The following is a 93,146-nucleotide window of genomic DNA, read 5'->3' on the forward strand; positions in this document are numbered from 1 at the left end:
GCGGTGCATCCAGCGCAAGCCTGGCCTCCTCCACCGCACTGCCGTCTCCCTGCACATCCAGCAGGCCAAACGGCGCCGTGGGCTCATCCACATCGCCGAGCATGGCGCGGAAGAAGTCCTCATGCTCGCTGGTGCTCACGCCCAGCCGGGCCTGGGCCACGAAGCGCCTGAACGGCAAAGGCCTCGGCAACTCCGCCTCGCGGCCCTGGGCCATCAGCGCGATCTCCTCGACGATGCGCTCCAGCGTCGTGTGGTCCAGCACTAGGTGGTGGGTCAGCAGCTGCAGCAGCCAGCGCCCGTTGGGCGCATCCTGCGCCGCCAAGGCGCGGATCATGGGCGCACGGCGCACATCGATGCGCTGCACGCGCGGGTCCAGGCGCTGCTGCAGTGCGGCGGCCACATCGCCTTCGCCCTCGCTTTCACCAGGCTCCAGCCAATCGACCAGCACCTGTGCCTGCCGCCAGACCACCTGCACGGGCTCGGCCAACCCCTCCCACAGCACGGCCGTACGCAGGATGTCGTGGCGTGCGATGACCCGGTTCAGGTGGGCCACAAAGCCCAGCAGCCGCTCGCGCGTGTCGAAGCCCAGCAGCGTGGGCGTGGCGTAGGCGTCGCCCTGCTGGTGCAGGGTGTGGTGGAACAGAATGCCTTCCTGCAGCGGCGCCAGCGGATAGATGTCCTGGATGTTGGCCGCGCCACCGGGCACGGCGGCCTCAACCCGTGCAATCTCCTGCGCGTCCAGTGCCACCAGCGTCAGCATGGCGGGCGTGATGGCCGTGCAGCCTTCGGGGATGCCATTGGGCGGCACCTGCACCTCATGCCGGGGCAGGCCCTGCTCGCGGCGCAGCGCCAGCGCCAGATCCGCCAGCCGGGGGTGCTGGAACAGCGTGCGCACCTGCGTCACCCAGCCCTGGGCGCGCATGCGCTCCAGCAGCTTCAGGGCCAGCAGCGAGTGCCCGCCCAGCTCAAAGAAATGGTCCTGGCGCCCCACGCGCTCCACGCCCAGCACCTCGCTCCAGAGTGCGGCCAGACGCTGCTCGCCGTCGCCCACGGGCGCCTCGTAGTACAGGCTGGCCAGCAGTTCAGGCTCGGGCAAGGCGGCCCTGTCCACCTTGCCGTTGGCATTCAGGGGAAGGCGGTCCAGCGCCATGATGGCGGCCGGCACCATGTAGTCCGGCAGTTCAAGGGCCAGGCGCTCGCGCAGTTCGGCCGCCGTGACCTGCTGCCCTTCATGCGCCGAGACATAGGCTGCCAGGTGCATGCCCGCCGGGCCCTTGCGGGCCACGACCACGGACTCCCGCACCTGGGGCTGGGCCAGCAGCCGGGCCTCGATCTCGCCCAGCTCGATGCGAAAGCCCCGGATCTTCACCTGGTGGTCCAGGCGCCCCAGGTACTCCAGCTGGCCTTCATCGTTCCAGCGCACCAGGTCGCCCGTGCGGTACAGGCGGCCGCCGCCCTGGTCGAACGGGTCGGCGACGAAGCGCTCGGCGCTCAGGCCGGGCCGGCCCAGGTAACCCTGCGCCAGCGCCTGCCCGCCCAGATAGAGTTCGCCGGCCACGCCTGCGGGAACCAGTCCCAGATCCTGGCCCAGCACCAGGGCCTTGGTCGCGCTGACGGGGCGCCCGATGGGGACCGGGCTGCGGCCGTCGTCGCGGCAGGTCCAGTGCGTCACGTGGATGGCGGCCTCGGTCGGGCCGTAGAGGTTTTGCAGGCTGACGCCGTGCAGGCGGCGCAGGGCCTCGCGCTGTGTCTCGGCCGGCATGGCCTCGCCGCCGCAGATCACATAGCGCAGGCGGGTCTCCTCCTCGATGCCTTCATGGGCCAGAAACGCCTGCAGCATGGCCGGCACGAAGTTCAGCGTGGTGATCTGGTGGCGGCGGATCAGCGCGACGATGCGCTCGGGATCGCGGTGGTCGCCGGGCCGGGCCACCACCAGGCGCACGCCCGCCGTCAGCGGCCAGAAGATTTCCCAGGCCGAGACATCGAAGCCGAAGGCCGCCTTGTGCAGCACCGCGTCGGCCCGCGTGAGCCGGTAGTGGTCCTGCATCCAGGCCATGCAATTGGACAGCGCGGCATGCCGGTTGGCCGCCCCCTTGGGCCGGCCGGTGGAGCCCGATGTGTAGATCACATAGGCCAGATGGTCGCCATGGACCGCCACGCCGGGATTGTGGTCAGGCCCCGCGTCCAGGTCCAGGCCGTCGAGCTCGACCACGTTCAGCGCCTGCGCGAACGGCAGGCGCTCGCGTGCCTTGCGCTCGGTCAGCAGCAGGGCAATGCCGCTGTCCTGGGCAATGTAGGCCAGGCGATCCACCGGGTACTCCATGTCCAGCGGCACGTAGGCGCCACCGGCCTTGAGCACCGCCAGCAGTCCCGCCACCATGTCCACCGAGCGCTCCAGCGCAACGCCCACGCGCACATCCGGCCCCACGCCCAGGGCCATCAGCCGGTGGGCCAGCCGGTTGGCACGGGCGTTGAGCCGGGCCGAGGTCAGCGCCTCGTCGCCATGGACCAGGCAGACGGCATCGGGCTGCTCCCGCACGCGGGCCTCGAATTCCCGGTGCACGGGCAGGGCCTCGGGATGGGACTTGCCATTGAGGCTCCACTGCAGCAGCCTGTCCCGTTCATGCGTGGGCAGCACCGCAATCGCGGTCACGGGCTGGCCGGGGTCGCGCGCCAGGGCATCGGCCAGGCCGTCCAGCGCCTCGTGCATGTAGCCGCACATGCTGTGGGCATTCACCGCATCGATCACATGCGCGATCAGCGTGAAGCCCTCGCCCGTGTCGTTGACCGACAGGCCGAACGGGAAGTTGGTGCGCTCGTGGCTTTGCAGTATCTGCACGCCGGTCCAGGCATCGCCAGCGTCCGCGTCCTGCAGCGCCGTGTGCCGGTAGTTGAGCAGGGCCGTGAACAGCGGCGCCCCGCCGGCCAGGCCGCTGCAGGCCTGGGCCATCGACAGGCTGGCATGCTCGTGGTGCAGCAGGTCCGTCAGCGCGGCCTGGGTCTGGCGCAGGGCCTGGGCCACGCAACAACCGGCCAGGCGAACGCGCAGCGGCAGCGTATTGATGAACATGCCCAGCGCGCGGGCCGCGCCCTGCTGCGCCTGCATGCGGCCAAACAGCACGGTGCCGAACACCACGTCGTCCCTGCCACTGGTCCTGGCCAGCACCAGGGCCCAGGCCAGGTGGAACAGCGCGGCGGCGCTGACGCCGTGGCGCCTGGACTGCTGCCGCAACCGGGCGGCAAGGCCGCCGTCAAGCACCTGCCGCACCTCGTTCGTGCGCGCTCCGTCGCCCTGGACATCGAGCAGCCCGAATGGCGCCGTGGGCTCCTGCACATCGCCCAGCATGGTGCGAAAGAACGCCTCATGCCCGGCCGTGCCCTCGCCCGAGCGCGCCTGGGCCACAAACCGGCGGAACGGCAGCGGCCGGGGCAGCGCGCTGGAGCGGCCCTGCTGGATCAGCGCGATCTCACCAATCACCTGCTTGAGCGTGGTGTTGTCGTCCACCATGTGGTGGGCCAGGATCTGCAGCAGCCAGCGCTGGCCCGGCGCGTCGTGCGCTGCCACCAGGTGGATCAGCGGCGCCTTGCGCAGGTCGATGCGGTAGCCCTGTGCGCAGGCGGCCAGCCGGGCCAGCGCGTCCTGCGCGTCCTGCGATGATGCCGCCGTGCCGCCCTCCAGCCAGGACAGCGGCAGGCGGGCCTGCCGGCAGACGACCTGCACGGGCGTCGCCAGGCCCTCCCAGAACACGGCCGTGCGCAGGATGTCATGGCGCGCGACCACCTGGTCAAAGCTCTCGGCAAACCGCTGCAGCCGCTCGCGCGAGTCGAAGCTCAGCGTGTGCGAGGTGACATAGGCATCGCCCTCGGACTGCAGCAGGTGGTGGAACAAAATCCCCTCCTGCAGCGGCGCCAGCGGGTAGATGTCCTGGATGTTGGCTGCGCCACCGGGCACCGCAGCGGCAATGCGTGCAATCTCATCCTCATCCAGCGCCACCAGGGTCAGCATGTCCGGCGTGATCGCCGTGCAGCCTTCGGGGATGCCGTTGGGCGGCACATCGATCTCGCCGGCTACCTGCTCCCCTTGCTCACCCTGCTGCTCCTGCCGCACCGCCTGCGCAAACTCCGCCAGCCTCGGGTGCTGGAACAGCGTGCGCACCTGCACGCGCAGGCCCTGGGCGCGCACGCGCTCCAGCAGGCCCAGGGCGAGCAGCGAATGCCCGCCCAACTCGAAGAAGCCGTCCTGCCGGCCCACGCGATCCACGCCCAGCACCTCGGCCCAGATCTTCGCCAGCGTTTCTTCGAGTTCACCTTGCGGTGCCTCGTATTCCTGCGCACTCGCCATCTCAGGCTCGGGCAGGGCCTTGCGGTCCACCTTGCCGTTGGCCGTCAGCGGCAGGGCATCGAGCACGACGATGGCCGAAGGCACCATGTAATCGGGCAGCACCTCGCCCAGTCGTCCCTTGAGCAGACCCTCTGCGATTTCTGCATTCAGCGACACATAGGCGATCAGTCTGGCGCCGCCCGCCCCCTCCCTGGCCAGCACCACGGCCTCGCGCACTTCAGGCTGGGCCAGCAGTTGCGACTGCACCTCGCCCAGCTCGATGCGGAAGCCCCGGATCTTGACCTGCTGGTCGGCACGGCCCAGGTATTCGAGTTCGCCCTGTGCACTCCAGCGCACCAGGTCGCCCGTGCGATACAGGCGTTCGCCCGTCTCGCTGAACGGGTTGGCAATGAAGCGCTCTGCCGTCAGTCCTTGCCTGTTGAGATAGCCCCGTGCCAAGCCCTCGCCCGCCACATACAACTCTCCCGCCACGCCCTGCGGCAGCAGGTTCAGGCTGCCGTCCAGCACATACAGGCCCAGGTCCGGAATCGCCACGCCCACGGGGCTGCGTCCGCCCTCCAGATCCTTCCGCGTGATCTCCCGGTACGTCACATGCACCGTGGTCTCGGTGATGCCGTACATGTTGACGAGTTGGGGGCTCTGGTCACCGAAGCGGTCGAACCAGGGCCGCAGGCTCTCGGGCTCCAGCGCCTCGCCGCCAAAGATCACCTGGCGAAGGGACAGGCCAGCGCCGCCCTCCTCGTTCCTATCTTCCTGCTCCACGGCGTGGACCAGCTGCCCAAAGGCCGAAGGCGTTTGATTGAGAACCGTTACGCGCTCCGCACGCAGCAAAGCCAGGAAGTCCTGGGGCGAGCGGCTGATCCAGTACGGCACCACCACCAGCCTGCCGCCCGTGCACAGCGCGCCGAAGATCTCCCAGACCGAGAAGTCGAAGGCGTAGGAGTGGAACAGGGTCCAGACATCGTCAGGCCCGAAGCCGAACCAGGCATCGGTGGCATCCAGCAGCCGTGCCACGTTGCGGTGGCTCAGTTGCGCGCCTTTGGGGCGGCCCGTGGAGCCCGAGGTGTAGATCACATAGGCCAGGCTGTCGGCCGAGACTTCAACCTGCGGATCGGTATCGGGTTCGCCCGACAGGTCCAGCATGTCGATCTCCAGCACCTGCAGCGCAGCAGCGCCGGGAATGCGCTCGCGCACCGCCGCCTGCGTCAGCACCAGGGCAATGCCGCTGTCCTCGACCATGTGCGCCAGCCGGTCCGCCGGGTAATCCGGGTCCAGCGGCACATAGGCGCCACCGGCCTTGAGGATGGCCAGCAGGCCGACCACCATCTCCACCGAGCGCTGCATGGCAATGCCCACGCGGGTCTCCGGCCGCACGCCCAGGGCGATGAGGCGGTGGGCCAGGCGGTTGGCCTGGGCGTCGAGTTCGGCGTAGGTCAGTCGCGCGGACTCGCAGGTCAACGCCACCGCATCCGGCCGCTGCTGCGCGCTTGCCGCAAAGCGCTGGTGCAGGCAGGCGGGCTGCGCAGGGTTGAGGGCAGGTCCATTGCCGGTACTGCGGCGCGCACTGCGGTCCAGAAGCTGCGCCTGCTCATCGCCGGGCAGCAGTTGCACCTGGTCCAGCGCGCACTGCGGCGCATGCGCCAGCGCATGCAGCAGCAGCGACAGATGTGCGCCCATGCGCTGCACCGTGGCCGGCTCGAAGCGTTCGCGCGCATAGGCAAAGCCCAGCTGCAGGCTGCCGTTGGCGCGGCGGCTGGCGTGCAGGGTCAGCTCGAACTGGGCGGCCAGGCCGTCCAGCTCCAGCTTCTGGATCTCCAGGCCCGCCAGGCCGGCCGCCTCTTCATGCTGGTAGTTCAGCATCACCTGGAACAGCGAGCTGCCGTCCAGGCTGCGGCGCGGCTGCAGTGCCTCGACCAGTTGCTCGTAGGGCAGGTCCTGGTGGGCCAGGCCCAGGCGGACCCGCTCGGCCAGCTGGGCCAGCAGCTCCTGCAGGCGCATGCGGGGATCGAGCCGGCCACGCATCACCAGCGTGTTGACGAAGAAGCCGACCAGCGGCTCGGCCTCGGGCTGGTTGCGGTTGGCCACGGGCACGCCCACGCGGATATCGGTCTCGGCGGTATAGCGGTGCAGCAGGGCCTGGAACCCGGCCAGCAGCGCCACGAAGAGGGAGGTGCCCTGCTCGCGGGCGCGCTGCTCCAGTTCGGCCACCAGGCTGGCGGGCAGCTCCAGCCGGTGCCAGGCGGCATGCCAGCGGGTCTCGGCGCCCGGCGCGCGGGCATGGTCGGCGGGCAGCTCCAGATGCAGGTCCTGACCCCCGGCCAGTTCGGGCAGCCAGTAGTCCAGCAGGCGCTGCCTTTCCCCGGCCTCCAGCCAGTCGCGCTGCCAGGCGGCGTAGTCGGTGTAGGCAATGGGCAGCGGCGGCAGGCGGGTCGGGCGCTGCTGCACCAGTGCCGCGTACAGGCCGGCGAACTCCTCCAGCAGGATCTGCATGGAGCGGCCGTCGGAGATGATGTGGTGCATCACCACCACCAGCAGGTGCTGGCGGCTGTCCAGGCGGACGGCGGCCACGCGCAGCAGCGGGCCGCGCGTCAGGTCAAAGGGCGTGAGGCACAGGCGCGAGGCTTCGGCCAGGGCCCGGTCGTGGCGCTGTGCGGCAGGCAGGGAGCTGAGGTCGATCAGCGGCAGCTCCAGGGCCAGCTGCGGCACGATGCGCTGCCGCGCCAGGCCGTCGGGGCTTTCCTCGAACACCGTGCGCAGTCCGCCGTGGCGCTCCAGCAGCACGCCGAAGGCCTGCCGCAAGGCCGCCAGATCCAGCTCGCCATGCATCCACGAGGCCTGGGCGATGTGGTAGGCCGAGCTTTGCGGGTCCAGCTTCCACAGGAACCACTGGCGCAGCTGCGCATGGGACAGGGCTTCGGTCTGGTCGGACGATGGTGCGCGCACCGGGATGGGGAAATGCGAGAGATCCAGTCCCTCGGCCCGGATCTTTTGCAATGCCAGCGTGCGCTGGGCAGGGGTCAGGCTTGCAAAGCGCTCGGCGATTTGGCGCAGGCGGCCACGGTCCATCAGATATCTCCCAGAGTTTCGAGAAAGGAATCCAGCGCATCGAGCGCCTGCGCATCCGCGCCTGTCGTGCCTGTTGCACCCGCAGCATCCGCGCTGCCATGGGCCGGCAGGCGCACCAGGCCCGCCATGTCCTGCAGCACCGGGGTGCGGAAAATGTCCTGGGCGGTCAGCCCCGCTGCGCCTGCTCCCTGCAGCCGCGCCAGCAGTTGCACCACCTTGAGCGAGTGCCCGCCGCGCTCGAAGAAGCTGTCGCGGCGGTCCACACGGCCACCGCCCAGCAGCTCGGACCAGAGCCCGGCCAGCATTTCCTCGGCCTGCCCCGAGGGCGCCTCGTAGGACTGGCCGGCCGGCGCCTGCGCCGCAGGCAGCGCGGCACGGTCCACCTTGCCGCTGTTGTTCAGCGGCAGCGTGTCCAGCACCACGATGGCGGACGGCAGCATGTAGTCGGGCAGGCCGCTGGCCAGTCTTGCGCGCAGTGCTGCAGCGTCCAGGGGCGGACCTGCATGCAGTGATGCATGCAGCGGTGCATGTAGCGATGCATGTAGAGATACGTGCGCCACAAGGCGCGTATCACTGCCGCCCCCCGCTGCCGTGACCACGGCCTCGCGCACCTCGGGCTGGGCCAGCAGTGCGGCCTCCACCTCGCCCAACTCGATGCGGTGGCCGCGGATCTTGACCTGGTGGTCCAGCCGGCCCAGGTATTCCAGCGCGCCATCGGCATTGCGGCGCACCAGGTCGCCCGTGCGGTACAGGCGTTCGCCAGCCGCGCCCGGTCCCGCGAAAGGATCGGCCACAAAACGCTCTGCGCTCAGGCCCGGCCGCTGCCAGTAGCCGCGCGCCAGGCCCTGGCCGCCAATGAACAGCTCCCCGGCCACGCCTTGCGGCACGCAGCGCAGTCCTTCGTCAAGCACCAGCAGCCGGGTGGCCGCGATGGCCTGGCCCAGCGTGGCGGCATCGCCCTGCACCTGCTGCAGGCTGGACCAGATCGTGGTCTCGGTCGGGCCGTAGAGGTTCCAGAGGTCCACGCCCGCCGCGCGCAGCAGGGCAATCAGGTCCGGCGCAAGCGCCTCGCCGCCGCACAGCGCCTTCAGGGGCCGTGCCGCCTTCCAGCCACCGGCCAGCAGCAGGCGCCAGCCCGAGGGCGTGGCCTGCATCACGCTGGCGCGGCTGCACTCCAGCAGCGCCGCCAGCGCAGCCGCGTCGCGCACCTGTTCGCGCCCGGCCACCACCAGCTGCGCGCCCACGGCCAGGGGCAGGAAGATCTCCAGGCCCGCAATGTCGAAGGACACGGAGGTCGTGGCCAGCAACACGTCCTGCGCCTGCAGGCCCGGCTGTGCCGCCATGGACTGCAGGAAGTTGGAGAAGGCCGCATGCCGCACCACCACGCCCTTGGGCCGCCCGGTGGAGCCCGAGGTGTAGATCACATAGGCCGCCTGGTCGCCATGCACCTCGACGCGGGGCGCGCGTTCCGTGCCTGCCTGCGGCCCTGACTCCCTTGCCTCCAGTACCTCCAGCGCCTCCAGTTCCAGCACCTTCGGCACGCTGGCGGCGAGCACGGCCAGCCGGCCCGGCGCCAGGCCCGAGGCCAGCACCAGGCAGGCCCCGCTGTCCTGCAGCATGTACTGCATGCGCTCATCGGGCAGGGCCGGATCGACGGGCACGTAGGCGGCGCCCGCCTTGAGGATGGCCAGCAGGCCGGCCACCATGGCGGCCCCGCGCTCGGCCACCAGGCCCACGCGCTGCCCGGGCCGCAGCCCCTGGGCGATCAGGGCCTGCGCCAGGCGGCTGGCCCGCCGGTCCAGATCGCCGTAGCTGAACACCTGCCCGTCCGCGGCCAGGGCCGGGGCCTGGGGCCGCTGCCTTGCCTGCGCCTCGAACATGCGGTGCACCGGCAAGGCCTGGGGCCAGGACCGGGGGTTGCAGGCCTGCGCCAGCAGCGCCTGGCGCTCGGCCGGGGGCACCACGTCCAGCGTGCGCAGGTCGCGGCCGGGCTGCTGCTGCAGCGCCTGCACCAGCGCCTGCAGGGCCTGCTGCATGTAGGCGCAGACGCGTCCGGCTCCCACGCTGCGCACCACCTGGGCGACGAGCACAAAGCCCTGGCCGTCGTCATCCACGGCCATGCCCACGGGATAGTTGCTGCGCTCGGGGCGGCCCAGCACCTGCACGCCGGCCCGGGCCAGCTCTTGCGCAGACCCCTCTGCCGCGCCATGCCGGTAGTTCAGCAATGCGCCGAACAGCGGCGTTCCCGCAGGCAGGCCGCTGCAGCGCTGGGCCAGCGACAGGCTGGCATGCTCGTGCTGCAGCAGGGCCGCAAGCGCCGCTGCCGTGCTGCGCAGGCCCTGGAGCACGCTGCCTTCGCCCAGCGGCAGGCGCAGCGGCAAGGTGTTGATGAACATGCCCAGCGCCTGCTGCGCACCGGCGCCGCCGTCCATGCGTCCCATCAGCACGGTGCCGAAGACCGGCTCCTGCCTGCCGCTGGTGCGGGCCAGCACCAGCGCCCAGGCCAGGTGGCAGAGCGCGGCGGGGCTGACCCCGTGCGCACGCGCCTGGCTGCGCATGCCCTGGGTCAGTGGGGCGTCCAACCGCACGCGGGCTTCCTCCATGCCACGGCCATCGCCTTGCACATCCAGCAGGCCGAAGGCGGCCGTGGGCTCCTGCACATCGGCCAGCATGCGGCGGAAGAACCGCTCGTGCACCTCGGCCGCCACGCCCTGGCGCGCCTGCGCCACAAAGCGCCGGAAGGGCACGGGCACCGGCAGCTCGGCCGCACGGCCCTGCTGAAGCCGCAGCACCTCCTGCAGCAGCAGGTCCAGCGTGATGCGGTCCATCACCAGGTGGTGACTCAGCAGCTGCAGCAGCCAGCGGCCTTGCCCGGCATCGTACGCGGCCCGCGCCCCTATCATCGGCGCCTGCCGCACGTCCAGGCGCAGGTCGTGGCTGCGCAGTTGCTCCAGCATCTGCGGCACCAGTGCCTCATGTGCCTCATCCGCATCAGGCCACTGCAGCTGCAGCGGTGCCTGGCGCAGCACCACCTGCACCGGCTCGGACAGCCCCTCCCAGAGCACGGCCGTGCGCAGGATGTCATGGCGCGCAATCACCTGGTTGAGGCTGTGCACGAAGGATTGCAGTTGCTCGCGCGTCCCGAAGCTCAGCAGGTTGGGCGAGACGAACACATCGCCCCCGGACTGCAGCAGGTGGTGGAACAAAATTCCCTCCTGCAACGGCGCCAGCGGGTAGATGTCCTGGATATTGGCTGCGCCGCCGGGCACCGCCTGCGCAATGCGTGCGATCTCATCCTCATCCAGCGCCACCAGGGTCAGCATGTCCGGCGTGATCGCCGTGCAGCCTTCGGGGATGCCGTTGGGCGGCACATCGATCTCGCCGGCTACCTGCTCCCCTTGCTCACCCTGCTGCGCCTGCCGCACCGCCTGCGCAAACTCCGCCAGCCTCGGGTGCTGGAACAGCGTGCGCACCTGCACGCGCAGGCCCTGGGCGCGCACGCGCTCCAGCAGGCCCAGGGCGAGCAGCGAATGCCCGCCCAGCTCGAAGAAGCCGTCCTGCCGGCCCACGCGCTCCACGCCCAGCACCTCGGCCCAGATCTTCGCCAGCGTTTCTTCGAGTTCACCTTGCGGTGCCTCGTATTCCTGCGCACTCGCCATCTCCGGCTCGGGCAGCGCCTTGCGGTCCACCTTGCCGTTGGCGGTCAGCGGCAGGGCATCGAGCACGACGATGGCCGAAGGCACCATGTAGTCGGGCAGTACCTTGCCCAGCCGGTCCTTTAGCCAACCGTCTTCGGCTGGCGAATTCAGCGAGACATAGGCCACCAATCGCGCCCCGCCTGCGCTTTCCTTGGCCAGCACCACCGCCTCACGCACTTCAGGCTGGGCCAGCAGTTGCGACTGCACCTCGCCCAGTTCGATGCGGAAGCCCCGGATCTTGACCTGCTGGTCGGCACGGCCCAGGTATTCGAGTTCGCCCTGTGCACTCCAGCGCACCAGGTCGCCCGTGCGATACAGGCGTTCGCCCGTCTCGCTGAACGGGTTGGCAATGAAGCGCTCTGCCGTCAGTCCTTGCCTGTTGAGATAGCCCCGTGCCAAGCCCTCGCCCGCCACGTACAACTCTCCCGCCACGCCCTGCGGCAGCAGGTTCAGGCTGCCGTCCAGCACATACAGGCCCAGGTCCGGAATCGCCACGCCCACGGGGCTGCGTCCGCCCTCCAGATCCTTCCGCGTGATCTCCCGGTACGTCACATGCACCGTGGTCTCGGTGATGCCGTACATGTTGATGAGTTGGGGACTCTCGTCACCGAAGCGGTCGAACCAGGGCCGCAGGCTCTCGGGCTCCAGCGCCTCGCCGCCGAAGATCACCTGCCGCAGCGCCAAGCCAGCGCCGTTCCCATCTTCCTGCTCCACGGCATGGACCAGCTGTCCGAAGGCCGAGGGCGTTTGATTGAGAACCGTTACGCGCTCGGCACGCAGCAAAGCCAGGAAGTCCTGGGGCGAGCGGCTGACCCAGTACGGCACCACCACCAGCCGGCCGCCCGTGCACAGGGCGCCAAAGATCTCCCAGACCGAGAAGTCGAAGGCGTAGGAGTGGAACAGGGTCCAGACATCGTCAGGCCCGAAGCCGAACCAGGCATCGGTGGCGTCCAGCAGCCGTGCCACGTTGCGGTGGCTCAGTTGTGCGCCCTTGGGGCGGCCCGTGGAGCCCGAGGTGTAGATCACATAGGCCAGGCTGTCCGGATTCACATCAACCTGCGGATCGGTATCGGGTTCGCCCGACAGGTCCAGCATGTCGATCTCCAGCACCTGCAGCGCAGCAGCGCCGGGAATGCGCTCGCGCACCGCAGCCTGCGTCAGCACCAGGGCAATGCCACTGTCCTCGACCATATGCGCCAGACGATCCGCCGGGTAGTCCGGGTCCAGCGGCACATAGGCGCCGCCGGCCTTGAGGATGGCCAGCAGGCCGACCACCATCTGCACCGAGCGCTGCATGGCAATGCCCACGCGTGTCTCCGGGCGCACGCCCAGGGCGATCAGACGGCGGGCCAGGCGGTTGGCCCGGGCGTCGAGTTCGGCGTAGCCGAGAACGTGGTGCTCGAAGGACAGCGCCTGCGCCCCGGCTCGCGCCAATGCCTGGCTGGCGAAGCGGCCGTGCAGCGTCTGCGCTGCGGCCGGCCGGTCGGCAGGCAGGCCGGCGACGCGGCCCCATGCCTGCTGCCTGTGCAGTTCGGCCGCGCCCAGCAAGGCGACCTCGCCCACCTTACGGGCCGGATCATCGGCCAGCGCCTGCAGCATGGCCACATAGTGGCCGGCCAGCGCGCCGATGGTGGCGGCCTCGAACAATTCGCGGGCATAGGTCAGGCGCAGATGCAGGCAGCCCTGCGCATCCTCGGTGGTGTCCACGGTCAGCTCGAACTGGGCGCCCTGGCCCTGCAGCGCATATTCCTGCAGCTCCAGCCCAGGCAGTTGCTGCAGCGCGCTGCGGTCCTGGCGCTGGTGGTTGAACAGCACCTGGAACAGCGGCTGGGTGCCGGCGTTGCGTTCGGGCTGCAGCGCCTCGACCAGTTGCTCGAAGGGCAGGTCCTGGTGGGCCTGCGCGCCCTGGGCGGCCTGCCGGGCCTGGTCCAGCAGCTGCGCCAGGCCCATGCGCCCGTCCAGCGTGGCGCGCAGAACCTGGGTGTTCACGAAAAAGCCCACCGTGCCCTGCGTTTCCACCCGGTGGCGGTTGGCAATGGGCACGCCCACGCGAATGTCTTCCTGGCCCGTGTAGCGGTGCAGCACGGCCTGCAGGCCGGCCAGCAGCAGCACGAACAGCGTTGCGTCCTGCGCCTGAGCGCGGCGGCGCAGGCTGCCGACCAGATCGGCCGGCAGCTGCAGACCATGGCTGGCGGCCACAGGGTCCGCGCCGGGCCGGCGTGGGTGGTCCGTGGGCAGTTGCAGCACGGGATGCGTGTCGCCCAGCTGGGCGCGCCAGTAGGCAAGTTGCCGCTGCCGCTCGCCAGCCTCCAGCCACTGGCGCTGCCAGGCCGCGTAGTCGGCGTACTGCATCGGCAGGGGTGCGGCCTGCGGCACCTGTCCCTGGCACCGTGCGCGGTACTGCTGCACGAATTCATCCACGATGATCTGCATGGACCAGCCGTCGGAGACGATGTGGTGCATGGCCACGACCAGCAGATGCGCCTCGGCCGACTCCCGGATCAGGCGCACGCGCAGCAGCGGCCCGGCCTGCAGGTCGAAGGGCTGGCGGTGCACGGCAGCCGCCGCCTGTTCCAGTTGTTCCTGACGCTGCGCAGCGGGGAGTTCGGACAGATCCGTTTGCTCGACCCGCACACTGCCCTGTGCGGCGATCACCTGCACCACCTGCCCGTCCCCGCCCATGCGGAACACCGTGCGCAGCGACTCGTGGCGCGCCACCAGCGCGTCGAAGCTTTGCTGCAGCGCCAGCACATCGAGCGTGCCCAGCAGACGCAGCGCGCCGCTGATGTGATAGGCCGTACCGGCCGGCTCCAGCTGCCACAGGAACCACTGGCGCATTTGCGCAAAGGACAGCGGCAGCGGGCCACTGCGGTCGGCCCTGCGCAGGGGCGCCATGCCTTCGGTCTGCGCGGCGCTGGCGACCGGCCCCTCCACCAGCCGTGCCACACCCGCGGGCGTCTTGCCCGTGAACAGCTGCTTGGGCGTGAGCTTGACGCCGCGCTTGCGGGCGCGCGCCACCAGCTTGAGCGCGAGGATGGAGTCCCCGCCCAGCGCAAAGAAGTCGTCATGCCGGCCCGCGCGCTCCAGGCCGAAGAGGTCGGCCCAGACGGCGGCCAGCGCCTGCTCGGCCTCGCATTGGGGCGCCTCGAAAAGATCGGCGGCCGCCTGCTCCGGCACGGGCAGGGCCTTGCGGTCGATCTTGCCGTTGGCCGTCAGGGGCATGCACTCCAGCACGGTGATGCTGGCGGGCACCATGTACTCGGGCAGCGCCTGCGCCAGCGCTGCGACCCACCCCTGCCTGTCGGCGGGCAGGCCGGCCTGGGGCACGGCATAGGCATGCAGCTGCATGCGCCCGTCCCCGCCCCCATCCCCATTCCCGTCCAGCCGCGCCACGACTTCGGCCTGGGCCACGCCGGGCACGGCCTGCAGCGCCAGCGCCACCTCGCGCAGCTCCACGCGGTAGCCGCGCACCTTCACCTGGTCATCCATGCGGCCGAGGAATTGCAGGCTGCCATCGGCCAGCATGGTCACGCGGTCGCCCGTGCGGTACAGGCGCTCGCCCTGCTGGAACGGGCTGGCCACGAAGCGCTCTGCCGTCTGCCCGGGCCGGAGCTGGTAGCCGCGCGCCAGGCCCGGCCCGCCCAGGTACAGCTCGCCGCTGGCGCCCAGGGGCACGGGCTGGAGGTCGGCATCCAGCACCAGGGCGCGGCTATTGGCCAGCGGCCTGCCCACGGGCAGGCTTTCGCCGCCGCGCAGCGCCTCGCCCGCCTCCTGGGTGAGGATGCCCACCGTGGTTTCGGTGGGGCCGTAATGGTTGAGCACGCGGCAGCCGGGCCTGAGCGCGGCAATGCGGTCCACCAGCGGCCAGCGCGTGGCCTCGCCGCCCAGCACCAGGCGGCTGGCAGGCAGCACGTCAGCGGGCATGCCGGCGTTCAGCAGCCCCTGCAGATGGCTGGGCACGATCTTGAGCACGTCCACGCGGTGCTCCGCCATGTAGCGCGCGAAGCCGTCGGGGTCGAAGGCCAGTTCGGGCGCCATCAGATGCAGCGCGCGCCCCGAGCACAGCGTGCCGAACAGCACGGTGTGCCCCAGGTCCGCCGCCACGGTCGAGACCATGGCCATGCTGCGCGCCGCATCGGGCAGGTCCAGCCGCTGCAGCACGGCCTGCACATAGTGGGCCAGCGCGCCGTGGCTGACGACCACGCCCTTGGGCTGCCCGGTCGAGCCCGAGGTGTAGATCACATAGGCGCCCTGTGCGGAATGCGGCGGCGCGGCCGGCGGCGCCTGCCCCGCAATGCACGGGTCCTGGCAGGCATTCGGGTCCAGGCTCAGCACGGGAACGCCCGCGTCCCAGGCGGGCGCCTGCTGGCAGAGCATCAGCACCGCGCCGCTGTCGCGCAGCTGCCAGGCCAGCCGCTGCGCCGGCAGGCCGGGGTCCAGGGGCACATAGGTGCCACCGGCCTTGAGCACGGCAAGCAGGCCCAGCACAAAGGCGCAGCTGCGCTCGGCATGCAGGGCCACGCGCACATCGGCCCCCACGCCGCGCGCCACCAGGGCCCGGGCCAGCTGGTCGGACTGCCGGTCCAGCTGCGCGTAGTCCAGGGCCGAGCCTGCGTCCCTGACCGCCGTGCCATCGGGATGGGCCTGCACGGCGCGCGACCACAGCTGCAGCACGCTGTCGGCGCCAAAGGCCTGCACCGGGCCTGCAGACTCCGACACGCGGCCTGGCAGCGACAGCTCGCCCAGCCTGGGCTGCCTGTCGCTGATTGCGCCGCTGACCTGCCGCGCAAAATCCTGGAATGCGGCGGCCATGTCGCGCACCACGGCCTCGTCGAACAGGGCATCGGCATAGATCAGCACGCAGTCGATGCCGTCCTGCCGGTCGGTGAAGTCCAGGCTCAGGTCGAAATGCGCCTGGCCGCTGGATACGGCCTGCATGGAAATCTCCAGGCCGGCGATGTGGCGCGCGGCCGAGGCATCCTCCTGCTGGGTGCACTTGACCTGGAACAGCGGGTGAACGCCCGGCTGGCGGGCCGGCTGCAGCGCCTCGACCAGCAGGTGGAACGGCAGGTCCTGGTGGGCCTGCGCGCCCAGCACCGCCTCGCGCACCTGCGCCAGCAGCGCGCCGAAGTCCTGCGCGGGATCGATGTGCGTGCGCAGCACCAGCAGGTTCAGGAAGTAGCCGATCAGGCCATGCGTCTCGGCCTTCTGGCGGTTGGCCACGGGCGTGCCCACGCGCAGCTCGCGCGTGCCGCTGAAGCGGTACAGCACCAGCTTGAGCAGGGCCAGCATCACCATGAACAGCGAGGCTCCATGCGCGCGGCCCAGGGCACGCACGCGGGTGGCCAGCGCGGCGGGCAGCGTGAACTCCAGGCGCTGCTCCTGTGCCTCCTGCGCGGCCGCCCTGGCCTGCTTCATCGGCAGGGCCAGGGCCTCGTGCTCGGTGCCCAGCCGGGCGCGCCAGTAGTCCAGCTGCCGCTCGCGCTCACCGGCATCGAACCAGCGGCGCTGCCAGACGGCATAGTCGGCGAACTGCAGGGCCATGGCCGGCAGGCGCGATGGCTGCTGCGTGCGCAGGGCCTCGTACAGGTGGAACAGCTCCTCGACCACGATGCCGTTGGACCAGCCATCGCCCGCAATGTGGTGCAGCGACAGGCCCAGCACATGCTCCTGCGCGCCCAGCCGGCACAGGACGGCGCGCAATGGCGTTTCAGTGTCCAGCGCAAAGGGCTGGCGGGCCAGCAGCAGCACCTGGCGCTGCGCCTCGGCCTGCGGATCGCCGTCCGCCCATGCGCCCAGATCGACATGGCGCAGGGGCACGGGCGCGGCGGGCTGGATGGACTGCCGGGGCTCGCCGTCCTCGCCGGCCGGATAGCAGGTGCGCAGGATCTCGTGGCGCTCTGCCAGGGCCCGCAGCGCCTGCTCCAGCGCCAGCGCATCCAGCGGCCCCTTGAGCGACAGCGATCCCACCATGTTGTAGGCGGGGCTGGCGGGCTCCAGCCGCCAGGTGAGCCAGAGGCTGCGCTGCGCGGGGGACAGGGCAATGGCCAGCGTGCGGTCGCAGCGGGTGATGGTGTGGGCCGTATTGCGGGTGTCGCCGTCCGGCAGGCCACCCGCGCCGGATGCAGCGGATGCAGCGGGTGCACCGGATACGCCCCGGAGCCTCAGGGCCAGTGCGGCACGCTGCGCATCGGACAGGCGGGACTTGCGGGAATCGAGATCGTTCAGGGACATGGTGGTCTTCTCACGCAGATGCGAAGGCGGCAAGGGCATCGCCTTCATCGGTAACGGTGGCCTCGATCTCCTCGATCAGCCGGGTCTCCACCAGCACGGCCAACTCGCCGACGGTGGGGGCCTTGAAGAAGGCCGCAGGGTGCAGCTCGACACCAAAGCGCTTTTTCACGCGGCCCAGGATCTGCAGGGCCAGCAGCGAGTCGCCGCCCAGCTCGAACAGGTTGTCGTGCACGCCCACCGGGGCAATGCCCAGCATGTCGGTCCACAGCGCGGCCAGTGCCTGCTGCAGTTCGCCTTCGGCCGCAACGTAGGCGGTCTGCAGCGCCGGGCGCGGATGGCCGCCCCGGGCCTGCGATCCGTTGGCAGGTTCGGCGAAGGCTTCGGCGGCAGGTTCTGCCAGCGCATCCACCAGCCCGGCATCGATCTCGCCCAGGCGCTGCTGCAGGTCGGTGGTGGAGATGACCACCTGGTGCGGCACATCGCCGTTGACGATGCGCTCGAACACGGCCGCCGCTTCTGCGCCGCTCCAGCCTATGCCCTCGGGAATGCGCATGCCGGCGGCCATGCCCAGGTCACGCCAGGCGTCCCAGCCCACGGAAATGACGGGCCAGGCGCGCTGGCGGCTGGCCAGTGCCGCCAGTGCATCCATGCAGGCATTGGCGGCGGCGTAGTCGCTCTTGCCCAGGCCTGCGGTGAGGCTGGAGATGGACGAGCACAGCAGCACGAAGTCCGGCGCCTGCATGTCCAGCGTGCCCTGCGTGCCCAGCAGGTCCAGCAGCAGCCGGGTGCCGCGCAGCTTGGGGGCGAACGTGCGCTCCACGCCGTCCCGCGTGCGGGTGGACAGCATGCCGCTGTCGGCATGGCCTGCAGCGTGGACCACGCCATGCAGCGCGCCAAAGCGCTGGTGCGCCTGCGCCAGCACCGCCTGCATCTGCGCGGCGTCGGCCACATCGGCGGCCAGGGTCAGCACCTGGGCGCCCTCGGCCTCCAGGGCCAGCAGCTGCAGCAGTTGCTGGCGCAGGGTGCGCGGCTGCCCGTCATCGGCGGCCAGCGCCTCCCATTGGCTGCGCGCAGGCAGCGCCTTGCGGCCCACCAGCACCAGGCGGGCCTGCCAGTGCGCGGCCAGATGCCGGGCCAGCGCCAGGCCCACGCCGCCCAGGCCGCCCGTGATCAGGTACACGCCCTGCCTGCGCAGGCGCGGCGCTGCGGCGTCCTGCCACTGCAGGGGCTCGTAGGTCTTGCGCCAGCGGTGGGCACCGCGCAGGGCGATGGCCGTGTCGGCCGCGCGCAGCCCATGCGGCGCGCGGGCTTCGTCCAGCAGCTGGCGCGCCAGCCGGGCCTGCATTGCGGGCGAGCCCGCCTGCACCACATCGACGAAACGGCAGTCGATGGACGGGCATTCCTGCCCTATCGCCTTGCACAGCGGAAAGACGGCTGCCATCTCGGGGTTCAGCGCTTCGACTCCGGTCACATCTTCCGAACCGCCTGCGGCCACCAGCAGCAGCCGCCGTGTGCGCGGGCCTCCAGCACCGTGCGCACGGGCCTCCAGCGCCTGCGCCAGGGCCAGCACGCTGTGAAAGCCGCGCTCCAGCGGCGCAGGGGCAGCCGCGTCCATGGCCCACAGGTGGTAGATGGCGTCCACGGGGCCGAACTGCGCCTGCACCGCATCGAGCAAGTCCTCGCAATCGCGGCGCTCGCCGGGGCGCACGGCATGCCGGCCCGGGGCCAGGCAGGCGGGGGCGGCGCCCGCTTCCACGCAGACCACATCGGTGCCCTGCGCCCGCAATGCGTGCACCAGGGTCTCGGCCGTGGCACTGCCGTCGCCAAATACCAGGGCCACCTGGGCTGCGGCTGCGGCGGTGCCTGCCGCCCACTGCAAGGGACTGCGCTGCCAGGCGGCTGCGTAGAACGGACCGGCGGTCGCCGAGGGACCTGCCGTGCCTGCCGCTTTCGGTGTATCGCCACCCTGCCCCGCCGCCTGCACCCAGAAGGAGCGGCGCTGGAAGGCATAGGCCGGCAGCGGCACGCGCCGACCTGGCCGCCCGCCCCGGCAGGCAGTCCAGTCGATGTCCACGCCCGCGCACCACAGTCCGGCTACGGCCTGCGCCAGCAGCTGCGCGCTGCGTGCGGTCTGCTGGGGATGGGCCTGGCTGGGCCAGATGCCAGCCGCCGTGGCGGCGCGCGCATGCTGGCGAGCCAGGGCGGTAAGGGCTTGGCCGGGGCCCACCTCCAGCAGCACGCGGCCCGGCTCTCGCACAAGCTCGTCCAGCCCGTCCGCAAAGCGCACGGTATGGCGCAGGTGGCGGGCCCAGTAGGCGGGGCTCATGGCCTGCTCGGCCGTGATGGGCTTGCCGGTCACGCTGGAGATGAAGGCCAGGCGCGGCGCATGCCGGGGCACGCTGGCCACCACCTGCTCCAGCTGCGCCAGCAGGGGCTCGGTCATGGCCGAGTGCGAGGCCACGGCAATGTGCAGCCGGCGCGCGGTGATGTCCCGCACGCGCAGCGCCTCCTCGGCCGCCTCGATGGCGGCCAGCGGGCCGGACAGCACGCACAGGCGTTCGCCATTGACGGCACCCAGGTCACAGCCCGCGTCCAGCAGGGATTGCAGTTCGACCTCGGCCAGGGGCACCGAGGTCATGGCGCCCTGCGGCAGCGACTGCAGCAGGCGGCCGCGCGCCGCGACGATGCGCAGGGCATGCGGCAGCTCGAACACGCCGGCCAGGCAGGCCGCCACATACTCGCCCAGGCTGTGGCCCAGCATGGACACGGGCTGCACGCCGCGTGCCATCCACATCCGGGCCAGCGCATAGCCGATCACGAACAGGGCCGGCTGGGCCTTGTCCATGGCGGACAGCGCCGCGTCGGCCTCCACCTCTTCACCCGGGGCGGGGAACAGCCACTGGCGCAGGTCCCAGCCTGTTTCGGCCTGCAGCAGCCCGCAGCAGCGGTCCACCTCCTGCCGGAACACACCGCCGTCGCGGTACAGGTCCAGGCCCATGTTGGCGTGCTGCACGCCCCCGCCCGGGAAAAGAAAGACCACGCCGGGCGGCTGTGCCGGCACCTCGGTGGCCTGGCCTGCCGGCGCAGCAGCAGAAGCAGTAGCAGCGAGGTGCAGGCCCTCCACCGCCATGCCCATGCCGTCTGCCACCACGGCACGGCGATGGCCGAAGGCGCGGCGGCCCTGCTGCAGGGTGTGGGCCACATCGTCCAGCGACAGGCCGCTGCCGGCCTGCTGCAGATGGGCAGCCAGGCGGCGCGCCGACTCATCCAGCGCACGGGGGCTGCGAGCGGACAGCGGCAGCACCTGCCAGCCCCGGGCTGCATCCGCCTGTGTAAGGGAAGGGGCGGCAGAGGTGGCAGGGGCGGCAGCAGCCTCCTGCAGCACCACATGGACATTGGTGCCGCCAATGCCGAAGGCGCTCACGCCCGCGCGGCGCGGCGTGGCCGCCCGGGGCCAGGGCCTGGCCACGGTGTTGACATGGAAGGGACTGCGCTCGAAGTCGATCTGCGGATGCGGCCGCTCGAAATGCAGGCTCGGCGGCAAGGTGGCATGCCTGAGCGAGAGCACCGTCTTGATCAGGCCCGTGACACCGGCGGCCGCATCGAGATGGCCGATATTGGTCTTCACCGAGCCGATGGCGCAGTAGCCCCTGCGCTGCGTGCTGGCGCGAAATGCCTGGGTCAGCGCCGCGATCTCGATGGGGTCGCCCAGCGCCGTGCCCGTGCCATGGGCTTCCACATAGCCGATGGTGTCGGCCGGCACGCCCGCCAGGGCCTGCGCCGCGCGCACCACGGCGGCCTGGCCGTTGACGCCGGGCGCCGTGAAGCCCACCTTGTCTGCGCCATCGTTGTTGGCGGCGCTGGCCAGGATGACGGCGTGGATGGTGTCGCCGTCGCGCAGCGCATCGTCCAGGCGCTTGAGCACCACAATGCCCGCGCCGCTGCCCTGCAGCGTGCCTGCGGCCTGGGCATCGAAGGCGCGGCAATGCCCGTCCGGCGAGAAGATGGCGCCGGCCTGGTAGCGGTAGCCGCCGTTTTGCAGCAGGTTGAGCGAGACGCCCCCGGCCAGCGCCATGGCACATTCATGGCCCAGCAGCGCCTGGCAGGCGGTGTGCACGGCCATCAGCGAGGTCGAGCAGGCCGTCTGCACGGTGACGGCCGGGCCGCGCAGGTCCAGCTTGTAGGCCACGCGCGTGGCCAGGGCATCGGCCATGTTGCCGCTCATCAGGCCCAGCAGGTCGGCGACCTGGGCGCCAGGGCCCGGCGCATGGCGGGGCAGCAGATGGCGCATCAGGTAGACGCTGGCGCCCGTGCCCGCATACACGCCGATGGCGCCGGGATAGCGCCGGCCCTCGTAGCCCGCATGCTCCAACGCCTGCCAGGCGCATTCCAGAAAAAGGCGGTGCTGCGGGTCCAGCTGCTCGGCATCGCGCGGGGTGTAGCCGAAGAAGTCGGCATCGAAGAGGTCCATGCCGGCCAGCGGCACGCCGGCCTTCACGTAGCCGGCATCGTCCAGCAGGGCCTGGGGCACGCCCAGGGCGCGCAGCTCATCGTCGCTGTAGCGCTTCACGGACTCGACGCCGTCACGGATGTTGGCCCAGAAGCTGTCGATGTCGTCGGCGCCCGGAAAGCGCCCGGCCATGCCGATGACGGCGATCTCCAGGCCGGTGGTTTCGGAGGAAGAAGACATCAGAGGGTCCTTTCGATGTGGCGCTTGCGCTGCAGCAGCGCCTCGCGGCGGCGCTGGGCCGCGTCCATGCCGTCCCGGGCGGCGGCCGCCTGCGCGGCGCCGTCACCCTCGCCCCCGCCCTCGCTATCTGCGCCCTGCTCGATGCGCCGCGCCAGGGCCGACACCGTGGGGTGCTTGAAGAGATCGACCAGGGACAGCTCCCGGCCCAGCCGCGACTCCAGCAGGCCATGCACGCGGATGAGCTGCAGCGAATGCCCGCCCAGGTCGAAGAAGTTGTCGCTGGCGCCTATGCGCTCCACGCCCAGCACCTGGGCCCAGAGGGCGGCAATGGTCGCGGCCACGCCGCCCTCGGGCGGCTCGTAGGCCTGGCGCTCCAGGGCCGGCAGGGCGGGCGCCTCGGGCAGCGCCTTGCGGTCCACCTTGCCGTTGGCGTTCAGCGGCAAGGCATCCAGCACGGTGATGGACGAGGGCAGCATGTAGTCGGGCAGGGCTGCGGCCAGCGCGCTGCGCAGCGCGGCCATGTCCAGGGTCTGCCCCTGCTGCACCGAGACAAAAGCGGCCAGCCGCTCGCCGTCGGCCGCCTGGCGGGCGACCACCACGGCCTCGCGCACGGCGGGGTGGGCCAACAGTTGCGCCTCCACCTCCGCCAGCTCGATGCGAAAGCCGCGGATCTTCACCTGGTGGTCCACGCGGCCCAGGTAGTCGATCTGGCCGTCGCCGCGCCAGCGCACCAGGTCGCCCGTGCGGTACAGGCGCTCGCCCGTGTGGCTGGCGGGGTCGGCGACAAAGCGCTCGGCGCTCAGGCCCGGCCGCCGCCAGTAGCCGCGCGCCAGGCCCACACCGCCCAGATACAGCTCGCCGGCCACGCCGCGCGGCACCTCGTTGAGCGCGGCATCCAGCACATGGGTGCGCAGCCCGGCCACGGGGCGGCCTATGGGCACGGACAACGCGCCCTCGTCCCGGCAGTCCCACCAGGTGACCTCGATGGCCGCCTCCGTGGGGCCGTAGAGATTGAGCAGGCGGGTGCCGGGGAAGGCCTGCAGCACGGCCGCCTGCAATTCGGCGGACAGGGCTTCGCCGCTGCAGATGATGCGCTGCAGCCCCTGGCAGGTGGCGGCCGCCGGGTGCGCCATGAAGGCCTGCAGCATGGACGGCACGAAGTGGATGGTGCTGACCTGGTGGCGCGCTATCAGCTCGGCCAGGCGCCGGGGATCGCGGTGGTCGCCGGGGGCGGCCAGCGCCAGGCATGCGCCGGTGGTCAGCGGCCAGAAGAATTCCCAGAAGGAGATGTCGAAGCCGAACGGCGTTTTCTGCAGCACCGTATCGCCCGGGCCCAGCGGCTGGTGCATCTGCCCCCACGCCAGGCGGTTGCACAGCGAACGGTGGCGGTTGGCCGCGCCCTTGGGCCGGCCCGTGGAGCCCGAGGTGTAGATCACATAGACCAGGCTGTCGCCATGCAGGGCAATGGCCGGGTTGTGGGCCGGCAGGTCCTCCAGCCGGGACGCCAGACCCGGCACATCGACCCATTGGGCACTGCAGTTGGCCGGCAGGCGGTCACGCACCTGCGGCTGCACCAGCACCAGGGACACGCCGCTGTCCTCCAGCATGTAGGCGATGCGGTCGGCCGGATGCTCGGGGTCGATGGGCACATAGGCGGCGCCGGCCTTCATGATGGCCAGCAGCCCCACGACCATCTCGATGGAGCGCTCCATGGCAATGCCCACCGGCACGCCGGGCCGCACGCCCGATGCGATCAGGTGATGCGCCAGGCGGTTGGCGCGCGCATTGAGCTCGGCGTAGCCCAGCGTGGCCTCGCCCAGGCACAGGGCCGGGGCATCGGGGCTGCGCGCCACCTGCTGCTCGAAGCGGCGGTGCACGATGTCGCCGCCGTGCAGGACCTGGTCATTGCAGCTCCAGGCAGCCAGTTGCTGGCGTTCGTCGGGACCCAGCAGCGGCACCTCGTCCACGGCACATTGGGGCTGGTGCGCCAGTGCGTCCAGCATGGCCGCATAGTGGGCGGCCAGGCGCTGCATGCTGCCCGGCTCGAACAGCTCGCGGGCATAGACCAGGCCGATGCCCAGGCTGCCATCGGAGCGCTCGCGCACTTCCACGGTCAGCTCGAACTGCGCATCTGCGGCCGCCAGCGGCTGGCCGGCCACCGTCCAGCCCGGCACCTGCTGCAGCGCGTGCCAGTCCTCCACCAGATGATTGAACAGCACCTGGAACAAGGGGCTGTGCGCCAGGCTGCGCTGCGGCTGCAGCGCCTCCACCAGCTGCTCGAACGGCAGATCGTGGTGGGCCTGGGCGCCCTGCGCCGCCTCGCGGGCCTGCTGCAGCACGTCAGCCAGGCGCATGCGCCCGTCGATGCGGTTGCGCAGCACCAGGGTGTTGACGAAAAAGCCGACCACGCCCTGCAGGTCGGCATGCGCGCGGTTGGCCACGGGCACGCCGACGCGGATGTCCTCCTGCCCCGTGTAGCGGTACAGCAGCGCCTGCCAGCCGGCCAGCAGCAGCGTGAAGAGCGTGTCTCCCTGCTGGCGGGCCTGCGCGCGCAGCGCCTGCAAGGTCGCGCCGGGCAGCTCGAAGCCGTGCCGTCCCGCCCGATAGCGTGCCAGCGCCTGGCGCGGATGGTCGGTAGGCAGGGCCAGCACAGGCTGGGCCTCGCCTGGGGGCACCTGCAACCGTTCCAGCCAGTAGGCAAGCGAGGCCTGCTGGCCTTGCTGGGCCTGCTCCCGCTGCCAGACGGCGTAGTCCACATACTGCAGCGCCGGGCCGCTGTCCGGGGCGCCGGCATACAGCGCCGCCAGATCGTCCAGCAGGATCTGCATGGAGGCGCCGTCGGAGACGATGTGGTGCATCACCAGCGCCAGGATGTGCTCATGGGCCTGCAGCCGCACCAGGGCAGCCCTGGCCAGCGGCCCCTGCTGCAGATCAAAGGGCTGGGCGCACAGCGCCTGCAGCCATTGGGCGGCGTGCTCCTCGCGCTGCGCGGGCTCGCCCTGCGCGGCATCCAGCCACTGCAGCTCCAGCCTGCCCTGGGGGTCCAGGCGCTGCTCGACCTCCCCATCGGGCCGGGCGTTGAATACCGTGCGCAGTGAACCGTGCCGTTCGGACAGGCCCTGCACGGCCGCACGCAGGGCGCCTGCATCCAGCGGCCCGGTGATGCGCAGGGCGCCCTGCACGTGGTAGGCCGTGCTGCGCGTATCCATCTTCCAGAGAAACCATTGGCGCTGCTGGGCCGGCGTCAGCGGCAGGGGCATGGCGCGACGGGCCTCGGCCAGCGGGGCAATGCGCTGCAGCGCCGTGCCCGGCTGGCGCTGTTGGCACAGCCGGTCGATGTCCTGCGCCTGGTCGCGCAGCCGCGGGTGCTCGAACACCCGCCCCGCCGGATACTCCAGGGACCATTGCCGGCAGATGCGCGCAGCCAGCCGCACGGCGGCCAGGGAGTTGCCGCCTTGCGCGAAGAAGTTGGCCTCGCCGGCCGGCCCGTGCTGGGCATCGCCACCGAGCACCTCGCGCCACAGGCCGGCCAGCGTGCCTGTGGTGGAATCTGCCGCGCCCGCCTCCTGCGGTGCCTGGCTGCCGCCGCCCGCGAAGCGGCCCGACTCGAACACGGCCCAGGCATCCAGAGTGCGCGCGGACCAGCCCTGGCGGCAGGCTGCGCGCTGCAGCTTGCCGCTGGAGGTGCGGGGCAAGGCGCCGGGGTTGAGCAGCACAATCACCCGGGGCGCCTCGCCGCACTGCGCGCCCACGGCGGTGCTCAGGGCATCGACCAGGGCCTGGGCCGGCACCAGCTTTTGCATGCCGAACGAGACTTCGGCAGCAATGCCTATGCCTTCCCGGCCATCGATGTCCACCGCAAACGCGGCCACGCGCCCCTTGCGCACGGCTTCGACCTCGGCCTCGACCACGCGCTCGATGTCCTGCGGGTAGAGGTTGTGCCCGCGCACGATGATCAGGTCCTTGATGCGGCCCGCCACATGGACCTGGCCAGCATGCACGAAGCCCAGGTCGCCCGTGCGCAGCCAGCGCCGGCCTGCATGCTCGACAAAGGCCTGCTGCGTTTGCTGCGGCTTGCCCCAGTAGCCCTGGCTGATGCTGGGGCCGTGCGCCCAGATCTCGCCCACGTGGCCGGGCTCCAGCACCTGCAGGCTGTGCGGATCGACGATGTTCACCGAATGGCCGGGAACGGCAGGGCCGCAGCCCACCAGCGAGGTGGTCTGCGAGGCGCCGGAGCTTTCCTCGGCCCGGCCCTGGCCCAGGGCCTCGGTATCGAAGGACGTGATCGTGGCGCCCGCGCCGCAACTGCCGCCGGTGATGAACAGGGTGGCTTCGGCCAGGCCGTAGCAGGCATAGGCCGCGTCGGGCCGCAGGCCGCAGGCGGCAAAGCGCTGCGCGAAGGCCGTGACCGTGTCGGCACGCACGGGTTCGGCACCGGTATAGGCCAGCCGCCAGCTCGACAGGTCCAGCTGCGCCAGCTGCGACGGCTTGATGCGCTCCAGGCACATGCGGTAGGCGAAGTCGGGGCCGCCGCTGATGGTGGCGCGGTGGCGCGAGATCAGCTCCAGCCAGCGCACGGGGCTTTCCAGAAAGAGGCGCGGCGAGGTCAGCACCAGCGGCAGGCCGCTGTACAGCGGCTGCAGCAGTCCGCCGATCAGGCCCATGTCGTGGTACAGCGGCGCCCAGGACATGAAGCGGTCGCCCGCGCCGATGTCCATGCGCTGCTGGATGGCGGCCTCGTTGGCGATGAGGTTGCCGTGGCTGACCATCACGCCCTTGGGCGCCGAGGTGGAGCCCGAGGTGTATTGCAGGAAGGCGATGTCGTCGGCAGCCGGCGCATGGGGCAGCCAGGCGTCGGCATCGGCCAGGTCCACCTGGTCGGCGGCCACGGCGGCAATGCCTGCAAAGCGCGCATCGGCGCCGGGCAGGGCCTGCATCACTTCGGCCGTGCTGATCACGCAGGCCGCGTCCGCGTCGCCCACGATGCCCAGCAGCCGCTCCAGATGCTGCACGCGCAGCGATTCCAGCGGCGGCACCGGCACGGCGATCACGCCCGCGTAGAAGCAGGCCAGCATGCTGGCGGCGTAGTGCTCGTCGTTGTCCATCATCACCAGGGCGCGCGCGCCCACGGGGCACATCTGCTGCAGCCGGGCGGCCAGCGCGCGCACGCGGCGGTCGAACTCGCCATAGCTGTGGCTGCGCTCGACCACGCGGCCGTCCTGCACGGCGGCCACGGTGAGCCAGATGTCGTCGGGCCGCTGCTGCGCCAGGCCCCTCAGATGCTCGACCAGGCTGGCCGGCGTCTGGCCTGCTGCCGCGATTGCACTTTGTCCACTCAGCATATCAGCTGCCTCCCGGGTTCTCAGAAACGGTCCAGATTGCTGCGCGGCTCGGCCATGGCGACGATGACCTTGCGCGGCCCCTTGAAGGGAGAGCGCGCATGGGCCACGAGCATGTTGTCCAGCATCAGCACGTCGCCCTGCTCCCAGGGGAAACTGACGGTCTCGGCATCCAGCGCGGCGCGCACCTCGGCGAAGATGTCGTCGCCGATGGTGGAGCCGTCGGCGAAGAAGGTGTTGCGCGGCAGGTTCTCGATGCCGTAGACCTCCTCCAGCACCTCGCGCTCCTCGGGCTCGCGCGCCGAGATGTGGAACAGGTGGGCCTGGTTGAACCAGACCATCTCGCCCGTGGCGGGATGGCTTTCCATGGCCTGGCACAGCTGGCGTGTGCGCAGGCCGTCGTCCTCCTTCCACTCCCAGTCCATGCGCGCATGGCGGCAGAAGGCCTCGACCTCGGCGCGGCTTTCGGTGTTGAAGACCTTCTGCCAGGGCACGTCCATCTCGCCGAAGTTGCGCACGTACAGAATTCCGGGCTCGAACAGCTCGCGGATGCGCGCCGGAATGCGGCGGTAGACCGCACGGCTGTCGGCAATCGGCGTCTCGCCGCCCTCGGGCGATGCGGTGACGCAGTGGAACCAGATCTTCATGGGCCACTCGCGCGTGTAGGCCTGCTCGTTGTGCAGCGGAATGCTCTGGTGGGCCGGGTATTCGGTGGAGGTGTAGACGCCCGCGCCGCTGGAGGCCTCGACCGCGCTGCGCGGCGTGGAGGCGAACTCGTACTTGAGCAGCGGATGGCCGAAGGCCGAGGCGAAGCGCTGGAAGGTCTCCACATCGGGCACGCCAAAGCCGCGCAGCAGAACGCCGCCCGTGGTCAGCAGCGCCTCGTCGATGTCCCGGCGCAGCGGCGGCAGCGCGGCCAGCAGGTCCTGGCCCGGCTGGGCGGGCGTGATGAGCTGGGGAAGCAGCGAGCCCGCGGGGGCCTTGCGCTCGAAGCGCTGGAGGGTTTCGTTCATGTCGATTCCTTGGTGCGCCACGCAAGAGCTGCCGCGTAGCCCGGCGGCGCTGGCAGCGCCATCGCTTGAAAACCATTCCAGTCGGGGACCGCGCAGGCGATGGCCAGCCGTCCGTCCCCTCCCGGGCTGATGCCTATGGAGCGCAGGTGGTCGGCCACGCCGATGCCGATGGCCTTGAGCACGGCTTCCTTGCCCACCCAGCGCTGGTAGAAGGCCGCCAGCCGATCAGGCGCACGGCGCACGCTGGCGCGTTCCTGGTCGGTGCAGACGGCGTCGAGCATGACCTCGGCATCGAGGTCGGGCTTGTGCTGCTCGATGTCCACGCCCAGGTGCAGCACGCCACCGGGATCGGCCAGCGCGATCAGCGCATGGCCGCCCGAATGCGAGACGTTGAAGAGCGGTGCCCGCAGCGGGTCCTCGTCGACAAAGGGCTTGCCGTGGATGCCGACCGCCAGCGGCACATCGGCCGGGCAGCAGCCCAGCCTGCGCCCCAGCAGCCGCCGCGTGGCAGCGCGCGTCTGTGCGAAGCGCAGCCGGTCGGCGGCCCGCACGAAGCGCGCGGCGCGACCGCGCTCCTCGGGGGTCAGGTGCGGCAGGCTGTCGCTCAGTTCGGCCGACAGGTCCAGGTCCAGCCTGAAGACCTCGATGCCCTGGCTCATGGCCTCACGCACGGACACGAGTTGCATGGATGCCTCCCTGGAGTGACTGGGACCCGGCCAGGCGCTGCGCCAGCACGGCCAGCACATCGCCTTCGCGCTGCCTGATGAAGAAATGCCCGCCCTCGAACCAGTCCAGCGTGAAGGCCACGGCGGCCTCCTGCGACCAGGCCTGGACGCGGGGTGCCTCGATGTCGTCCTGCCGCCCTGCAAAGACGTGCACCGGCAGCGGCAGGCCCGCAGCGGGCACATGGCCGAAGCTCTCGCAGACGCGGTAGTCGGAGCCCAGCACATCCAGCGTGATGCGCATGAGCTCGGGGCTGCCAAACACCTCTTCGGGCGTGCCGCCCTGCCTGCGCAGATCGGCAATCAGCGCCGCATCGTCGCCCTTGCCCGCAAAGCGCTCGGGATCGCGGCAGGCCGGTGCCGGGCTGCCCGAGGCAACCAGGGCCAGCGGCAGCTCCCTGCCCTGCTCGCGCAACTGCCGCGCCATGCCGAAGGCCAGCAGCGCGCCCATGCTGTGGCCCAGCAGCGCAAAGCGGCCGCGCATGGCCTGGCGCTGCTCGGCGCACAGCAGCGATACCAGCTGCCCGAAGTCCTCGACCGCTGGCTCGCCCAGCCGGCTGCCCCGCCCCGGCAGCTCCACCGGCGCAATGCGGATCCAGTGGGGCAGCAGCCTGCGCCAGCGCAGGTACATGGTGGCGCTGGCGCCTGCGCACGGCAGGCACAGCAGGGTCAGCGGCGCGTGCATGCGCGTCAGCCCGCTGCGGTTTCGATCACGGTATCGGTATCGCTTTGCAGCGCGGCGCCGGCACCCGCCTGCTCCTGCTGCTGCATCCACACGCGCAGCGACTTGGGCCGCATGTCGGTCCAGGTGGCGTCCACGTAGTCGAGCACGGTTTTCTTGTCGCCCTTCACGCCCTCCACGGCGGTCCAGCCGCCGGGCACGGCCTTCCAGTGCGGCCAGATGGAATACTGTTCCTCGTGGTTGACCAGAACGATGAAGGTTTCGTCTTCGCGGTCGAAGCAGCTTGTAGACATGCAGGCGTCCTTAATGCGGTTGAACATCGGTGAGGCCAGTACGGAATCGCGGCGATCCGGTGCTGCGCCTCTGTTGAACATGACGTTCCGGATCCGAAACTGTTCACGCCGCGTGCGCGCCGGTTCCGGGTCGTGCGCCGGGCTGCACAGTTCAATGGTGGTCCAGCAGCGAGCGGTGGACATGGATGGCCTTGCAGGCGTCGGCAATCCTGGCGTTCACCAAGCCCAGCGCACACTCCATGTGCTCGGCGATCTGACGCTGGGTGAGGCCCTTGATGCGGTACAGCTCGAAGGTCTCGCGGGTCTTGGGCGGCACCTCGTCCAGGGCCTGGTCGATCAGGCGTATGGCCTGGGACTCGAACAAAAGGCGCTCGGGCGAGCGGCTGTCCGGTATCTCCAGCGTCTCCACATCCACGCCGTGGGTGCGGTAGCTGTTCTCGCGCTCCTGGCGGCGCAGGTAGTCCAACGCCATGTTGCAGACGGCGCGCGTCCAGTAGGCGGCGGGCCTGGCGATCTCGGCATCGCTGCGCATCTCGGCAACGCGCAGATAGGTGTCCTGCACGGCGTCGTCGGCCAGTTCAGGATTCCTGAGAATTCTTCGCGCGACCCTCACCAACTGTCCACGCGAAGCAATGAAAACCTCTTCCAGCGAAGAATGTGTGTGATTCAAGGACACGATGCAGTTCCTCTCGCAAGCTAGGCAAGAACGTCAAGGGGAAATGTCGACCGCAGGTCGATGGACTGCCGGCGCGCCGCCCGTGCAAAAAGACGGGAACGGGGCTCGGCACAGGCGGAAAGCGGCGGCACGACCGCTGACCGCAGGGCATCAGTGCACGCCGATGCGCATCGGCGTGACTTGGGGAGACGGGCCTTAGATCGGCCTCATACCGGCTTCATGGCGGCTTCATGGCGGCGGCCGGCCTCGCCGGGCCCATGCGTCCTGGAACAGGATCGGCAAGGGCTGCGCGGCCTTGCAGACGTGCTGAAACTTGAACCGGGACCAAGGCATGCAGTGGTGCTCCTTTAACGTTTTCCAGAAAATTAAATGAGAAGCATTAACAGCTCCGGCGACAAAACCGGGTCTGGATCGGCATCTCGTACCTGTCTGGAAGACGTCCCGCCAAGGCAAACGAAGACACGGCTATCGGCACTGGCAAATCGGCAGCCGGTGCCTATGGATTCCCGTCGTCCATGGCTTTCCCTCGCCATGGATGATGGGCCTGGATCATGACGGACTGGTGATGCCCCAAGCGCAGCGCGGGGGCACCGAAGGGCTGGGTGCGCAGGCAGGAAAAGCGAAGGGAGCGCAGCAGCCTGCTGCTGCAACCTGCAGACGAAAAAAAGCCACCTTGCGGTGGCTTCTTGTCTGTGCAGACGCTGGGTTTGCACAAGGAATCTGGCGGAGTGGACGGGACTCGAACCCGCGACCCCCGGCGTGACAGGCCGGTATTCTAACCAACTGAACTACCACTCCTGGCAGACAGCTTTTGCGCTCTTTCGAGCCAAGTGCTGCAAACTTGGCGACCCTACGGGGATTCGAACCCCGGTACTCACCGTGAAAGGGTGATGTCCTAGGCCTCTAGACGATAGGGTCAATCCTAGAACTTGCGTAAATACTCAAGTCTCAATTTTTGGTGGAGGTAAACGGGATCGAACCGATGACCTCTTGCATGCCATGCAAGCGCTCTCCCAGCTGAGCTATACCCCCTTGCTGCAACGTTGCACTGCTTCGTTGCTGCGATTCAAAAATTGTAGCACAGCGTTTTTGGGGCAATTCCGGAATGCATGACTTTTTTATGTCGCCCTGCATTCCGGCGCCCTGCTGCAGCCCGGGTCAGGCCAGGCTTTGCCCGTCGCGTATGCGGTGGATCTCGGCGATGTCCACCACCCAGACCAGGCCGTCGCCGACCTGGCCCGAGTGACAGGCCGTGGTGATGGCCGCACGGATGGGCTCGACCATGGAGGCCTCGGCCAGCACGCAGACCATGACCTTGTCGGAGAAGTCGGTCAACTCCTCCTTCACGCTGCGCTTGTCGATGGCGGCCGGGGCCGTGAAGCCCTCGGCACGGAACAGCGTCACGCCGGGGAAGTTGGGAATGGCGCGCAGCGCGTCGCGCAGGCGCTCCAGGCGGCTGGGGCGCACGATGGCCCGGATTTCCTTCATGGTCATTGCAGTGTCTCCTTCATCAGGCTTCCAGCGGTTTTTCGTCAAACCAGCGGTACAGGGTCGGCAACACCACCAGCGTGAGCAGGGTGGACGAGATCAGGCCACCGATCACGACGATGGCCAGCGGGCGTTGCACCTCCGAGCCGGGGCCGGTGGCGAACAGGAAGGGCACCAGGCCCAGCAGCGCGACGGTGGCCGTCATCATCACGGGGCGGAAGCGCTGCACGCAGCCTTCGCGCACGGCCTCGGCCACGTCCATTCCATCCTCGCGCAGCTTGCGGATGCAGGTGACCAGCACCACGCCGTTGAGCACCGCAATGCCCCACAGCGCGATGAAGCCCACCGATGCCGGCACGCTCACGTATTCGCCCGTGACGAACAGGCCTATCAGTCCCCCGATGGAGGCGAAAGGCAGCACCAGGATGATCAGCCCGGCCAGCTTGACTGAATTGAACAGCACGAACAGCAGGAAGAAGATGGCCACGATGGTCAGCGGCACGATCACCTGCAGCGTGCCCATGGCGCGCTCCATGTTCTCGAACTGGCCGCCGTACTTGAAGTAGTAGCCGTCGGGCAGTTGCACTTCCTTGTCGATGCGCTGCTGCACTTCGGTCACGAAGCCGCCCAGGTCGCGCCCTTCCACGTTGGCGCCCACGACCACGCGCCGCTTGCCGCCTTCGCGGCTGATCTGCGCGGGTCCGTCCACCAGCTCGATGCGGGCCACGCTGTTGAGCGGAACCTGCGCGCCGGTGCTGGTGGTCAGCAAGGTGGCGCCGACAGCCTGGGGCGAGCCACGGAAGGGCTCGGGGAAGCGCACGACCACGTTGTAGCGGCGCTCGCCCTCGTAGACCGTGGTCACGTCCTTGCCGCCGATGGCCGACTCGATCACGCCCTGCACGTCGGTGACGTTCAGGCCGTGGCGGGCAATGGCCTTGCGGTCGATATCCACCGTGAGCGCCTGCTGGCCCGACAGCCGCTCGACACGGATGTCGGTGCTGCCCGGCACGCTCTTGAGGATGCGGGCCACCTGTTCGGAGACATCGCGCAGATCGTCCAGCTCGTCGCCGAAGACCTTGATGGCCAGTTGCGAGCGCACGCCCGTGACCATTTCATCCACGCGCTCGGAGATCGGCTGGGACAGCACGATCTGCACGCCCGGGATCGAGGACAGGCGCTGGCGGATGTCTTCGTCGATCTCGTCCTGGGTGCGGTCGGACTCGGGGTCCAGCAGCACGATGGGGTCGGACTCGTTGGGGCCTGCGGGATCGGCCGGCGATTCACCGCGTCCGAGCTTGGAGACCACGCTGAGCACGCCGGGCACCTCGGCCACGGCCTTCATCGCCGCCATTTCCATGCGGATGGACTCGTCCAGCGAGATGCTGGGCACGCGATTGATCTGCGGCGTCAGCGCGCCCTCCTTCATGGTGGGCATGAAGGACTTGCCCAGCAGCGGGAACAGTCCCAGCGAGCCCAGCAGCAGCGCCACGGCCACGGCCAGCGTGGCGCGGTTGCGTGCGGTGGCCAGGTCCAGCAGGCGCAGGTAGTGGCGCTTGAGGAAGGCGATCAGGCGCGTGTCATGGTCCGCGCCGCCCTTGAGGAAGTACGAGCACAGCACGGGCGACAGGAACAGCGACACGGCCAGCGAGACCGCCAGCGAGATCGCGATGGTCAGCGCCAGCGGGCCGAACATCTTGCCTTCGATGCCCTGCAGCGTCATCAGCGGCAGGAACACCAGGATGATGATGGCGATGCCGAAGATGGTGGGCGTGGCCACCTCGGTGGTGGCCGAGAGCACGGTGCGCACGCGTGCGCCCATGCTGTCGCCGGCCTGGCCGAGCTTGTGGAACACGTTCTCCACCACCACCACGGTGGCATCGACCATGAGGCCGATGGCGATCGCCAGCCCTCCCAGCGACATGAGGTTGGCCGAGATGCCCCAGCGGTTCATCATGATGAAGGTGGTCAGCGGCGTGATGATCAGCGTGGCCACCACGATCAGGCTGGAGCGCACGTCACCCAGGAAGATGAAGAGCACCACGACGACGAGCAGGATGCCCTCGATCAGCACCTTGCCCACGGTCCACAGCGCCGAGTCGACCAGGTCGGTACGGTCGTAGTAGGGAACGATCTGCAGGCCGCCGGGCAGCATGCCCTTGGAGTTGATCTCCTGCACGCGCTCCTTCACGCGGGTGACGACTTCCTTGGCATTGCCGCCGCGCATCATCAGCACGATGCCGGAGACGCCTTCGGTATAGCCACCCTTGATGATGGCGCCCTGGCGCACTTCCTGGCCCAGCTGGACCTCGGCCACATCGCGCACGAAGACCGGCACGCCGCCATCCTGCTTGAGGACGATGTTGCCGATGTCCTCCAGCGACTGGATCAGGCCCACGGCGCGGATCAGGTACTGCTCGGTGACCTGGGGCAGGATGCCGCCGCTGGCGTTGGCGTTGTTGTCGGCGATGGCCTGGACCACATGGCGCACGGACAGGCCGTAGTGGCGCAGCCGGCCGGGGTCGACCTCCACCTGGTACTGCTTGACGTAGCCGCCCTGCGAATTGATTTCGGCCACGCCGGGAATGGAGCGCAGCAGCGGGCGCGCCACCCAGTCCTGGATGGTGCGGCGCTCGGTCAGCTCCTCGGGCGTGAGGGCCCGCTTGCCGTCGTCGGGATGGTCCAGCGTGTACTGGTAGACCTCGCCCAGGCCCGTGGACACCGGCCCCAGCACGGGGATGATGCCTTCGGGCATGCGCGGCGTGACCTCCATCAGCCGCTCGGTGACGAGCTGGCGCGCAAAGTACACGTCGGTGGTATCGGTGAAGACCAGGGTAATGATGGACAGGCCGCTCTTGTTGAGCGAGCGCATCTCCACCAGGCCCGGCATGCCGGTCATGGCGATTTCCAGCGGCACGGTCACGAAGCGCTCGATTTCCTCGGGCGAGCGGCCTGGCGCCTCGGTAGCGACCTGGACCTGGACGTTGGTCACGTCAGGAAAGGCATCCACCGACAGATTCATGGCGGCGCGCAGGCCAAAGCCGCACAGCACCAGCGAGAGCACGATCACGATGAGTCGCTGGCTCAGTGCGGCCCGGATCATGGAAGCGATCATGGGCTTACTCCAGCTCTGCGCGCTTGCGCTCGTTGTTCAGGTGGAAGGCGCCCGTGGTGACGATGACCGTGCCATCAGCCACGCCCTTGTTCACGGGGCGCATGCCGCCGCTGGCGGTGCCCAGCTCGACGGGCGTGAGGCGGTAGTGGTTCTCGCCCTTCCTGACGAAGACATGGTCGCGATCGTTCTCGCGCACCACGGCCTCGGCCGGCACGGCCAGCAGCTGGCGCACCTCGCCCTGGATGCGCATGGTGGCCAGCATCTGGGGCTTGAGGTCGCGCTCGGTGTTGTCCACCTGGGTGCGGATGGTGACGGTGCGGGTCTCGGGCGTCACGGTGTCGCCCACATGCACGATCTGGCCGGACAGCACGCGCTCGCCCAGGGCGGGCACGGCGATCTCCACGGCCTGGCCGGCGCGCACGCCGCTGGCCATCTGCTCGGGAATCGCGCCCACCACCCAGACGCTGCTCAGGTCGGCCACGGTGAACAGCGGATCACCCGGCTGGGTCACCTGGCCGGAGCTGACCTTGCGCTCGATCACCACGCCGGCCCCTGTGGACAGCACGGCCGCATGCGACTGCAACGTGCCCTTGTCGCGCAGCTGGGCGATGGCGCTGTCGGGAATGCCGATCAGGCGCAACTGGTCGCCGGCAGCGCGCTGCTCGGCGCGCGCAATCGACAGCTCGGACTCGCGGCGCTGCAGCTCGGCCGAGCCGATGACGTCAGCGGCGATCAGCTGGCGCGCGCGCTCCACGCCGCGCTCGGCCAGCGTGGCGGCGGAGTGTGCACGCAGATAGGCCAGCTGGGCGGTGGTCAGCTCGGGGCTGGCCACGCGGGCCAGCACCTGGCCCGCGCGCACGCGGTCGCCCACTTCGACCAGCACCTCGGTCACGCGCCCCGTGGCGGCCGCGCCAATGCGGGTGACCTGGCGCTCATTGGCCTCGATGCGGCCGGACACCTCCTGCAGCAGCGCGATCTGCGCCTGCGCCACGGGCTTGACGGCGAAGTTGGGAGCCATCTCGGCGGTGACGCGGACCTCCATCGGGTCCTGCTCCTGGGCAGCGGCTGCCGCTGGCGCCGCCTTGGCCTCGGCCTCTTCGTTCTTGCCGCAGGCGCTCAGCGCCAGCGTTGCGGCCAGCAGGCCGGCCAGGGCCAGGGAGTTCACCAAGGTGCTGCTGCCTGCGCGGGCGGCGATGGGTTTCGGATGCATATTCAAGGACATGTTCGTTTCTGATTTCGGGTGTGAGGCAGGGACGGCGCGCTTCACAGCGCGGACGGATCGTCGTAGCGGCCCGCGAGGTATTCGAGCTGTATGCGCGCCGCCTGCAGCTGGTAGCGCGCATCGAGCAGGTCTGCACGGATGGAGCGCAGCACGCGCTGCGCATCGAGCACATCGAGAATGCCGCGCTCGCCGAAGCGGTAGGCGGCCTCGGCCACGCGCAGGGCCGACTCGGCCTCGCGCACCGAACCCTGGCTCAGTGCCTGGGTGCGCAGTCGTGCCATCTCCAGCTCCTTCCAGGCCTGCAGCGTCTGCTGGCGCAGCTCGATCTGCCGGCCTTCCAGCTGCAGACGCGCGCGCTCCAGCTCGGAGGCGGCCTCGTCGATGGGGCCGCGGTGCTGGTCGAGCAAGGGGATCTGGATGCTCACGCCCACCGTGTTCAGGCGCACGTCGGGCTCGCGCGTCTGGCCGTAGCGCAGCTCCACGCCCGGCCAGCGCGAGGCCTTGGCACCGTCAAGCCGCGCCTGGGCACGCTCGACCTCGGCCTTGAGCTGGCGCAGTTCGGGATGCTCCATGGGATCGATCTCGCCCATGTCCTCGATGCGCAGCGGGTCCTCCAGCGACACATCCAGGCGAAAGCGCACGGGCAGCTGGCCTGCGGCCAGGCGGCCCAGCGACAGCTGCGCCTGCTCGGCACGCAGCCTTGCGGTCTGCTCCTGCTGGCGCGCCTGGATGATTTCGGCATCGGCCTTGATGATTTCGTAGCGCGCCGCCTCGCCGCTGTCCACGCGGACGCGCACGCGCTCATGGGCCTGCTCCAGAAGGCGCACCGCCTCCTTGGCGGCCTCCACCTCCGCCTCGCGCAGCACCATTTCGTAGGCGCGCAGCCGCACCTGGGCCACCAGCGCATTGCGCGTGGTTGCCACGAAGTGCACCGACCCCTGCTCGCCTGCCCTGGCGGCCTCCACGCGCGCACCGCGCACGGCGGGGTTCTCGATGGGCAACGCCACGGCCCAGCCCTGCACCGTGCCGGCCGCCGCGCCAGGCACGCGGGCGCTGTTGCGGCCCTGGTTCCATTCGAGCTTGGGATTGGGCAGCGCCGAGGCACTGACCACACCTGCGCGCGCCGTGGTCCGCGACTGCTCGACAGCGCGCAGATCGGGGTTGTGGTCCAGCACGGCGCGAACGACCTCGTTCAGGCTCAGCTGGGGCAGGCGCTGTGCGGCAGCCGAAGCCACCGAAGGGCCCGCTGCAGCCGCTGTGGCCTCTGCTGCCGAACCGGCCTTCGGCACGATCGGCGTACGGGATGCCGCGGCCTCGGCGGCCGCGGCGGCGGCTGGAGCCGCCTGCGTCAAAGGAGCCTGGGGCTCACTGGGGGCCTGTGCCGAGGCACCGGCACTCCAGCCCACCAGCAGGCTGCAGATCGCGCCTTGCAAGGCCTTGCGCGAAAAGGATGGAAAACGAGCGGGGGCCATTCCCGCCAATACCGTTGGATTCACCATGGCATGCATCTGCCGCGAAACGACAGTCGAGGGGTTGAGTAAGAGATGGGCCCTCCCCTGCGGACAACGCGGGAACGGGCATGGCCGGGCAGTGCGCAGTCAGCGCGCGGACGACGGCATGGCATGCACGCCAGCAAGGCGCGCACGAGCAGTGATCAGGCAGTGGGATGCGTCAGCCGACAAGGGGCGCAGGGGGCACAAGGCATGCCTGCGCCGCAATATGCGGTCAGCCGAGCAGGGAAGGTCTTGGAGGGCGCAGCAGCTGGCCCGGAGCGGGCGACAGGTGCGCCTGGGAATAGGTCGAAGGCGGGGCCCACAGCGACACCACCTGCACGGCGATGGGCTCGGGCGGCCAGTACATCTCGGCGGAGCGGTCCTCGCCACAGGCCAGCAGGGCCAGCAACTGGCGGGTATTGCCGCCGTGTGCCGTCAGCTCGGCAAACTCCGTCTCGTCGTCTTCCTCGACTTCCGCGAGTTCTTCGAGGAATTCCTCATCGATGGTCACGATGGGGTGGTGCGCCAGCAAGCCATCGCTTTCCAGTCCATCGGACGATGCCGACGCCGCCACCTGTCCACAGAAGATGGACAACAGCATCAGCAAGGAAAACAGGAACGATGGCGCAAGGCGCATGGGGCGAGAGGAAGGCGGGAGCAGTGAAAGTGAATGTCCCGTGATCGGGACACCATCTATTGTTACGAATGTTGAGGCAAAGTTCCGGGTTTGCCCTTAAAAAATCTGTGGCAAAGCCCGCTTTTCGCACATGCTTACCTGCCACCAAGCGAGGCAGCCATGCAGGCGAGCTGCGCGCGGCAGAAACAAAAAAGCCACCTTGCGGTGGCTTCTTGTCTGTGCAAACGCTGGGTTTGCACAAGGAATCTGGCGGAGTGGACGGGACTCGAACCCGCGACCCCCGGCGTGACAGGCCGGTATTCTAACCAACTGAACTACCACTCCTGGCAGACAGCTTTTGCGCTCTTTCGAGCCAAGTGCTGCAAACTTGGCGACCCTACGGGGATTCGAACCCCGGTACTCACCGTGAAAGGGTGATGTCCTAGGCCTCTAGACGATAGGGTCAATCCTAGAACTTGCGTAAATACTCAAGTCTCAATTTTGGTGGAGGTAAACGGGATCGAACCGATGACCTCTTGCATGCCATGCAAGCGCTCTCCCAGCTGAGCTATACCCCCTTCATGCTGCAATCGCTGCTTCTTGTTAGTTGCTGCGTTTGCATCAGAGACTCGAATTATAGACAGGTTTTTAGCGGTTTTTCAAACGGGCCAGAATTTTTTCACGACCCAGCAGCTCCAGCACCGCGTCCACCGAAGGCGTGTGCGCCGTGCCCAGCGTCAGCACGCGCACCGGCATGGCCAGTTGCGGCATCTTCAGCCCCTGGGCCTTGAGCACTTCCTTGATCAGGGCGGCAATGGCTTCCTTGCTCCACTCCACCGAGGCGACGCCTTCGGCGAAGGCGTCCAGGGCGGGCGCCACGGCGTCGGTCACATGCTTGGCCAGGTCTTCGGCGTTGCGGTCGAAGGCGTCCACATAGAACAGGCGCACCCAGCCGGCCAGATCGACCAGGGTTTCGCAGCGGTCCTTGAACAGGGCGCAGATGCGCGGCAGGCGGTCGTCGGCATCGAGCAGCGCCTGGTCCAGACCCGTCTTGAGCACGAAGGGGCGCACCAGCTCTGCCAGGGCCGCATCGTCAAGGGCCTTCAGGTGCTGGGCGTTGACCCAGCGCAGCTTGGCCTCGTCGAACTGGCCTGCGCTGCGGCCCAGATGGTCGAGGTTGAACCACTCCAGGAACTGGGCGCGGCTGAAGATTTCGTCATCGCCGTGGCTCCAGCCCAGGCGGGCCAGGTAGTTGACCATGGCGTCGGGCAGGTAGCCTTCGTCGCGGTACTGGGTGACGGCCTTGGCGCCGTTGCGCTTGCTCATCTTCTCGCCCTGCTCGTTGAGCACGGTGGGCAGGTGGGCGAACACGGGCACGCTGGCGCCCAGCGCCTCGAAGATGTGGATCTGGCGCGGCGTGTTGTTGACGTGGTCGTCGCCACGGATGACATGGGTGATGGCCATGTCCATATCGTCCACGCAGACGCAGAAGTTGTAGGTGGGCGTGCCATCGGGGCGCGCGATCACCAGGTCGTCCAGCTCGCTGTTCTGGAACTCGATGCGGCCCTTGCACTTGTCTTCCCAGGCCACGACGCCGCCCTGCGGCGTCTTGAAGCGCAGCACGGGGCGCACGCCTTCAGGCACGGGCGGCAGCACCTTGCCTTCTTCAGGGCGCCAGGTGCCGTCGTAGCGCGGCTTTTCCTTGTTGGCCATCTGGCGCTCGCGCAGGGCGTCGAGTTCTTCCACGCTCATGTAGCAGGGGTAGACATGGCCCGAGGCCTGCAGGCCGGCCAGCACCTCCTTGTAGCGGTCCATGCGCTGCATTTGATAGAACGGACCTTCGTCATGGTCCAGCTGCAGCCAGGCCATGCCTTCGATGATCACGTCCACCGAGGCCTGGGTGGAACGCTCCACGTCGGTGTCCTCGATGCGCAGGATGAAATCACCACCCGTGGCGCGCGCGAAGGCCCAGGGATACAGGGCCGAGCGGATGTTGCCCAGGTGGATGAAGCCCGTGGGAGACGGGGCGAAACGGGTTCGTACTTTTTGTGTCATTGCAGGGTATCCAGTCCGCGGGACAGATCGTTCTTGATGTCGCCCAGGTATTCCAGTCCGAGGGAGATGCGCAGCAGGCCCTGGCCGATGCCGGCGACGCGGCGCTGCTCTTCGCTCAGGCGGCCATGCGAGGTGCTGGCCGGGTGGGTGATGGTGGTCTTGACGTCGCCCAGGTTGGCCGTGATCGAGCACACCAGGGTGCTGTCGGCCACATGGAAGGCATTGGCGCGCAGCTGTTCGGCGCCCTCGCCCACCACGTCGAAGGACAGCACGCCGCCGCCCATGCCGTTTTGCTGGCGCATGGCCAGCTCGTGCTGCGGGTGGCTGGCCAGGCCCGGGTAGTAGACACGGGCGACCTTGGGATGGGCCTCCAGCCAGGTGGCCAGCTCCAGCGCGGCGGCGCTTTGCGCCTTGACGCGCAGGGACAGCGTCTCCAGGCCCTTGAGCACCACCCAGGCGTTGAACGGCGCCAGGTTCAGGCCGCCGCTGCGCAGGAAGGTGCCCATGACCTTGTCCACCAGTGCCGTCGTGCCACAGACGGCGCCCGACATGACGCGGCCCTGGCCGTCCAGCAGCTTGGTGCCGGAGTGCACGACCAGGTCGGCACCGAACTGGGCGGGCCGCTGCAGCGCGGGCGAGGCAAAGCTGTTGTCCACCGCCAGCAGCGCGCCATGGGCGTGCGCCAGTTCGGCCAGCGCGGCGATGTCGCACAGGTCGGTCAGCGGGTTGGTCGGCGTCTCGGCGAACAGCAATCGCGTGTTGGGACGGATGGCGGCCTTCCAGGCCTGCACATCGGTCTGCGAGACAAAGCTGGTCTCGATGCCGAAGCGCGCCATCTCGCCGCCCAGCAGCTTGATGGTGGAGCCGAACATGGACTGCGAGCAGATCACATGGTCGCCCGCCTTGAGCGTGGTCAGCGCCACCAGCAAGATGGCCGACATGCCGGTGGACGTGGCCACGGCGCATTCCGTGCCTTCCATGGCGGCCAGGCGCTGCTCGAAGCTGGTCACCGTGGGGTTGGAGGTGCGGCTGTAGGTGTAGCCGGGCTCTTCGTTGGCGAAGCGGCGCGCTGCCGTTGCGCAGTCGGGCTGCACGAAGCTGCTGGTCATGTACAGGGCTTCGCTGTGCTCGCCCCACTGGCTTCGTTCCACGGCCACGCGCAGGGCCAGCGTATCGGGATGCAGGCCTTCGGGAAGTGTCTTGTTCGTCACGTTGATGGTCCTTGGGGTCGGGCGCGGCCCGCCGATGGCGGCGGTGCCCGGAAAAAAGGAGCTAGAAACACTTGTCACCTGGGGACTTGCTGGGCGTTGCAGCCTGCAGTCCTCCAGCACCAGCGCTTTTAGCTCATTTGTCAAAAAAGGGCGGGCCTCAGGCCCGCCCCCGTATTGTCACTGAAGCCTAATCGCTCGGAGTCAGGCTCGGGCTCGGGCTCAGGCTTCCTGGGCGTTGGGCAGGGACAGGCGCGAGGCGTCGCTGGACTCTTCCTCGCCGCCGCGGTTGCGGCCTTCATTGAGTGCCGTGACTTCGTCCTCGGAGATGTCGCCCGTGATGTAGACGCCGTCGAAGCACGAGGCCTCGAAGCCCTGCACCTGCGGGTTGATCTTGCCCACGGTCTGCTTCATGGCGGCCACGTCCTGGTAGATCAGCGCGTCGGCACCGATGACCTGGCGGATTTCCTCGACCGTGCGGCCATGCGCCACCAGTTCGGCGCGCGTGGGCATGTCGATGCCGTAGACGTTGGGATGGCGCACCGGAGGCGCTGCCGAGGCCAGGTAGACCTTGACGGCACCGGCATCACGCGCCATCTGCACGATTTCCTTGGAGGTGGTGCCGCGCACGATGGAGTCATCCACCAGCAGCACCTTGCGGCCCTTGAACTCGCTGCCAATGGCGTTGAGTTTCTGGCGCACCGATTTCTTGCGCGAGGACTGGCCCGGCATGATGAAGGTCCGGCCCACGTAGCGGTTCTTGACGAAGCCTTCGCGGTACGGAATGCCCAGCAGCTGGGCCAGCTGCATGGCGCTGGGGCGGCTGGATTCGGGAATCGGGATGATGGCGTCGATCTCGTTGGGCGGCACGGTGGAGACCACGCGCTTGGCCAGCGTCTCGCCCATGTTCAGGCGGGCCTGGTAGACGGAGATGCCATCCAGCACGGAGTCCGGGCGGGCCAGGTACACGTACTCGAACACGCAGGGGTGCAGCTCGCTCTTTTCAGAGCACTGGCGGGTTTCGACCTGGCCGTCGCTGTGCACGAACACGGCCTCGCCCGGGGCGACATCGCGCTCGAGCTGGTGCAGCGTGCCTTCCAGGGCCACGGACTCGCTGGCCAGCATCACCGAGCCGTCGGCACCGCGGCCCATGCACAGGGGGCGGATGCCGAACGGGTCGCGGAAGGCCAGCAGGCCGTAGCCGGCGATCAGCGCGATCACCGCATACGAGCCCTTGATGCGCTTGTGCACGGCACTGACGGCCTGGAACACGTCTTCGCTCTTGAGCGGCGCGCCACTGCTGGCGCGGGCCAGCTCGTGGGCCAGCACGTTGAGCAGGACTTCGGAGTCGCTCTCGGTGTTGGTGTGGCGGTGGTCGGTGTCCGACAGCTCCTCGCGCAGCTGCTTGGCATTGGTCAGGTTGCCGTTGTGCACCATGACGATGCCGAAGGGCGCGTTCACGTAGAAGGGCTGGGCCTCTTCCTCGCTGGTCGCGTTGCCGGCCGTCGGGTAGCGCACCTGACCCAGGCCCACCGTGCCCGGCAGGGCACGCATGTTGCGGGTGCGGAACACGTCGCGCACCATGCCCTTGGCCTTGTGCATGAAGAACTTGCGCTCCTGCTGGGTCACGATGCCTGCGGCATCCTGGCCACGGTGCTGCAGCAGCAGCAGGGCGTCATAGATCAGTTGATTCACGGGCGCGGTGCTGACTACACCAACGATTCCACACATAGTTGCGTTCCATCCGTTTGCGAAGGTCGCCCTTCGCTGTCTGGGCCGTAGCAGCCACCCATTGGCCACGCCTGCGCCCGATTTCTCTATCCAAACTGTTTCCGCCAGCCGACTCCTGCGCTGCAGCGCCTTGTCATGCAGCCGGCAGATAGCGTCCCCATTCCTGCGGCAGCTGTGGCAAAACCACAGCCAGCGCCTGCATCAGCCATGGCGCCAGGGCTGAATCCTGCCACCACTGCCCCTGGTGCAGCGGCGTGTAGCTGATCACCATCGTTGCCACCAGGGCCAGCAGCGCCCCGCGCAGCACGCCGAACAGCGCGCCCAGCGTGCGGTCCACGGGCCTCAGGCCCACCGCCTCGATCAGCCGGCGCGACAGCCAGGACACCAAGCCCCAGCCGAACAGCGCCAGCACGAACAACAGCACAAAGCCTGCGGCGTAGCGCAGCTGCATGTCCCAGTCCTGCATGGGCAGCCACAGCGCCACGTCGGCCGCCCAGATGCGGGCCACGACAAAGGCCACCAGCCAGCCCAGCAGAGACAGCACCTCGTACACCAGCCCGCGCCAGGCGCCAAGCAGCATCGAGGCCAGCACGCAGGCCAGCAAAACCCAGTCCACCGTGGACATACGCTATTTCTGTGCGCCCGTGCTGCTTTGCAAGATGTACGTCACCGCGTCAGAGCTTGATCACCGACGCCGGCAGGCCCTGGCCCTTGACGCGCGCCGCCGCCTTGTCTGCTTCGGCACGGCCGTTGAACGGGCCCACACGCACCCGCGTGCGCTTGCCGTCCTTGGTGTCCACCACCTGCGTGAAAGTCTTCAGGCCCGCCAGCTCCAGCTTGGCGCGAATTTCCTGGGCCTTGCCGGCGTCGGAGAAGGCACCGACCTGCACGATGAAGCGTTCGTCCGTCGCCGCGGCCGCCGTTGAAGCGGCGGGCGCGCTGCGTCCTTCCAGCAGGGCGCGGGCACGCGCGGCATCGTCGCTCCTGGACGGCTCGGGCTTGGGTTCGGGCTTTGGCTTGGGCTCGGGTTTCGGTTCGGGCTTGGGCTCCGGCTTGTGCTCGGGTTTGGCCGGCTCAGGCTTGGGCTTGGGTTCCGGCTTGGGCTCGGGTTTGGTCTCAGGCTTGGCGGCGGGCTTGGGCTCCGGCTTTGCCTCGGGCTTCGCTTCAGGCTTGACCGGAGCCACCTGGGAAACGGGAGGCGCCACAGGCATGGACGGCACGGACGGCGCCGATGGCCTGCCCATGGGAACCTCTTCCTCATCGGCACCCAGCGAAGCCTGGGCCGACACGCGGCCCGTCGGCGCAGCCGCGCCATGCGAATGGGCGTCCACGGCATTGGCGCCGGGCACGACCAGGGGCGCAACCTTGTCGCGGTCAGGAATCTCGATGGGGATGTCTACGGGAATCGGGCGCGGCTGGGTGTCGAACAGCAGGGGGAAACCCACCACGCCCGCCAGGACCAGCACGGCAGCGCCGATGAGGCGGTGGCGCGCCCGGCGGCGCATGACATCGACGCTTTCCGCCTGTCCCAGCCGTGTGGGCCGCCTCGATGCGGACGACGAATCACCGTCGTCTTTTTTGCCGGGCCAACGAAAATTGAAAAATGCCATGGAGTGCGGACTCGTTCATATCGGCCACCACAGCGGCCACGATGGCCGCCTGCGGTGCGGATCACTGGATTCAGGTGCCCAGATGCTTGGCGTTCAGCCGGGGCGGGCCGTCCTGCAGCACGCCGCCCACCGTGAAGAACGAGCCAAAGACCACGATTCTATCAGTGGGACCTGCAGCCAGAACCGCTGCATCCAGCGCCAGCTGCGGGTTTGCGAAGGTGGCCACCGACAGCTCGCGGGGCACGCCGGGCGCGGGCGGCAGGGCTTCGATCTTCTGGCGCAGCACCTCGGCGCTCTCGGCGCGCGGCGTGGGCAGGTCGGTCAGGTACCAGCGGTCGATCAGCGGTGCGATCCTGCCCAGCATGGGCGCCAGGTCCTTGTCGTGCATGGCGCCGAACACCGCATGCGTGCAGGGGAAGTAGCCCATGGCGTCGAGGTTGGCCGTCAGCGCCGCCACCGAATGCGGGTTGTGCGCAACATCCAGCACCAGCGTGGGCTGGCCCGGAATGATCTGGAAACGCCCCGGCAGCTCGACCATGGCCAGCCCCGTGCGCACGGCCTGGGCCGTGACCGGAAGGCGGCTGCGAATGGCTTCGAGCGCGGCCAGCGCACCCGATGCATTGACCAGCTGGTTGGCGCCGCGCAGCGCCGGATAGGCCAGGCCCGCATAGCGCCGCCCGCGTCCGGCCCAGCCCCACTGCTGCTTGTCGCCCGAGAAGTTGAAGTCCTGGCCCAGGCGCCAGAGATCGGCGCCAATGGCCTGTGCATGGTCCAGCACGCTTTGCGGCGGCATGGGATCGCTGACCACCACCGGCCGGCCGGCGCGCATGATGCCGGCCTTCTCGCGGCCGATGCTCTCGCGGTCCGGGCCCAGGAATTCCACATGGTCGATGTCGATGCTGGTGATGACGGCGCAATCGGCGTCGATCACATTGGTCGCATCCAGCCGTCCGCCCAGCCCCACTTCGAGAATCGCCACATCCAGCCTGGACTGGCTCATCAGCCGCAGGATGGCCAGCGTGGTGAATTCGAAATAGGTGAGCGCCACTTCCGTGCCCTGCACGCGCGCCTGCTCCACGGCCTCGAACTGCGGCAGCAGCTCGGCGGCCTTCACGATCTCGCCGCCCACGCGGCAGCGCTCCTCGAAATGCACCAGATGCGGCGATGTGTAGACGCCGGGGCGAAAGCCCGACTGCAGCGCCACGGCCTCCAGCATGGCGCAGGTCGAGCCCTTGCCATTGGTGCCTGCCACCGTGATCACGGGGCAGTCGAAACGCAGGTCCAGGCGCTGGGCGACTTCGCGCACGCGATCCAGGCCCAGCGCGATATTCTTGGGGTGCAGGCGCTCGCAATATGCGAGCCATGCATCCAATGTGGGAAATGAGGTGTGCATACTGCGCGCTATTGTTACCCAGGGACAGTGTCCTTATGGGGTCCTCGCCATCCATTGACTGCGGCAACTGCAACCAATCATGACCACCTCACACACTGTGACGCTCTACGGCATTCCCAACTGCGACACCGTCAAGAAGGCCCGCGCCTGGCTTGCCGACCAGGGCATCGCCTACGAATTCCACGACTTCAAGAAACAGGGCGTCCCTGCCGCACAACTGCCTGCCTGGATGCAGGCCGTGGGCTGGGAAAAGCTGCTCAACCGCCAGGGCACGACCTGGCGCAAGCTCGACGCTGACACCCAGGCCGGCGCCCAGGATGCGGCCGGTGCCGCAGCCCTCATGCAGCAGCAGCCCAGCGTCATCAAGCGCCCGGTCGTCCGATGGCCGCAGGGACGCATCACCGTGGGTTTTGCGCCCGATACCTGGGCAGAGCTGGCCCACGAGGGCAAGCGCTAACACTGCCGTCAAGCCTGGAACAGCTTATTACGTGGATTTACGTGGCCGCAAACAGCTTTTCGGGTCCGAGGAATACACTTGCATGGAGCCTGGCAGGAAGTACCGCCAGCGCAACAGGAGTGCAATCATGAAATCCCTGGTTCTTTTGACGCTGGCGGCCACGACCGCCACCGTAGCCCTGGCCCAGGAGCAAGGCCGGGTGCTTTCCGTGACCCCGGTGACGCAACAGGTGGCCGTGCCCCAGCAGGTCTGCCGCGATGAGAACGTCTACTCGGGCCAGCGCAGCACCTCGGGCGCGGGCGCCGTGCTGGGTGCGCTGGCGGGCGGCGTGGTAGGCAACGCCATTGGACACGGCGGCGGACGCGCTGCGGCCACGGCAGCCGGCGTGATTGGCGGCGCCATGCTGGGCAACCAGGCTGAAGCCTCGGGACAGCAGCCCCAATACCAGACGGTGCGCAACTGCACCACCCAGACCTACTACCAGAACCGCGCCGTGGCCTACGACGTGGTCTATGAGTACGCGGGCCGCAACTACACGACGCGGACCGCCACGCCGCCTGGCGACTGGATCGCACTGAGCGTGCAGCCCGCCGCCAACAGCGGCGCCTACGGCAGCAATGGTTACTACAGCACCAACCAGCCGCCCCAGGCCGCGTACTCCACCACGCCCGTGCCGCCGCCCGTGGTCTATGAAAACAATTACTACGACGGTGGTTACTACCCGGTCCAGCCGGTGCAACCGGTGTATTCGGCCGGTGACTATGTGGCGCCCGTGGTGATTGGTGCAGCCCTTGCTGCCGGCGTGTACTACGCCTCGCGCCCCAGCTATCACGGCTGGCGCGGCGGCTACCGCCATGGCTGGCGCCGCTGAGGCCGCCATGCGCTCGCCCCGCAAGCCCCGACAAGGGGCTTTTTGCATGGCGGCGGCCAGCACGTACGGGCAGCGGCCGGGTGCTGGCCTAAAATGGACGGTTTAGTCCACCCTCTGCCCAGCTTCCATGACCACCGAAACCATCTCTGGCATCACCCTGACCACCAAGGCCAATGTCTATTTCGACGGCAAATGCATCAGCCACGGCTTCACGCTGGCCGATGGCACGAAGAAGTCTGCCGGCGTGGTGCTGCCCAGCCAGCTGACTTTCGGCACGGCCGCTGCCGAGATCATGGAGTGCGTGGCCGGCTCCTGCGAGTACAAGCTCGACGGTTCGGACCAGTGGCTGACCTCCAAGGCCGGAGAGTCCTTCCAGGTGCCTGCGAACTCCAAGTTCGACATCCGCGTGACCGAGGCCTACCACTACATCTGCCACTACGCCTGAGCGCGTGAGCGCCTGAGCAGACCGACGCATTCGACATGACGGCGCCAAGGCGCCTTCCGTGTTTTCCGGCAGCCGCGTCCCGCACGCCAGCCGCCATCGTTTTTGAGAGAAGCATCGTATGGAAACCATCCTGCAAAACGTTCCCGTCGGCCAGAAGGTCGGCATCGCCTTCTCGGGCGGCCTGGACACCAGCGCTGCCCTGCGCTGGATGAAGAACAAGGGCGCCCTGCCCTACGCCTACACGGCCAACCTGGGCCAGCCCGACGAGGCCGACTACGACGAAATCCCCCGCAAGGCCATGGAGTACGGCGCCGAGCAGGCACGCCTGATCGACTGCCGCTCGCAGCTGGCCGGCGAAGGCATTGCCGCCATCCAGGCCGGCGCCTTCCACATCTCCACGGGCGGCATCACCTACTTCAACACCACGCCCCTGGGCCGTGCCGTGACCGGCACCATGCTGGTGGCCGCCATGAAGGAAGACGACGTCAACATCTGGGGTGACGGCTCGACCTTCAAGGGCAACGACATCGAGCGCTTCTACCGCTACGGCCTGCTGACCAACCCCGCGCTGAAGATCTACAAGCCCTGGCTGGACCAGACCTTCATCGACGAGCTCGGCGGTCGCGCCGAGATGTCGGCCTTCATGACCAAGGAAGGCTTCGGCTACAAGATGAGCGCCGAGAAGGCCTACTCGACCGACAGCAACATGCTGGGCGCCACGCACGAGGCCAAGGACCTGGAGTTCCTGAACAGCGGCATCCGCATCGTCAACCCCATCATGGGCGTGGCGTTCTGGAAGCCCGAAGTCGAGGTCAAGGCCGAGGAAGTGTCGGTGACCTTTGACGAAGGCCGCCCCGTGGCCATCAACGGCAAGGAAATCGCCGACCCCGTGGAGCTGTTCCTGGAAGCCAACCGCATCGGCGGCCGCCACGGCCTGGGCATGAGCGACCAGATCGAGAACCGCATCATCGAAGCCAAGAGCCGCGGCATCTACGAAGCCCCCGGCATGGCCCTGCTGCACATCGCCTACGAGCGCCTGGTGACCGGCATCCACAACGAGGACACCATCGAGCAGTACCGCATCAACGGCCTGCGCCTGGGCCGCCTGCTGTACCAGGGCCGCTGGTTCGACCCGCAGGCCATCATGCTGCGAGAAACCGCCCAGCGCTGGGTGGCCCGCGCCGTGACCGGCACCGTGACGCTGGAACTGCGCCGCGGCAACGACTACTCCATCCTGAACACCGAATCGCCCAACCTGACCTACGCTCCCGAGCGCCTGTCGATGGAAAAGGTCGAGGACGCGCCCTTCAGCCCCGCCGACCGCATTGGCCAGCTGACCATGCGCAACCTGGACCTGATGGACACGCGCGACAAGCTGGCCATCTACGCCAAGGCCGGCCTGCTGTCGCTGGGCACCAGCACCGCCCTGCCCCAATTGGGCGGCAAGGAATGACCTACACCCCCTGAGCGGCTGACGCCGCTTCCCCCTCTCTACTCGCTTCGCGAGGGAGGGGGACGACGCCCTCGCTGCGGGGCGGCCCTTGCTCGGCGTCCCTGGCATGGGACGCGCCCGCCAAGCACGCGACGCCATGGGCCAGAAAATCGCACACTTGCATCCCACAAGCCGCCGCAAGGCGGCTTTTTTACGCCCTTGCTACCAGCGCGCGCCCTCGAAGCGCTGCACGAGAAAATCCAGCAGCGCGCGCACGGCCACCGGCAGGTGACGGCGCGAGCTGTACAGCGCATGCACGGTCAGCGGCTGCGGGCGCCAGTCCGGCAGCACCAGCTCCAGCTGGCCGGCCTGCAGCATGGGCTGGACCAGGTAGGTTGGCTGCAAGGCGATGCCCGCACCCTCGACGGCAGCGGCGGCCAGCACGGTGGCTTCGTTGGCGTTGAACCAGGTGGTGACGGCGATCTGCTGCTCATCGCTTTCGTCGTCACGCCGCGCCAATTGCCAGACATTGCGGCCCACGCGCATATGGCCCAGGCAGCGGTGGGCCTGCAACTGGGCCGGTGTCTGCGGCCGCCCTGCCGCGTCCAGGTAGGCGGGCGAGGCCACCAGCACCGATTCGCACACGGCCAGCGGCCGGCCGATGAGTGCCGCGCCGGGATCGGCGCTGATGCGTATGGCCAGGTCGATGCGCTGCTGCACCAGGTCCAGCGCGCCGTCGTCCACCAGCAGGTCGATCTTGAGGTGCGGGTGCAGCCGCATGAACTGCGCAATGGCCGGCGCCATCTGCGCATGGCCGAAGGACATGCTGCAGGTCACGCGCAGCAGGCCGCGCAACTGGCTGTCGCCGGCGCGCATCTCGCCTTGCACCTCATCGGCCAGGGCCAGCATCTGCTGGCTGTAGCGCAGGCACTGCGCACCGGCATCGGTGAGCGAGACGCGGCGCGTGGTGCGGTGCAGCAGGCGCGCGCCCAGCCACTGCTCCAGCGACTCCACATGGCGCGTGGCCATGGCACGCGACAGGTCCAGCCGCTCGGCCGCCGCCGTGAAGCTGCCGCATTCAGCCACCGTGGCAAACACCTGCATCGCCAGCAATCGGTCCATGGATCTGCTCTATTTCTGCAACAAACAAGCGCATATTCTGCGGTTTATCTGCTCGATTTCAAAAACTAAAGTACGGCACATGGCAGCACGGCGCTGCCACCCGTTTTCTGTCTTGTGCTTTTTTCAAAGGAAATCGACATGCTTCGCACCACCGTGCTTTCGCTCACCCTGGCCCTGTCGGCCGGCCTGTCCCATGCCCAGGCGCCCGCCCCGCTGCAGATGAAGGTCTACCAGGCCGACGAACACAGCTTTGCCGTGACCTCCACCCTGATCACCGGCGCCAAGGAGGCCGTGGTCGTGGACAGCGGCTTCACCCGCGCCGACGGCCTGCGCATTGCCGCCAATGTGCTGGACAGCGGCAAGCAGCTGACCACCATCCTCATCAGCAATGCCGACCCCGACTACTACTTCGGCGCCGAGGTGCTGAAGAACCTGTTCCCGCAGGCCAAGGTCGTGGCCACGCCCGCCGTGCGCGAGAAGATCGAGTCCAAGCTGCAGGGCAAGCTGGCCTTCTGGGGCCCCAAGATGGGAGCCAACGCCCCCAGCCATCCCGTGCTGCCCGAGGCCCTGCAGGGCAATACGGTGACCGTGGACGGCCAGACTCTGGAGCTGCGCGGCACCACCGGCCCGCTGGCACACCGCCCCTATGTCTGGGTGCCTGCGCTGCAGGCCATCGTCGGCAACGTGGGCGTGTTCGGCAACCTGCATGTCTGGACGGCGGACACGCAAAAGAGCGCCGAGCGCAAGGCCTGGCTGGCGCAGCTGGACGAGATGCAGGCCCTCAAGCCCGCCGTCGTCGTGCCCGGCCACATGCAGGCCGGCACCGCCATGGACGCCAGCGCCATCGCCTATACACGCGACTATCTCCAGCGTTTCGAGGCCGCCGCCGCCAAGGCCGCAAACAGCGCCGAGCTGATCGGCGCCATGAAGCAGGCCTACCCGCAGGCCGGCATGGCGCTGTCGCTGGACATTGGCGCCAAGGTGAACAAGGGCGAGATGCCCTGGTAAGCAGGCACTTTCACAAAAATCCTCATGGAACCTGCATGCTGCAGCCTTGATCCAACGAGTTGCCGCCCTCATTCGTCGTGGCGGCAGGAGGTGCAGCCATGAAATACATGAAGCATTGGCAGGACCCGATCAATGTCCTGCTGGGAGCCTGGTTGGCGGTCTCGCCCTGGGTGCTCGGGTTCCAGGACCAGATGGCGCCCACGGCCAATGGCGTGGTCATCGGCCTGGCGCTGATTGCCGCTGCGCTGGGGGCCATCTTCATGCCCCGCGCGTGGGAGGAATGGACCGAAGGCCTGCTGGGACTGTGGATGGTGATCTCGCCCTGGTTGCTGGGCTATGCCGGCCAGATGGATGCCATGCGCAATGCCGTGGTGTCCGGCGTGGTGGTCATGGTGCTGGCGCTGTGGGTGCTGATGACCGACAAGGACTACATGGGCTGGCGCAGCAGCCACTCCGCCCACTGATGCGCTGAAGCACTGAAGCGCTGATACAAGGCAAGCAAAGCGGCCCGCAGGCCTCCGTGGTCTGCGGGCCGCTGTTTTCTTGAGGCCGTCGATCGATCAGACCACGACGGGCTCGGGCTCCAGGCGGATGCCGAATCGCTCGTAGACGCTGGTCTGTATCGCGCCGGCCAGCGTCATGACCTCGCCCCCGGTGACGCTGCGGTCCACGCTGTGCCGGTCGCCCCGATTGACCAGCACCAGGGCCTGCTTGTCATACACCCCGGCGCGGCCCATGGATTTGCCCTTCCAGCCGCAGGCATCGATCAGCCAGCCGGCGGCCAGCTTGATGGAGCCGTCGTCCATGGGGTAGTGCACGATCTTGGGCTCGCGGGCAATGATGTCGGCGCACTGCTCGGGCGTCACCGTCGGGTTCTTGAAGAAGCTGCCGGCGTTGCCGATCTGATCCGGATCGGGCAGCTTGGCGCGGCGGATCTCGCAGACCCAGTCGAAGATCTGGCGGGCCGTGGGCTCGGCCACGCCGGCCTCGGCCTGGCGGCGCTGCAGGTCCAGGTAGCCCAGGCCGGGCTTCCACTCCTTGGGCAGGGCCAGGCGCACGCGCGTGATCACGGCGCGGCCCTTGAGGCCCATGCCGCGCGGCGGCACGCCGCTCATGCGCGCCCGTGCCACGGGCGTGGGCTCGGCCGGGGCGTGCTTGAACACCGAGTCGCGGTAGCCGAAGGCGCATTGCGCGGCATCCAGCGTGAAGGATTCACCCGTGGCCAGGTCGATGGCATCCAGCGACTCGAAGCGGTCCTGCAGCTCCAGCCCGTAGGCGCCGATGTTCTGCACCGGCGACGCGCCTACTGTGCCGGGAATCAGCGCCATGTTCTCCAGGCCGCCATAGCCCTGCGACAGGGTCCAGGCCACCAGGTCGTGCCAGCGCTCGCCGGCACCGGCCTCGACGATCCAGTGGCGATCGGTCTCGCGCAGCAGGCGCATGCCCGCTATCTCCATCTTGAGGACCACGGGGTCGACATCGCCCGTGATCACCACGTTGCTGCCGCCGCCCAGCACGAACACGGGCTGGCGGCCCCACAGCGGATCGGCCAGGAAATGGCGAATATCCTCGTCGCTGCGCACACGCACCAGGGTGTGGGCACGGGCGGCGATGCCGAAGCTGTTGCAATGCTGCAGCGGAACATTTTTCTCGACTAACATCAGCCGGATTGTCGCACCGCGTCCCCACGCCTCCGGCACCGTGCCCGCATCGCCCGGTCCCGCGCTGCGATACTTTTTCAGAACATTTACAGGAAATATTTGTCATGCCTTCTTTTGACACCGTGTGCGAAGCCGACTTCGTCGAAGTGAAGAACGCCGTGGAGAACACCGCCAAGGAAATCGGCACGCGCTTCGACTTCAAGGGCACCTCGGCCGCCATCGAACTCAAGGACAAGGAAATCACGCTGTTCGGCGATGCCGACTTCCAGCTGCAGCAGGTCGAGGACATCCTGCGCAACAAGCTGACCAAGCGCAGCGTGGACGTGCGCTTCCTGGACATCCAGAAGGCACAGAAGATCGGCGGCGACAAGCTCAAGCAGACCATCAAGGTCAAGAACGGCATCGAGGCCGAACTGGGCAAGAAGCTGCAAAAGCTGATCAAGGACAGCAAGCTCAAGGTGCAGGCCGCCATCCAGGGCGACGCCGTGCGCGTCACGGGCGCCAAGCGCGACGACCTGCAGGCGGCCATGGCCCTGATCCGCAAGGACCTGGCCGACCATCCCCTGTCCTTCAACAACTTCCGCGACTGATCGCCCGGCAATCCACCCCTCCAGCACAAGCCCCATGCGCCACCTGCGTGCCGTACTTCTGAGCCTGGCCGGCGTGGCCGCTGCGCTTCCGCCGCTGGCGGCAGCGCAGTCCGTGGCACTCAGCGGCGTGCTAGGCAGCAAGGCCCTGCTGGTCATCGACGGCGGCACGCCGCGCGCGCTGGCGGCCGGCGACAGCCTGCAGGACGTGCGCGTGCTGCAGGTATCGGGCGACACGGCCGAGGTGGAAATCAAGGGCCGCCGCCATACATTGCGCCTGGGCGAAGCGCCCATCAGCCTGGGCGGCCGGGGCGCGGCAGCGGGCGATCCCGCGCTCGGCCGGCGCGTGGTGCTCAAGGCCGACAACCGGGGCCATTTCATCGAACGCGGCCAGATCAATGGCAAGACCATGGTCTACATGGTGGACACGGGCGCCAGCTCGGTCGCGATAGGCCGGTCCGACGCCGAACGCATGGGCCTGCCCTTTCTCAAGGGCCAGCCCGTGATGATGCGCACCGCCAATGGCGACGCCCAGGGCTGGAGCCTGCGGCTGGACTCGGTGCGCGTGGGCGATGTCGAGGTCTTTGGCGTGGACGCCGTGGTCGCCCCTCTTGCCATGCCCTATGTGCTGCTGGGAAACAGCTTTCTGGCCCACGTCCAGATGACCCGCCAGGGCAGCGAGATGGTGCTGGAGCGGCGCTGATGCGGCCTGCACGCGCCCCGTTTTCTGCACCCCGCCACCGATGAGCAGACGCCCCGACGATTCCTACGAAGACCTGCTGGGCCTGTGGTCCGACCTGGAGGCCGCGCTGTCCGTGCTGCTGTCCGCGCCGCTGCAGGTGCAGGGCTTCCTGGTCAAGCTGCAGCAGATCGACCTGTGGCTGCAGGAGTTGATCGCCCACGACAGCGATGCCGCGCTGTACCTGATGTTCCAGCGCGCCTGCTCCTCCACCGTGGGCTACAGCGCCTCCCATGCCCTGGTCTGCGCCTGCCTGTGCCATGTGCTGGCGCGCGAGCTGCGCCTGAACGAGACCGAGCACCGCACCCTGGTACGCGGCGCGCTGACCATGAACATCGGCATGAACGCGCTGCAGGACGAACTGGCGCTGCAGCGCGAGCCGCTGACCCCCGCCCAGCAGCAGGCCGTGCAGCGCCATCCGCTGCAAAGCCAGGCCCTGCTGGCGCGTCTGTTCGTCAACGACACGCTGTGGCTGGAACTGGTGGCCCGCCACCATGAAGCCGTACCCCAGCAGCCCTTGGCCACACTGCCCCCGGTGCAGCGCCTGGTACGCATCCTGGGCACGGTGGACCGCTACGCGGCCCTGATCAGCCCGCGCAAGTCACGCGAAGGCCGCAGCGCCGCCGAGTCGCTGCGCGCGCTCACCCAGCAGCAGCGCTACTCCGACGAGGTGGGCTTCGCGCTGGTGCGCGCCGTGGGCCTGTGCCCGCCCGGCACCTACGTGCGGCTGGACAACGGCGACATCGCCGTGGTGCTGCGCCGTGGCGAGCCGCCGCAGCCGCCGCTGGTGGCCAGCGTGATCGGCGCCGATGGCGCCAGCCTGTATCCGCCCGTCATCCATGAAGGCGAGGACGGCCCCCGCATCCGCTCGGCACTGGCGCGCGCCGCCATCACGCTGGAGCTGGACCCGCGCACGCTGGCGCAGCTGGGCGTGCTGGCCGCACGCGGCAGCCAGTCGCTGTACCGCATGGTGCAGGTGCCGGGCAACATCTGAAGCGCCTGCCACGCGCATGTGGCCACCGCGAACAGCCTCAGGTCCGCGCTCCGGCCCACAGGCCCGCATGGTGGCCGCGCGTGAAGGCCTCTTCCAGCACCGAGTAGCCGGCCCAGTCGGAATGCGCGAACCACAGGCGGCGCGTGCCCGGCGTGGGCAGCAGGGCCACGCGCTCGCCGGCGCACTGCGCGCTGCGGCCCCGGTGGTGCGACTGCAGCGCCACCTGGCTGAGCAGTTGCTGGTCGCCAGGCCGGGGAATGGCCATGGCGTGGCCGTAGCGCGTGATCTCCATGCGCGTGGCCTTGTGCAGCAGGTCGGGATGGGGGACGAGCAGGCTGCCGGCGATGCGGTCCCGCCAGAAGCCGAAGGGCTGGCCCAGCAGTTGCGCGCGCCCGTCAGGCCAGTCGCCCAGCGCCTGGTAGTAACTGAGCACCGTGGGCCGGGGCGTGAGCCGGTCCAGGCCCTGGTGGCCCGCGTCCACGTAGCCCAGACCGCCCGCATTCGGATCGGCAAAGAGCACGTTGTCCCAGGCCGGATCGGCGCCGGGCCGGTCGGCCAGCGGCCGCTGCAGATGGATGTTGGCCACCAGCCAGGGCGCCCAGTCCAGCCGGCCCGCCACCGCGCGCAGGAAATCCGGCGCATCGCGTACCACGCGTGCCGCGATGAAGCTGGGCAGGGCCACCACGCAGCGCGCGGCCAGCCAGCGCTCGTGCTGCTGGCGGCCATGGTGGTAGACGTCGATCTCCACACCGTCGGCACCTTCCGCGATGGATAGCACGCTGCAATCCGTCTGCAGGTCGGTGGAGCCCAGCCCTGCCACCAGCTGCTGTGACAGCCAGCCATTGCCCTGGGGCCAGGTCAGCACGGCGTCGCCGGCGTCTTCGGCCGTGCGCTCGTCCTGGCGGCGCGGGGCCGAGAAGCCATGGCGGCTGGCGAAATAGTGAATGCCTGCCCAGGCCGATACGCGCGCCAGGCCCGCGCCAAAGTCGTCGCGGCAGCAGTACTCCAGATACCAGATCAGCTGCGCATCATCGATGCCCTGGCTGGTCAGCCATGCCTGCATGGTCTGGCCGTCCAGCGCGGCATGGGCGGCGGGCAGCCGGCCCTCGCGCTGCCAGACACGGATGGACGGCATGGCAAAGGCCGCCCTGTCCATCTCCTGGGCCACGCTGCGCGCAAAGAGTTCGTACTGCTCCAGCGTGCGCGGCGCCACGCCATCGACGGGCAGCAGGCCCTCATGCCAGGAGCCCTGCCAGAACAGGCGCTCCTGCGGGCTGTGGCACAGATGGCGCTCGTCGTACTGCCAGCGGCCCGCGCGGCGCTGGCGCAGGCCCAGGGCCTCCAGCCAGTCCTGCACCTCGGCCGCATCGTCGCCGGGCAGGGGCAGATAGTGGGCACCCAGCGGACAGGGCAGGCCCGCAATGCTGCCGCCCTGGCTGTTGCCGCCCATGGCCTGCTGCGTGTCCAGCAGGGCCACGCCCTGCACGCCCGCCAGCTCCAGTGCGCGCGCGGCGGCCAGGCCTGCCATGCCGCCGCCGGCAATCACCACCTTGGCACGGTGCACCACGGCCGGTGCCGGCAGCGCCAGGCCCTGGGCCAGCCGCTGCCAGAACGCGCGCAAGGCATGGCCGCGCTCCAGCGCCACGCCGCTGAATCCGCCGGGCAGGTCTTCAAGCCGCGGTGGCGTTGGCGTACAGCCGGACAGGCCCAGTCCCAGGGCCGCGCCGCCGGCCAGGCCCTGCAGCCATTGGCGCCGGCTCCACAGGGACGAGAGGCCGGTGCTCAACGCTCCACCCTGCCCCATTCGCGCTCGTAGGTGTTGACCAGCACCTGGTTGGACAGGCGGTTGACCTCGGCCGGAACGCGCGCCATGTCCAGCGGGAAGTCGAACATCAGCGCCATGGTCTGCGCGCTCAGAAAGCGCAGGCCCGCAGGCAGGGCATCGGGCTCGCGCCAAGGCCGGTGGCTGGCGATGACGAAGCCCCACTCGCCAAAGCTGGGCACATGGGCGTGGTAGGGCGTGGCCTGCAGGCCGATGGATTCGATGGTCTGCACCACGGTCCAGTAGCTCTTGCGCGCGATCAGGGGCGACGTGGTCTGCACCACGGCGTAGCCGCTGGCGGCCAGGCGCTTGTCCAGCAAGGCATAGAAGCTGTTGGTGAACAGCTTGCCGATGGCGAAATTGGTCGGGTCGGGGAAATCGACGATGACCACGTCGAAGGTATCGCCGCCCTGCTGCAGCCAGTGGAAGGCATCGGTATTGAGGATGTGCACGCGCGCATCGCTGAGCGCTTCGCCGTTGAGCCGGCGCAGCATGGCGTTGTCCTTGAACAGGTCCGTCATGGCCGGGTCCAGCTCCACCAGGGTGACCGACTCCACCGAGGGGTACTTGAGCACCTCGCGCACGGCCATGCCGTCGCCGCCGCCCAGCACGGCCACGCGCTTGGGCGCGCCATGCGCGGCCATCACGGGGTGGACCAGGGCCTCGTGGTAGCGGTACTCGTCGCTTTGCGCGAACTGCAGGTTGCCGTTGAGGTACAGCCGCGCGCCCTGGCGCCCCTGCGTCACCACGATGCGCTGGTAGGGCGAGCTGCTGGAGAGCACGATGCGGTCCTGGTAGAAATGGTCGTCGGCCAGGCGCGTCAGATGGTCGGCGCCCCAGATGCCCGTGCCCAACAGGGCCAGCACGGCCGCGCAGGCCAGGGCATGGGCGCGCGGGCGCCGCAGTTCATGGCGAAACAGCAGCAGTGCCCAGACCGCCACCGCCGCATTCATGAAGCCGAACAGCAGCCCCGTGCGCACCAGGCCCAGCTTGGGCACCAGCAGCAGCGGAAATGCCAGCGACACGGCCAGCGCGCCCAGGTAGTCGAAGGTCAGCACCTGGGACACCAGGTCCTTGAGCGTCACATTGCGCTTGAGGATGCGCATCACCAGCGGAATCTCCAGCCCCACCAGGGTGCCCACCACCAGCACCATGCCGTACAGCAGGAACCGGAACGCGCCGGGCGCGTAGGCATTGGCAATGAACAGCGTGGCCGGCAGCGCGCCGCCGACCAGGGCCACCATCAGCTCGATGCGCAGAAAGTGCGCGGGCAGATGGTCCTCGAAATAGCGCGACAGCCAGGAGCCTATGCCCATGGCGAACAGGTAGCTGCCGATGATGGTGGAGAACTGCAGGACCGAATCGCCCAGCAGATAGGAAGCCAGCGCACCCGCAGCCAGTTCGTAAAGCAGGCCGCAGGCCGCGATCACGAAGACGCTGACCAGCAGGGCGATGTCGATGGGACGCGCCGGCTGCGCGCCGGCAAGAGGGGCTGAGGTTTGCACGGCCGGTATTGTGCGCGATGCGCCCCTTCCCGCGTGCAACGGACACCGTGCAAAGCGGGAAGGAGCGCAGCGCCTCGGGCGCCGCCGTCAGAACTGGTAGTTGGCGCTGACCAGAACGCTGCGCGGTGCGCCTGGCATGGAGTTGGAGCGCCAGTACTGCTTGTCGAACAGGTTGGACAGCGCCACGGTCACCGTCCAGGCGTCCTGGCGCCAGCCCACCAGCGCATCCCAGCGCGAGTAGCCGGGCAGGATGGCCGTGTTGGCGGCGTTGGTGAAGCGGCTGCCCGTGTAGGTCACGCCGACTTCGCCGTACCAGGGTCCCTTGGGCGCATAGCGCAGGAACAGGTTGCCGTTGCGCTTTGCCGTGTCACGCAGGTACAGGCCCACGTTGACGGGGTTTTGCGCGTCTTCAGCCACCTTGGCCTCCATGAAGGCCACGCCGCCGCGCACATACCAGGAACTGGCCACGCGGCCGGCCGCGCTGAACTCGATGCCGCGCGAACGGTCCTTGCCCCGGATGGCCCAGGTGTAGGGATCGTTCTCGGGATCGGGGCGGTAGCGGATGTTGTACTTCTCCAGCTGGTAGACGGAGACCTGGGTGGACAGCGCGCCGCCCAGCCAGTCGCTCTTGACGCCGACCTCGGACTGGCGCGAGTACTGGGGCTCGTCGTCCGGCACCGCGCCCACGGCGGTTTCCACGGTCAGGATGCCGCGGCCGCCATAGGGCGAGTAGCTCTTGTTCCAGGACGCATAGAAGCTGTGCTCACGCACCGGCTGCCACACCACGCCCACGCGCGGGCTGAAGCCGTTGCCGTCGGTCTTGCGCGTGAGATTGGCGATCCTGTTGGTGCTCTGGAAGTCGTAGCTGTCGTAGCGCAGGCCCAGCAGCAGCTTCCACTGCTCGGTCAGGCTGACCAGGTCCTGCATGTACAGCGCCTGGCCCTTGCCCTTGTGATAGTTGTCCTGGGTCGGATTGCCCTGCACCGGACGGCTGGGCCAGACGATGGGCTGGAACGGGTCATAGGCGAAGGTGCTGCCGGGCTGGCCGACGCGCGGCGCGCGCTCTTCCTCGCTGGCCTCCAGGCCCACCAGCAGATCGTGCTTGATGCTGCCCGTGCTGAACTTGCCCGTCAGGTCCAGCGTGTTGGACAGCGTGGTGTTGCGGGTCTGCTGCCAGGCGTAGTTGGGCGTGATCTTGCCGGTCGCGGCGCGGTAGGTACCGGCGAAATAGTGGTCGAAGTCCTGGCTGGCCTCGCGCTTGCTGGCCACCCAGCGCAGGTTCCAGCGGTTGTTGAAGTCATAGGACAGGTCGGAGCGCAGCACGCGCAGGCGGTCTTCCACGTAGTCGCCCGGTGCCGCGAAGCCCTTGCGGATGGAAACGCCGGCTGGCAACTGGTCATAGACCGGACCGCGATCGGGCACGCGCCAGACGTTGTCATAGGTGTACTGGCCGGTCCAGCGCCATCCCGTGCGGGTGTCCACCAGGATGCTGGGCGAGACCATCTCGTTGCGGTTGCGTATGCCTTCGCGGAAGCTGTGGGCCTGCTCGCGGTCGGCCGTCAGGCGCACGGCCACGTTCTCGTTGAGCACGCGGTTGATGTCGATGGTGCCGCCCACGTTGTCCCAGGAGCCGCCACGCAGCGTGATGCTGCTCTTGGCGTCGAAGCGCGCCTGCTTGCTCACCATGTTGACCACGCCGCCGCCCGCGCTGCGGCCGTAGAGCACCGAGGCCGGTCCCTTGAGGATCTCGATGCGCTCCACATTGGCCGTGCTGCGGCGCACCTGGCCGCTTTCGCGCACGCCGTCGCGGTAGATGTCGCTCTCGTCGGCCTTGAAGCCGCGGATGTACACGCCCTCGCCGCGCATGTCGTAGGTGGTGTTCACGCCCGGCACGCCGTCCAGCATGGTGGCCAGGTCGTTGATGCCGTAGCTCTTGTATTTGTTGACCTCCAGCGTATCGATGGTCTGCGGGATGTCCTTGGGCGCCAGGTAGGTCTTGGTCGCCGTGGTCACGCCTTCGGGGCGCACGTCGTCAGGGTCGTACTGGGAGGCGTTGACCTGCAGCGTGGGCAGGGTGTGGGCCTGTTGAGGCTGCGTCTGCGTCTGTGCCGGATCGGCTGGAGCGGCATCCTGGGCATGGACCGCGCCCGCCAGCGCGGTGGTGATGATGCCAGCGGTCACACCCGCTGAAAGCCTTGCCCTGCGGGCAGCTTGATGGTCTGTCATGGAAACCCTCTCTTCGAATGAAGGGGGCGATTCTATTTAGAATGCAAACGAATATCATTTGCAAACTCACTATCAACAAGGAATTTGTTGCGACGCAGCAACGCCGCCATGCGCAGCGCAGCCGCACCTTTTCAGGCGGGCTGCGTGTCGGCGGGAGATGGGGAGTGCGGGGGGCCAGGCGGCCCCCGTTCAGTGGATGGCGGCAGCGACGATGATGCTGATGCCCAGGCACATGGCGGCCACCACCATGGCCAGCGCCTTGTTGTGCTTCTCGACGATCTCGGCCCACATGTCCACGGGCGTGATCTTGTCGATGATGATGAAGCACAGCCAGAACACCACCACGCCCACCAGCGCATAGAGGATCGAGCCGAAGAAGGCGGCGGGGTTGAACCAGTCTAAGTTCATGATCAGTTTCTCCGTTGTTTACTTGTGGCTGCCGCCCGAGGTGTAGCCACCCCAGGAGCCGCCGCTGCTGCGGGTGTAGCTGTTGCAGTTGGGATCGGTGTTCGGGTCGCAGTTCGGGCGCGACATGCAGCCGCGCAGCATGACGAACACCAGCCACAGGATGACCACGCCGATGACGATGGTCCACAGGCCGAAGCGGCTGCCCGACATCACGCCGACCTGCGAGCGGTCCCGCAGCTGCTTGAGGCCGAAGGCCGTGGCCAGCGTGGTGGCCGAGACGGCGCTGCCATGCGACCAGGTGGTCTCGCCGTTCTCGGTCTCGCTGGCCAGAAAGGCCTTGTTCTGCGCGCCTGCGCTCACATAGTCCACATTGCGCGTGGTCTGGCCGCGCTGCACGGGCCAGTAGAACTCGCCCAGCGCATAGGTGGTCTCGGCCGTATAGCGCGATTCAAGCTGATATTGCCGGCCCATGTACTTGGCCGTGCTGCGGTTCTTGGAGAGCTTGGGCACGCCCGTGGTCACGCGGGCCATGCTCCAGCCATCGGAGGAATCGACCAGGAAGGCGAAGCCGGCCTTCTGGCTGAACAGCAGGTATTCCTCCCAGCCAAAGCTCTCGTCGTCGCCGGCCTCCTCGCCCATGCGGTGCTGAAAGCCCACCACCTGCCATTGCAGGCCTTCCAATGCACCCTTGCTGCCCAGGGGGATGGCGGGGCGCACGGGCTCGTTCTGTTCGGCATAGGACAGTTCCTTGCCAATACCCTGGCTCAGGTCCACCAGCGATCCGCAACTGGGGCAGCTCAGGCTCTTGGTGGTGGTGAAGCGCACAGGCACCACGGCGCCGCACTTGGGGCAGTTGAAGTGCCGGCCCTGCTCGCTCTTGAGCGAGGCGCCGTCGCGAAGGCCCTGCAGCCTGAGGTCGTCCAGCACCACGCGTTCGCCCAGGCTCAGCGCAGGCGGCTGCGACGAGAAGTCCACGGACAGGACCTGGCCCTGCTCGCTGCGCAGCTCCACCAGCCGGTACGGCGTGCCGGGCTCGGGCAGCTGCGCCAGCTCGCCCTGGGCCGATACCAGCCGCGCGTTCTGCACGCTGCTGACCGTGAAGCTCTTGCCGCCCAGCACGCGCTGCGAGCCCAGCAGCCAGTCGGAGGCCTTGAACGGCCCGTTGCGCAGGGCCTCGGCCTCCCAGGGCCAGGACCAGACGAACTGGCCGTTGTCCTCGCTCAGGAAGCCCAGCGCACCATCGCTGAACGCGGCCACCCATTCGCTCCAGGCGCCCGCCTCGCTCTTGAGCTGCAGCCGCCCGACCAGGGTGAAGTGCTCGGGCTTGCCGTTGCGCAGCATCTGGCCCGTGGCGCCGATGCGCAGGGGGCTGTAGTCCTCGAAGACCTCGGCCATGGAGCCGCGGCGCTGCAGCACATCGCCCTGGCGCACCACGGTGCTGCGGCAGAACTCGCAGACGGCGTAGCTGGCCTGGGCGCTGGAAAATTCCACGGGCGCGCCGCAACCGGGGCAAGGTGCGCGGTAGACGCGCTGCGATGGACTCGATGCCATGTGGGAAGGTCGTCAGTGGTGAGAGGGCCTGGAGCGCAGCTGGCCGGCCACGCCATTCACGCAAGCTGCGCCCGTGGAGCGCAGCGCGGCGGCGGCGGTCAATGCGGCTTGCCCTTGCCAGTGCCGGGCTTGGCTGGCGCAGTGGCGGCGTCGGCCTTCTTGCTGCCCAGCCTGGATTCCTTGCCGGCCATCAGGCGCTGGATGTTCTCGCGGTGGCGCCAGATCAGCAGGGCCGCCATGGCGACGATGGCGGCGGCAATCGGCGTCTCGGCATACCAGACCACGCCACTGCACAGGAGGTAGTAGACGGGGGCGAACACGGAGGCCACCAGGGCAGCCAGCGAGGAATAGCGGAAGAACACGGCAATGATCAGCCAGGTCAGCGCCACCGCCAGGCCCAGCCAGACGCTGATGCCAAGCAGCACGCCCAGGGCCGTGGCCACGCCCTTGCCGCCCTTGAAGCGGAAGAACACCGGGTACAGGTGGCCCAGGAAGGCGGCCAGCGCCACCATGGCCACCGTGCCGTCGCCCAGGCCGAAGCGGCTGCCGAACCATTGCACCAGGGCCACGGGCAGCCAGCCCTTGGCGGCGTCCAGCAACAGGGTCACGGCTGCGGCCGCCTTGCTGCCGGAACGCAGCACATTGGTGGCGCCGGGGTTGCCGCTGCCGTAGGTGCGCGGATCATTCAGGCCCATGGCCCGGCTGACGATGACGGCGAACGACAGCGAGCCGATCAGGTAGGCCGCCACGGTGGCGAGAAGGGGGTAGAGCGCGTTCAATTGAAGTCCTTGGCCGGTCTGTGGAGCGCCGGCGCGCGATCCGGCCGGCCATGATGGCCCGCCCTCCCTGATCGCCGACACATGTTTTTCATCAGGACCTGCGCGAACCCGGTGGAGGCGGCGGCCGCCTTCCCGTGTGCGCAAGTCCTGTTCATTTCTTCAGGGCATCTATTCTGCCAGCGCGCAGTGCACGGGCCGTGCATCCAGCAGTTGCACGCAGACCTGCGGGTCCAGCTGCACCAGAAAGCCCCGGCGCCCGCCGTTGATGGCGATGCGCGGCAGCGCCAGGATGCTCTCTTCGATATAGACCGGCATGTCGCGGCGCGTGCCGAAGGGCGAGGTGCCGCCGACCAGGTAGCCGCTGTGGCGGTTGGCGACTTCGGGCTTGCAGGGCTCCACGCTCTTGGCGCCGATCTGCCGTGCCAGGTTCTTGGTGGAGACCTTGCAGTCGCCGTGCATGAGCACGATCAGCGGCCTGGCGTCCTGGTCCTGCATCACCAGGGTCTTGACCACCATGTGCTCGTCCAGGCCCAGGCTGGCCGCGCTGTGCTCGGTGCCGCCGTGTTCCAGGTACTCATAAGGGTGCTCGGTGAACTCCACCTTGTGGGCGCGCAGCAGCTGCGTGGCCGGTGTTTCGCTGACATGAGAGTTTTTCTTGGACATGAATTTTTTATCGTTTTACAATAAATTTTTATCGATTCATCAATACAAGGCTGTGCCATGAACTATACGCCCCACGCCGCGGGCAACGCCCTGAGGCGCCACTCCCAGGCGGCGCGCATCCTGATTGCGCTCGGTGCCGTCGCGCTGCTGGCCCTGCCGGCAGCCGCCCTGCTGTCGCCGCAAGATCTTTCGGGCCAGGCGGAAGGCCTGCTGGGCATGCCGCCCGGCCAGCCGCTGGACATGGCTGCGCGCTGGCGCACCGCACTGGTCAGCCTGCTGCCCGTGGGCTGCGGCCTGTATGCGCTGCGCCAGTTGTGGACACTGTTCGGCGAGTACCTGCAGGGCCGTGTCTTCGGCCAGCAGGCGCAGCACGCCCTGATGCGCTTTGCCTGGACGGTGCTGGCGGGCGCGCTGGCCCTGCCCTTCACGCGCGCGCTGATGTCGGTGGCGGCCAGCATGGGCAATCCGCCAGGGCAGCGCTTCGTCACGCTGGGCCTGTACTGGCACGATGGCCTGCTGGTGCTGCTCGGCGTGGTGCTGGTCTCCATCGCCCATGTGATGCTGCAGGCGCGGCGCATCGCCGACGAGAACGCGGGATTCGTCTGAGCATGCCCATCATCGTCCACCTCGATGTGATGCTGGCGCGCCGCAAGATGCGTTCGCGCGAACTGGCCGAGATGGTCGGCATCACCGAACAGAATATTTCCCTGCTCAAGAGCGGCAAGGTGCGCGGCGTGCGCTTCGACACACTGGAGCGCATCTGCGAGGCACTGCAGTGCCAGCCCGGCGACCTGCTGGAATGGGTGGCAGGGCCCGAGGCTTGAGCAGCGGACGGCTGCGGCTGATCGCGGGCCTGCTGCTGTCGCTGCTGCTTCATGGGGCGCTGCTGTGGCAGGGTCTGGCCCCGGACAATGCGCGGCCCGGCACCGGGCAGGCCGAGGCCCACCGCCTTCAGGTGGTCTGGGTCGAGACGCCGATGCCGATGCCGACGCCGACGCCGACGCCGGCCCCCTCTCCTGCTCCAGCGGCTGCCCGGCCCGGACCGGCGCCTGCGTCCGCGCCTGCGCGACGGCCGGACACCGCCGCCGTCGCACCGCCTTCAAGGCAAGGCGCAGGGGCCACAAAGGCCACGGAGGAAGCCGCAACAGCCGCCGCGCCGCAAGCGCCTGTGGCCGCCGACACCGAGGCCGTCCCGGACACCGCGCGCAGCGCCTGGGCCATGGGCCGCCTGCTGGACTCGGCCGCAGGCCGCGAGGCCGTGCAGTCGGCGGCCCGGCAGGGCCTGGTCAGGCCCCAGATCCCTGCGCAGCGCGAGGACCCGCTGGCCAGCGGCATGCGCGAGGCCGCCCAGGGCGACTGCATGAAGGGCGAGTTCAAGGGCGGCGGCATGGGCCTGCTGAGCCTGCCCATGCTGGCGGCTGCTGCGCTCAAGGGCGAGTGCAGCCGCTGAAGGCGCAGGGCCTAGGCCTATTGCGCAGGGTCGCGCACTTCCCAGCGGATGGCGTCGATGGCCGAAAGCAGTTCGGGCGACAGTTGTGTGCCCCAGGCGTTCAGGTCCTCATCGAGCTGGGCCACCGAGGTCACGCCGATGATGGTGCTGGCCACCTGCCACTTGGTGTAGCAAAACGCCAGCGCCAGCTGCGTGGGCGTCATGCCGTGCTCGCGCGCCAGCGCGTTGTAGCGGCGCGCGGCAGCCAGGGCTTCGGGCCGCCCCCAGCGCTGCTTGCGCACGGACTCGTAGCGCGCAATGCGTGCGGCCTGCGGCGCAGCGGGATCGGTGGGCGCATGCACGTCGAACTTGCCCGTGAGCAGGCCGAAGGCCAGCGGCGAATAGGCCAGCAGCGAGACACCCAGGCGGTGGCAGCTTTCGTCCATGCCGTTTTCCCAGCTGCGGTTGAGCAGGCAGTAGGCGTTCTGCACCGAGGCCACGCGCGGCAGGCCGTGCTGCTCGGCCAGGCGCACGAATTCGTGCACGCCCCAGGGCGTTTCATTGGACAGGCCGATCTGGCGCACCTTGCCTTCCCGGACCAGACGGCCGAGCGCCTCGAGCTGCTCGTGGATGCCGGTCTGCGAGCTTTCCTTGGACGGGTCGTAGTACAGCTGGCCGAAGGCCGGCACGTTGCGCTCGGGCCAGTGGATCTGGTAGAGGTCGATCACGTCCGTGCCCAGGCGGCGCAGGCTGCCTTCGCAGGAGGCGGCGATGTCGGCCGCCGTCATGCCCTTGCCGTCACGCACCCAGGGCATGCCCCGCGAAGGACCGGCCACCTTGGTGGCCAGCACGACCTTGGCGCGCGCGCCGGGGCGCTGGGCGAACCAGCGGCCGATGATGGTTTCGGTGGCGCCGCAGGTTTCGGCGCGTGCGGGCACGGCATACATCTCGGCCGTGTCGAAGAAGTCCACGCCGCGCTCCAGCGCGCGGTCCATGATGGCAAAGGCCTCGGCCTCGCCGACCTGCTCGCCGAACGTCATGGTGCCCAGGCAGATGGGGCTGACTTGCAATGCGCTTTGACCGAGCGCCACCGGTTGCATCGAGGGGGAATTCATGGGCACCGAGTGTAGGGCCGTCCGTGTTTACCCTGACGACAGCGCGCCCACCCGGCCAGGGCCGGACGGGCGCGCTGCGTCCGTCGGGATCAGGCGCCCTGCGGTGCCTCGGCCCGCAGCACGCCGCGGTTGATCTGGTCGCGCTCCATGGACTCGAACAGGGCCTTGAAATTGCCTTCGCCGAAGCCCTCGCGGTAGTTGCCCTTGCGCTCGATGAACTCGAAGAACACGGGGCCCAGCATGGGCTGGGAGAAGATCTGCAGCAGCAGGCGCGGCTGGCCGCCCTCGGTCGTGCCGTCCAGCAGGATGCCGCGCGCCTGCAGCTCGCCCACGGGCTGGCCGTGGCCGGGCAGGCGGCCTTCCAGGTTCTGGTAGTAGATGTCGTTGGGCGCGGTCAGCAGCGGAATGCCGGCCATCTGCAGCTGGTCGATGGAGTCCAGCAGGTTGTCCGTCAGCAGCGCGATGTGCTGGATGCCCTCGCCGTTGAACTGCATGAGGAACTCCTCGATCTGGCCGCCGCCCTGGCGCGATTCCTCGTTCAGCGGAATGCGGATCAGGCCGTCGGGCGCCGTCATGGCCTTGGAGGCCAGGCCGGTGTACTCGCCCGAGATGTCGAAGTAGCGGATCTCGCGGAAATTGAACAGCTTGCTGTAGAAGTCCGCCCAGTAGGTCATGCGGCCGCGGTAGACGTTGTGCGTCAGGTGGTCCACCACGTGGAAGCCGTGGCCCTTGGGGTTGCGGTCCACGCCGGGCAGGAACTCGAAGTCGATGTCGTAGATGGACTTGCCTTCGTCGAAGCGGTCGATCAGGTACAGCGGCGCGCCGCCGATGCCCTTGATGGCCGGCAGGCGCAATTCCATGGGGCCGGTGGGAATTTCCACGGGCTGCGCGCCCAGCTCCAGCGCACGCTTGTAGGCTTGGTGCGCGTCCTTGACGCGGAAGGCCAGGCCGCAGGCCGAGGCGCCGTGCTCGGCCGCGAAATAGGCGGCCTGACCCGGCTCATTGTTGATGATGAAGTTGATGCCTCCCTGGCGGTACAGCAGCACGTTCTTGGAACGGTGCTTGGCCACCAGGGTGAAGCCCAGCTTCTCGAACAGCGGCTCCAGCACGCCGGGCGCGGGCGACGCGAATTCCACGAATTCGAAGCCCATCAGGCCCATCGGGTTGTCGAACAGGTCTGCCATGGTTGGTTCTCCTTGAAGGTTTCAACGGGGGATGTGCGCGGGTTCCAGTACGGATTCCAGCACAGGCGTGGGACGTTGGCGGAACACGAGGCGATAGGCCCCGTAGACCACCAGGACCCAGATCGGAATGGCCAGCGCGGAGGACCGCACCGACGGTGTCAGCAGCATCACGCCCACCACCAGGGCCATGGCAGCCAGGCAGATGGCGTTGGTCAGCGGCGCGGCCGGTGCGGGAAAGCCCAGCACGGTCTTGCGCGCCACATGCGCCCGGCGAAAGCGCCAGTGCGCCACGATGATGATGGTCCAGGTGATCACCAGGGCCGCCACGATCAGCGACATCAGCAACTCCAGCACGCCGGCCGGCGCCACATAGTTCAGCACGATGGCCAGCGCCGTGAAGATGGCCGGATAGACGATGGCCCGCACCGGCACGCCGCGGCGGTTGACCTGCATCAGCGAGCGCGGCGCATTGCCTTCGCTGGCCATGCCGTACAGCAGGCGGCTGTTGCTGTAGACCATGCTGTTGTAGACCGACAGCGTGGCCGTGAGGATCACGAAGTTCAGCAGGTGGGCGGCAGTGTTCTCGCCCAGGCCCGAGAACACCAGCACGAAGGGGCTGCTGCTGTAGGTGTCGCCGCCGGCCTTGAGCTGGCCCAGCAGGTCGGTCCAGGGCATCAGCGACATCAGCACGGCCATGGAGCCGATGTAGAACACCAGCACGCGGTAGATGAGCTGGTTCACGGCCTTGGGGATGACGGTGCGCGGCTGGTCGGTCTCGGCCGCCGCGAAGCCCAGCATCTCCACGCCGCCGAAGGCGAACATGATGAAGGCGAAGGCCATCACCAGGCCTGAGAAGCCGTTGGGAAAGAAGCCGCCGTGCGTCCACAGGTTGCGCACGGTCTGCTCGGGCCGGTCGGCGTTGGCCAGCAGATACACGCCCGCAGCGATCATGGCCAGCACGGCCGCGATCTTGATCAGCGCGAACCAGAATTCGAACTCGCCATAGGCCTTGACGTTGATGAAGTTCACGCCGTTGATCAGCACGAAGAACACCGCCGCCGTCACCCAGGTGGGTATGCCGGGCCACCAGAACTGGATGAACTTGCCTGCGGCCGTCAGCTCCAGCATGCCCACGAGCACATACAGCGCCACACAGTTCCAGCCCGCCAGAAAGCCCGCGAAGCGGCCCAGGTAGCGGTTGGCGAAATAGCTGAACGAGCCCGCGTTGGGTTCCTCGACCAGCATCTCGCCCAGGAAACGCATGATGAAAAAGATGATCAGCCCGCCAATGGCGTAGCCGAGCAGCACGGACGGGCCGGCCAGCTCGATGATGCCGGCCGAGCCCAGGAACAGGCCCGTGCCAATGGTGCCGCCCAGCGCGATGAGCTGGATATGGCGGTTCTTGAGCCTGCGCTCCAGATGGCCCTGCGAAGAAGAACTGTGCATCAAGGGGGTGCTCCGGCTCTCAGCAAGGCGCGCGGCGGCGCAGGGGTTGGAACACTTCGGTGGTCTTCACGGCAATGTCTCCTCGTGGGGTGCCTGTTGGAATGCGGGGCCTTGTGCGCCCCTTGTTGATGGGTATCAACTATAAAAAACAATAAATTATTATTTCTTGTAATTTATCCCTATGGACAAGCCCAAAAAGAAGGAGTAGCGAGGGCGATCGACGCATTGCCGCCCGCCATGCCGCACTGCGGCAACGGTTGAACGCCCGCAACAAACAAAAACAATCTACTATTATTTTTTTGCCCTCTGGAGCCCAGAACATGACGACGTCCGCCACGCAGCGGCGCGCACGCACGCCGCAGACCGAGCGTGTGGAGACAACGCAACGCAAGATCATCGACTCCGCCCTGGCGCTGCTGCGCGAGGGCGGCTTCAAGAGCGCCACGCTGCAGGCCATCGCGCGCGGCGCCGATGTGTCGCTGGGCGCGCTGCAGCACCACTTCGAGAGCCGCGATGCGCTGATGGAGCGGCTGGTCATCGAGGTCATGGAGCCACTGAGCGACCAGGGCACGGTCTGGCCCGACAAGGCCCTGCCCCTGCGCGAACGCGCACAGACCTTCGTCACCCTGGCCTGGGACAACATCTTCGGTGCGGCCAACTACCAGGCGGCCTGGAGCATGTTCTTCGGCTGCAAGGCCTCCCCCTCGCTGTTCGACCGCGTGGACGCGCGCCGGGTACATGTGGACAGCGTGTTCTATACCCGCTTCCTGGACGTCTTCCCCGAGATCGCGGCCCACCATCCCCGCCCCCAGGGCTTTGCGGCCATGGCCTTCGCCATCCTGCGCGGCACCGGCGTGCTGGAGCTGTTCGAGGTGGGCGAGCAGGAACGCCAGGGCAGCCTCGATGCGCTGGTCGAGGCCATCGTCCAGGCAGGCACCCCTCAGGCCGGCGGCGGCGGCGGCGCCTGAACCTCGGTCAGTCCCCAGACCCTGCGCAGCTGCGACAGCGTGGCCACCAGGGCCGGGTCGTGCTCGGCCTCGCGCGGGTGGATGAAGCCCAGCTGCGCCGACACGCGCGCATGCGGCCAGATGGCCACGCAGCCATGCTCGGCCGCGGCCAGGGCGCGGTCCTCGCGCAGCAGCGCCAGGCCCAGGCCGGCGCGCACCAGGCTCTCGGGCGCGGCGGCGGCATCGCTTTCCACGATCTGATTGGGGCTCAGCCCCTGGCGGGCGAACAGCGCCAGCAGCAGGGCCTGCTCATGGTGCTGCGCGGGTGCGCCGATCCAGGGCAGTTGCGCCAGGTCCTTCCAGCCCGATTGCAGGACGCGTTCGCGCAGCGCGGGCGGCGCCGCCACGCGGTAGTGCAGTGTCTGCAGCACCAGGGCGCCCAGGTCGCGCGGCATGTGGGCGCCGATGTAGAACGCGCCCTGCAGGCCGCCGGCCGCGACCTGCGCGCGCAACTCCTCGGCCCAGCCCTGGCGTGTCTTGATGTCCAGCAGCGGCAGCGCCTCCACCAGGCCGTGCAGCAGCGAGCCCAGGCGCAGCGCCTCGGGGTCGGCCACCGTGCCCAGCAGCAGCTGGCCGGTGATCTCGCCCTGCAGCTCGCGGGCCTGGCCCTGCAGGCGTCCTGCCGCATCCAGCACCTGCCGGGCGGGCTCCATCAGGGCCTCGCCGGCCCGCGTGAGGCTGATGCGGCCCGGGCGCCGGTCGAACAGCGCCACGCCCAGCTCTTCCTCCAGCGCCTTGATCTGGGCCGTGATGGCGGGCTGGGTCAGGTGCAGGGCCTCGGCCGTGCGCGTGACGCTGCCCAGCGTGGCCGCCGTGACGTAGGCGCGCAGCTGATACATCTCCATGGGCGGCCAGCCTAGCGCAGGCGCCAGGGCCTGCGGCCCGGGCAGGCCCGGGTTTCAGGGAACATCCCTAGCCGTCTCATCGTTCACTCATCGAGGTAGCGCAGCTGCGTGGGCTCGATGCCCAGGCGCACCGGCATGCCCATGGGAAACATGGCAATGCCCGCGTAATGCGCCTGGTCGGCGACCACGGCCACCTCGCCCACGCGCACGCGGTAGCGCGAGAACTCGCCCAGGAATTCGGCGCTCTCGATCTGCCCTTCCACCCACACGCGCGAGGCATCGCCCGCATCGTCGCGCACCGCAATCTGCACCTGGTGCGGCCGGAAGGCCAGCGCCGCGCGCCCCGGCACGGGCGGCTGGGCCGGGCGCGGCAGGGTCAGCGTGCCCAGGCCCGGCACCTTGAAGACCAGCGACTCGCCTATCGTCGGCAGCACCTCGCCCTCCAGCACATTGGCCGTGCCGACAAAGCCCGCCACGAAGCGGTTGGCCGGATAGTCGTACAGCCCCGCCGCCGAGCCCACCTGCTGCAGCACGCCCTTGTCCAGCACGGCCATGCGGTCGGCCGTGGTCATGGCCTCTTCCTGGTCGTGGGTGACGAAGATGGTGGTCAGGCCCAGCTTGCGCTGCAGGCTGCGCAGTTCCTCGCGCATCTGCACGCGCAGCTGCTTGTCGAGGTTGGACAGCGGCTCGTCCAGCAGCAGCAGCTTGGGCGCGATCACCACGGTGCGCGCCAGCGCCACGCGCTGCTGCTGCCCGCCCGACAGCTGGCCCGGGCGGCGTTGCGCGTACTGCGACAGGCCCACCAGCTCCAGCACCTCGCCCACCTTGCGGCGGATGGTGTCGCGGCTTTCGCGGCGCTCGACCAGGCCGAAGGCCACGTTGTCGTACACCGTCATGTGCGGCCACAGCGCATAGTTCTGGAACACCATGCCGATGTTGCGCGCATGCGGCGGCACCCCCGTGATGTCCTGCCCGCCCACCAGCAGCTCGCCGCGCTGGTGCCGGTTGAAGCCCGCGATCAGCCGCAGCAGCGTGGACTTGCCCGAGCCCGAAGGCCCCAGCAGCGCGAAGAACTCGCCGGGCTCGATCTTGAGGTTGACGTCGCGCAGCACTTCGTTGCTGCCGTAGCTCAGGCTGATGTGCCTGCATTCGAGGGAGACAGGGTCCAGGTGCATGGCGGTTCACTCCGAAGTCGATTGCACGGTGGCGCGCGAGCGCTCCACGAAGCGGTGCGAGAAATACGTGCCCAGGCCGACCACGACCACGGCCAGCACGCCCAATGCCGCACCGGGCCCGCGCCCCGAGATGCTTTGCATGTACAGGTAGATGCCGTAGCTCATGGGCGCCTGGCTCTGGGCCGAGGCCAGCATGATGGTGGCCGACAGCTCCACCGCCGCCGTGATGAAGCTGGTGACGAAGCCGGCCAGGATGCCGCCGGCCATCAGCGGCACCATCACGCGCCGTATCACGCTGGTGCGGCCCGCGCCCAGGCTTTGCGCGGCCTCCTCCAGCGAGATGTGCACCTGCTGCAGCGCCGCCATGCACGAGCGCAGCGCATACGGCAGCCGCCGCACCGCATAGGCCAGCATGATCAGCACCCAGGTCGTGACGATGGGCGTATCGGTGAAGGGCAGGTTCACGCCCTTGAACAGCCGCAGGTAGCCGATGGCCAGCACCAGCCCCGGAATCGCCAGCGCCACCGAGGCCAGGTAGTCCAGCCACTGCCGGGCAGGCAGCCGGGTGCGCAGGATCAGGTAGGCGATGGCGGTGCCGATCACCACGTCGATGCCCGCCGCCATCAGGCAGTACAGCAGCGTGTTGCCGATCATGTAGCCCGAGTCGGTGAACACCGTGGCGTAGTGCTCCAGCGTATAGCTGTCGGGCAGCACCGAAAAGCTCCAGACCTTGGAGAACGACATCAGCAAGATGCCGATGTGCGGCGCCAGCACCACCAGCAGCACCAGGGCGATCCAGCCATAAGCCAGCAGCGCCTCCCAGGCCGACAGCCGGCGCTTTTGCAGCGCGCTGCCGCCCTTTTGCAGCGTGGCGTAGTCCTTGCCCTTCATCACCCGCGCGGCCAGCCACAGGGCGACGATGGAGAACGCGATCATGATCACGCTGATCACATAGCCCAGCGGATCATCGAGCCCCACCGAGGTGATGCGCAGATAGGCCTGGGGCGCCAGCATATTGGTCACGCCCATCACCAGCGGCGTGCCCAGGTCGTCGAACACCTTGACGAACACCAGGGCCGCGCCCGCCAGGTAGCCGGGCATGGCCAGCGGAAAGATCACGCGCCGGAACAGCCGGAAGCCGCGCGAGCCCAGGTTCAGCGCCGACTCCTCCATGGCCCCGTCGATATTGCGCATGGCCGCCACGAGGTTGAGCAGGATGAACGGGAAGTAGTGGATGCTCTCCACGAAGATCACGCCCGTCAGCCCCTCCATGATGGGCACGGTGAAGCCGAACCAGTCGTCCAGCAGCAGGTTGACCGAGCCGCTGCGTCCGAAGATCAGCTGCAGCGCCACCGCCCCCACGAAGGGCGGCATGATCAGCGGCAGCACGCCCAGCGTCTGTATCAGCAGCGCGCCCCGGAACTCGAAGCGCACGGTCAGGTAGGCCAGCGGCACGGCGATCAGGCTGGCGAAGAACACGCTGGCCAGGGACACGCCCAGGCTGTTGAAGAACGACTCGCGGAAGACGGTCTGGCCGAAGAAATTGCCGAAGTGCCCCAGCGTGAGCCCGCCGCCTTCATTGACGAAGGCGGTGTAGACCACCATGCCCACGGGCACGATGAGAAAGGCCAGCAAAAAGGCCAGGATCAGCGCGAAGGCCAGCCACGGCCCCCAGCCCGACGGAATGCGCCGTGCGCGCGCAGCAAGGGGGGCGGCGCCGGGCGCCGCCATGGAATCGATGCTCATGCGAATGCTCCGCAGCGAAAGAGACTGTCAAGGGGAGTGCATGCAGGCGCCCGGTGCCGGGCCCCTGCGCCACCTACCGGGCCAGGCCGCGCGCCTCGGCCGCCAGCTTGGCCGCGCGCTCGTAGTTGGCACGCGCCTTGTCGGCCCACATCTGCTCCAGGCCCGTCAGCTCCTTGGACACGGCCACATCGCGCCGGCTCTTGCGGAACAGCTCCAGAAACTGCTCGTCCTTCACATTGGCTTCGCCCACCAGCGGCGAGTAGGCGATGTCGCGCGCCTGCGCCAGCAGCTCCTGCCCCTTGGCATTGGGCTTGGCCTGCAGGGCCTTGTGCGCCTCCTGGATGGCGCGCGTGGCCGCCTGCAGCTCCTTGAGGCGGAAGGTCACCATCTGGTCGAACAGGCTGATCACCACGGCATAGCGCGACTCGGACAGGTTGGCATCGAACTGCACCTTGGCGCGCTGCGCCACCTCCTGCGGCACGGGGTAGCCGGCCGGCGCCTTGAGCTGGCTGTAGGGCAGGATGGGCAGGCGGCTGATCTTGGGGTCGAACAGCAGCTGCTGGCCCGGCACCGACATGGTGAAGGCCATGAACTTGCGCGCCTCATCGGCATTCTTGGCGCCCGCGATCAGCGCGATGTTGGCCGGCACCACGGCCGTCATCGCCGGGTAGGCGAAGTCCACCGGAAAGCCCGAGTACTTGCCCGCCAGCCCGAAGAAATCGATCACGATGCCTATGCCGTACTGGCCGTTGTTCACGCCATCGGGCACGGCAAAGCTGCGGTCGGTCACGGCGGCGGCATTGCCCATCATGGACAGCAGCTGGCGCCAGCCCTTGTCCCAGCCCTCGCCCTGCAGGATGGTTTCCACCGTCAGCTGCGTGGTGCCCGAGCGCGAGGGCGAGGAGATGGCGATGTGGCCGAAGTACTCGGGCCGCGTCAGATCGCTCCACTCCTTGGGCGCCGCCAGCTTGTGCGCCTTCAGGTAGCGCGTGTTCCACATGATTCCGTAGCCTGCCAGCGCCTGGCCGTAGTACAGGCCCTGCGGGTCGTTGAGCGGGTAGTTGCCGATCTTGGCGGGCGCGGCCGGATTGCGCGTCTCGGGCGCGGCGGTCAGCAGCTTGTTGCGCGCCAGCACCTCGAAGGCATCAGGGGCGCTGGCCCACATGATGTCGGGCCGCTGGCCCTCGGGCAGCTCGCGCACATAGGCCACGGCGGCCGTGGTGTTCTTGTTCAGGATCTCGATCTTGATCCCCGGATTGGCCGCCTCGAAGGCCTTCTGGTAGGCCGTGGTCAGCTCCTTGGGAAACGAGGTCAGCACCGTCACCGTGCCGGCCTGCGCCGCCATGGCGGCGCCCCACAATCCTGCGGCCATGGCGGCCGTCAGCCATCTGCGTTGCTGCATTGCTGTCTCCTTCGGGTTGTTGTGCGGTCGATCTGCAACCCACTGTAGGCAGCGCCGGCCCTGCCGGCCAATCATTGTTTCTGATGCCGTGCATCAGCGGCGGCGGCGCTCGGGTTACTACCTGCGGGTCTGCCGCCACAGGGAAATCCCGCGCAACCGCTGTCCCGCCCCTGACTGCTGCACAGCAGCAAACCGGAATAATCGGCGGGATGCTGCAAGCCCCCTCTTCCCTCTCTGCCACGGCCGCTGAAGAAGCGCCCATCTACGCTCCCACACGCCCCTGGCGCTCGCGCATGGTGCCGGTGCGCACCATGGAGTACCACGTGCGGGAGTGGGGGCCCGTGGATGGCGATCCCGCCCTGGCGCCGCTGGTGCTGGTGCACGGCTGGATGGATGTGGCGGCCTCCTACCAGTTCGTGGTCGATGCCTTTGGCGAGGCCTTCATGGCGGGGCGCCGCATCATTGCGCCGGACTGGCGCGGCTTCGGCCTGAGCCGGCCGGCCTGGCCTGCCGACCGGCATGACTTTGCCGACTACCTGGGCGACCTGGACCACCTGCTGGACACCCTGGTGGGCGATACGCCCGTGGACCTGGTGGGCCACAGCATGGGCGGCAACGTGTCCATGATGTACGCGGGCGCGCGGCCTGCGCGCATACGCCGGCTGGTCAATCTGGAGGGCTTCGGCATGCCGGCCACCCGGCCCGACCAGGCGCCTGCGCGCTATGCGCAGTGGATGGACGAGCTGCGCCAGCTGCGCAGCGGCGGCATGGAGCTCAAGAGCTATGACAGCGTGCAGGACGTGGCGCGCAGGCTGATGAAGACCAACCGCCGCCTGCCCGGGGACAAGGCGCTGTGGCTGGCCCACCACTGGGCGGCGCCCAATGCGCAGGGCCGCTGGGAAATCCTGGGCGACACGGCGCACAAGCTCATCAGCGCGCAGCTGTTCCGCGTGGAAGAAATCCTGGCCCTGTACCGGGCGATCACGGCGCCGGTACTGGCCGTCGAGGCCAGCGACGACAGCCTGGGCATGTGGTGGAAGGACCGCTACACGCTGGCCGAGTACCACGAGCGCATCGGGCAGATAGCCGACTGCCGCACGGCCGTGGTCCAGGACGCCGGCCATATGCTGCACCACGACCAGCCGGCGGACGTGGCCGGGCTGATCGAGCAATTCCTCAGCACCTGAGTCCTGCGCGCGCCGCTGCTGCAGCCTAATGCAACCTACTGCAACCTACTGCGGCCGCAGCATCATGGAATGGCGCCAGCGCGCGGGCGCCATCTGCAGCGGCCGGTAGCGGCCGTCGGCCCATTCGGCAGACATGTCCGCATAGCGGCTGGACAGGGCCACGCCGCTTTGTCCGGTCTGGTAGATGAACAGCGAGCGCTCGGGCTCGGCCAGGTCGTAGATGGCGCGCAGGGATGCCGCATGGCGGTTGGCGAACGGCGCCCTGGCATCACCGGGCAGGTACTGTCCCACGTTGACGGTGTAGCTGTCACCGCCCGAAGGCACGCTGACATTGAAGATGCCTGCCAGCAGCCCCACGCTGCCCAGCGGCCGATGGCTGCTCAGGGCCGCATGCGCCGTACCCCAGCGCCAGCGGCCCAGGTCGCTGCCCTGCATGGACTGCAGGCGCACCAGCGCCCGGTCCAGCGCCTGGCTGACCTGGGCACTGCAGCCTGCAGCCGCGCACCACCAGCCGTCGCGGCGTTCCAGCATGCCTTCGATGCCTGCGCGGTAGTCGCGCTTGCCATAGGTGGCCGCAAAGGTCTGTGCGCCAATGCGCGGGATCACCAGGCCGCGCGTCAGCTCGTCCACCCAGGCGGCAAAGATCAGGGGCGCGGCCTGCGCAGCGTCCATGCGGCCGTCGAACTGCGCCATCACCCGGCGCGCCTGCGTGGCCAGCGGGTGTGTGCCGGGCGCTTCGTCCAGGGCCTTGAGCATTAGCGGCAGCAGGGCGCGGGCGGCCAGCGAGGTCTGGTCGTTCTGGATGGAGGCCATGCTGACCATGTCGTGCCTGTCCTTCGCCTCGATGAGCTCGGAGATGCGGCGGTGCCGGTACGGCAGGCTCCAGTCCTGGGTGAGGAAGTGGGCATAGCCCTCGCGCGTGATGCGCTGGTTGGCGGTGGCCAGATAGCCCAGCGCCGTTCCATCGTCCTGCGGTGCCTGGTCGTAGGGCAGCCAGCCCTGCCAGTCGTAGCGTGCCTCCCAGCCCGGCGCGGGCGCCACGCCGCACAGGTCGTTGTCGGCCGCCCGCAGCGGCACCCGGCCTGCGGCCTTGAAGCCGATGGCGCCATGCACATCGGCCGCGACGATGCTCTGCATGGGCGAGTGGTAGTCGGCAAAGGCCTCGAACAGCTGGGCCACGCTGCGCGCCTCGTTGGCCCGCAGGCCCGCCTGCACGGTGAGGTTGTCGGTGTCCAGCGCCGCCCAGCGCAGGGCCACGGCGTAGCGGCGCTTGTCGAGCACGGCCTCGTACTGGGGCTGCACATCGCTGATCACGGGGCCGTGGCGCGTGCTGCGCAGCGTGAGCTGCACATCGGCCCGGCCCTTGACCCTGATGCGCTCGCTGCGCTCGGTGAAAGGCGCCCAGCCGTCCGGCGTGCGGTAGCGGCCCGGGTTGCCTGGATCGATCTGCTCCAGGTACAGATCCTGCACATCGGGATTCGTGTTGGTAAAGCCCCAGGCCACCTCGCGCGTGCGCCCCAGCACCACGAAGGGCAGGCCCGGCAGGGTGGCCCCCACCACGTCGATGGGCGACAGCGGCGTGCCGTCCTGCGCCTGGCCGGCGGGCGACTGCAGGCGCGCGTAGTACCAGATGGCAGGCGCGCTCAGGCCCAGATGGGGATCGTTGGCCAGCAGGGGCTTGCCGCTGGCCGTGCGGCTGCCCGACAGCACCCAGTTGTTGCTGCCCTTGCCGTCGTTGGTGCCCGCATCGCGCACCATGTCGCGGGACCAGCGGGCCCAGGCATCGCTCGCCTCGCCGGCGGCAGCCACCTTGGGCGCAGACGCAGTCTGTGCCTCCTGGCGGTACACGCCCAGGCCCCGGTAGAGGGCCGCAAGGTCGGTGGAGGTGGCCGGCGCCTCGCCGGGATAAGGCGGCATCAGCTGCCACAGCTGCTGTGTGTCCAGTTGCGAGAGCGCGGCCAGCCGCGCGAATTCGTTGCCCCAGTTGCCGCCCAGGTCCAGCGCCATCATCAGCGCCCAGCCCACGCTGTCCTCGGGCGCCCAGGCCGAGTTGTCGCCGCCGCCCGGCGACGTGTCCAGCAGCATGAACTCGGGCACCTGCGGGTGCTGGCGCATGGGCAGCGCCGCATAGAAGGCCGCGATGCCTTCGCTGTAGGCCTGCAGCGCCTCGCGCGCGTTGGCGGGCAGGGATGCGTACTGGCGCCGCGCCGCGCCGCGTATGTCCAGCGCGCGCATGAGCTTGTCGGTGTCCAGCGTGGCCGGGCCGAGGATCTCGGACAGCGTGCCATGCATCAGGCGGCGGTTGAACTCCAGCTGCCAGCCGCGTTCCTGCGCATGCACATGGCCCAGCGCGCGCCACAGGTCCTGCGGCGAGAAGGCGCTGATATGGGTGATGTCGGCATCATCGCGCCGCACGCGCACGGGCTGCTCCAGCCCGGCCAGCGTGAGCTGTCCGTCAAGCACCGGCTGCACGCGCACGGCATAGATGGCCAGCGCGCTGCCGGCCAGCAGGGCCGAGCCGACCACCGCCACGGCGCCCACACCCCACCACCGCGAGTTCAGGATTCGCATGATTCCCATTCTTTTCCCCACCCTCTGCTTTTTTCGTATCGTAGTGTTGCAGTTTGTAGCATATGCGCGCGCGACATGCTCACATTGCTCACGACAGAAAGCCGCGCCTGCAGGGCGCAGGCTTCAGGCGACAATCACTGCCGGCCCTGCGCGCATGGATGCAGGGCAACCGACAGAAACAGGAAGTACGTGGAATGTGGCCTTTCAGCCTCTTGAAGAAGCTCACCCAGGACCCGCCCGTGGGCCAGCCCCGTGGTGACTACATCGGCTGCTACCTGCTGGGCACCGAGGCGCCGGGCCAGGCCGGCGTCAGCTATGTCTCGCTGGCCACCACGCGCGAGCAGCTGGAGGCCGACGCTCGCGCCTACCTTGAAGGCTTCGTGCGCGACCACCCCGAAGCGGCCGACACCGACCTGTCCGCCATCCGCTCCCTGCTGGAGAACCTGCCCCAGCGCCTGGACGCCCACCTGTCCGGCGACACGCGCGTGCCGCTGGCCGAGCAAGGCGGCACCGTGCTCTTCCTGCGCACCGGCATGCGCGCCCGCCGCAAGGAAAACGGCCGGTATCTCGAATAGCAGTCAGCCCCCACCGCCACCGTACAGAGCCTCAAAAACTGGCGCGGCCAAGAACAAGGGACAGCGAGCAAGGGCCTACGCCGGCCGCGCCGCCCCGCAGCGAGGCTGTAGTCCCCCCCCCGGCGAAGCGAGAGGGGGAAGGCGCGCAGCGCCTCAGGGGGAGTTCTGCTTGTGCACGTCTTGCCAGCGCAGCATGTCGGTCACGCGCTCGGCCTTGTCGGCATCGAAGCCCAGGCGCTCCACCCGCTCGGCCGGATTGGCCCAGGTGCCGAACAGCAGGTCCCAGACAGGCAGGCCGTAGTTCTGCGCATGGTGGCCGTACTGGTGGTGCACGGTGTGCATCTCGGGCCGCTGCACGATGTATCCCAGCCAGCGCGGCGTGCGGATGTCGGCATGCAGGAACAGGTCGAACGCCCCCGTGAGGCCGATGGCGAAGGCAGCCGCCAGCGGGCTGGCCCCCAGCACCCAGTAGCTGGACAGCGCGCTCAGCAGCACGGCGGCGGCCGTGTCCATGGGATGGGCGAAAAACGCCGTGAGCGCCTCCACACGCGGCGCGCTGTGGTGCAGCTGGTGGAACAGGCGCCACAGCGTGTCCGACCGGTGCGTGGCGCGGTGCCACCAGTAAAAGACAAAGCTGGTCAGCACAAAGCTCAGCGCGCCCACGGCCCAGGCCGGCCATTGCCGGCCCACGTCCAGCAACGCATGGCGGCGGATGCTGTCCGAGAACAGATGGCCTACCGCCAAGGTGGTGGCCAGCGTGCCCAGGCCCAGCAGCGTGGACAGGATCAGCCAGCGCCGGTCGCAATGGTTGCGCGAGGCCGGCGCGATCACCTCGCGCGTGAAGATGCCGACGAACATCAGCGCCAGCAGCGGGTAGGCCGCGAACTCCCACATCTGCAGCATGCCGTCCGCTCCCTTGCGCTCAGTGCACGTGGCCCCAGTAGATCAGCGCATCGCGCCCTTCGACCGACAGCGACACGGGCGCGCCCACGGGCAGCATCACCTTGGTCGGCACATGGCCGTAGGGCAGGCCCTGCAGCACGGGGCACTTGACCTGGCTGCGCAGCCAGTCGATCACGGTCTGCAGCTTGAAGCCCTTGTCATGCGAGCTGAGCTTGAACTCGCTGAACTGGCCGAACACGATGGCCTTTTGCTGGGCCAGCACGCCGGCATGCAGCAGCTGGGTCAGCATGCGTTCCACGCGGTAGGGATGCTCACCCACGTCTTCCAGGAACAGGATGCCGCCCTTGATCTGCGGGAAGTACGGCGTGCCCAGCAGGGAGACCAGCACGGCCAGGTTGCCGCCCCACAGCGTGGCGCCGCCGCTGATGTAGAAATCCTTGACGGCAGGCTTGCCGTCTTCGCGCAGGCCGATCTTCGGCATCTGCCAGCCCGCGCCCTCGCCCTGGCCGCTGAGCAGGTCGTTGAAGCAGTCCAGCATGATGTCGTCCACGCCGCCCTCATCGTCGGGGCGGCCGAAGTCGTGCACCAGCAGCGGGCCGGCCCAGGTGGTGGCGCCGGTCCTGGCCAGCAGGGCCAGCGACAGCGCCGTGAAGTCGCTCAGGCCCACGAAGCGCGTGCCGCCTGCGATGGCCTTGGCCACGGCCTTGTACTTGATGCCCGGCAGGATGCGCGTGAGGCCGTAGCCGCCGCGCGTGGGCAGCGCCAGGTCGGCACCGCTGGCCGCTGCGCGCTCGATGGCCGCCAGGCGCGTGGCGTCGTCGCCTGCAAAGCGCTGGTGGCTGCTCAACGCGTCGGCATCGATCTCCACCTGGTGACCCATGGCCTCCAGGCGGCGCACGCCGCGCTTGAAGCCGGCCTTGTCGCGCACGGCTCCGGCGGGCGAGTAGATATAGATGTGGCGCGGACCCTGGTCATGCGCATGGCCGCAGCAGCTGCCGTCGGCGGCATGCACATGGCCGTGATCGTGGCCGTGATCGTGGCTGTGGGCAGCGCCATGATCATGTGGATGTTCGTGCCCATGGGCACAGCAGGTGCCGTCGGCGGAATGCACATGTTCGTGCGCGTGATCAACGGGTGCGGGGGCGGCAGCGGCTGCCTTTTTGCGGGGCGTGCCGGGCGTGCTGGGTGTGCCGGGCGTGCTGGAAGAGCGGGAACTGCGCGAAGTGGCCAAAGTGGTTCCATGCCGGCCCTGGCCGGCATGCTCCATATTGCAAGGGGAGTGAAGACGGGGCACTGCCGCTGCGCAGCCCCGGCAAGGGGCCGGCGGCGCAGGCCTACGGGCGGAAGTATTCCACAGCGTCGGCCACCATGCCGGCAGCGCACAGGGGAACCCAATGGCCGCACGGGGATAGGCGCAGCTGCGCTGGCGGCAGCTGTGGCAGCGCCTGCAGCCAGGCATGGCGCCATGCGGGCGCAGGCATCAGCGCATCGTGCTCGCCGCCCTGGACCCACAGGCGCTGCTGCTGGCTCCACTGCACCAGCAACTCCATCGGCAGGGCCGGCATTTCGGCCTGCACCCGGGGCCATGCCTGCAGCGCGGCGCGGTGGCCGGGTTGGGAAAACGGCAGGTTCCAGGCCTGCGGCTGTGCGCCGGCCTCCTCACCCGCCTCGTGCATGGCGCGGCCCACGGGCCATGACGGCTTGCGCGCCGCCTGCGCAAACCATTGCACGCAGGCATCGGGCGCCGGGCCTGCGGGCCAGGCATTCATGATCCAGGCGCCGCAGAAACGGGCGGGCTCGGCCTGCGCCACGGCCAGGCCCAGGTGCGCGCCATCGTCATGGCCGACCAGCACGATGCTTCGCAGGTCCAGCGCCAGCACCAGCTCGCGCAGCACTTGCACATGCCAGGCCGCGCTGTGCGCCTTCTCCTTCTTGGGCTGGTCGCTGCGGCCAAAGCCCGGCAGGTCGGGGACCACCACGCGATGGCCGGCCTGGAGCCAGCCGGGCAGCATGGGCTGGAACAGCCGGCCCCATGAGGGGCTGCCGTGCAGGCACAGCCAGGTGAGCGGCGCATCGCGCGGTCCTTCATCGACCACGGCCAAGCGCAGGCCTGCCAGCGCCGGCAGATCGCTGCGCCACTGCGGCTGGGCAAAGCCGCCAAAGGTGGAATCCGCATGGCGCAGCGCCGTGTCCTTGAGCGGATGCGGCTGGGCCGCGCGCTGCTCGGCGCGGCGCGTGCGAAAGAAGTCCGACATCAGGGCCGCGCATTCGCCGGCCAGCACGCCGCGCGTCACCTGCGTGTGGTGGTTGATCTGCGGCAGCGCAAACACGTCCAGCACCGATCCGGCCGCGCCCGTGCGCGGCTCGGCCGCGCCATAGACCACGCGGCCCAGGCGCGCATGCAGCATGGCGCCGCTGCACATGGTGCAGGGCTCCAGGGTCACGTAGAGCGTGCAATCGTCCAACCGGTAGTTGCCCAGGCGCGCGGCCGCGTCGCGCAGCGCCAGCACCTCGGCATGGGCCGTGGGGTCGCCCTGGGCCACGGGCGCATTGCGGCCCTGGCCGACGATGGCGCCGTCCTTGACGATGACGGCGCCCACGGGCACCTCGCCCGCCTGGGCGGCGGCGCGCGCCAGCTCCAGGGCGGCGCGCATCCAGGCCTCGTCGTCGGCCTGCGGCAGTGGACGGTGCTCGGCAGTCAAGGTGTCACGGTGTCCGGGCGACTGGGGGTCAGGGAAGCGGCTTGCGCACGCCCTGCGCATAGTGGTAGAGCGTGACGACCGGCGCCTGCAGCTCGCCCTGGGGCGTGAAGGCAATCGGCGCCGTCACGCCGTCATGCCGGGTCTGGCGCAGATAGGGGATATAGGCATCGGGCCGGATGGAGTCGGCCCGCAGCATGGCCTGGGCCAGCACCATGGTGGCGTCGTAGGCGTAGGGGCTGAAGACCTGGTACTGGTCGGGAAAGCGCTGGTCGTAGCGCTGCTTCCAGGCAGCGCCGCCCGGCATGCGCTCCAGCGGGCTGCCGCCCACGGCGCAGGTCACATTGCGCAGCGGGGACGTGTTGCCGGCCAGCTCGGGCAGGCGCAGCGTGCACAGGCCGTCGCCGCCCAGCAGGCGCACCTTGTCCATGGCCAGCTGGGCCATCTGCCTGAGCATGGGGCCGGCCTGGGCGTCCAGGCCGCCGAAGAAGATGGCGTCCGGCTTCTTGCCCTTGATGGCGGTGAGGATGGGCACGAAGTCGGTGGCCTTGTCGCCGGTGAACTGCTTGTCCACGATCTCGATGCCCTGCTCGCGCGCCTCGGCCTCGAACAGCGCCACGATGCCCTGGCCGTAGGCCGAGCGGTCATCGATGATGGCCGCGCGCTTGACGCCCAGCTTGCCCACGGCGTGCGCGACCAGCGCATCGACCATGGCGCGGTCGTCGGCGATCACGCGGTAGGTGGTGTCGTAGCCCGCCTGGGTGATGGCCGGGTTGCTGGCTGCGGGCGTGACCATGACGATGCCGCAGTCGTGGTAGATGGATGTGGCCGGCAGCGTGGTGCCCGACTGCAGGTGGCCGACCACGGCCGCCACCTTCTTGTCGCACAGGCGCCGGGCCAGGGCCACGGCCTGGCCGGGGTCGCCGCCATCGTCGCCGGCCTCCAGCTTCCAGCGCAGCTTGCGCCCGCCGATCTCCAGCCCCTTGGCGTTGAGATCGTCCAGGGCCATGCGCACGCCGTTTTCCTCATCCTTGCCCAGGCTGGCGATGGGGCCGGACACCGGCCCCGCATGGGCAATGCGCACCACCAGGGGCGCATCGGCTGAACTGGGTGCAGCGGGTGCAGCAGTTGCAGCGGGTGCAGCGGCCGCACCGGGTGCAGCCGCCGCAGCGGAAGCCCCTGCCGACTGCCCGTTGGCCGGGCCGCTTCCCGGCAGCGCCCAGGCCAGGCCGCCGCTGCCCAGCAGGGTGCACAGCAGGGCCGGGCCGGCCCACGGGAAATGGCGAATCGAGGCGTGCATGGCAACTCCTGGAAAAAACGGTCAATCTGTGAAACAGGCGCCCTGGCAAACGAAATCCGCTGCGGCGTGGCCCACTCGGGCGCTGCCCGGCCGGGCAAGGCCTGGCGCAGAAAGCGCGCATCAGGCCCGGGGCGGGGCAGGCACGGGCCGGGGTATCCGGCATGGCGGCCCGGCCCGTGCAGTGCGCATCCTAAAGGATAGGCAAAAACCGGCGCCGCCCGCCAGGGCATCGGGCGCATACCCCCTGGCGCGCGTTTTTTCGGGGCTGCGGCGATAATGCTGCGCCTCACCGCAAGCGGGCTGCGAGGTTTTCGTCGCCGGACCGCCCCAAGAGTGGGGGCCTTTTTTTGTCGCCGGGCCGCCCCAAGACAAAAAGCGGCCCCCTTGGGGGGCAGCGGACCTTGCGCAGCAAGGGTAGCGTGGGGGCCAGTTTCCCCCGCATTGCGCCCGACGCCCGGCCCCCACGCCGGTGCGGGTACGAACACAGAACACCACAAAGCCCCATGTCCCTCCTGCCCCACCAGCTCGAACTCCTGTCACCCGCGCGCGATGCCGACATCGGCATCGAGGCCGTGAACCATGGCGCCGACGCCGTCTACATCGGCGGCCCCGCCTTCGGCGCGCGCGCCACGGCAGGCAACGACATCCGCGACCTGCAGCGCCTGATCAACCACGCGCACCGCTTCGGCAGCCGTATCTTCATCACGCTCAACACCATCCTGCGCGACGATGAACTGGAGGCCGCGCGCAAGATGGCCTGGCAGATCTACGAGGCCGGTGCCGACGCGCTGATCATCCAGGACATGGGCCTGCTGGAGCTGGACCTGCCGCCCATCCAGCTGCACGCCAGCACCCAGACCGACATCCGCACGCCCGAGAAGGCGCGCTTTCTGCAGGACGCCGGCCTGTCGCAGATCGTCGTTGCGCGCGAGCTGGACCTGCAGCAGATCGCCGCCGTGCGCGCGGCCACCGACCCGGCGCGCACCACCATCGAATTCTTCGTGCACGGCGCGCTGTGCGTGGCCTACTCGGGCCAGTGCTACATCACCCACGCCCACACGGGCCGCAGCGCCAACCGCGGCGACTGCAACCAGGCCTGCCGCCTGCCCTACGAGGTGCTGGACGCGAGCGGCCGCATCATCGCCCACGAAAAGCACGTGCTGTCCATGAAGGACAACAACCAGAGCGACAACCTGCGCGCCCTGATCGACGCCGGCGTGCGCAGCTTCAAGATCGAGGGCCGCTACAAGGACATGGGCTACGTGAAGAACATCACGGCCCACTACCGCAAGCTGCTGGACGAAATCATCGAGGAGCGCGAGTTCTCCGACACGCCCCTGGCGCGCTCATCCTCGGGCAGCACCACGTTCAGCTTCACGCCCGACCCCGACCAGAATTTCAACCGCGAGTTCACCGACTACTTCGTCAACGGTCGCAAGGACGACATCGGCGCCTTCGACACGCCCAAGACACCGGGCCGCGCCATCGGCTGGGTCACCAAGGTGGGCGAGAACTTCGTGGAGATCGAGACCTCGAGCCGCGACACCGAACTGCACAACGGCGACGGCCTGTGCTACTACGACCTGCAAAAGGAACTCGTGGGCCTGCAGATCAACCGCGCCGAGTCGGTGGATGCGAAGAAGTCGCTGTGGCGCCTGTTCCCCAAGGACCCCATCGCCGGCTTCAAGGACCTGCGCAAGGGCCTGGAGGTCAACCGAAACCGCGACATGGCCTGGGTGCGCACGCTGGACAAGAAGTCCAGCGACCGCCGCATCGGCCTGTGGGCCGAACTCAAGGAAACGCCCGACGGCTTTGCGCTCACGCTGACCGACGAGGACGGCTTCACCGCCACTGCCGCCATCGTGCAGGAACACCAGGCCGCCACCGACGCAGCCCGTGCCGAGGCCACGCTGCGCGAGCAGCTGGGCCGCTTCGGCGCCACCATCTTCTCCGTGCATGACATCGGCCTGCAGCTGAGCCAGCCCTGGTTCGTGCCGGCCTCGGCCCTGAACCAGCTGCGCCGCGACGCCGTCGCCGCGCTGGAGGCCGCGCGCCAGGCCGGCTTCGTGCGCCTGCCGCGCGCCCTGCCCGTGGAGCCGCCCGTGCCCTTCCCCGAGGACACGCTGACCTATCTGGCCAACGTCTACAACCAGAAGGCACACGACTTCTACATCAAGCACGGCGTCAAGGTCATGGACGCGGCCTACGAGAGCAAGGAAGAAGAAGGCGAAGTCAGCCTGATGATCACCAAGCATTGCGTGCGCTTTTCCATGAGCCTGTGCCCCAAGCAGGCCAAGGGCGTGATCGGCGTCAAGGGCACGATCAAGGCCGAGCCGCTGCAGCTGATCAACGGCAAGGAAAAACTCACGCTGCGCTTCGACTGCAAGCCCTGCGAGATGCACGTGGTGGGCAAGATGAAGCGCGCGGTGATCAACCAGCACGCCAAGGAAATGCAGGAGTTTCCGATGCAGTTCTACCGCACGCGGCCCGTGCCCTCGGCCAGCGCCTGACAGGCTTCGGCCTCCACCCACAAGCGCCCGCGCTCCGTCAGGGCCGCCAGCCACCGCCCCTCTTCCTGCTCCAGCCTGACCCAGCCCGGCCCCGGTGTGCCGGCAATGGGCGCATCGCCCATCAGCGCAAGGCAGCGCATGAGCACGCTGGCGCCCTGCCCCAGTCGCTTGCCCAGCCTGGGCAGGGACATGGGTGCGGGCTCGGTGGCCAATTCGCGCAGGATGGCGGCGGCCAGTTCTTCCATGCCTTGCACTTCAGGCCGCCATTTCTTCCAGCGCGGGAGATGGCACGGCAGGCAGCCTGTGCGCCACCAGCTGCACGGGAATGGACTTGGAGCTGGGCGTGCCCGCCACTATCGCCGTGGCTGACAGCGGCACCAGCGGATTGGTCTCCGGATAGTAGGCAGCGATGCAGCCGCGCGGAATGTCGTAGGCCACGAGCCTGAAGCGCTCGGCGCTGCGCTGCTGGCCGTCATCCCACACCGTCTGCAGGTCCACCCAGTCGCCATTCTTCATGCCCAGGGCGCGGATGTCCTCGGCATGGATGAAGACCACGCGGCGCTGTCCGAAGACGCCGCGGTAGCGGTCGTCCATGCCGTAGATGGTGGTGTTGTACTGGTCGTGCGAGCGCGTGGTGAACAGCGTGAACACCGGCGATGCGCCGGGGCTGCGCGCGGCACGTGCGCGGTGCACGGGCGTGTCGCGCGGCACGGCGTGCACGAAGAAGCCGGCCTTTCCCCGGGGCGTCTCCCAGATGCGCTCGCTCGCCGCATTGCGCAGCTTGAAGCCGCCCGGCATGGCCACGCGCGCGTTGAAGTCGTGGAAGTCGTCGAAGACCTGTTCGATCAGCTCGCGTATGCGTGCATAGTCGCCGGCCAGCTCCAGCCAGGGCACGGGCCGCTGCGCGCCCAGCGTGGCGGCGGCCAGGCGCGCGACGATGGCGATCTCGCTGAGCAGGTGCTCCGACGCAGGCGGGTTGATGCCGCTGGAGATATGGACCATGCCCATGGAATCCTCCACCGTCACGCCCTGCGGGCCGCCGGCCTGCATGTCGATCTCGGTGCGGCCCAGGCAGGGCAGGATCAGCGCCTCGCGGCCGTGCACCAGGTGGCTGCGGTTGAGTTTGGTGGTCACATGTACGGTCAGGTCGCAGCGGCGCAGCGCCTGCCAGGTGGCATGCGTGTCGGGCGTGGCCGCCGCGAAGTTGCCGCCCAGCGCAAAGAAAACCTTGCCCCGGCCCTCGAGCATGAGGCGTATGGACTCGACCACGTCCACGCCGTTGGCGCGCGGCGGCTCGAAGCCGAAGACCTGCTGCAGCCGGTCCAGCAGCGCGGCCGGCGGCTTCTCCCAGATGCCCATGCTGCGGTCGCCCTGCACATTGCTGTGGCCGCGCACCGGGCAGGCGCCCGCGCCGGGGCGGCCGATGTTGCCGCGCAGCAGCAGCAGGTTGACCAGCATCTGCACGGCGGCCACCGAATGCATGTGCTGCGTGATGCCCATGCCCCAGCAGACGATGGTGCTGCGGGCGGCGATGTAGACCTCGGCCGCCGTCTGCATCTGCGCGCGGCTCAGGCCGGACTCGGCCTCGAGCAGGCCCCAGTTCTCGGCCCGCAGGTCCTCGGCCAGGGCCTCGAAGCCGGTCGTGTGTTCGGCGATGAAGGCATGGTCCAGCACGCCGCCGCACCCGTGCCCCAGTGCATCGTCCTGCGCGATCACATGCTTCATGATGCCCTTGACGGCCGCGATGTCGCCGCCCACGCCCAGCTGGAAGTAGTGCGTGCTGATGGGCGTGGCGCCCAGGGTGGCCATCTCCAGCTTGCTTTGCGGGTCCTGGAAGCGCTCCAGCCCGCGCTCGCGCAGCGGGTTGAAGCTCAGGATGCGCGCGCCGCGCTTGTGGGCTGCGCGCAGCTCGCCCAGCATGCGCGGGTGGTTGGTACCGGGGTTCTGGCCGAAGATGAAGATGGCATCGGCCTGCTCGAAATCGGCCAGCTGCACCGTGCCCTTGCCCACGCCGATCTGCGGCTTCATGCCGCTGCCGCTGGGCTCGTGGCACATGTTGGAGCAGTCGGGGAAATTGTTCGTGCCGTAGGTGCGCACGAACAGCTGGTAGAGAAAGGCTGCCTCGTTGCTGGCGCGGCCCGAGGTGTAGAAGATGGCCTGGTTCGGGTCGGGCAGCGCGTTCAGGTGGCGGGCAATCAGCGCAAAGGCGTCGTCCCAGGCGATCGGCCGGTAGCGGTCGCTGGCCGCGTCATACACCATGGGCTCGGTGAGCCGGCCCTGGTCTTCCAGCCAGAAATCGCTTTGCGCCATGAGCTCGGCCACCGTGTGCCGGGCAAAGAATTCGGGCGTCACGCGGCGCGCCGTGGCCTCGGCCGCCACGGCCTTGGCGCCGTTCTCGCAGAACTCGAAGGTGGAATGGTGGTTGCGGTCGGGCCAGGCGCAGCCCGGGCAGTCGAAGCCGTCGGGCTGGTTGGCCGACAGCAGCGTCTTGGCGCCCTTGACGGCGATATCCTGGCGCATCAGGGCCTGGCTCACGCTGCGCAGTGCGCCCCAGCCGCCAGCGGCCCCCTTGTAGAACTCGATCTTTTGTTCGGACATGGGCCGGGAGTGTTCCGCCTGTCCATGATCCAGGTCAAATCACATCTCCAAATGGAGAGATTCAGCAAAGATATGAGCACGGCATCCTTGCCCTGCGCCAGGCTGGCACCCTCCGCCCCGGACCACCGATGAACTCAACAGCCATACACACCGCCATCCCCGAAGACGCCGCGCTGATCGCGCCGCTGTTCGATGCCTACCGCCAGTTCTACGAGCAACCTGCGGATGCCGGCGCGGCGCTGGCCTTCATCACGGCGCGGCTGGAGCGCGGCGAATCCGTCATCCTGCTGGCCCGCCGACCGGACGGCAGTGCCCTGGGCTTTTGCCAGCTCTATCCCTCGTTCTGCTCGGTGCTGGCCGCGCCCATCTACGTGCTCTACGACCTCTTCGTGGTGCCCGATGCGCGCCGCCTGGGCGTGGGCCGCGCCCTGCTGCTGGCGGCCGAAGCCCATGCCCGCGCCACGGGCCATGCACGCATGGACCTGACCACGGCACGCAACAACCTGCGCGCCCAGGCGCTGTACGAGTCGCTGGGCTGGGTGCGTGATGAAGTGTTCCTGACCTATGCGCGCCATCTGCAGGCTTGAGCCGCCAGCGGCCTAGCGCAAAACCCGCAGCTCCCGCGCCAGCGCCACGGCCTGGGTGCGGCTGCGCGCGCCCAGCTTGAGGTTGATGCTGCGCAGGTGAGTGCGCACCGTGCTGTCGGAGACGAAGAGCTTCTCGGCCATGGCCGCATTGGAGTAGCCCGAGGCCAGCAGCTCCAGCACGCGCAGCTCCTTGCGGGTCAGGGGCTCGGCAAGCGCCGTGGCCGGCGCCGGGCCCTGGGGCGCATCCGCTGCCTGCAGCTCGGGTGTATCGGCGGGCTCGGCAGGCTCGCCCAGGGCAGACAGCAGCCGCTGCGCATGGGCGGCCGCCTCCGGCTCCGCCGGTTCCGTGCGGCGCGTCAGTGAAGGCGTCTGTGAAAGCGACAGTGAGGGCGACAGCACGCGCTGCAGCACGGGCGCGAGCAGCGGCCCCTCATCGAGCATCAGGCGCACAAAGCCTTCGCTGGCCCCGTGGCGCAGCGGCTGGGCCAGCATGGCGGCTGCGGCGTCCAAGTCGCCGCAGCCCGCCTCGGCCAGCGCGCACAGCACCTGCAGCTTGAGGCTGCGGTGGCGGCGCCCGCGCAGTTGCGCATCGGCCAGCAAGGGGGCGATGGCATCGCGCACGGCACGGCAGTCGCCAAAGTGCAGCCCCCAGCGCAGCCGGGCGATGGCGATGTCCTCCACCTCGTGCGGGGGCAGGCGCAGGCGTTCCACGCGCGGCCACACGCCGGGATCGTCGGCACGCTCCAGCGCCTCGGACGCGGCGGCCCGGTTGCCCTGCAGCACGAAGATGCGCGCATGCTCCAGCCGCGCGCTGGCCGTTACGCGGGGCAGCTGGCGTTCATGCCCCAGGTACTCCAGTTCGGTCAGCAGGCCGAAGGCCGCATCCACATCGCCGCGCACGAAGGCAATGCGCGCACGCATGCGGTAGCTGGAGATCACATGGTCGGGCAGGCCCACGTCGCGGGCCAGCGGCAGGTAGACGTTGAGCAGGTGGTCGGCGCCATCGAGGTCGTTGGTCTCGTAGAGCACGCCGGCATGCAGCACGCCGGCCCAGGCATTGCCGTTGGTGGGGTTGTAGGAGGCGCTGCGCGGCGTGGCGGCCAGCGCCACGCGAAAGCGCGATGCCGCCTGCCGCAGCCGCCCGCCCGACAGGTCCAGCACGCCCTCCATGGCCTCGGTGTACATGCGGCTGAACAGGCTGCCGGCCTGGGTGCTGCGCGCCGCGTCCAGCAGGCGGTGGGCCTCTTCGGCATCGCCCAGCACCGACACCACGTAGGCCATGGCATTGGTCAGCGAGCTGTCCGCAAACGGCCGGCAGCTGGGCAGGCAGGCCAGCGCCTGGCGGCCCAGGGGCGCCGCCTCTTCCACGCGGTCCATCATGGCCAGCAGCAGCGGCTGCAGGGCCATGACCAGCGCCTGCGCGGCGGGGTCTGCGGCCATGCGGGGCCGCAAGGCGTCCAGCCGCTGCTGCGCCTGCCAGGGGCCGCGCGTGAAGCAGTCGGCATAGGCGGCCACGGCCTGCAGCAGCGGCTCGCGCGCCATCAGCGGCGCCGGCATGGCCGAGAACCAGCGCGACAGCAGGCGCATGCGGCCCTGCTCCATCAGCGCCTCGGCATGGCGCGCCAGCAGGGACAGGGCATGCGGCAGGTCGCCGCCTTCCAGCGCATGCTCGATGGCAGGCACGGGCCGGCCGCAGGATTCGTACCAGCCGCTGGCCGCCAGGTGAAGGCGCGTCAATTCACCGGGCTGCTCGCGCAGCAGCTGTGCGCGCAGGAAGTCGGCAAACATGCTGTGGTAGCGCCAGCTGTGCCCGCCCTGGCCACCCTGCGCCTCGTCGGCCAGCGGCACCAGGAACAGGTGGGCCTGCTCCAGCGCCTGCAGCATGGCGGCGCCGTCGGCGCGCGGCACCAGGGC

The 93,146-nt window shown here is 68.9% G+C and carries 61 protein-coding genes and 6 tRNA genes; 17 read left to right on the forward strand and 50 right to left on the reverse strand.

Annotated elements, in window-relative coordinates; all coding sequences use genetic code 11:
* From JHD82_RS07385 to folC, 26 genes are all read right to left on the reverse strand, one after another.
* Nucleotides 1-7,408, reverse strand: a 7,408-nt coding sequence (locus JHD82_RS07385) for a non-ribosomal peptide synthetase (protein WP_233174656.1), incomplete at its 3' end; no start/stop codon positions are given.
* Nucleotides 7,408-17,340: a non-ribosomal peptide synthetase gene (locus JHD82_RS07390; protein ID WP_199135862.1), complete on the reverse strand. Its 9,933-nt coding sequence runs from the start codon at nt 17,338-17,340 to the stop codon at nt 7,408-7,410. The genes JHD82_RS07385 and JHD82_RS07390, both read right to left, overlap by 1 nt.
* Before the next feature lie 10 nt (nt 17,341-17,350).
* Nucleotides 17,351-22,030 carry a type I polyketide synthase gene (locus JHD82_RS07395; protein WP_199135863.1) on the reverse strand — a complete coding sequence of 1,560 codons (4,680 nt, stop codon included), beginning with the start codon at nt 22,028-22,030 and terminating at the stop codon, nt 17,351-17,353.
* Nucleotides 22,030-27,372, reverse strand: coding sequence for a non-ribosomal peptide synthetase (locus tag JHD82_RS07400; RefSeq protein WP_199135864.1), 5,343 nt, complete (start codon nt 27,370-27,372; stop codon nt 22,030-22,032). Before JHD82_RS07400 ends, JHD82_RS07395 begins: the two co-directional genes overlap by 1 nt.
* A gap of 20 nt (nt 27,373-27,392) precedes the next feature.
* Nucleotides 27,393-28,382: a TauD/TfdA family dioxygenase gene (locus JHD82_RS07405; RefSeq protein WP_199135865.1), complete on the reverse strand. Its 990-nt coding sequence runs from the start codon at nt 28,380-28,382 to the stop codon at nt 27,393-27,395.
* Nucleotides 28,379-29,068 carry a 4'-phosphopantetheinyl transferase superfamily protein gene (locus JHD82_RS07410; protein ID WP_199135866.1) on the reverse strand — a complete coding sequence of 230 codons (690 nt, stop codon included), beginning with the start codon at nt 29,066-29,068 and terminating at the stop codon, nt 28,379-28,381. The genes JHD82_RS07405 and JHD82_RS07410 overlap by 4 nt, the downstream gene beginning before the upstream one ends.
* The gene (locus tag JHD82_RS07415) at nt 29,046-29,789 is read right to left on the reverse strand and encodes a thioesterase II family protein (protein WP_199135867.1); all 744 of its coding nucleotides are present in this window, start codon (nt 29,787-29,789) and stop codon (nt 29,046-29,048) included. Before JHD82_RS07415 ends, JHD82_RS07410 begins: the two co-directional genes overlap by 23 nt.
* 5 nt (nt 29,790-29,794) lie before the next feature.
* Entirely contained in the window at nt 29,795-30,079 is a 285-nt protein-coding gene (locus JHD82_RS07420; RefSeq protein WP_034395838.1) for an MbtH family NRPS accessory protein, read from the reverse strand.
* Between the two features lie 151 nt (nt 30,080-30,230).
* Nucleotides 30,231-30,755, reverse strand: a complete 525-nt coding sequence (locus tag JHD82_RS07425) for a sigma-70 family RNA polymerase sigma factor (RefSeq protein ID WP_088164188.1) — start codon at nt 30,753-30,755, stop codon at nt 30,231-30,233.
* A 721-nt stretch (nt 30,756-31,476) separates the two neighbouring features.
* A tRNA-Asp gene (locus JHD82_RS07430) sits at nt 31,477-31,553 on the reverse strand.
* A 44-nt stretch (nt 31,554-31,597) separates the two neighbouring features.
* Nucleotides 31,598-31,673: transfer RNA gene (locus JHD82_RS07435), tRNA-Glu, on the reverse strand.
* A 38-nt stretch (nt 31,674-31,711) separates the two neighbouring features.
* A tRNA-Ala gene (locus JHD82_RS07440) sits at nt 31,712-31,787 on the reverse strand.
* A gap of 126 nt (nt 31,788-31,913) precedes the next feature.
* A complete protein-coding gene (locus tag JHD82_RS07445; protein ID WP_012206561.1) occupies nt 31,914-32,249 on the reverse strand; it encodes a P-II family nitrogen regulator in 336 nt (111 codons plus the stop codon).
* A gap of 16 nt (nt 32,250-32,265) precedes the next feature.
* Complete coding sequence (locus JHD82_RS07450; protein WP_012206562.1) at nt 32,266-35,355, reverse strand: efflux RND transporter permease subunit; 3,090 nt, start codon at nt 35,353-35,355, stop codon at nt 32,266-32,268.
* Nucleotides 35,356-35,359: 4 nt separating this feature from the next.
* Nucleotides 35,360-36,577: an efflux RND transporter periplasmic adaptor subunit gene (locus JHD82_RS07455; RefSeq protein ID WP_097201767.1), complete on the reverse strand. Its 1,218-nt coding sequence runs from the start codon at nt 36,575-36,577 to the stop codon at nt 35,360-35,362.
* 41 nt (nt 36,578-36,618) lie between these two features.
* Nucleotides 36,619-38,076, reverse strand: a complete 1,458-nt coding sequence (locus JHD82_RS07460) for a TolC family protein (RefSeq protein WP_088165433.1) — start codon at nt 38,074-38,076, stop codon at nt 36,619-36,621.
* 226 nt (nt 38,077-38,302) lie between these two features.
* A complete protein-coding gene (locus JHD82_RS07465) occupies nt 38,303-38,707 on the reverse strand; it encodes a hypothetical protein (RefSeq protein ID WP_012206565.1) in 405 nt (134 codons plus the stop codon).
* Between the two features lie 247 nt (nt 38,708-38,954).
* A tRNA-Asp gene (locus JHD82_RS07470) sits at nt 38,955-39,031 on the reverse strand.
* A gap of 44 nt (nt 39,032-39,075) precedes the next feature.
* A tRNA-Glu gene (locus JHD82_RS07475) sits at nt 39,076-39,151 on the reverse strand.
* 37 nt (nt 39,152-39,188) lie between these two features.
* Nucleotides 39,189-39,264, reverse strand: a tRNA-Ala gene (locus JHD82_RS07480).
* A 70-nt stretch (nt 39,265-39,334) separates the two neighbouring features.
* The gene (gltX, locus tag JHD82_RS07485; RefSeq protein WP_199135868.1) at nt 39,335-40,741 is read right to left on the reverse strand and encodes a glutamate--tRNA ligase; all 1,407 of its coding nucleotides are present in this window, start codon (nt 40,739-40,741) and stop codon (nt 39,335-39,337) included.
* The gene (locus JHD82_RS07490) at nt 40,738-41,952 is read right to left on the reverse strand and encodes an O-succinylhomoserine sulfhydrylase (protein WP_199135869.1); all 1,215 of its coding nucleotides are present in this window, start codon (nt 41,950-41,952) and stop codon (nt 40,738-40,740) included. The genes gltX and JHD82_RS07490 overlap by 4 nt, the downstream gene beginning before the upstream one ends.
* 219 nt (nt 41,953-42,171) lie before the next feature.
* Nucleotides 42,172-43,680, reverse strand: coding sequence for an amidophosphoribosyltransferase (gene purF / locus JHD82_RS07495; protein ID WP_012206568.1), 1,509 nt, complete (start codon nt 43,678-43,680; stop codon nt 42,172-42,174).
* A 133-nt stretch (nt 43,681-43,813) separates the two neighbouring features.
* Complete coding sequence (locus JHD82_RS07500; protein ID WP_012206569.1) at nt 43,814-44,305, reverse strand: CvpA family protein; 492 nt, start codon at nt 44,303-44,305, stop codon at nt 43,814-43,816.
* 49 nt (nt 44,306-44,354) lie between these two features.
* Nucleotides 44,355-45,290: an SPOR domain-containing protein gene (locus JHD82_RS07505; protein ID WP_199135870.1), complete on the reverse strand. Its 936-nt coding sequence runs from the start codon at nt 45,288-45,290 to the stop codon at nt 44,355-44,357.
* A gap of 70 nt (nt 45,291-45,360) precedes the next feature.
* Nucleotides 45,361-46,683, reverse strand: a complete 1,323-nt coding sequence (folC, locus tag JHD82_RS07510; RefSeq protein ID WP_013801586.1) for a bifunctional tetrahydrofolate synthase/dihydrofolate synthase — start codon at nt 46,681-46,683, stop codon at nt 45,361-45,363.
* A gap of 79 nt (nt 46,684-46,762) precedes the next feature.
* Between folC and JHD82_RS07515 the strand changes: the two genes are divergently transcribed.
* From JHD82_RS07515 to argG, 4 genes are all read left to right on the forward strand, one after another.
* On the forward strand, nt 46,763-47,140 hold the full coding sequence (locus JHD82_RS07515; RefSeq protein ID WP_199135871.1) for an ArsC family reductase: 378 nt from the start codon (nt 46,763-46,765) through the stop codon (nt 47,138-47,140).
* Between the two features lie 127 nt (nt 47,141-47,267).
* A complete protein-coding gene (locus JHD82_RS07520; RefSeq protein ID WP_199135872.1) occupies nt 47,268-48,011 on the forward strand; it encodes a glycine zipper 2TM domain-containing protein in 744 nt (247 codons plus the stop codon).
* A 127-nt stretch (nt 48,012-48,138) separates the two neighbouring features.
* Nucleotides 48,139-48,456 (forward strand): pyrimidine/purine nucleoside phosphorylase, encoded by a 318-nt coding sequence (locus JHD82_RS07525; protein ID WP_012206574.1) that lies wholly within the window; start codon nt 48,139-48,141, stop codon nt 48,454-48,456.
* Nucleotides 48,457-48,574: 118 nt separating this feature from the next.
* Complete coding sequence (gene argG, locus JHD82_RS07530; RefSeq protein ID WP_012206575.1) at nt 48,575-49,909, forward strand: argininosuccinate synthase; 1,335 nt, start codon at nt 48,575-48,577, stop codon at nt 49,907-49,909.
* A 201-nt stretch (nt 49,910-50,110) separates the two neighbouring features.
* Here the strand turns inward: argG and JHD82_RS07535 are convergent, their stop codons facing one another.
* A complete protein-coding gene (locus tag JHD82_RS07535) occupies nt 50,111-51,010 on the reverse strand; it encodes a LysR family transcriptional regulator (RefSeq protein WP_034363649.1) in 900 nt (299 codons plus the stop codon).
* Nucleotides 51,011-51,148: 138 nt separating this feature from the next.
* Between JHD82_RS07535 and JHD82_RS07540 the strand changes: the two genes are divergently transcribed.
* Nucleotides 51,149-52,018, forward strand: a complete 870-nt coding sequence (locus JHD82_RS07540; RefSeq protein ID WP_012206577.1) for an MBL fold metallo-hydrolase — start codon at nt 51,149-51,151, stop codon at nt 52,016-52,018.
* A 98-nt stretch (nt 52,019-52,116) separates the two neighbouring features.
* Nucleotides 52,117-52,482 (forward strand): SPW repeat protein, encoded by a 366-nt coding sequence (locus tag JHD82_RS07545; protein ID WP_199135873.1) that lies wholly within the window; start codon nt 52,117-52,119, stop codon nt 52,480-52,482.
* 96 nt (nt 52,483-52,578) lie between these two features.
* Here the strand turns inward: JHD82_RS07545 and murB are convergent, their stop codons facing one another.
* On the reverse strand, nt 52,579-53,679 hold the full coding sequence (murB, locus tag JHD82_RS07550) for a UDP-N-acetylmuramate dehydrogenase (RefSeq protein WP_063325857.1): 1,101 nt from the start codon (nt 53,677-53,679) through the stop codon (nt 52,579-52,581).
* Between the two features lie 104 nt (nt 53,680-53,783).
* On the opposite strand from murB, the gene JHD82_RS07555 reads away from it, so the two are divergent.
* Genes JHD82_RS07555 through JHD82_RS07565 form a run of 3 tightly spaced genes read left to right on the forward strand, consistent with a single transcriptional unit; the run spans nt 53,784 to nt 55,999 of the window.
* A complete protein-coding gene (locus JHD82_RS07555) occupies nt 53,784-54,269 on the forward strand; it encodes a YajQ family cyclic di-GMP-binding protein (RefSeq protein ID WP_012206580.1) in 486 nt (161 codons plus the stop codon).
* Nucleotides 54,270-54,303: 34 nt separating this feature from the next.
* Nucleotides 54,304-54,969: a TIGR02281 family clan AA aspartic protease gene (locus tag JHD82_RS07560; protein WP_199135874.1), complete on the forward strand. Its 666-nt coding sequence runs from the start codon at nt 54,304-54,306 to the stop codon at nt 54,967-54,969.
* 40 nt (nt 54,970-55,009) lie between these two features.
* Nucleotides 55,010-55,999, forward strand: coding sequence for an HD-GYP domain-containing protein (locus tag JHD82_RS07565; RefSeq protein ID WP_199135875.1), 990 nt, complete (start codon nt 55,010-55,012; stop codon nt 55,997-55,999).
* A 37-nt stretch (nt 56,000-56,036) separates the two neighbouring features.
* On the opposite strand, the gene JHD82_RS07570 is transcribed toward JHD82_RS07565, so the two are convergent.
* From JHD82_RS07570 to ybaK, 7 genes are all read right to left on the reverse strand, one after another.
* Nucleotides 56,037-57,803: an FAD-dependent oxidoreductase gene (locus JHD82_RS07570; RefSeq protein WP_199135876.1), complete on the reverse strand. Its 1,767-nt coding sequence runs from the start codon at nt 57,801-57,803 to the stop codon at nt 56,037-56,039.
* Nucleotides 57,782-59,326, reverse strand: a complete 1,545-nt coding sequence (locus tag JHD82_RS07575) for a polyamine aminopropyltransferase (protein ID WP_034395892.1) — start codon at nt 59,324-59,326, stop codon at nt 57,782-57,784. Before JHD82_RS07575 ends, JHD82_RS07570 begins: the two co-directional genes overlap by 22 nt.
* An 87-nt stretch (nt 59,327-59,413) precedes the next feature.
* Nucleotides 59,414-61,552: a TonB-dependent siderophore receptor gene (locus tag JHD82_RS07580; protein WP_199135877.1), complete on the reverse strand. Its 2,139-nt coding sequence runs from the start codon at nt 61,550-61,552 to the stop codon at nt 59,414-59,416.
* A gap of 189 nt (nt 61,553-61,741) precedes the next feature.
* Nucleotides 61,742-61,960 (reverse strand): DUF350 domain-containing protein, encoded by a 219-nt coding sequence (locus JHD82_RS07585; RefSeq protein ID WP_199135878.1) that lies wholly within the window; start codon nt 61,958-61,960, stop codon nt 61,742-61,744.
* 18 nt (nt 61,961-61,978) lie between these two features.
* Entirely contained in the window at nt 61,979-63,511 is a 1,533-nt protein-coding gene (locus JHD82_RS07590) for a DUF4178 domain-containing protein (protein WP_199135879.1), read from the reverse strand.
* Between the two features lie 98 nt (nt 63,512-63,609).
* Nucleotides 63,610-64,290, reverse strand: coding sequence for a glycerol-3-phosphate 1-O-acyltransferase PlsY (gene plsY, locus JHD82_RS07595; protein ID WP_012206588.1), 681 nt, complete (start codon nt 64,288-64,290; stop codon nt 63,610-63,612).
* Nucleotides 64,291-64,458: 168 nt separating this feature from the next.
* Nucleotides 64,459-64,953 carry a Cys-tRNA(Pro) deacylase gene (gene ybaK / locus JHD82_RS07600; protein ID WP_012206589.1) on the reverse strand — a complete coding sequence of 165 codons (495 nt, stop codon included), beginning with the start codon at nt 64,951-64,953 and terminating at the stop codon, nt 64,459-64,461.
* A gap of 57 nt (nt 64,954-65,010) precedes the next feature.
* Here ybaK and JHD82_RS07605 point away from each other — a divergent pair, with 57 nt between their 5' ends.
* The 3 genes from JHD82_RS07605 to JHD82_RS07615 are packed head-to-tail and all read left to right on the forward strand — an operon-like array spanning nt 65,011 to nt 66,403.
* A complete protein-coding gene (locus tag JHD82_RS07605; protein WP_013801571.1) occupies nt 65,011-65,559 on the forward strand; it encodes a DUF2975 domain-containing protein in 549 nt (182 codons plus the stop codon).
* Between the two features lie 2 nt (nt 65,560-65,561).
* Nucleotides 65,562-65,777, forward strand: coding sequence for a helix-turn-helix transcriptional regulator (locus tag JHD82_RS07610; protein ID WP_013801570.1), 216 nt, complete (start codon nt 65,562-65,564; stop codon nt 65,775-65,777).
* Nucleotides 65,774-66,403 carry a hypothetical protein gene (locus JHD82_RS07615; RefSeq protein WP_199135880.1) on the forward strand — a complete coding sequence of 210 codons (630 nt, stop codon included), beginning with the start codon at nt 65,774-65,776 and terminating at the stop codon, nt 66,401-66,403. The genes JHD82_RS07610 and JHD82_RS07615 overlap by 4 nt, the downstream gene beginning before the upstream one ends.
* A gap of 17 nt (nt 66,404-66,420) precedes the next feature.
* Here the strand turns inward: JHD82_RS07615 and JHD82_RS07620 are convergent, their stop codons facing one another.
* The 3 genes from JHD82_RS07620 to JHD82_RS07630 form a co-directional block, all read right to left on the reverse strand.
* Nucleotides 66,421-67,482: an aldo/keto reductase gene (locus JHD82_RS07620; RefSeq protein WP_199135891.1), complete on the reverse strand. Its 1,062-nt coding sequence runs from the start codon at nt 67,480-67,482 to the stop codon at nt 66,421-66,423.
* 104 nt (nt 67,483-67,586) lie between these two features.
* Entirely contained in the window at nt 67,587-68,681 is a 1,095-nt protein-coding gene (hppD, locus tag JHD82_RS07625; RefSeq protein ID WP_199135881.1) for a 4-hydroxyphenylpyruvate dioxygenase, read from the reverse strand.
* A 21-nt stretch (nt 68,682-68,702) separates the two neighbouring features.
* Nucleotides 68,703-70,127 carry an amino acid permease gene (locus JHD82_RS07630; RefSeq protein WP_097201753.1) on the reverse strand — a complete coding sequence of 475 codons (1,425 nt, stop codon included), beginning with the start codon at nt 70,125-70,127 and terminating at the stop codon, nt 68,703-68,705.
* A gap of 320 nt (nt 70,128-70,447) precedes the next feature.
* On the opposite strand from JHD82_RS07630, the gene JHD82_RS07635 reads away from it, so the two are divergent.
* Complete coding sequence (locus tag JHD82_RS07635; RefSeq protein ID WP_199135882.1) at nt 70,448-71,095, forward strand: TetR/AcrR family transcriptional regulator; 648 nt, start codon at nt 70,448-70,450, stop codon at nt 71,093-71,095.
* On the opposite strand, the gene JHD82_RS07640 is transcribed toward JHD82_RS07635, so the two are convergent.
* The 4 genes from JHD82_RS07640 to JHD82_RS07655 form a co-directional block, all read right to left on the reverse strand.
* Nucleotides 71,068-71,979: a LysR family transcriptional regulator gene (locus JHD82_RS07640; RefSeq protein ID WP_199135883.1), complete on the reverse strand. Its 912-nt coding sequence runs from the start codon at nt 71,977-71,979 to the stop codon at nt 71,068-71,070. The genes JHD82_RS07635 and JHD82_RS07640 overlap by 28 nt on opposite strands.
* Before the next feature lie 83 nt (nt 71,980-72,062).
* Nucleotides 72,063-73,154 carry an ABC transporter ATP-binding protein gene (locus JHD82_RS07645; RefSeq protein ID WP_012206598.1) on the reverse strand — a complete coding sequence of 364 codons (1,092 nt, stop codon included), beginning with the start codon at nt 73,152-73,154 and terminating at the stop codon, nt 72,063-72,065.
* 6 nt (nt 73,155-73,160) lie between these two features.
* Nucleotides 73,161-74,900 (reverse strand): iron ABC transporter permease, encoded by a 1,740-nt coding sequence (locus tag JHD82_RS07650; RefSeq protein WP_012206599.1) that lies wholly within the window; start codon nt 74,898-74,900, stop codon nt 73,161-73,163.
* 73 nt (nt 74,901-74,973) lie between these two features.
* Nucleotides 74,974-76,302 carry an ABC transporter substrate-binding protein gene (locus JHD82_RS07655; protein WP_016451409.1) on the reverse strand — a complete coding sequence of 443 codons (1,329 nt, stop codon included), beginning with the start codon at nt 76,300-76,302 and terminating at the stop codon, nt 74,974-74,976.
* Nucleotides 76,303-76,511: 209 nt separating this feature from the next.
* Between JHD82_RS07655 and JHD82_RS07660 the strand changes: the two genes are divergently transcribed.
* Entirely contained in the window at nt 76,512-77,489 is a 978-nt protein-coding gene (locus JHD82_RS07660) for an alpha/beta fold hydrolase (protein WP_199135884.1), read from the forward strand.
* A gap of 45 nt (nt 77,490-77,534) precedes the next feature.
* Here JHD82_RS07660 and JHD82_RS07665 read toward each other — a convergent pair whose 3' ends face one another.
* Nucleotides 77,535-80,069 (reverse strand): penicillin acylase family protein, encoded by a 2,535-nt coding sequence (locus JHD82_RS07665; protein ID WP_199135885.1) that lies wholly within the window; start codon nt 80,067-80,069, stop codon nt 77,535-77,537.
* Between the two features lie 185 nt (nt 80,070-80,254).
* On the opposite strand from JHD82_RS07665, the gene JHD82_RS07670 reads away from it, so the two are divergent.
* Nucleotides 80,255-80,635 carry a hypothetical protein gene (locus JHD82_RS07670; RefSeq protein ID WP_012206605.1) on the forward strand — a complete coding sequence of 127 codons (381 nt, stop codon included), beginning with the start codon at nt 80,255-80,257 and terminating at the stop codon, nt 80,633-80,635.
* 153 nt (nt 80,636-80,788) lie between these two features.
* Here the strand turns inward: JHD82_RS07670 and JHD82_RS07675 are convergent, their stop codons facing one another.
* The 4 genes from JHD82_RS07675 to JHD82_RS07690 all read right to left on the reverse strand — a co-directional run bounded on the left by JHD82_RS07675 (nt 80,789) and on the right by JHD82_RS07690 (nt 85,537).
* Nucleotides 80,789-81,538, reverse strand: coding sequence for a sterol desaturase family protein (locus JHD82_RS07675; protein ID WP_013801557.1), 750 nt, complete (start codon nt 81,536-81,538; stop codon nt 80,789-80,791).
* Between the two features lie 19 nt (nt 81,539-81,557).
* Nucleotides 81,558-82,550 (reverse strand): LD-carboxypeptidase, encoded by a 993-nt coding sequence (locus tag JHD82_RS07680; RefSeq protein WP_013801556.1) that lies wholly within the window; start codon nt 82,548-82,550, stop codon nt 81,558-81,560.
* Nucleotides 82,551-82,872: 322 nt separating this feature from the next.
* A complete protein-coding gene (tadA, locus tag JHD82_RS07685) occupies nt 82,873-84,300 on the reverse strand; it encodes a tRNA adenosine(34) deaminase TadA (protein WP_199135886.1) in 1,428 nt (475 codons plus the stop codon).
* On the reverse strand, nt 84,269-85,537 hold the full coding sequence (locus JHD82_RS07690) for a branched-chain amino acid ABC transporter substrate-binding protein (RefSeq protein ID WP_199135887.1): 1,269 nt from the start codon (nt 85,535-85,537) through the stop codon (nt 84,269-84,271). Before JHD82_RS07690 ends, tadA begins: the two co-directional genes overlap by 32 nt.
* 503 nt (nt 85,538-86,040) lie before the next feature.
* Here JHD82_RS07690 and JHD82_RS07695 point away from each other — a divergent pair.
* Nucleotides 86,041-88,047: a U32 family peptidase gene (locus JHD82_RS07695; RefSeq protein WP_065346595.1), complete on the forward strand. Its 2,007-nt coding sequence runs from the start codon at nt 86,041-86,043 to the stop codon at nt 88,045-88,047.
* Here JHD82_RS07695 and JHD82_RS07700 read toward each other — a convergent pair.
* Nucleotides 88,011-88,292 (reverse strand): hypothetical protein, encoded by a 282-nt coding sequence (locus JHD82_RS07700; protein WP_012206611.1) that lies wholly within the window; start codon nt 88,290-88,292, stop codon nt 88,011-88,013. The two genes, JHD82_RS07695 and JHD82_RS07700, sit on opposite strands and share 37 nt — an antisense overlap.
* 10 nt (nt 88,293-88,302) lie before the next feature.
* Complete coding sequence (locus JHD82_RS07705) at nt 88,303-90,645, reverse strand: FdhF/YdeP family oxidoreductase (protein ID WP_199135888.1); 2,343 nt, start codon at nt 90,643-90,645, stop codon at nt 88,303-88,305.
* 128 nt (nt 90,646-90,773) lie between these two features.
* Here JHD82_RS07705 and JHD82_RS07710 point away from each other — a divergent pair, with 128 nt between their 5' ends.
* Nucleotides 90,774-91,232, forward strand: a complete 459-nt coding sequence (locus tag JHD82_RS07710; RefSeq protein WP_199135889.1) for a GNAT family N-acetyltransferase — start codon at nt 90,774-90,776, stop codon at nt 91,230-91,232.
* 12 nt (nt 91,233-91,244) lie between these two features.
* Here JHD82_RS07710 and JHD82_RS07715 read toward each other — a convergent pair.
* Nucleotides 91,245-93,146 (reverse strand): LuxR C-terminal-related transcriptional regulator (locus JHD82_RS07715; protein WP_199135890.1); only part of this gene is annotated, 1,902 nt, incomplete at its 5' end.

Origin of the sequence: Delftia sp. ASV31 (genome assembly GCF_016428765.1) — a bacterium.
Taxonomy (GTDB): domain Bacteria; phylum Pseudomonadota; class Gammaproteobacteria; order Burkholderiales; family Burkholderiaceae_C; genus Comamonas; species Comamonas acidovorans.

What these genes read in the sequence shown, in the direction of transcription:
- JHD82_RS07390 (WP_199135862.1), bottom strand. Translation starts at nt 17,340, where the DNA reads ATGTCCCTGAACGATCTCGATTCCCGCAAGTCCCGCCTGTCCGATGCG.
- JHD82_RS07395 (WP_199135863.1), bottom strand. Translation starts at nt 22,030, where the DNA reads ATGTCTTCTTCCTCCGAAACCACCGGCCTGGAGATCGCCGTCATCGGC.
- JHD82_RS07400 (WP_199135864.1), bottom strand. Translation starts at nt 27,372, where the DNA reads ATGCTGAGTGGACAAAGTGCAATCGCGGCAGCAGGCCAGACGCCGGCC.
- JHD82_RS07405 (WP_199135865.1), bottom strand. Translation starts at nt 28,382, where the DNA reads ATGAACGAAACCCTCCAGCGCTTCGAGCGCAAGGCCCCCGCGGGCTCG.
- JHD82_RS07410 (WP_199135866.1), bottom strand. Translation starts at nt 29,068, where the DNA reads ATGCAACTCGTGTCCGTGCGTGAGGCCATGAGCCAGGGCATCGAGGTC.
- JHD82_RS07415 (WP_199135867.1), bottom strand. Translation starts at nt 29,789, where the DNA reads ATGCACGCGCCGCTGACCCTGCTGTGCCTGCCGTGCGCAGGCGCCAGC.
- JHD82_RS07420 (WP_034395838.1), bottom strand. Translation starts at nt 30,079, where the DNA reads ATGTCTACAAGCTGCTTCGACCGCGAAGACGAAACCTTCATCGTTCTG.
- JHD82_RS07445 (WP_012206561.1), bottom strand. Translation starts at nt 32,249, where the DNA reads ATGACCATGAAGGAAATCCGGGCCATCGTGCGCCCCAGCCGCCTGGAG.
- JHD82_RS07450 (WP_012206562.1), bottom strand. Translation starts at nt 35,355, where the DNA reads ATGATCGCTTCCATGATCCGGGCCGCACTGAGCCAGCGACTCATCGTG.
- JHD82_RS07455 (WP_097201767.1), bottom strand. Translation starts at nt 36,577, where the DNA reads ATGTCCTTGAATATGCATCCGAAACCCATCGCCGCCCGCGCAGGCAGC.
- JHD82_RS07460 (WP_088165433.1), bottom strand. Translation starts at nt 38,076, where the DNA reads ATGGTGAATCCAACGGTATTGGCGGGAATGGCCCCCGCTCGTTTTCCA.
- JHD82_RS07465 (WP_012206565.1), bottom strand. Translation starts at nt 38,707, where the DNA reads ATGCGCCTTGCGCCATCGTTCCTGTTTTCCTTGCTGATGCTGTTGTCC.
- gltX (WP_199135868.1), bottom strand. Translation starts at nt 40,741, where the DNA reads ATGACACAAAAAGTACGAACCCGTTTCGCCCCGTCTCCCACGGGCTTC.
- purF (WP_012206568.1), bottom strand. Translation starts at nt 43,680, where the DNA reads ATGTGTGGAATCGTTGGTGTAGTCAGCACCGCGCCCGTGAATCAACTG.
- JHD82_RS07500 (WP_012206569.1), bottom strand. Translation starts at nt 44,305, where the DNA reads ATGTCCACGGTGGACTGGGTTTTGCTGGCCTGCGTGCTGGCCTCGATG.
- JHD82_RS07505 (WP_199135870.1), bottom strand. Translation starts at nt 45,290, where the DNA reads ATGGCATTTTTCAATTTTCGTTGGCCCGGCAAAAAAGACGACGGTGAT.
- folC (WP_013801586.1), bottom strand. Translation starts at nt 46,683, where the DNA reads ATGCACACCTCATTTCCCACATTGGATGCATGGCTCGCATATTGCGAG.
- JHD82_RS07515 (WP_199135871.1), top strand. Translation starts at nt 46,763, where the DNA reads ATGACCACCTCACACACTGTGACGCTCTACGGCATTCCCAACTGCGAC.
- JHD82_RS07520 (WP_199135872.1), top strand. Translation starts at nt 47,268, where the DNA reads ATGAAATCCCTGGTTCTTTTGACGCTGGCGGCCACGACCGCCACCGTA.
- JHD82_RS07525 (WP_012206574.1), top strand. Translation starts at nt 48,139, where the DNA reads ATGACCACCGAAACCATCTCTGGCATCACCCTGACCACCAAGGCCAAT.
- argG (WP_012206575.1), top strand. Translation starts at nt 48,575, where the DNA reads ATGGAAACCATCCTGCAAAACGTTCCCGTCGGCCAGAAGGTCGGCATC.
- JHD82_RS07535 (WP_034363649.1), bottom strand. Translation starts at nt 51,010, where the DNA reads ATGGACCGATTGCTGGCGATGCAGGTGTTTGCCACGGTGGCTGAATGC.
- JHD82_RS07540 (WP_012206577.1), top strand. Translation starts at nt 51,149, where the DNA reads ATGCTTCGCACCACCGTGCTTTCGCTCACCCTGGCCCTGTCGGCCGGC.
- JHD82_RS07545 (WP_199135873.1), top strand. Translation starts at nt 52,117, where the DNA reads ATGAAATACATGAAGCATTGGCAGGACCCGATCAATGTCCTGCTGGGA.
- murB (WP_063325857.1), bottom strand. Translation starts at nt 53,679, where the DNA reads ATGTTAGTCGAGAAAAATGTTCCGCTGCAGCATTGCAACAGCTTCGGC.
- JHD82_RS07555 (WP_012206580.1), top strand. Translation starts at nt 53,784, where the DNA reads ATGCCTTCTTTTGACACCGTGTGCGAAGCCGACTTCGTCGAAGTGAAG.
- JHD82_RS07560 (WP_199135874.1), top strand. Translation starts at nt 54,304, where the DNA reads ATGCGCCACCTGCGTGCCGTACTTCTGAGCCTGGCCGGCGTGGCCGCT.
- JHD82_RS07565 (WP_199135875.1), top strand. Translation starts at nt 55,010, where the DNA reads ATGAGCAGACGCCCCGACGATTCCTACGAAGACCTGCTGGGCCTGTGG.
- JHD82_RS07570 (WP_199135876.1), bottom strand. Translation starts at nt 57,803, where the DNA reads ATGGGGCAGGGTGGAGCGTTGAGCACCGGCCTCTCGTCCCTGTGGAGC.
- JHD82_RS07580 (WP_199135877.1), bottom strand. Translation starts at nt 61,552, where the DNA reads ATGACAGACCATCAAGCTGCCCGCAGGGCAAGGCTTTCAGCGGGTGTG.
- JHD82_RS07585 (WP_199135878.1), bottom strand. Translation starts at nt 61,960, where the DNA reads ATGAACTTAGACTGGTTCAACCCCGCCGCCTTCTTCGGCTCGATCCTC.
- JHD82_RS07590 (WP_199135879.1), bottom strand. Translation starts at nt 63,511, where the DNA reads ATGGCATCGAGTCCATCGCAGCGCGTCTACCGCGCACCTTGCCCCGGT.
- ybaK (WP_012206589.1), bottom strand. Translation starts at nt 64,953, where the DNA reads ATGTCCAAGAAAAACTCTCATGTCAGCGAAACACCGGCCACGCAGCTG.
- JHD82_RS07605 (WP_013801571.1), top strand. Translation starts at nt 65,011, where the DNA reads ATGAACTATACGCCCCACGCCGCGGGCAACGCCCTGAGGCGCCACTCC.
- JHD82_RS07610 (WP_013801570.1), top strand. Translation starts at nt 65,562, where the DNA reads ATGCCCATCATCGTCCACCTCGATGTGATGCTGGCGCGCCGCAAGATG.
- JHD82_RS07620 (WP_199135891.1), bottom strand. Translation starts at nt 67,482, where the DNA reads ATGCAACCGGTGGCGCTCGGTCAAAGCGCATTGCAAGTCAGCCCCATC.
- hppD (WP_199135881.1), bottom strand. Translation starts at nt 68,681, where the DNA reads ATGGCAGACCTGTTCGACAACCCGATGGGCCTGATGGGCTTCGAATTC.
- JHD82_RS07630 (WP_097201753.1), bottom strand. Translation starts at nt 70,127, where the DNA reads ATGCACAGTTCTTCTTCGCAGGGCCATCTGGAGCGCAGGCTCAAGAAC.
- JHD82_RS07635 (WP_199135882.1), top strand. Translation starts at nt 70,448, where the DNA reads ATGACGACGTCCGCCACGCAGCGGCGCGCACGCACGCCGCAGACCGAG.
- JHD82_RS07640 (WP_199135883.1), bottom strand. Translation starts at nt 71,979, where the DNA reads ATGGAGATGTATCAGCTGCGCGCCTACGTCACGGCGGCCACGCTGGGC.
- JHD82_RS07645 (WP_012206598.1), bottom strand. Translation starts at nt 73,154, where the DNA reads ATGCACCTGGACCCTGTCTCCCTCGAATGCAGGCACATCAGCCTGAGC.
- JHD82_RS07650 (WP_012206599.1), bottom strand. Translation starts at nt 74,900, where the DNA reads ATGAGCATCGATTCCATGGCGGCGCCCGGCGCCGCCCCCCTTGCTGCG.
- JHD82_RS07655 (WP_016451409.1), bottom strand. Translation starts at nt 76,302, where the DNA reads ATGCAGCAACGCAGATGGCTGACGGCCGCCATGGCCGCAGGATTGTGG.
- JHD82_RS07660 (WP_199135884.1), top strand. Translation starts at nt 76,512, where the DNA reads ATGCTGCAAGCCCCCTCTTCCCTCTCTGCCACGGCCGCTGAAGAAGCG.
- JHD82_RS07665 (WP_199135885.1), bottom strand. Translation starts at nt 80,069, where the DNA reads ATGGGAATCATGCGAATCCTGAACTCGCGGTGGTGGGGTGTGGGCGCC.
- JHD82_RS07670 (WP_012206605.1), top strand. Translation starts at nt 80,255, where the DNA reads ATGTGGCCTTTCAGCCTCTTGAAGAAGCTCACCCAGGACCCGCCCGTG.
- JHD82_RS07675 (WP_013801557.1), bottom strand. Translation starts at nt 81,538, where the DNA reads ATGCTGCAGATGTGGGAGTTCGCGGCCTACCCGCTGCTGGCGCTGATG.
- tadA (WP_199135886.1), bottom strand. Translation starts at nt 84,300, where the DNA reads ATGCGCAGGGCGTGCGCAAGCCGCTTCCCTGACCCCCAGTCGCCCGGA.
- JHD82_RS07690 (WP_199135887.1), bottom strand. Translation starts at nt 85,537, where the DNA reads ATGCACGCCTCGATTCGCCATTTCCCGTGGGCCGGCCCGGCCCTGCTG.
- JHD82_RS07695 (WP_065346595.1), top strand. Translation starts at nt 86,041, where the DNA reads ATGTCCCTCCTGCCCCACCAGCTCGAACTCCTGTCACCCGCGCGCGAT.
- JHD82_RS07700 (WP_012206611.1), bottom strand. Translation starts at nt 88,292, where the DNA reads ATGGAAGAACTGGCCGCCGCCATCCTGCGCGAATTGGCCACCGAGCCC.
- JHD82_RS07705 (WP_199135888.1), bottom strand. Translation starts at nt 90,645, where the DNA reads ATGTCCGAACAAAAGATCGAGTTCTACAAGGGGGCCGCTGGCGGCTGG.
- JHD82_RS07710 (WP_199135889.1), top strand. Translation starts at nt 90,774, where the DNA reads ATGAACTCAACAGCCATACACACCGCCATCCCCGAAGACGCCGCGCTG.